Origin of the sequence: Myxococcus faecalis, assembly GCF_050039385.1 — a bacterium.
Lineage (GTDB): Bacteria > Myxococcota > Myxococcia > Myxococcales > Myxococcaceae > Myxococcus > Myxococcus fulvus.
On the sequence record NZ_CP144336.1, the window covers coordinates 6922225 to 7036763 of the forward strand.

Annotated in this window: 95 protein-coding genes (2 of these 95 only partly in view); 29 read left to right on the forward strand and 66 right to left on the reverse strand. The window is 69.5% G+C overall.

Annotated elements, in window-relative coordinates; all coding sequences use genetic code 11:
* On the forward strand, positions 1-8622 hold the 3' portion of the coding sequence (locus VZQ01_RS27780) for an RHS repeat-associated core domain-containing protein (RefSeq protein ID WP_426745156.1). The gene continues 435 nt to the left of window position 1, outside the view; only the last 8622 of its 9057 coding nucleotides appear in the window; the start codon falls outside the window, past its left edge; it ends in the stop codon at positions 8620-8622.
* 2 nt (positions 8623-8624) lie between these two features.
* Positions 8625-9152: a hypothetical protein gene (locus VZQ01_RS27785; RefSeq protein WP_408889296.1), complete on the forward strand. Its 528-nt coding sequence runs from the start codon at positions 8625-8627 to the stop codon at positions 9150-9152.
* Between the two features lie 163 nt (positions 9153-9315).
* On the opposite strand, the gene VZQ01_RS27790 is transcribed toward VZQ01_RS27785, so the two are convergent.
* From VZQ01_RS27790 to VZQ01_RS27825, 8 genes are all read right to left on the reverse strand, one after another.
* Positions 9316-11985, reverse strand: coding sequence for a heavy metal translocating P-type ATPase (locus VZQ01_RS27790; RefSeq protein ID WP_426745157.1), 2670 nt, complete (start codon positions 11983-11985; stop codon positions 9316-9318).
* 393 nt (positions 11986-12378) lie between these two features.
* Positions 12379-13350, reverse strand: coding sequence for a vWA domain-containing protein (locus VZQ01_RS27795; protein ID WP_408889298.1), 972 nt, complete (start codon positions 13348-13350; stop codon positions 12379-12381).
* On the reverse strand, positions 13350-14282 hold the full coding sequence (locus tag VZQ01_RS27800; RefSeq protein WP_248546844.1) for a vWA domain-containing protein: 933 nt from the start codon (positions 14280-14282) through the stop codon (positions 13350-13352). Before VZQ01_RS27800 ends, VZQ01_RS27795 begins: the two co-directional genes overlap by 1 nt.
* Before the next feature lie 71 nt (positions 14283-14353).
* The gene (locus VZQ01_RS27805) at positions 14354-15655 is read right to left on the reverse strand and encodes a hypothetical protein (protein WP_426745158.1); all 1302 of its coding nucleotides are present in this window, start codon (positions 15653-15655) and stop codon (positions 14354-14356) included.
* A gap of 52 nt (positions 15656-15707) precedes the next feature.
* The gene (locus VZQ01_RS27810; protein ID WP_141328066.1) at positions 15708-16175 is read right to left on the reverse strand and encodes a nucleoside deaminase; all 468 of its coding nucleotides are present in this window, start codon (positions 16173-16175) and stop codon (positions 15708-15710) included.
* A 145-nt stretch (positions 16176-16320) separates the two neighbouring features.
* Positions 16321-17142 (reverse strand): hypothetical protein, encoded by an 822-nt coding sequence (locus tag VZQ01_RS27815; RefSeq protein ID WP_267699615.1) that lies wholly within the window; start codon positions 17140-17142, stop codon positions 16321-16323.
* Between the two features lie 15 nt (positions 17143-17157).
* Positions 17158-17979: a hypothetical protein gene (locus VZQ01_RS27820; RefSeq protein WP_223748333.1), complete on the reverse strand. Its 822-nt coding sequence runs from the start codon at positions 17977-17979 to the stop codon at positions 17158-17160.
* A 40-nt stretch (positions 17980-18019) separates the two neighbouring features.
* Complete coding sequence (locus VZQ01_RS27825) at positions 18020-20140, reverse strand: serine/threonine-protein kinase (RefSeq protein WP_426745159.1); 2121 nt, start codon at positions 20138-20140, stop codon at positions 18020-18022.
* Positions 20141-20303: 163 nt separating this feature from the next.
* On the opposite strand from VZQ01_RS27825, the gene VZQ01_RS27830 reads away from it, so the two are divergent.
* Together VZQ01_RS27830 and VZQ01_RS27835 are read left to right on the forward strand one after the other, a co-directional pair.
* Positions 20304-20978, forward strand: coding sequence for a GNAT family N-acetyltransferase (locus tag VZQ01_RS27830; protein ID WP_426745160.1), 675 nt, complete (start codon positions 20304-20306; stop codon positions 20976-20978).
* A 116-nt stretch (positions 20979-21094) separates the two neighbouring features.
* Complete coding sequence (locus VZQ01_RS27835; protein WP_408889301.1) at positions 21095-22516, forward strand: hypothetical protein; 1422 nt, start codon at positions 21095-21097, stop codon at positions 22514-22516.
* Between the two features lie 13 nt (positions 22517-22529).
* Here VZQ01_RS27835 and VZQ01_RS27840 read toward each other — a convergent pair whose 3' ends face one another.
* The 4 genes from VZQ01_RS27840 to VZQ01_RS27855 all read right to left on the reverse strand — a co-directional run bounded on the left by VZQ01_RS27840 (position 22530) and on the right by VZQ01_RS27855 (position 28334).
* Positions 22530-25070, reverse strand: a complete 2541-nt coding sequence (locus tag VZQ01_RS27840; RefSeq protein ID WP_426745161.1) for a hypothetical protein — start codon at positions 25068-25070, stop codon at positions 22530-22532.
* 223 nt (positions 25071-25293) lie between these two features.
* Positions 25294-26688 (reverse strand): ammonium transporter, encoded by a 1395-nt coding sequence (locus tag VZQ01_RS27845; RefSeq protein WP_267699619.1) that lies wholly within the window; start codon positions 26686-26688, stop codon positions 25294-25296.
* A 149-nt stretch (positions 26689-26837) separates the two neighbouring features.
* Positions 26838-27122 carry a hypothetical protein gene (locus VZQ01_RS27850; RefSeq protein WP_248546171.1) on the reverse strand — a complete coding sequence of 95 codons (285 nt, stop codon included), beginning with the start codon at positions 27120-27122 and terminating at the stop codon, positions 26838-26840.
* 156 nt (positions 27123-27278) lie between these two features.
* Positions 27279-28334 carry a GIY-YIG nuclease family protein gene (locus VZQ01_RS27855; protein WP_223748340.1) on the reverse strand — a complete coding sequence of 352 codons (1056 nt, stop codon included), beginning with the start codon at positions 28332-28334 and terminating at the stop codon, positions 27279-27281.
* Between the two features lie 314 nt (positions 28335-28648).
* On the opposite strand from VZQ01_RS27855, the gene VZQ01_RS27860 reads away from it, so the two are divergent.
* The 3 genes from VZQ01_RS27860 to VZQ01_RS27870 are packed head-to-tail and all read left to right on the forward strand — an operon-like array spanning position 28649 to position 33552.
* Positions 28649-29758: an efflux RND transporter periplasmic adaptor subunit gene (locus VZQ01_RS27860; protein ID WP_426745162.1), complete on the forward strand. Its 1110-nt coding sequence runs from the start codon at positions 28649-28651 to the stop codon at positions 29756-29758.
* Positions 29755-32865 (forward strand): efflux RND transporter permease subunit, encoded by a 3111-nt coding sequence (locus VZQ01_RS27865; protein ID WP_426745163.1) that lies wholly within the window; start codon positions 29755-29757, stop codon positions 32863-32865. The genes VZQ01_RS27860 and VZQ01_RS27865 overlap by 4 nt, the downstream gene beginning before the upstream one ends.
* 18 nt (positions 32866-32883) lie before the next feature.
* Positions 32884-33552, forward strand: coding sequence for a TetR/AcrR family transcriptional regulator (locus VZQ01_RS27870; protein ID WP_426745164.1), 669 nt, complete (start codon positions 32884-32886; stop codon positions 33550-33552).
* Here VZQ01_RS27870 and VZQ01_RS27875 read toward each other — a convergent pair.
* Complete coding sequence (locus tag VZQ01_RS27875; RefSeq protein ID WP_046715961.1) at positions 33536-33895, reverse strand: VOC family protein; 360 nt, start codon at positions 33893-33895, stop codon at positions 33536-33538. The two genes, VZQ01_RS27870 and VZQ01_RS27875, sit on opposite strands and share 17 nt — an antisense overlap.
* On the reverse strand, positions 33892-34500 hold the full coding sequence (gstA, locus tag VZQ01_RS27880; protein WP_223748344.1) for a glutathione transferase GstA: 609 nt from the start codon (positions 34498-34500) through the stop codon (positions 33892-33894). The genes VZQ01_RS27875 and gstA overlap by 4 nt, the downstream gene beginning before the upstream one ends.
* A gap of 276 nt (positions 34501-34776) precedes the next feature.
* On the opposite strand from gstA, the gene VZQ01_RS27885 reads away from it, so the two are divergent.
* The 3 genes from VZQ01_RS27885 (at position 34777) to VZQ01_RS27895 (ending at position 37502) form a co-directional block, all read left to right on the forward strand.
* Complete coding sequence (locus VZQ01_RS27885; protein WP_408889307.1) at positions 34777-35652, forward strand: hypothetical protein; 876 nt, start codon at positions 34777-34779, stop codon at positions 35650-35652.
* Positions 35653-35796: 144 nt separating this feature from the next.
* On the forward strand, positions 35797-36633 hold the full coding sequence (locus VZQ01_RS27890) for a TIGR02452 family protein (protein ID WP_426745165.1): 837 nt from the start codon (positions 35797-35799) through the stop codon (positions 36631-36633).
* A gap of 122 nt (positions 36634-36755) precedes the next feature.
* A complete protein-coding gene (locus tag VZQ01_RS27895) occupies positions 36756-37502 on the forward strand; it encodes a hypothetical protein (RefSeq protein ID WP_426745166.1) in 747 nt (248 codons plus the stop codon).
* Here the strand turns inward: VZQ01_RS27895 and VZQ01_RS27900 are convergent.
* On the reverse strand, positions 37493-37861 hold the full coding sequence (locus tag VZQ01_RS27900; protein ID WP_223748348.1) for a hypothetical protein: 369 nt from the start codon (positions 37859-37861) through the stop codon (positions 37493-37495). The two genes, VZQ01_RS27895 and VZQ01_RS27900, sit on opposite strands and share 10 nt — an antisense overlap.
* Positions 37862-38267: 406 nt before the next feature.
* On the opposite strand from VZQ01_RS27900, the gene VZQ01_RS27905 reads away from it, so the two are divergent.
* A complete protein-coding gene (locus VZQ01_RS27905; protein ID WP_426745167.1) occupies positions 38268-41012 on the forward strand; it encodes a winged helix-turn-helix domain-containing protein in 2745 nt (914 codons plus the stop codon).
* On the opposite strand, the gene VZQ01_RS27910 is transcribed toward VZQ01_RS27905, so the two are convergent.
* Positions 41009-42652, reverse strand: coding sequence for a sensor histidine kinase (locus VZQ01_RS27910; RefSeq protein ID WP_370640362.1), 1644 nt, complete (start codon positions 42650-42652; stop codon positions 41009-41011). The genes VZQ01_RS27905 and VZQ01_RS27910 overlap by 4 nt on opposite strands.
* A gap of 62 nt (positions 42653-42714) precedes the next feature.
* A complete protein-coding gene (locus VZQ01_RS27915; RefSeq protein ID WP_426745168.1) occupies positions 42715-43923 on the reverse strand; it encodes a hypothetical protein in 1209 nt (402 codons plus the stop codon).
* A gap of 371 nt (positions 43924-44294) precedes the next feature.
* On the opposite strand from VZQ01_RS27915, the gene VZQ01_RS27920 reads away from it, so the two are divergent.
* A complete protein-coding gene (locus tag VZQ01_RS27920; RefSeq protein ID WP_426745169.1) occupies positions 44295-45620 on the forward strand; it encodes an IS701 family transposase in 1326 nt (441 codons plus the stop codon).
* 43 nt (positions 45621-45663) lie between these two features.
* On the opposite strand, the gene VZQ01_RS27925 is transcribed toward VZQ01_RS27920, so the two are convergent.
* The 5 genes from VZQ01_RS27925 to VZQ01_RS27945 form a co-directional block, all read right to left on the reverse strand.
* Positions 45664-46242, reverse strand: a complete 579-nt coding sequence (locus VZQ01_RS27925; RefSeq protein WP_426745170.1) for a YqgE/AlgH family protein — start codon at positions 46240-46242, stop codon at positions 45664-45666.
* 52 nt (positions 46243-46294) lie between these two features.
* On the reverse strand, positions 46295-46699 hold the full coding sequence (locus VZQ01_RS27930; protein WP_426745171.1) for a hypothetical protein: 405 nt from the start codon (positions 46697-46699) through the stop codon (positions 46295-46297).
* 233 nt (positions 46700-46932) lie between these two features.
* On the reverse strand, positions 46933-47517 hold the full coding sequence (locus VZQ01_RS27935) for a nucleotidyltransferase family protein (protein ID WP_426745172.1): 585 nt from the start codon (positions 47515-47517) through the stop codon (positions 46933-46935).
* A 627-nt stretch (positions 47518-48144) separates the two neighbouring features.
* Entirely contained in the window at positions 48145-49257 is a 1113-nt protein-coding gene (locus tag VZQ01_RS27940) for an XdhC family protein (RefSeq protein WP_426745173.1), read from the reverse strand.
* Positions 49258-49290: 33 nt separating this feature from the next.
* The gene (locus VZQ01_RS27945; protein WP_426745174.1) at positions 49291-50670 is read right to left on the reverse strand and encodes a hypothetical protein; all 1380 of its coding nucleotides are present in this window, start codon (positions 50668-50670) and stop codon (positions 49291-49293) included.
* Between the two features lie 171 nt (positions 50671-50841).
* On the opposite strand from VZQ01_RS27945, the gene VZQ01_RS27950 reads away from it, so the two are divergent.
* Positions 50842-51246 carry a hypothetical protein gene (locus VZQ01_RS27950; RefSeq protein WP_223748357.1) on the forward strand — a complete coding sequence of 135 codons (405 nt, stop codon included), beginning with the start codon at positions 50842-50844 and terminating at the stop codon, positions 51244-51246.
* Positions 51247-51252: 6 nt separating this feature from the next.
* Here the strand turns inward: VZQ01_RS27950 and VZQ01_RS27955 are convergent, their stop codons facing one another.
* The 4 genes from VZQ01_RS27955 to VZQ01_RS27970 all read right to left on the reverse strand — a co-directional run bounded on the left by VZQ01_RS27955 (position 51253) and on the right by VZQ01_RS27970 (position 54505).
* On the reverse strand, positions 51253-52434 hold the full coding sequence (locus VZQ01_RS27955; RefSeq protein ID WP_267699635.1) for a DNA glycosylase AlkZ-like family protein: 1182 nt from the start codon (positions 52432-52434) through the stop codon (positions 51253-51255).
* A 48-nt stretch (positions 52435-52482) separates the two neighbouring features.
* Positions 52483-53046: a hypothetical protein gene (locus tag VZQ01_RS27960; RefSeq protein WP_426745175.1), complete on the reverse strand. Its 564-nt coding sequence runs from the start codon at positions 53044-53046 to the stop codon at positions 52483-52485.
* A 72-nt stretch (positions 53047-53118) separates the two neighbouring features.
* Positions 53119-53403, reverse strand: a complete 285-nt coding sequence (locus tag VZQ01_RS27965; protein WP_426745176.1) for a hypothetical protein — start codon at positions 53401-53403, stop codon at positions 53119-53121.
* A 124-nt stretch (positions 53404-53527) separates the two neighbouring features.
* The gene (locus tag VZQ01_RS27970) at positions 53528-54505 is read right to left on the reverse strand and encodes an NADPH:quinone oxidoreductase family protein (protein WP_223748361.1); all 978 of its coding nucleotides are present in this window, start codon (positions 54503-54505) and stop codon (positions 53528-53530) included.
* A 557-nt stretch (positions 54506-55062) separates the two neighbouring features.
* On the opposite strand from VZQ01_RS27970, the gene VZQ01_RS27975 reads away from it, so the two are divergent.
* Positions 55063-57285: a M4 family metallopeptidase gene (locus VZQ01_RS27975; protein ID WP_223748362.1), complete on the forward strand. Its 2223-nt coding sequence runs from the start codon at positions 55063-55065 to the stop codon at positions 57283-57285.
* A 108-nt stretch (positions 57286-57393) separates the two neighbouring features.
* On the opposite strand, the gene VZQ01_RS27980 is transcribed toward VZQ01_RS27975, so the two are convergent.
* Both VZQ01_RS27980 and VZQ01_RS27985 read right to left on the reverse strand, forming a co-directional pair.
* Positions 57394-58227, reverse strand: a complete 834-nt coding sequence (locus VZQ01_RS27980; protein WP_223781590.1) for a metallophosphoesterase family protein — start codon at positions 58225-58227, stop codon at positions 57394-57396.
* 49 nt (positions 58228-58276) lie between these two features.
* Positions 58277-58654, reverse strand: coding sequence for a response regulator (locus tag VZQ01_RS27985; protein WP_426745177.1), 378 nt, complete (start codon positions 58652-58654; stop codon positions 58277-58279).
* Positions 58655-58778: 124 nt separating this feature from the next.
* On the opposite strand from VZQ01_RS27985, the gene VZQ01_RS27990 reads away from it, so the two are divergent.
* Positions 58779-59147 carry a helix-turn-helix transcriptional regulator gene (locus VZQ01_RS27990; protein ID WP_046715939.1) on the forward strand — a complete coding sequence of 123 codons (369 nt, stop codon included), beginning with the start codon at positions 58779-58781 and terminating at the stop codon, positions 59145-59147.
* A 17-nt stretch (positions 59148-59164) separates the two neighbouring features.
* Here the strand turns inward: VZQ01_RS27990 and VZQ01_RS27995 are convergent, their stop codons facing one another.
* Both VZQ01_RS27995 and VZQ01_RS28000 read right to left on the reverse strand, forming a co-directional pair.
* Entirely contained in the window at positions 59165-60382 is a 1218-nt protein-coding gene (locus VZQ01_RS27995; protein ID WP_426745178.1) for a DUF790 family protein, read from the reverse strand.
* 470 nt (positions 60383-60852) lie between these two features.
* Positions 60853-62232 carry a DEAD/DEAH box helicase gene (locus tag VZQ01_RS28000; RefSeq protein WP_426745179.1) on the reverse strand — a complete coding sequence of 460 codons (1380 nt, stop codon included), beginning with the start codon at positions 62230-62232 and terminating at the stop codon, positions 60853-60855.
* 126 nt (positions 62233-62358) lie between these two features.
* Here VZQ01_RS28000 and VZQ01_RS28005 point away from each other — a divergent pair, with 126 nt between their 5' ends.
* Together VZQ01_RS28005 and VZQ01_RS28010 are read left to right on the forward strand one after the other, a co-directional pair.
* Positions 62359-62808, forward strand: a complete 450-nt coding sequence (locus tag VZQ01_RS28005; protein ID WP_141325312.1) for a DMT family transporter — start codon at positions 62359-62361, stop codon at positions 62806-62808.
* A gap of 12 nt (positions 62809-62820) precedes the next feature.
* Positions 62821-63234 carry a response regulator gene (locus VZQ01_RS28010; RefSeq protein ID WP_046715934.1) on the forward strand — a complete coding sequence of 138 codons (414 nt, stop codon included), beginning with the start codon at positions 62821-62823 and terminating at the stop codon, positions 63232-63234.
* A gap of 7 nt (positions 63235-63241) precedes the next feature.
* Here VZQ01_RS28010 and VZQ01_RS28015 read toward each other — a convergent pair whose 3' ends face one another.
* Positions 63242-63853 (reverse strand): outer membrane beta-barrel protein, encoded by a 612-nt coding sequence (locus VZQ01_RS28015; protein WP_223781594.1) that lies wholly within the window; start codon positions 63851-63853, stop codon positions 63242-63244.
* Positions 63850-65001 (reverse strand): hypothetical protein, encoded by a 1152-nt coding sequence (locus VZQ01_RS28020; protein ID WP_426745180.1) that lies wholly within the window; start codon positions 64999-65001, stop codon positions 63850-63852. Before VZQ01_RS28020 ends, VZQ01_RS28015 begins: the two co-directional genes overlap by 4 nt.
* Positions 65002-65604: 603 nt before the next feature.
* Between VZQ01_RS28020 and VZQ01_RS28025 the strand changes: the two genes are divergently transcribed.
* A complete protein-coding gene (locus tag VZQ01_RS28025) occupies positions 65605-66219 on the forward strand; it encodes a hypothetical protein (protein WP_223748369.1) in 615 nt (204 codons plus the stop codon).
* On the opposite strand, the gene VZQ01_RS28030 is transcribed toward VZQ01_RS28025, so the two are convergent.
* The 5 genes from VZQ01_RS28030 to VZQ01_RS28050 form a co-directional block, all read right to left on the reverse strand.
* Positions 66216-67184 carry a hydrolase gene (locus tag VZQ01_RS28030; protein WP_426745181.1) on the reverse strand — a complete coding sequence of 323 codons (969 nt, stop codon included), beginning with the start codon at positions 67182-67184 and terminating at the stop codon, positions 66216-66218. The two genes, VZQ01_RS28025 and VZQ01_RS28030, sit on opposite strands and share 4 nt — an antisense overlap.
* Positions 67185-67228: 44 nt before the next feature.
* Positions 67229-67573, reverse strand: coding sequence for a YkgJ family cysteine cluster protein (locus VZQ01_RS28035; protein ID WP_223748371.1), 345 nt, complete (start codon positions 67571-67573; stop codon positions 67229-67231).
* Between the two features lie 21 nt (positions 67574-67594).
* On the reverse strand, positions 67595-68734 hold the full coding sequence (locus tag VZQ01_RS28040) for a hypothetical protein (RefSeq protein ID WP_426745182.1): 1140 nt from the start codon (positions 68732-68734) through the stop codon (positions 67595-67597).
* Between the two features lie 22 nt (positions 68735-68756).
* Positions 68757-69713, reverse strand: a complete 957-nt coding sequence (locus VZQ01_RS28045; protein WP_223748373.1) for a GNAT family N-acetyltransferase — start codon at positions 69711-69713, stop codon at positions 68757-68759.
* Between the two features lie 69 nt (positions 69714-69782).
* Entirely contained in the window at positions 69783-70448 is a 666-nt protein-coding gene (locus tag VZQ01_RS28050; protein ID WP_248546146.1) for a hypothetical protein, read from the reverse strand.
* 181 nt (positions 70449-70629) lie between these two features.
* On the opposite strand from VZQ01_RS28050, the gene VZQ01_RS28055 reads away from it, so the two are divergent.
* The gene (locus VZQ01_RS28055) at positions 70630-71622 is read left to right on the forward strand and encodes a DUF481 domain-containing protein (RefSeq protein ID WP_426745183.1); all 993 of its coding nucleotides are present in this window, start codon (positions 70630-70632) and stop codon (positions 71620-71622) included.
* A gap of 85 nt (positions 71623-71707) precedes the next feature.
* Here VZQ01_RS28055 and VZQ01_RS28060 read toward each other — a convergent pair whose 3' ends face one another.
* The 17 genes from VZQ01_RS28060 to VZQ01_RS28140 form a co-directional block, all read right to left on the reverse strand.
* Positions 71708-72157 carry a cytochrome C oxidase subunit IV family protein gene (locus tag VZQ01_RS28060; protein ID WP_141332233.1) on the reverse strand — a complete coding sequence of 150 codons (450 nt, stop codon included), beginning with the start codon at positions 72155-72157 and terminating at the stop codon, positions 71708-71710.
* A gap of 13 nt (positions 72158-72170) precedes the next feature.
* Entirely contained in the window at positions 72171-72836 is a 666-nt protein-coding gene (locus VZQ01_RS28065) for a cytochrome c oxidase subunit 3 family protein (RefSeq protein ID WP_141332232.1), read from the reverse strand.
* Positions 72826-74493 (reverse strand): cytochrome c oxidase subunit I, encoded by a 1668-nt coding sequence (gene ctaD / locus VZQ01_RS28070; protein ID WP_046715924.1) that lies wholly within the window; start codon positions 74491-74493, stop codon positions 72826-72828. The genes VZQ01_RS28065 and ctaD overlap by 11 nt, the downstream gene beginning before the upstream one ends.
* The gene (coxB, locus tag VZQ01_RS28075) at positions 74477-75523 is read right to left on the reverse strand and encodes a cytochrome c oxidase subunit II (RefSeq protein WP_223748377.1); all 1047 of its coding nucleotides are present in this window, start codon (positions 75521-75523) and stop codon (positions 74477-74479) included. The genes ctaD and coxB overlap by 17 nt, the downstream gene beginning before the upstream one ends.
* Positions 75520-76401: an SCO family protein gene (locus VZQ01_RS28080; RefSeq protein ID WP_141332230.1), complete on the reverse strand. Its 882-nt coding sequence runs from the start codon at positions 76399-76401 to the stop codon at positions 75520-75522. The genes coxB and VZQ01_RS28080 overlap by 4 nt, the downstream gene beginning before the upstream one ends.
* 35 nt (positions 76402-76436) lie before the next feature.
* Positions 76437-76898, reverse strand: coding sequence for a hypothetical protein (locus VZQ01_RS28085; RefSeq protein WP_074951071.1), 462 nt, complete (start codon positions 76896-76898; stop codon positions 76437-76439).
* Positions 76895-78133: a hypothetical protein gene (locus VZQ01_RS28090; RefSeq protein ID WP_141329441.1), complete on the reverse strand. Its 1239-nt coding sequence runs from the start codon at positions 78131-78133 to the stop codon at positions 76895-76897. Before VZQ01_RS28090 ends, VZQ01_RS28085 begins: the two co-directional genes overlap by 4 nt.
* Complete coding sequence (locus tag VZQ01_RS28095; protein WP_141329439.1) at positions 78130-78723, reverse strand: c-type cytochrome; 594 nt, start codon at positions 78721-78723, stop codon at positions 78130-78132. Before VZQ01_RS28095 ends, VZQ01_RS28090 begins: the two co-directional genes overlap by 4 nt.
* Positions 78720-79265, reverse strand: coding sequence for a DUF3341 domain-containing protein (locus tag VZQ01_RS28100; protein WP_141329437.1), 546 nt, complete (start codon positions 79263-79265; stop codon positions 78720-78722). The genes VZQ01_RS28095 and VZQ01_RS28100 overlap by 4 nt, the downstream gene beginning before the upstream one ends.
* A gap of 4 nt (positions 79266-79269) precedes the next feature.
* Positions 79270-80673 carry an NrfD/PsrC family molybdoenzyme membrane anchor subunit gene (gene nrfD / locus VZQ01_RS28105; RefSeq protein WP_223748381.1) on the reverse strand — a complete coding sequence of 468 codons (1404 nt, stop codon included), beginning with the start codon at positions 80671-80673 and terminating at the stop codon, positions 79270-79272.
* A gap of 3 nt (positions 80674-80676) precedes the next feature.
* On the reverse strand, positions 80677-83832 hold the full coding sequence (locus tag VZQ01_RS28110; RefSeq protein ID WP_426748996.1) for a TAT-variant-translocated molybdopterin oxidoreductase: 3156 nt from the start codon (positions 83830-83832) through the stop codon (positions 80677-80679).
* Entirely contained in the window at positions 83829-84491 is a 663-nt protein-coding gene (locus VZQ01_RS28115) for a cytochrome c3 family protein (protein ID WP_141329433.1), read from the reverse strand. The genes VZQ01_RS28110 and VZQ01_RS28115 overlap by 4 nt, the downstream gene beginning before the upstream one ends.
* Positions 84492-84950: 459 nt before the next feature.
* Positions 84951-85328 carry an HNH endonuclease gene (locus VZQ01_RS28120; protein ID WP_141329431.1) on the reverse strand — a complete coding sequence of 126 codons (378 nt, stop codon included), beginning with the start codon at positions 85326-85328 and terminating at the stop codon, positions 84951-84953.
* Position 85329: 1 nt separating this feature from the next.
* Positions 85330-85983, reverse strand: a complete 654-nt coding sequence (gene pdeM, locus VZQ01_RS28125; RefSeq protein ID WP_426745184.1) for a ligase-associated DNA damage response endonuclease PdeM — start codon at positions 85981-85983, stop codon at positions 85330-85332.
* The gene (locus tag VZQ01_RS28130) at positions 85953-88376 is read right to left on the reverse strand and encodes a ligase-associated DNA damage response DEXH box helicase (RefSeq protein WP_426745185.1); all 2424 of its coding nucleotides are present in this window, start codon (positions 88374-88376) and stop codon (positions 85953-85955) included. Before VZQ01_RS28130 ends, pdeM begins: the two co-directional genes overlap by 31 nt.
* Before the next feature lie 130 nt (positions 88377-88506).
* Entirely contained in the window at positions 88507-90102 is a 1596-nt protein-coding gene (locus tag VZQ01_RS28135; RefSeq protein ID WP_426745186.1) for an ATP-dependent DNA ligase, read from the reverse strand.
* 3 nt (positions 90103-90105) lie between these two features.
* Positions 90106-91170, reverse strand: a complete 1065-nt coding sequence (locus VZQ01_RS28140; RefSeq protein ID WP_426745187.1) for a ligase-associated DNA damage response exonuclease — start codon at positions 91168-91170, stop codon at positions 90106-90108.
* A 260-nt stretch (positions 91171-91430) separates the two neighbouring features.
* On the opposite strand from VZQ01_RS28140, the gene VZQ01_RS28145 reads away from it, so the two are divergent.
* The 3 genes from VZQ01_RS28145 (at position 91431) to VZQ01_RS28155 (ending at position 94117) form a co-directional block, all read left to right on the forward strand.
* Positions 91431-92924: an anthranilate synthase component I family protein gene (locus VZQ01_RS28145; protein ID WP_426748997.1), complete on the forward strand. Its 1494-nt coding sequence runs from the start codon at positions 91431-91433 to the stop codon at positions 92922-92924.
* Positions 92921-93484 carry an anthranilate synthase component II gene (locus VZQ01_RS28150; protein WP_426745188.1) on the forward strand — a complete coding sequence of 188 codons (564 nt, stop codon included), beginning with the start codon at positions 92921-92923 and terminating at the stop codon, positions 93482-93484. The genes VZQ01_RS28145 and VZQ01_RS28150 overlap by 4 nt, the downstream gene beginning before the upstream one ends.
* A gap of 159 nt (positions 93485-93643) precedes the next feature.
* Complete coding sequence (locus VZQ01_RS28155; RefSeq protein ID WP_426745189.1) at positions 93644-94117, forward strand: hypothetical protein; 474 nt, start codon at positions 93644-93646, stop codon at positions 94115-94117.
* 3 nt (positions 94118-94120) lie between these two features.
* Here VZQ01_RS28155 and VZQ01_RS28160 read toward each other — a convergent pair whose 3' ends face one another.
* Positions 94121-94720 (reverse strand): histidine phosphatase family protein, encoded by a 600-nt coding sequence (locus VZQ01_RS28160; protein WP_426745190.1) that lies wholly within the window; start codon positions 94718-94720, stop codon positions 94121-94123.
* Between the two features lie 84 nt (positions 94721-94804).
* On the opposite strand from VZQ01_RS28160, the gene VZQ01_RS28165 reads away from it, so the two are divergent.
* Positions 94805-95218 (forward strand): hypothetical protein, encoded by a 414-nt coding sequence (locus VZQ01_RS28165; protein ID WP_426745191.1) that lies wholly within the window; start codon positions 94805-94807, stop codon positions 95216-95218.
* 27 nt (positions 95219-95245) lie between these two features.
* Positions 95246-97642, forward strand: coding sequence for a YfhO family protein (locus tag VZQ01_RS28170; RefSeq protein WP_426745192.1), 2397 nt, complete (start codon positions 95246-95248; stop codon positions 97640-97642).
* A 51-nt stretch (positions 97643-97693) separates the two neighbouring features.
* On the opposite strand, the gene trpA is transcribed toward VZQ01_RS28170, so the two are convergent.
* From trpA to aroF, 6 genes are read right to left on the reverse strand one after another with little or no spacing between them, the layout of a single operon-like run.
* The gene (gene trpA / locus VZQ01_RS28175; RefSeq protein ID WP_426745193.1) at positions 97694-98485 is read right to left on the reverse strand and encodes a tryptophan synthase subunit alpha; all 792 of its coding nucleotides are present in this window, start codon (positions 98483-98485) and stop codon (positions 97694-97696) included.
* Positions 98482-99687 carry a tryptophan synthase subunit beta gene (gene trpB, locus VZQ01_RS28180; protein WP_141333160.1) on the reverse strand — a complete coding sequence of 402 codons (1206 nt, stop codon included), beginning with the start codon at positions 99685-99687 and terminating at the stop codon, positions 98482-98484. The genes trpA and trpB overlap by 4 nt, the downstream gene beginning before the upstream one ends.
* Before the next feature lie 5 nt (positions 99688-99692).
* The gene (locus VZQ01_RS28185; protein WP_426745194.1) at positions 99693-100331 is read right to left on the reverse strand and encodes a phosphoribosylanthranilate isomerase; all 639 of its coding nucleotides are present in this window, start codon (positions 100329-100331) and stop codon (positions 99693-99695) included.
* Entirely contained in the window at positions 100328-101086 is a 759-nt protein-coding gene (locus VZQ01_RS28190; protein ID WP_223748394.1) for an indole-3-glycerol phosphate synthase TrpC, read from the reverse strand. The genes VZQ01_RS28185 and VZQ01_RS28190 overlap by 4 nt, the downstream gene beginning before the upstream one ends.
* Before the next feature lie 59 nt (positions 101087-101145).
* Positions 101146-102162 carry an anthranilate phosphoribosyltransferase gene (trpD, locus tag VZQ01_RS28195; RefSeq protein WP_426745195.1) on the reverse strand — a complete coding sequence of 339 codons (1017 nt, stop codon included), beginning with the start codon at positions 102160-102162 and terminating at the stop codon, positions 101146-101148.
* A 6-nt stretch (positions 102163-102168) separates the two neighbouring features.
* Positions 102169-103194 (reverse strand): 3-deoxy-7-phosphoheptulonate synthase, encoded by a 1026-nt coding sequence (aroF, locus tag VZQ01_RS28200; RefSeq protein ID WP_046715901.1) that lies wholly within the window; start codon positions 103192-103194, stop codon positions 102169-102171.
* Between the two features lie 174 nt (positions 103195-103368).
* On the opposite strand from aroF, the gene VZQ01_RS28205 reads away from it, so the two are divergent.
* Positions 103369-104634: an NAD(P)/FAD-dependent oxidoreductase gene (locus VZQ01_RS28205; protein WP_370641866.1), complete on the forward strand. Its 1266-nt coding sequence runs from the start codon at positions 103369-103371 to the stop codon at positions 104632-104634.
* 185 nt (positions 104635-104819) lie between these two features.
* Here the strand turns inward: VZQ01_RS28205 and VZQ01_RS28210 are convergent, their stop codons facing one another.
* The 3 genes from VZQ01_RS28210 to VZQ01_RS28220 form a co-directional block, all read right to left on the reverse strand.
* Positions 104820-105755: a hypothetical protein gene (locus VZQ01_RS28210; RefSeq protein ID WP_223748395.1), complete on the reverse strand. Its 936-nt coding sequence runs from the start codon at positions 105753-105755 to the stop codon at positions 104820-104822.
* Between the two features lie 146 nt (positions 105756-105901).
* Positions 105902-107869, reverse strand: coding sequence for a molecular chaperone HtpG (gene htpG / locus VZQ01_RS28215; RefSeq protein ID WP_426745196.1), 1968 nt, complete (start codon positions 107867-107869; stop codon positions 105902-105904).
* A gap of 149 nt (positions 107870-108018) precedes the next feature.
* The gene (locus VZQ01_RS28220) at positions 108019-108819 is read right to left on the reverse strand and encodes a carbohydrate-binding protein (protein ID WP_223781614.1); all 801 of its coding nucleotides are present in this window, start codon (positions 108817-108819) and stop codon (positions 108019-108021) included.
* Between the two features lie 178 nt (positions 108820-108997).
* On the opposite strand from VZQ01_RS28220, the gene VZQ01_RS28225 reads away from it, so the two are divergent.
* The 4 genes from VZQ01_RS28225 to msrQ all read left to right on the forward strand — a co-directional run bounded on the left by VZQ01_RS28225 (position 108998) and on the right by msrQ (position 113205).
* On the forward strand, positions 108998-110722 hold the full coding sequence (locus VZQ01_RS28225) for a DUF8614 domain-containing protein (RefSeq protein ID WP_426745197.1): 1725 nt from the start codon (positions 108998-109000) through the stop codon (positions 110720-110722).
* A 79-nt stretch (positions 110723-110801) separates the two neighbouring features.
* Positions 110802-111578: a fatty acid desaturase gene (locus VZQ01_RS28230; RefSeq protein WP_426745198.1), complete on the forward strand. Its 777-nt coding sequence runs from the start codon at positions 110802-110804 to the stop codon at positions 111576-111578.
* 6 nt (positions 111579-111584) lie between these two features.
* Positions 111585-112574 (forward strand): protein-methionine-sulfoxide reductase catalytic subunit MsrP, encoded by a 990-nt coding sequence (gene msrP / locus VZQ01_RS28235; RefSeq protein WP_223748400.1) that lies wholly within the window; start codon positions 111585-111587, stop codon positions 112572-112574.
* Positions 112575-112578: 4 nt separating this feature from the next.
* Complete coding sequence (msrQ, locus tag VZQ01_RS28240; RefSeq protein ID WP_426745199.1) at positions 112579-113205, forward strand: protein-methionine-sulfoxide reductase heme-binding subunit MsrQ; 627 nt, start codon at positions 112579-112581, stop codon at positions 113203-113205.
* 414 nt (positions 113206-113619) lie between these two features.
* Here the strand turns inward: msrQ and VZQ01_RS28245 are convergent, their stop codons facing one another.
* Positions 113620-114102 carry a response regulator gene (locus VZQ01_RS28245; protein ID WP_046715893.1) on the reverse strand — a complete coding sequence of 161 codons (483 nt, stop codon included), beginning with the start codon at positions 114100-114102 and terminating at the stop codon, positions 113620-113622.
* Between the two features lie 142 nt (positions 114103-114244).
* Positions 114245-114539 carry the end of a hypothetical protein gene (locus VZQ01_RS28250; protein ID WP_223748402.1) on the reverse strand. It continues 959 nt past the right edge of the window, so only the last 295 of its 1254 coding nucleotides appear in the window; its start codon lies off the right edge, out of view; it ends in the stop codon at positions 114245-114247.

A 114539-nucleotide genomic window follows, 5' to 3' on the forward strand; every position in this document is an offset into this window, starting at 1 on the left:
GCCACGCAACTCACGGTCCTCACCGATGAGAACGGCCTGGCATCGGTCCGGGTCCTCCCGGATACGAACATCGCCCGGTACCACATTCGTCGACAGGGTACGCCCCACATGCAGCGGCTTGGGTACACCCTGGTGACGGCGGAGACCACGAACGGCACCGAGACCTTCGCTCTGTCAACCCCCTTCGGTCATGTCGGTCGGCCCGACGTTCCGGCGGTCATCGATCGCCTGGCGAACCTCAATGACCTGCATGAAACCGCGATTCAGCTTTGGACGCCGCTCTTCGCGCGCATCCTCGATCGCTACGGAAATCCCTGCACGAATCAGAAGGTGTCCTGGACCCAATCGATGACGACGGGGCGCTTCTTCCGGTTTCAGGGGGTGATGAGCCCCCAGGTGCTGGATCCCACCAGCCCGCTGCAGCTCATGGCGATGGATGACTGGGCAGACATCGATGGTTTGGCGGGGCCCGGCTACATCCCAGGGCCCACCCGGGGGATCTACTACGTCACCGCGGCCGTGGGCACCCTCAGCAAGACCATCTCGATCAACGTCAATAGCACTGCGACGTATACATACCGGGTCACGAGCAACCACCACTTCAACGGAGCCTACGAAACGACTTCTCCTCTGAAGATGGTCAGCCAGATCCTGCGGAGGCCCTTGAATACTCCTGACTGGGTCCCTGTGACCGGCAATGAGCCCGACCTGCTCGGTGTCATGGTTCGCATCCAGACCTTGGACGAACTGGGCAGTGTCCAGGTGGCATCGGTTGACGTGCCGCCCAGTCAGGTCGGTTCGGATCCATTGGATGACGACAAGACGGTGGTCTTTCGTCAGCGCTACCTGCTGCCTGAGGGTTGGCAGCGGGTCATCTCGTATGGGTTCGTCTACGAGCGTCGTGCCAACAATCAGGTTGAGCAGGTGTGCTGCAACCGTCCGCTCTATGGCGTCAACTCGTCCACGACTCCCTCGCTCGCATCGCGTCGCGTCCTTCCTGGCGGCCAGATTGTTCCGACGGGGGGACTGTCGCTGACCTCGGACTCGGGTTTGGGGGCGTTGGTAGTGAATCGCACCTCCGACCGAGTCTATGTCCGAGTTTCGGTGCAGCCTCATGCTGCTGGAGACGCTGTGTTGGCTGTCGGGAGTTATGAGCGAGATGCCGACAACGACATCGTGCTGCCCGAGGCGAGCAATTTTCAGTTCATTCTTCCAATCTTGACCGGAACTCAAGGTGGACGGGTTCGCTTCGAGGTCTTCGCGAAGGACTACGTCGGAGCTCAACCCGTGAAGGTTCTGCAGTCCAGCGAGGAGGTCGAAGTCCATCGGCCCGACTCCGACCTCATTGTCGCGGGCCTTCCGCTGGCGGCGAAATGGATGTTGCCCGCCTGGGATTTCGTCTCGGCCCAGAAGCCCGCGCCGGGTCAGCCTCCCGATGAGGATGCACAGTCCCCCATGGCCTTCCCCGCGAAACTGGGGGTGAAGGTCTACATCGATGGGCGCCTCGTGGTTTCTCGGATGGGGACGGAACTGGCCTCGGCGAGGGTGCGCACGAATTTCTCGGGCATCACCGAGGTGATTCCCCTGAGCGGTTCTGTGACCCAGGGGCTCGATGGCTTCGCATGGGTGGATGTGCCTCCGGGCTCGGTGGGGACCGAGGACGTGGACGTCACACTGGCTCCGGAGAATCCGAATCAGGAGCCCCTCCACAAAGCCGTGCCGCTGACGACGCTCGTGGGGAGCATGGGCAAGCTTCCCGTCTCCCATACCTTCGTCAAGGGCGTCAGTGTCGTGGATGGGCATCTGGTGCGACAGGCAACGGATGTCGAGTCCCCAAGCCGAGGTGTCGGGCTGGCGTGGACGCGAACGTACTCCTCGGGTGTGGCCGAGGAGGGGCTGCTGGGGCCGGGCTGGTCTCACGGCTACGAGGGCGCCGTGCTGCCCGTGGGGGGCGGATTCCGCTACGTGGTCGTGGGAGGTGAAGGCAGCGGTCAAACGTTCAACTGCACGGGGGAGGGCGTGGGGTGTGTGCCCCAGCGCGGCTTCCACGGAACCTTGCGTGTCGAGGGGATGGGGGCTGGTCGCGAGTTCATCTTCCGCTCGAAGACGGGCGTGGAGTATCGGCATGGCTACTTCGACACCTCGGTGTTCCCGGCCAGGTACCGGCTGACGTCCATCGTCGCTCCGACGGGACACAAGGTCTCGTTGCGCTACGGCGATGCTTCCGTGGACAGGGCGCTGACTCGCATCTACGACGAGTCGAGTGGCCGCTTGCTCCAGTTGAGCCATCAGCGGCAGTCGGGCCGCATTCAGCTCCATCGCGTGCAGTTGCATCACGCGACCAGCGTGGACGCCACGGCGCTGACCTCATTGAATGTCTGTGTCCAGTACAAATACGACGACCAGCAGCGGCTGACTGAGGTGGCGCGCTACGACGAGGGCTGTGGGGCTTTCTCGCCGGCCAGGGTGGAGTCATATGCCTACGAGACCGGCGTTTCCGAGGTGGGGCGGACGCGGATGTCTCAATACACGGGGCCGGATGGTCAGGTGGTTCGCTACACCTACCATGATGCCAGCGCCCCGATGGCGGGTGAGAGCGACTACCTGTTCCTGACGAACAAGGACACGCGGGTGAGGGCCGTGCAGGAGACGCTCTCAACGCAGCCGCCGCAGGAGGCCACGACCCTGTTCACGTACAGCATCGCGCCCGAGTCGCGAACCGTGCTGGGGCAGTCGCTCACCACCTTCGCCACCGAGGTGAAGGGGCCTCGACCGGAGGTGCCCGCGACGCGATATCGGATGATTGCCACGGGTGGTGTCGCGGAGCTGGAGCGGCCGCTGTCCGACGGCGTGGTGGCAACGACGGCTTCGCTGTGGGACCGCCAGCATCGGACGCGAGAAGTGGAGCAAGACGCTCGGGGGCGGGTGACGCGCTTTGCCTATGACGAGAAGGGCAACCTGATTGCCCGTCGTATCGAGGGGAGCGCTCTCGCGTCTTCTGCCGGTGTGGCGGCCACGGCGGGCGTGAAGGATGCCCAGGGGCAGGTGGTCTCCGAAGTGGTGGAGAAGTGGGGCTATGACGCGAGCTTCAATGTGCTCGTCTGTCATGTGGATCCAGAGGGGTATGCGACGGTGTCTCGCGTCGACTCCACAGGGGATGCACCCGAGGACCTCCTGCCGTTCGGCACGGGGCGAATCCTGGAGACGCGTCGCTATGTGAATCGGGTTTCGCGTCAGGTCCTGTCCTCCGTAGGGACGTGTGCGGACGCGGTGTCCTCGCTGTCGGAGTCTCCTCAGGATGTGGTGTTGCGGTGGAGGTATTGCGGTGTCGAGAACGCGTCGTGTCCGACACGCGCGCTCACGGGTGACTGGGTCGAATCGGTTGGCGCGGATGGACACGTGGAGCGCGCAACCGCCTACGACGTCTATGGGCAGGTGCAGTCGAAGACGCTCCAGGTGAATGGCGCCTCCACGGTGTCGGTGGACTATTCGCACGACGCCCGGGGTCGCTTGCTGGCGGAGTGGGACGGACTGGGGCGCCATCGGACCCAGGAATGGGATGGGCTTGACCGCGTGGTGCGGGAGGAGCAGCTCAACACCCAGGGACCGGGGACGGTTCGCGCGATGTCGTTCACTCCGGGGGGCGTGCTCTGGCGGGAGGAGATTGGAGAAGACTTTGTCCGGACGCACGATCTGGATGCGGCAAGTCGACGGGTGGTCACGCGGGAGTCCGGTGGTGGGCTGACGGCTCCACTGGAGACCTGGTTCGCCTACGACGAGGCGGGAAATCGCACGTCGGTGACGGACAGACGAGGTGTCCAGACGTCCACGGAGTACGACTTCGCTGACCGTCCGGTGAGGGTCAGGGTGTCGGTCGAGGATGAGCCTCGATTTCTCGCCAATCGAGGGAGTGCCGACGAGGTGGGGCGTACGCGGACGGTGGCTCGGTTCGCTTACGACGCCGTGGGCAACAAGGTGTGGGAGTCGGACCTGTCTGGCCATGACCGGACGTACCTGCTGGATTCGCTCTATCGCGTCATCGAGGAGAAAACGCCCGTGGTACCCGGGGCGACGGAGTCATCGGCCGCGGGGAGATACACGTTGGCGTCCGCGTATGACCTCAAGGGCCAGCGGGTTCGTCAAGTGGACGGAAACGGGCAGGCGAGTACGGTCGAATACGACCTGTTGGGGCGTGCCACGGTCCTGACGGATGCGGCCGGGCGCGTGGAGCGCCGGCGCCATGACGGGCGGGGCAATGTGACGGAGGTGCGGTGGGAGGCCGGTGGCGTCCAGCACCGCATGCGAAGCGCGGCGTATGATGGTCTGGGCCGCGTGCTCTCGACGGTGGAGACGGTGGCGAAGGAGTCGGGCCAGCACGTCTACACGACCCAGACGGTCCACGACGACGGCGCGCATGTCGAGTGGACGCGCAATGCTCGAGGCTTCCTGCAGGCCAGGTACTTCGATGGATTGGGCCGAGTCATCCAGGCGGTGGAGGACGCGAGCGGCGGTCCGTTGTCGCGCCAGCCTGACGTGACTGGGATTGGGCCCGCACTCAATCTGACGAGCACGGTGGAGTACGACTCCTACGGGCGCGTGGCGGCGCAGGTCGACGCGCTCGGGCGCCGTACAGAGACGGTTCATGATGCCCTGGGGCGTCGGACGATGGTGCTTCGCCCGATGGATGTGTCGGAGTCCCAGACCTTCGACGGCGAAGGAAACGTCATTGGCTCGTCGGACCCGCGCGGTCTGGAGCGGCGCTTCAACTTTGATGCTCTGGGACGTGTGCGGACCGAGGAGATCAAGGAGAAGTTCTCCAAACAGAGCATTTGGCTCACTTGGAGTCAGCGGGCCTACCAGGATGTCCCAGGGCTCGACGGTCTTGTCCAAGAGGAGGTGTTGGATGCGCGGAACAATCTGACCGTGCTTCACCGGGATGGACTCAAGCGAGAGGTTCGCCGAATCGACGCGGGAGGGTACGCCTGGGAGACGCGCTTCGACGCGCTCTACAAGCGACAGGAGAAGGACGCGAAGGGGCAGGTGACGCGGTTCTCGTACGATGCTGTGGGGCGATTGGTGAGCCAAACCGATCACGAGTCCGTCGGACAGTCTGCGGCCTACAGCCAGTCCTGGAGCTACAGCGACGCGGAGCGCAAGCAGACGTATGTGAATCGTCGGAACGTGCCCACGGTGAGTCATTCCGATGGCCTTGGTCGCAAGGTTCGCGTGGTCCGAGGGCAAGGGGACGCGGTTGCCGAGGAGTCCTGGAACTATGACGCGGGGAGCAATGTCGTGCGCTCCGTGGATGCGAACGGATACGCGACGGAGCGCCTCCATGACGGCGCGGGGCGTGTGCTCGCTGAGACGACAGGCGCGGGGACTGCGGATTCGGCGACGTCGACATTCCAGTATGACGCTGCTGGGCAGTTGATTGAGAAGAAGGGACCCCGTGTGACCGGGTTCTCCTTCGATATGCGTTACTCCTACGACGACCTGGGTCGTCGGGTTCGTGAGGAGAATGCGCTCAACGAAGTCACCGTCCGCACTTTTGACGAAATGGGCAACCTGCAATGTGAGGTGAAGCCTAATGCTCAGCCCACGCTGCCTCATGGTGGCGCAGCAGGCATGAATGCTCGCTTTCTCACCTATGAGGTGTGCCACTCGAACACGCCTTTTGCCAGTTTCGCGAACGACGAGTTTGGCAAGAGGCTGTCCGTTTTTGACGAGAACGCGCTTGTTCACATTTTCATGTATGACCCCGCGCGAAATCTCATAGCGAAGCAAGATGCCAACGGGCAGCTCACGACCTACGAGTATGACGCACGGAATCTCCGTACGGCGGAGCATCAGCATCTCGACCTACACAGGCCGATCACGGGTGGGCGCCAGAATGTCATTCCTCTGTTCGAGGCCGGAGCTGCTCCCTTCAGCAATGTGGGTACCCTCACCTGGCGGTACACGTACGATGCGAACGGGAATCTGGCGTCAACGGTTGACCCAAAAGGGCAGCGGACAGTCTACACGCATGGGTTGCTGAATCGGCTGACAGAAAAGGCCTACTCGCAGCATACGTTGCCTCGAGAACTGCCCTCGTTGGAGGCCGAGAGCTTCCTGTACGACGGCGAAGGCAATACGACGCAGGTGAATCAGCTCAAGAAGACCTCGAATGGCGACGTCAGTGAAGTGACGACGTTTACGTTCGATGCGCTCGACCGGGTCAAGACACGACTGCGCCAGTTCGACGGGAAGCAGATTGCGTATGAGTACGACGCCATGGGGCACCGCACACGTGTGGTGGACCCGGATGGAGTCGCGACGGTGTACGGGTATGACGCGCTGGGGCGGTTGAAGAGCGCGGGGCTTCCTTCGAGCGGAGGTGTGTACTACTACTACTGGCCCGACTCACTGTTGAAGAGGACTGAGTGGTCCAGTGGTGTGACAGAGCACCGCTGCTATGACGTGGCTGGGCGTCTCACCCAGATGTCGGTGGTGCGTGGCTTTGGTAGCGGGAACTGCTCGTCGGGAACGATCAGTCACTATGCGTATACGTATGACGCGAATGGGAATCGCCTTACACAGGCCGAGTCGCGCCAGTCGCTTCAAACGAACACGAGCGGCCCTGTCGAAGTGACGTCATATGGCTATGACGTCTTGAACCGCCTCACGGGGATTGCAGGGCCGGACGGGAAGACCACGCTCTATCAGTTGGATTTCGTGGGAAACCGCACGGGCGAGCGCGAGGCTCCGACGTCAGCAGTGGCGAGCCTCGGACTTGGGCCCGAGGCATTCGAGTCGGTGCCGGAATCGGCGCTGACTCGGGATGTAGCCACAACGTTCAATCGGGTCGACTGGCCACGCTGGTCCGTGGACTTGAAGAACTCCGCGCTGGATGTCCTGCACGAGTACGACTTGGCGGGCAACCTGGCGAAAATGACAACGCGTCCCGCTGAGGGGCAGATTCCGGACAATGAGCGCACCTTCGCGTGGGACGTCCGGAACACGTTGACGGCGGTGTTCGACAACGGGGTGGAACTCGGGCGATACGACTACGACACGGACCTTCAGCGCATCCGGCGGAAGACGCCCTCCGAGAACGTCGCATATGTCCTGGATGATGGATTCGTGTTGCAGGAGGTGGATGGAAGCCAGAGTCCGTGGGCGCCACAGCGCCGTTATCACTATGCAAAGGGACCGCTGGCGGTCAAAGACAGTGATGCTCCGAATGGGATTCCGACTTTCTTGCTCTCAGATGTGTTGGGTAGTGTGACAGACGGTGTCTCTGCCAGGACGGGTGGCTTTGTTACTGCGGTCCGTCAGTATGACGCATGGGGAAATTACCGAGGAGGATCGACGCCCACGGCGAGTGAGTTCAAACTGGGCTTCACGGGACATCAGTACGACGTGGAAACAGGGCTTACCTATGCTCGGGCCCGGTACTACAACGGCAAGGTGGGGCGGTTCATTAGTCGAGATGCTTTTGCAGGAAGCGTCAATGATGCGCCGAGCCTGCACCGCTACTCCTATGGTTATTCGAATCCGTTGATGTTCACAGATCCGACAGGGCATTGCGTGAACTTCTTTGCCAAGGAGGTTGTGTCGTTGAACAACTGCCTTGAGTCAGGAGAAGTGCTTGCGGGGTATGGTGCTGGTGTTGCGAAGGTGGTGGGGGGGATTGGGCTCCTTACCTATAATGCCACTGGTGCTCTTCTCTATGCGGCAACGGGTGGGCAACAGTATCAGGAACAGTCAAGTGCGTTTGGTGCTGGCGCCGAGAAGTTACTGCATTCCGTGGCGAGCCCGAGCAATTTCCTCCAGAGTAGTTGGGAGGGGCTCACTGGTGGCTTGGCACATATGGCTAGCAGGATGGAGAGTGGCGAACTCTACGGCGCAGGAGAGGGACTGGGAGACTTTACTGCGCAGGTTGCATTGCTGCACGCTACTGCTCAAGGTGCGTCAAGCGGTATCTCGATGCTCCCTTCAACTGCTGCTGCAGGGGTTTCGCTTGGGTTTAGCCGCTCACAAGTGGCAGTTGTTGGGCGACCCATTGCTACTATGCATGGGGTGGCCGTACTTTCGGCCGCCGCAGGTGCGGGCCCAGAGAGAGGGGAGCGTGAAGCCGCCGTTACGGAGGTGGGGACCAGCCCAGGCTCAAGGGTGGCTCAGCCTCAGAATTCTGGAGTTGAAAGTGTTGCTCGGCAAGTCGAAACGAGCAAGCCACCTAAAGGAACTTTTCAGGGCGACAAGTGGCGGCATGAGAGATATTTGAAGGAGGGTGGAACTCTATCGTATGGTGAGTGGTTTGCCCGCAGCCGAGGCGGACGGGGTGGTGGGGCAGGTCATAAGGAGATTCAAGATAGACTGACTACTCAAGGCGGACTGAAGCGCGAAGTGAGGTTTGGAGACCGGTTTGCAGATGCGGCTGGACCTGGTGAGATTCATCAGATTGGCGGAATGAATAAGCGGGGAGATCCAATTTTCAGGGAAAGAAAGGCTATTAGTGATATTGTGAACTCAAATGAGTACCGTGGCGAGACTATCTATTTTTGGGATAAGGCAAGTCCTGGTGCTCCTCCGGTTGCAAATCCGCATCTGAAGGCGAACTGGGGAGATGTAGGGGACTAGTGATGGGAATTCAGTTTGAATTCGTACTGGATGAGCATGATGAGGCTCGTTTGTGTGCGTTCATGAAGGAGCGCTGGGATGCGCTGTGCACAGGTCGGTTTGTCGAAAGCGCTGCGTTGAATGCAGTGTCTATTGGGGAGTGTGCAGATGTAGAGCAAATTGTGTTTCCGCGTGAACTGCTGGGGTTGGTTGGCTCAAGGGTGGTTCCTCTGGCAGCTCGGCAAGGGAAATTTCATGTTTCTCCGAAAGGTGGAGCGTGTCTCGAGTGGACACGCTCCACAAAAGAGGAGAGCGGGATCATTCCTGGACGGTTCTATTTGGATACGCAGTCTGAAGGCGGGGACTTGAAGACTCTGCGAACGATGATGCGAGGGATTAAGGAATTCGTGAAAAAAGGGAGTCCACTGGTGGGGGGAGGGAGACACTCGGTGTTTGTTGGGGAGAGTTTGGCAGCGCGAGTGCGGAGTGGCGAGGCTCAGGTTGTCTACCCGAATGGCTCTTTGATTCCATTGGAGATGGCGAAGAAGTAGAAGTTGAGAGGCGCACTCGTGGAGGCGTGGCGAGAATGTGGGTCCTGGCGGTAGATTGAGTGATGATAGCTTTCTGTCGCCGGGGTATCTCCTGTTGCATGGGTGTGGATGAGATTGTGAGTGGTTGGTGCTTGTGAGGCTCTTTTTGTTGTGTTGTTTGCCCTTAATGAGGCGTTGGTCTGATTCCCATCGATGGCAGGGGCGTGGAGCCTAGGACCTTGGGGCGAACGGCGAGCAGCCTGAGGCCGTTCGCCACGACGAGCAGGGTGCTGCCTTCGTGCAGCACCACCGCGGAGCTGATGCTCGTCAGTCCGAAGATGGAGGCGACGATGAGCACCGCGCTGATGCCCAAGGAGATGACCAGGTTCTGCTTCATCACCGAGGTCGCCTGACGGGCGAGGCTCAGCGCGAAGGGCAGGCGGGACAGGTCGTCGCTCATCAGCACCACGTCCGCTGTCTCCAGCGCCGCGTCCGAGCCCGCTCCTCCCATCGCCACGCCCACCGATGCCGCTGCCAGCGCGGGCGCATCGTTGACACCGTCGCCCACCATCGCCACGGAGCCCGTGCGCCCCATTTCACGGACCGCTGTCACCTTGTCTGCCGGCATCAGCGGCGCCCGCGCCTCGTCGAGCCCCACTTGCTCCGCGATGGACTTCGCCACCCTCGCGTTGTCTCCCGACAGCATCACCGTGCGACTGATGCCCTGCTGCTTGAGCGTGGAGATGACGTACCGTGCTCCGGCTCGCACCGTATCCGCCACTCCGAGCACGCCGAGGTATCGGCTTGCCCTGCGCACCACCATCGTCGTCTGGCCTGCCTCCTCCAGTCGGTCCACCCATGTCTGGATTTCGGCCGGTACGGCATCTCCTGCGAACAGCGCGAGGCTGCCCACGTCCACCCAGTCCGTGCCAATCTTCGCTCGCAAGCCCTTGCCGTGAATGGCCTCCATGTCACCGCCGGCCGGTGGCTTGATGTTTCGTGAAGCCGCCGCTTCCACCACGGCGTGCGCCAGGGGATGTGCGGAGAGGGCTTCCACCGCTGCCGCCGTGCCGAGCAGCTCTTCCTCCGTCACTCCGGCCACGGGCGCCGTGCTCAGCAGCTTCGGCTTGCCCATTGTCAGCGTGCCCGTCTTGTCGAAGGCAATGGCGTTCACCTTGCCGAGCAGCTCCAGGTAGATGCCTCCCTTGATGAGCACACCGCCTCGCGCCGCGGCCGCCACCGCGGACAGCACCGCCGATGGGGTCGAGATGGCCAATGCACACGGCGATGCGGCGACCAGCAGGGACACCGCGCGGAGGATGGCTTCCTTCAGCGGTGTGCCCAGCACCACCAGCACCACCGGGAACACCACCGCGCCAATCATCACCAGCGGCGCGACGGTGCGCTCCAGTCGCTGCGCGAAGCGCTGATTCGGCCCCTTCTGCGCCTCGGCCTCCGCTACCATGTCCACCACTCGCGCGAGCACGGACTCCGACGACAGCCGGGTGACCTCCACCTCCAGCAAGGCCTCGCAGTTCACCGTGCCCGAGAACACCTCGTCCCCTGGCACCTTGGCGACCGGCATCGACTCGCCCGTGATGGCGGCCTGCTCCAGTGAGCTCTTGCCCTCCAGAATGATGCCGTCCAGTGGCACCCGGTCTCCCGGGCGCACCACGACGCGATCTCCTCGCTGCACCTGCGCCACGGGAACTTCGACCAACTCCGAGCCTCGGCGCACTCGCGCCACTTCGGGCCGCAGGGCCCCGAGTGACTCGATGGAGCGTCGCGCCCGGTCCATCGCCCTGTGCTCCAGTGCGTGGCCCGCGCTGAAGAGGAAGAGCAGGAATGCTCCCTCGAACCAGGAGCCCAGCACCGCCGCGCCCAGCGCCGCCACCACCATCATCGTCTCGATGTCGATGCGCAGCTGGAGCAGCGACTTCACCGAGCCCCGGATGGCGAAGAACCCGCCACTCAGGATGGACAGTGCCCACAGCGCTGTCGGCACCATCTCGGGCACGGGGGCGAATCGCCCGAGCAGCCAGCCCGCGACCAGCAGCACTCCCGAGGCCACCACCAGCGGCATCTCCAGGAGTGGCGCGAGGCCACCTCCGTGCGCGTGGTGTGAGCACGCGTGCCCGTGGCTCGGGACCTCCAGCGTGTAGCCCAACGACTTCGCGCGGGACTCGAGGTCCTTCAGCGAGACCTCTTCACTGTCGTACTCGACGACGAGCCGCTCGCTTGCGTATGCCACGTTCGCGGACAGCACACCCTTCACCTTGGTGAGGCCGTGCTCGATGGCCGTGGCCGAGTCCGCCGAGCTCATCCCTCGCACGAACCAGGTGTGGTCCTTGTAGCGCTTCGCCACCTGCGCGCTCGTGCGCTGTGCCGTCGCGAGCAGCGCCGTCGAGTTCACCAGCTTCGGGTTGTAGTGGAGGCAGACCTCCGCGTAGCCCTGGTCGCGGCGGATGTGCACGTCGATGACGCCGTGATGGGCCTCCAGCGCCTCCTCCAACTTCTGGAAGCGACCGTGGTCGTTCGTCTCGCCCGGCAGCGCTCCCTCCAGGTCGAGCTGGAGCGCGACGCCACCACCCTCCGCCGCGCGATAGCCCGGAGGGCGGATCTTCTTCGGCTTCGGGTGGTGGTGATGATGATGTCCGTCACCGTGGTCGTGGCCGCACGCGGCTCCGTCCGCGTGTGCGTGGCTGTCGCCATGCGCGTGGCTGCCTCCTCCGTGAGCGTGGTTGTGGTCGCAGGCGGGGCCATGCTGATGCTTGTCCCCGTGAGAGTGCGCAGGACCGTCGATGTGTCGGCTGCCTGCCCCATGCTGGTGGCCGTGGTCATGCGTACACCCCATGCCATGTCCGTCTCGCGCATGGCCATGGTCATGCGTGCCACCGGAACCAGGTTCATGGATCGGGGCGTGCGCACTCTCGTGCGGGTGTCCTTCTTGTGCATGGTCATGGTCATGCGTGCACCCCGGGCCGTGTTCATGGGCGGGCGCATGGTCGTGCGCACACCCAGGCCCATGGACGTGCTTCCCCGGGTCCTTCGTCCCCACGAGCTTCAGTGACTTGAACACGGGCTTCGCGGCGGGTTTGCCCACCGCGAGGGACGGTGCGTCGCCATGTCCGGCGTCGTGCTTGCAGCCCGGACCGTGGACGTGCTCGCGTGGCTCACCGCTCTTCTTCTGCTCGGACATGGCGTGTTCTTCCTGAACCGTGAATCCTGAAACCTGAAGCTCGAAACCCTAGTGACGATGACCACCGTGCTTGCGCCGGGGAGCCGGCTCGGGCGCTCGCACCGGCTCGGGCGCCTCCTCCTCGTGGTGCTCCTCGTCCCCGTGCTCCTCCGGAATCGGCTGTGTGAAGCGCTGCCCCGCGACCTCCAGGGTGAACGCCTTGCACTCCGCCGGCACCTCGAACTCGAGCACCGCCGGCAGCCGTCCCTCGTACGACTTCAGCGTGCGGCCCTGCTCGTCGTACACCGTGCCGCCCGCGGCCACCGTCATCGTCTCGTCCACCAGCACCGCCACCAGCTCCGCCATCTCTTCCATGCGGTCCGCGATGCGGTGACACCACAGATGGCCCACGCCCGGGTACGTCTCGTGGGAGATCTCCTCCATCTGCTCCTCGTCCACCTGGTCGCCCACGCCCACGAAGACGAAGCTCATCCTCGGCAGGCGACCCGCGGCAATCTCCTTCGCCACCTGCGTCGCATACGCCCGCACGTCATCCCCATCCGAGAGCTGCGAGTCCGTGATGATGACCGCCAGCCCCCGCCGCGCCCCCTTCGCCACCTGCTGCTTCATGTGCGCCACGAAGTCGCGCAACACCGGCAGCATCACCGTCGCCTTGCCGTAGGCGCGCGGCCCCGGGAAGCGGAAGTCCTTCGCCTGCACCGCCGACAACAGCCCCACCTCCTCCAACTGGCTGCCGTCCCCCGTGGCCCAGTACGCCACGCGCACCTGCCCGTCCCGGTCCTTGCTCGCCAGGTACTCCAGCATCCACCGCATCTGCGGCTCGACCAGGTTCTTCACCGGCGCCAGCTTCGCCAGCACACCCCGAGGACCGTACTCGTCCTCCATGCTGGCCGAGCCATCCATGTAGAGGGCGACATCCAGCCCCTCCACCGTCGGGTCATGCAGCAGCGTGGCCACCACCTTGTTCCCCATCCGATGCACGTCCGAGAACGGACGCACCACCACCTCGTGCCCGGCCATCAGTGGTGGTCCTCGTCCTCGTGGTGGTCCTCGTCCGGCAACGGCTGCGTGAAGCGCTGGCCATTCACCTCCAGCGTGAAGCTCTCCGCGCCCTCCGGCACGTCGAACTCCAGCACCGCCGGCAGCCGGCCCTCGTACGTCTTCAGCACCCGGCCCTGGTCGTCGTACACCGTGCCGCCCGCGGCCACCGTCATGTTCTCGTCCACCAGCACCGCGACCAGCTCGGCGACCTGGCCAATCTCCTCGGCGATGCGGTGGCACCACAGGTGCCCCACGCCCGGGTACTCCAGATGGGCAATCCGCTCGAGCTGCTCCTCGTCCACGCCGTCCCCCACGCCCACCAGCACGAAGTTCATCCGGGGCAGCCGCCCCGCGACGATGTCCTTCGCCACCTGCGCGGAGAAGCGCTCCACCTCCTCCGCGTCATGCAGCTTGCCGTCCGTGACGATGACCGCGCAGCCGCGCCGCGCCCCGTGCTTCACCTGCTCCTTGAGGTAGCGCACGTAGTCCTTCAGCGCCGGCGTCATGAAGGTGTGCCCGCCGGGCTTCTTCGCGCCCGGGAACCGGTACTGCTGGACGTCCACGCCCTTGAGCTCGCCCACCACCTCCACGTCCTTGCCCGACGCGCCCGCCGCCCAGTAGGCGACGCGCAAGAGGCCGTTGCGGTCCTTGGTGGCCAGGTACTCCAGCATCCACTGGACCTGCGGCTCCACCTGGTTGGCCGGGTCCTTCAGCGGCGCGCCTCGCAGCCACTCCAGGAAGGAGCGCTTGGGGCGCTCGTACTTGTACTCCTCCTCCATGCTGCCGGACGCGTCCATGTAGATGGCGACGTCCAGACCCTCCACCGTCGGGTCATGCAGCAACACCGCGCGGACCTTCCCCTCCTCGACGTGGAGATCCGAAAACGGCTCGACTGGCTTCTCGTGACCCATCGTTCCCCCTGCTGGATGCGCCGAACGCTATCACCTTCCAACGGGCCGGAAGGTCCAGCGCAAGCGGGGGCTCAGTCCTCGAAGTCGGTCATCCAGTCGGGCTTCTTCGCCGTCGCGGAGGGCTCGCCCGGCTCACGCAAACCTTGCGCGGCGGACGGCGCCGAAGCAGTTCCGAAGTCCTCCATCCAGGCAGGCGTCCCAGCCCGCGCGGGCGGCGGCGCCACGGGCCGAGTCCTCGTCAGCCGAGGCTTCGCCGCCTGGGGCTTCTGCGCGGCATGCGCGGACAGGAAGTCCCGCATCCACTCATCCGGGCGCGCGGGCGGCGACGGAGCCCGAGGGGGCAGGGGACGTGCGGGCACCGGAGCCACCGGCACCGGCGCGGAGACCGGGGGCAGCCGGTCCCCCGCGCCGACCTGTGAGCGCAGCACTCGCTCCGTCTTCGTGGGCCAGCCGGGAAGCACCGCCAGCGCCTGGCTCGCCAGCTCCAGGAACTCGGGCGCGCCCGCCTCGGGAGGAATCCGCACCTTCTCCGCGCGCAGCCACTCGGCCATGCGCGTGAGCACTCCCGGGTGCTGATGGCGCAGCACCGCCACGTCGCCCTTCACCTCGTAGCCGCGCAGCTCCAGCTCCGCGACGGCCATGGCCCGACTCGGCACCGGCAGCTCCAGCTTCGCCAGCGCCGCGGGCCCTCCGTTCGCCTCCGCGTCCTCCTTCAGCTGCGTGAGCACGTCATGGAGGATGCGCGCCACCATCGGCCCGTTGGAGGCGTTGCCTACCTGCAGCTCCGGCGGCACCACGGGCCACGCGAGCACCGCCCCGCCTCCCTCCTCGAGTTCCTCCGCTCGGTCCCCCGGCAACAGCGCGTGATAGCCACGCGGCGCGGCGGGCCCCTCCGGCGTCTGCGCGTACTCGAAGGCATACGGCGCCTGCCGAGTCAGCCCCGCGAGCACATCCCCGCGCGTCACGGTGAGCTGCCCAGGCACGCGCTTGGGGGACGTGTTCGGCCAGGGACCGGACAGGTGCCCGTACAGGTACACCGGGTCGTTGAAGCCCTCCGCGTCGGCGGGGTGCTCGACCAGCTCCACCTCGAAGAAGTACACCGTCGCCGCCGCGATGCTGTGGGGCGTGCGGCCAGTGGCGACCTCATGGTGCGCGAGCTGCGCGAGCGCCGAGGCGGGCAGCCGGCTCCGCTCGCTCGCGGGGATGAAGTGCACCGCCCCCAACGCATCGAGCCCGACGACCCACTCCGACCGCGCCATGTGGTGGAAGTCGAGTAGGAACGTATCCACCACGTGGACCACCGAGGCCGCGTCCGACAGGACGGGCACCGGCGGCGTGGTGGCATGGGGAACGAAGTAGCGGGGCAGTATCACGAGGGTGGCGTGAGGCTCGCGCAAACCCCACGAGCCACGCAAGCGCCCCGGCTCAGCGCCAGAAGGCCGTGTGCACGTCGCGAGCCTCCTGCAGGGGGATGGGACCCTCCACCTGCGTGGGGCTGCTGCCGCGCTCGAACACCTCGCGGCACGACATGGCCAGCCCTCCCCGGGCCGTGCCCACCAGCTGCGCGAACTCCGCCGAGGACAGCGAGAACACCACCCGCCGCACGCCGCCCCAGAAGATGGCGCCCGCGCACATCGCGCATGGCTCCGTGCTCGCGTACATCGTGCAGCCCGCGAGCACCTCCGGCGTGAAGCGCTTCGTCGCGTCCCGCATCAGGTTCGACTCCGCGTGCCCCGTGCAGTCGCGCTGCGTCACCACGGTGTTCTCACCCTCGAGCAGCACCTGGCCCTGGGCATCCACCAGCACCGCTCCGAACGGCTGGTCACCCCGGCTGCTCGCGCGACGCGCGGCCTCGATGGACTGCTGAAGGAATCGAATCTCATCCGGACGCATGGGCGGCCTCCTGTTCGGGGCCGGCAACCTAACGACGCGTCACGTGGGGCGCCACGGTTCCTCGGGGATGGCGGGATGTCCGCCGCTCGACCCGGGGTGCTGCCGGGGCCTGGGCTCCGAACGAGTCCAGGCCCCGAAGGCACGACTACTGGTCGTCGCAGGGCGTGCCCAGGCGGATGCCCTCGTACACACCCAGGTCGTTGTAGATGAGCGGCAGGTTCTCCTCGACGGGCACCTGGCGCAGCTCCAGCGACTTCTTCTTGTTCTCGATCCACACCGAGCTCTTCGCCTTGTCCAACACCAGGCGGAGGTCGCCCTTCTTGGTGGAGAAGATCTCGCCCTCGGAGTCGGCGATGACGTTGGTCATCTTCTGCGACTTCAGGCCGCCGCGAGGACCGATGAAGACGCGGTAGTTCTTCTGCTCCGGCGTCTTGATGCCCTTGTCGACGAAGTAGTAGTTGCCCTTGGTGTCGCGCAGGAGCGCGTACGGGGCGAACTCCTGCGGGTTGGGGGCGTAGCTGGCCTTGCGCAGGATGTCCGCGCCCTGGGCCGTCTCCACCACGGTGAGCGGGATGTTCTTCTCACCACACCGCATGGTGCACTTCTTCTCCTTGCGGTCGAACTCCACCTCCGACACCACGCGCCAGTCCTGGCCGCGGAAGTTCGGGTTGGCGGACTTGTTGAAGAAGCGCGGGTCCACGAAGCTGGTGCCGGAGGTCCAGGGCATGGACGGGACCTGCACGAACTGCTTGCCGTCGCCGTAGAAGAGCTGGTCTCCGCCGCGCTCCTCCTCGGGGGTGACGACGACGTAGTGGCCCTTGCCGTCGGTGCAGACGGCGGTGGACTCCATGACCATCTTCTGGCCCAGGTTCTCCTCCTTGCCCCAGGGGGGCTGGATGCTCTCGGAGGCCAGGGACGCGCTACAGGCGAAGGACACCGCCACGGCGGCGATACGCTGGAAGTTCATCTCAAATCTCATGGACTAAAGGTTCGTCTTGAAGAACTTCGTGGCGAATTCCTGCTGATTCGACGCGTCGCGGGAGGTGGTCCAGATGAGCTTGTCGCCCTCCACCTTCGGCTCCAGGGCATCGCCGAAGCGGCAGCTGACCTGCTTGAGCTTCTCCTTGACGGTCTGCTTCGCGACGTTGGAGACGGTGCACAGCTGCTTGAGCGACGCGAGCGGCGCCTCACAGTAGCTGCTGATGCTCAGCTCCTTGAGCTGCTCGTCGTTGATGGACGTCCAGTCGATGGCGGCGGAGAGCGACGTGCCGCACGCGGTGTTCGCGTCCTGCACGTGGGTGACGTAGTCCTTCTCCTGCTTGGCGATCTCCCCCTTGCGGTCGAACGCCATCAGCTTCGCGACGGTGCCGTCCTTCTTCTGCTTCTGGTGCAGGTCATAGACGTCCTCGGCGTCGAGCGCCTTGCTGCGCTTCTCGTCGAAGGTGACGCGAATCTCCTTGGAGCGGCCCGGGACGTAGAGCTCGTACTTGGAGTTGCGCATGTACAGCACCGTGTAGCCACGGCCGCGCCACTGGGTCTTGTAGCTGTGCTGCTCGCTGCTCATGGAGCTGCTGTCGTTCAGCTCGAACGGCAGCACCTTGCCGTCAATCTCGGAGCCGGTGCCCTGCACGCGCAGCAGGTACTTCTTGTTCGAGCGCGGGGCGAGGGGAACGACGGCGACCTCCTCGCCCTCGGGGCCGACGAACACCTTGCCGGCCTCCACGGGGGACGCCGCGAGGCTGGCGGTGGACCCCAGCACGAGCGTGGTGACGAATACCGCGACCAGGTTTCTCAAGAAATTCACCTCGGGAATCAAGGGGCCGTCTCCTGGACGGCGCCGTGTGTCAGAGCTCGATGTCGTGCTGCTTGCAGAACTTCCGGACCCGGGCCTGCTCCGCCCGGGAGACCTTCGGCCACTGGGCCTTGGCGTTGCTGAGGTCTCCCTGACGGCAGAAGGCCCGGGTGAGCAGCGAGTAGGACGCCAGTGGGATGACCTTGGGTTCCCGCCGCTGGCTGCTCCGAGCCAGACGGATGGCCTCCGCGGTGTCTCCCCCGTTTAAAGCACGCTCCGCGTCCGCCAAAAGCTGCCGCAGCTCGTCCGACAGCTTTTCGGGAGTCTCGGGTCGGGTGGAAGGACGTGTGGAGGGGGGCGGGTTCTTCGTCGCCACCCCCGTGGGGTCGTCCGGAGGCGGGTCCACCGGCGTCGGGGTGGTGCCCGTCGGAACGGGAGTCGTCCCGGTGGGCGTGTCGGTGCCCTGGGCTAGCGTGCCGGTGTTGGGCGGAGGTGTCGGGGTGGTGCCCTGCGTGCCCGTGTTCGGGGACGTCGGGGTGGGGCCCTGCGCGCCGGTGTTCGCCGTCGGCGTGACGGCCTGCGTGCCCGTGGCGACGGGCGGCGTGGGCTGAGGGCCGTCCTTGGGGCGGGTCACCCACCAGCCGCCCGCGATGACGACCACGAGCGCCGCCACGGCGATGGCGGCCAGGGGCGCGCGACTCTTCGCGGGCTGGCTCGCAGTGCTCGGGGCCACGGCGGAGGGCACCGGCGCGGGGGCGACCAGGCTCTGACCCGCGACGGGAGGAGGGAGCGACGGCGCCTGCTGGGAGATGAGCGTGGGGTCCAGGCCCGGCGGGTCCATCAGCGGGACCTTGGGCGTGGCGGCCTGCGCCTGGGCGACGCCCATCTGTCCGGTGCCACCCGCCGCGAAGCCTCCAGCGGGAGCCTGCGCCTGGGCGACGCCCATCTGTCCGGTGCCACTCGCCGCGAAGCCTCCAGCGGGAGCCTGCGCCTGGGCGACGCCCATCTGCCCGGTGCCGCCGCTGGCGAAGCCGGCCTGCGCCTGGGCGACGCCCATCTGCCCGGTGCCGCCGGACGCGAAGCCGCGCACGGGCTGCACCACGCCCTGGTTGCCCGAGGAGCCCGGGGCCAGGGTGTCGTCGAAGGCGAGGCGGCCCGTATCGGGGCCCTTCTGGAGGCTTCCCGGCGGCAGGGTGTTGGACAGCGACGGCGGCCCCTCCGAGGGCAGCGCGACGCCGGAGGGTGTGCCCGAGGGACGCGGCAGCGCGGCATGGGAGCCGGTGGAGGAGGAGAGCGTGTGCAGCGGGCTGCCGGTGAGCGCCTCCACGAAGGACGCGACGTCCTGGAAGCGGTCCTGGGCGCGCTTGGCCAGGGCCTTGTCCACCGCGGCGATGGCGTGGGGCGGGGCCTCCGGACACAGCGGGGCGAGCGGCGGGGGCGGCTCGTAGACGACGCGGAAGATCATCTGCGCGATGCCACCCGCGCCGAACGCAGGCGTGCCCGTCATCATCTCGTAGACGATGGCGCCCAGCGCGAAGATGTCCGTGCGTGCGTCGATCTCACTGTTGCGGCCCTGGGCCTGCTCCGGCGACATGTACTGCGGGGTGCCGATGAGCATCGCCTCCTGCGTCTGCACCGTGCCGGAGTCGAGGACCTTGGAGATGCCGAAGTCGAGTAGCTTGAGCCGCTCGCCCACCACACCGCCCGAGTCGGTGGGGACCAGGAAGACGTTGGCGGGCTTCAGGTCGCGGTGGACGATGCCCGCGCCGTGCGCGGCCTGGAGCGCCGAGCCCATCTGCCGCGTGAACGAGTAGACGTCCGACAACGGCAGCCGCCCCCGCTCCAGTCGGGCCTGGAGGCTCTCGCCGCGCAGGAACTCCAGCACCAGGAACGGGGTGTCGTCCTCCAGCGTGTCGTAGTCGAGCACCTCGACGATGTTGGGGTGGCCCAGCCGGGAGGCGATTTCGGCCTCGCGGCGGAAGCGCGCGAAGATCTCCGGGGTCAGGTGGTCTCCGCCGCGCAGCACCTTCACCGCGACCTGCTTGCCGGGCAGTCGCAGGTGTTGGGCCAGGTACACCGAGCCCATTCCGCCGCGTCCGAGGATGGAGACGACCTTGTAGGTGTTGCGCAGGACCGTATCGATGGACAGGTCACCGTCGGACGGTCGGTTCATGGGGTTGTGGCTCGCACGGGATTCAATGGGGAGTTTCCGCCCCATTCCATCCTCCCACCCCACCGCGAGGCAACCCTCCCGAGGCGTGATTCCGGACGGAGGGCCTCTCGGCCCATGAGAAGCACTGGTGGCTTTCCGCCAGCCTGCTAAGGAAGCAGCCTGTATGACGAAAGTCGCGCCCCAGCAGTCGCTCGAGGTCCGGGTCCGCCGCATCCACCGCCGTGACCTCAACCGGACCTGGGAGTTCCTCAAGCTCGTCTTCCGCGACGTCAATCGCGAGACGGTCGAATACCAGCGTCCCCGCTCCAAGCGCCGCTTCATGGAGGTCTACACCTCCGAGTGGATCGAACAGCTCCTCTACGAAGTGGACGGGGAGATTGTCGGCTACTCCGAGTGCGCCTTCGAGGCCACCGGCGACGACAACTGGGTGAACCCGCGCTGGTTCGAGAAGCGCGGCATGCGGCCGCTCTTCGTGGAGGAGCTCGCGGTGCACCCGGACTACCAGGGCCGCGGCGTGGGCAGCTTCATGTTGGATCAACTCCAGCACCTGGCGCGCACGCGGGGCTGCACGCACCTGGTGTTGGAGGTGGCGGAGAACAACGAGTCCGCGCTGGCGTGGTACCGGGCGAGGACGTTCTACAAGCTGGATGCCGCCATCTTCCTCGCGCAGAAGGTGCCGGGAGAGCCGGACCTCTTGCCTCCTCGCCGACTCAAGCGCCGCGTGAAGGCGGCGGAGGGCGAGGATCCGACCTCTCCCACGACCGGCCCCGCGCCCGCGGCCACGTCGGCGCGTGGGGGCGGTGCGCGCAAGGGCCGCGCCGCCGCGAAGAAGGGCTGAGCCCCGCTGGATGACAGGTGCGTGGGACCCGGGGGCCATGGGCCCGGGCCCACGTGGACCGCATGCTCGCGGGCCGTGTCTCCCCTTCGCGGGAGCGGACCTCGGGGCTTGCTCGGATGAAGACGCGATGGCGTGGGGGATGGCTGCTCATCGCCTTCCTCCTCGCGAGCCCTGTGTGGGCGCAGGACGCGCACTACTGGACGCGGCAGTTCGGCAACCGCGCGTGGCTGCTCGGCGGCGCGCTGCTGGGTGACCCCGCGGACATCAGCGCCGTCTATTACAACCCCGGCGCGCTGGTGCTCGTCAGCAACCTGGAGCTGGAGCTGACGGGGAACGTCTTCGAGTACTCGCGCCTGGCACTGGTCAACGGCCTGGGGCCCGGCCGTGATTTGACGACGTCGCGCTTCGACGCGCTGCCCGCCTTCATCGCGGGCCCCCTGCGCTTCAAGTGGCTGGGCCGCGCGCGCATGGGCTACGCGCTGCTGACGCGCCAGGGCTTCGAGACGCTGCTCACGCGTCGTGACGACTTCTCCGGGAGCAACCTGCTGGGCGTCCAGGGGCTGGAGCAGCTGTCCTCCGACGTGCGGCTGGAGCACGGCGTGAAGGAGCTGTGGGCCGGCGTGAGCTGGGCCTATCCGTTGAGCAAGACGCTGGGCGTGGGAATCACCCCGTTCCTCGCCGGGCGTCAGCAGCATGGGGACTTCCTGGCCATCTCCCAGGGCAGCGGCGCGGACGGCGGCTCCGTGCTCGCCGCGGTGAACCGTGACTATCGCGTCCAGCACCTGCGCCTGCTCGCCAAGGTGGGCGTGTGCTACCAGCGTGAGCGCTGGGCCCTGGGCCTGACGGTGACGACGCCAGGGCTGGGCCTGTTGGGCAAGGGCGAGGTGGGGCTGGAGCGCGCGCTGAGCCAGCAGGGGCTCCCCATCCAGGGACCCGCGCGCATCTCCGACTTCCAGTCGAGCGTCCGCGCGCGCTTCCAGAGCCCGCTGTCGGTGGGGCTGGGCGGCAACGTCCTGCTCGGCGGCACCACGCTGCACGCGGCGGTGGAGGTGTTCGCGCGCGTGCCGGTGTTCCGTTTGCTCGACAGCGACCCCATCCCCGTGGAGGGCCCGGAGCGTGTGCTCGACAGCGACATCTTCTACGGCTCGGAGCCGGTGGTGAACACGGCGCTGGGCGTCGAGCACCGCGTGGGAGACCGGCTGCGCATCTTCCTGAGCGTCCACACCGACTTCAGCGCCGCCATCAAGCTGCCCAACACCAGCACGCTGCTTGCGACCAGTGACCTGTACCACGTGGCCACCGGCCTGCATTTCCCCGTGCGCACCACGCGCGTCACCGTGGGCACCGACCTGGGGTGGGGCCGTCAGTCCACGCAGCGCTTCTCGGAGCTGCTGGCGCTGACGGGGCTGCCCCCTCCGAGCGAGACGCAGCGACTGCACGTCTTCCACGCCACCCTCATCGTCGGAATCACGCTGGGCCTCGGGCGGAACATCGAGGACACCTCGGCGCGCTCCGATTCGGAGGCCGAGCTTCCCTAGTCGCGCGCGGCGCTCAGAAGCTCAGCGTGCCGAGCAGCTCGAAGGTGTTGCGCAGCACGTGCACGGGCTCGTTCAGGGGGCCTGCGAGCGCGACGGGGGGCGCGAGGTCCCGGATGCCCAGCTCGTGGCGCGACAGCACGTAGCCCGCGCGGATGCCACCGTCCAGGCCTCGCAGCCCGGGGAAGAAGCCTCGCACCAGGATGATGTCCAGGCCCGCGCCCAGGTGGAACGTGTTGGGCCACAGGTTGCGGAAGAAGCCGGGCAGGCGGACCCAATAGGAGTTGGGGTTGGCCATCCGCTCGCCGTTGATGGCGCCGTCCTCGAGCCGGTACCACGTCAACCCGTAGCCCAGCTTGACGTACGGCTGGAAGCCGCCGGGCAGGATGTTGTAGCGGATGCTGCCCGCGTACTCCCACATGTTCAGCTTGGAGCGCAGCTGGAAGAGGGTCTGCCGGTCCGCCAGCGGGACGTCGAGTCCCACCGTGCTGCGCGAGTGCAGCAGCGTGTTCTCCGACGTGAAGCGGTCGCCCAGATAGAAGCTCACCTTCAGCGTGGCGGACACGGCCGTGTCCACCACCGGCTGGATGAAGTCGGACGAGGCGTTCTCGATGCTCGGGTCCAGGGCGAGCAGCTGCGGGGCCCACTCGGCGAGCTGGCGGTCATTGAGGAGCAGGCCCGCGAAGTCCTTGTCGAGCAGGCCCACGCTGACGCCGGCCTCCACGCTCGCGCGCCGCCGGGGCAGCTTCGCCTGGGGCGTGTAGACGGGCTCGTGCTTCTCCACCACCGCGCGCACGGGCAACCCCAGCACGCGGTAGACGAAGTCGAACGGCGGCAGGCTGATGAGCACGGCCACCGGCCCGTTGAGGAAGCCCAGGTTGTTGGAGAAGTTGTCCTGCACGTCGAGCGGGAAGAACCAGGGCAGCTCTCCGGGCGCGTAGCCGATGAAGCCCGCGTTGGGCGCGGGCCGGTTCCAGCCCTCGCTGAAGGCCGGGCCGGTGATGGACAGGTTGCCCATGTCCGAGTGCGAGATGATTCCCGCCAGCGGCGACTTCGCGGACGGGTAGCCCCAGCGCAGCGGGAGGATGAGCCAGGACCACTCGCGGCGCACGGACGGGTCCTCGATGGCCAGGTCGTAGACGCGCTCCCAGTCGGGCACCAGGTCGATGCGCTCGGCCATGTCGTAGCGCACCACGCCCTCGGGGAGCGGCCGCTTCGGGTCGCCGAGGTACTCCTGGTGGTCGAAGCGCTTGGGCACCGCCTCCGTGGAGCCCGCGGGCCCCACGCCCTTGAACACGCCGGGCAAGGGATAGGTGGCGTGAGACTCGCGCGCATGCGGGCCGGGCGAGGCGAGCAGCTGCTCCAGGCCCTTCGAGTCCGCGCCGATGTAGCCGATGGGGTGCGTGTTGATGCGCGTCTCCGCCTCGTCCGCCCAGACGTAGCTGCGCACCCGCGCCAGCAGCTTCTTCTCGCCGGGCCGGTCCTCGCCGCGCAGCTCCATCAGCTCCTCCCAGCGCTTGCGGGGCAGGTACGCGTTGGGCCGGGCGAAGTCGAAGACCATCGCGTTGTGGTGGAAGAAGTACTCGGTGCGCTTGAGCACCAGCGGGTCCGCGCCGTCGGCCGGCCAGCCTCCCGAGAGGATGCGTCGCAGCTCCTCCGCGGTGAGCACGCGCTCCACGGCGGACAGCGGCGTGATGACGGCGCTCACGTGCTCCCAGTCGCCCTCGTGGTTGTTGCCGCCCGCGTTGAACGGGTAGAAGAACCAGTACTGGATGAACAGCTCGTAGCCGAGCAGGCCGCGCTCCGCGTCGCGGACCTCCGCGAGGAACGGGTGGGCGTAGACCTTCTCCGTGCCCAGGTAGCGCCGCGCAATCTGCCCGGGCTGCGGGCTCGCGTAGGCCTCGTGCCACGTGTCCGGGTCATACCCGGGGAAGTCCAGGTACATGACGGTGAAGGGCGCCTGCTCGGCGGCCACCGCGTCCTGGCGCAGGCGGGGGATGGTGGGGTGGTCCGGGTGGAACTCCTTCAGGAGCGCGATGAGGCGGCAGTCGTCGCGCGCGTCGCGGCCGGACGACTCGGTCCTCAACAGGCTCTCCGGCGCGCCGTCCTCGGGACACGGGTGGCCGAGCGTGGAGAAGTTGATGGAGTCGCTGCGCATCAGCACCGAGCCGGGCTTGGCGAGGTCCCACGTGTCCAGGCTCAGCAGGAGGCCCCCCGGCAGGTCCCGGAACACCTTGTGGTCCATGGGGAAGGTGTACGTGTTCTTCACCAGGATGGGCGCGAAGCGCACCGCCAGCGCTTGCAGCACCCGGAAGCGCTCGTCGTCGATGCCGTCGCGCGGCGCCTCGTCGCGGTAGCCCGGGTCCGCCGGGTCGCCGTAGAGCGCGAGCGCCTGGCTCGCGCTCGTCTGGCGGACGATGCGCGGGTAGGAGAGCGGGACGAAGCGGAAGTACTCCTCGCGCGTCGGCGGGCCGGAGGCGCTCGCGCCCGAGGGACCCGTGACGAGTCCCACGAGCAGTAGCACTCGAGCGGCGTGGACCGCGATACCTCGGCGCATGGTGTCTCCCCGGGACTGGCGCGGCTCCCGACTCACGAAGGGCGCGCGCGAACGGCGGGGAGACTAGGAGCCGCGCTCGGGCCCCATCGCGAGGCGGGCGAGGGGAGCGTCGGACAGCGTACGGATGCGTGGTCGGCGGTGGACACCCGCGCGTTGGCGCAGCCGGTGGTCAACAGTCCCGTCGGGCACCGGGCGCGAGGGCCCGGTCCCCGGTGGGAGCCCGTCAGGCGGGCAGCGGCTGTGTCGAGTCCGGGGTCGTCGGCGCGGGCTCCACGACGGCCGGCGTGCTCGGGGGGGCGGCGTGCGGCGCGGCGAAGCCGGTGGACTCGCCCATCGTCTCGCCGTGCTGGCTCAGGTCCAGGCCCAGCTCCTCGTGCTCACGGGGGACTCGCAGCGGGACGATGCGGTCCACCAGCTTGTAGAGCACGTACGAGCCGACGAAGGAGAAGACGGACACCAGCACCAGCGCGGCCAGGTGCTTGAGGAACGTCGTCGTCTCGCCGTGCACCAGGCCCACGTCCTTGGCCAGCACGCCCGTGAGCACCATGCCCACCACGCCGCCCAGCCCGTGGCAGGGGAAGACGTCCAGCGTGTCATCGAGCGAGGTGCGGTTCTTGAAGTGCACCGCCCAGTTGCTCACGAAACTGGAGACCAGGCCCACCATGATGCTCTGGCCCACGGTGATGAAGCCCGCCGCGGGCGTCACCGCCACCAGGCCCACCACCGCGCCCACGCACGCGCCCAGGGCGCTGGGCTTCCGGCCGCGCAGCCAGTCGAACGCAATCCACCCAAGCATCGCCGCCGCGGACGCCGTGTTGGTGGTGGCGAAGGCCAGCGTGGCGAGCGACGAGGCCGACAGCGCCGAGCCCGCGTTGAAGCCGAACCAGCCGAACCACAGCATGCCCGTGCCCAGCATCACGAAGGGCAGGTTGGCCGGCGTGTGCGCGGCGTTCTCCAGGTGCGTGTGCCGGCGGCCCAGCACCAGCGCGCCCGCCAGCGCCGCGAAGCCCGCGGACATGTGCACCACCGTGCCGCCCGCGAAGTCCAGCACGCCCCACGTGCGCAGGAAGCCCTCCGGGTGCCACGTCCAGTGCGCCAGCGGCGCGTAGATGAAGAGCGTGAAGAGCACCATGAAGAGCACGTACGCCTTGAAGCGCACCCGCTCCGCGAAGGCGCCCGTGATGAGCGCCGGGGTGATGATGGCGAACTTGAGCTGGAACAGCGCGAACAGCAGCAGGGGGATGGTGGGCGCCAGGTCCGGATGCGTCTCGCCCCCCACGCCGCTGAACATGAAGAAGGTGCGCGGGTCGCCGATGAGGCCGTGGAAGCTGTCACCGAAGCAGAGGCTGAAGCCCACCACCACCCAGAGCAGGCTGATGACCGCCATCGCGATGTAGCTCTGCAGGAGCGTGGACACGACGTTCTTCAGCCGCACCATGCCGCCGTAGAAGAACGACAACCCCGGCGTCATCAGCAGCACCAGCGCCGTGGCGGTGAGGATCCACGCCGTGTCCGCCGGGTTGATGGGCCCCCCTTGCCGGGTCTGCGCCGCCGGCGTCACCAGCATGCCCGCCACGCCCACACCCACCAGCAGGGCCACTGCCAACCACTTCTTCATCGCGCCTCCCCAGCAAGGACTGACGCGATGCAGTATGGGTAGGGTGGCCGCTGATTTCAATTCCCCAGAGATTAATTGTGGGTCCTTGGGGATAAATATGCGGACATTTGAGCTAAAACTTCGAGTTTTAGCCTTCGAGGCAAGCCTGGCTACTTCACGACGATGCCGCCGTCCTTGATGTCCAGGTCCTCGCCGCCCTTGAGGACGACCTTGCCCTTGTCCGTCTGGACGGTGCAGGGGCCGGAGCCCGGGATGGTGAGGGAGGCCGTCTGGTTCTTGCCGAAGGACACGTGGGTCTTCACGCCGCTGCACACCGCGCTCCACGTGTAGTCGCGCGAGTCGCGGTTGGAGTAGCGCACGGTGATGGCCGCCGAGGCGGTGGACGACACCAGCAAGCCGGCCACGAGGGTGGCAATCGAGAGTCGGGCCTTCATGAGTCCCCCAAGGGGTGTGGAGTGGCGCAGTCATAGCCGCTGGGACTGACGCGCGCTCGTGACGTGTGAACGCCACACCCGGGATGGCGGTGCTCACCCTCCCGCGGGTGGATTCCTACGGGGACATACGAACCGACGTGGCGCGATGGGCGGTGCTCAGGCCCCAGGCGCGGCGCCGTGCTCCAGCTCCTCGGGGTGCAGGTGGAACCAGCGCGCGATGAGCATCACCTCCTGCGCCTCGTGGGCCTTGAGGCCGAGCGTCTCGGGCTCGGGGCGCTCGAAGACCTCCCGCGCTCGCGCGGCGAGCGCTTCGTGTTCCTGGGGTGTGCGGGGCGCGGGGCGCTCATCGCGCACGCTGCCTCGTCGCAGGATGTAGACGCGGTCCTCTCCGGCGTAGCCGGGCACGGTGTACACGAAGGACAGGCGCTTCATCGTCCGTCCCAGGGAGACCATCCACCCGCGCAGCGCCTCGAGCCGCTCCGCGCGGTCCCTCAGCTCCGCGGCGTACTCGAACTGGAGGCGGCGCGCGGCCAGCGCCATGCGCTCGCGCAGGAGCACGAGCGGCGCGTCGGACGTCCCCTCCAGGAAGGCCCGGGCCTGGGTGACGCGCGCGTGGTACTCCGCATGCGTGCAGCCCGCGGCGCAGGGAGACAGGCACCGCGAGAGCTGACCGCGCATGCACAAGGGCTCCAGCTTCACCGGGAAGAGCTGCCCCTGGTCCGCCAGCCGCATCGGCGTGTCCGCCGCGCAGTCGCGCAGCTCGAGCAGGTCGTTCACCGCGCGGACCACCTCGGACACCGCGCCTGGCCCGTGGAAGGGGCCGTAGTAGTCGCCGCTGGCGCCGTTGACGCGCCCCACCACGTGCAGGCGCGGGACGGCCTCCTTCGTGAGGTGCAGGAAGCAGTGTCCCCGGTCCCGCTTGTGCTCCACGTTGTAGAGGGGGCGGTGCTGCTTGATGAGGCGCAGCTCGCGCAAGAGCGCGGCGAACTCGCTGGGCGTGTGCTCCCACTCGACGTGGTGAGCGTGGCCGATGATGTCCGCGGCCTTCTCGCCCGGCTCCGCGCGGAAGTAGGAGAGCAGCCGCGAGCGCACGCGCACCGACTTGCCCACGTACAGCACCTCGCTCGACGGGCCCAGCATCCGGTAGACGCCGGGCCGGTTCTCGGCGTGCGCGCGGACGTGGTCGAGGAGCGTGGCGATGCGGGAAGACATGGTGCGGAGGCGCACGGCGCCACGGGCGCCGGACGGGACACCGTACACCTCGCTGGAGGCGGTGGGGGAATGGCCGCGCCGGCCGCGTCATGCCTGGGTGTGGGGCGAGCCGCCCGGCACCACCCTGGCGAGTGGGCGAGCGGCGCCGTGCAACCAGGCTCCGTGTCGGAACGTGTATCCCTGGGTTTGTGAAGTTTTGTCAGGTGATTTGTCTCTATGAGTTAACGTCGTTAAGTGGATGGCCGATGTAAACCCGCGCCCACGAGAGGGCCGGGCCTTGGCCCGCCCGAGCCGGTGCGGGCGGGAGTCGCGTCATGATGCGTGCCCCGTCGTTGAGCCTGTGCGCCGCGTGGGTGAGCGGTTTCGCCGTCCTCCTGTTGGGTCTGCAGTCGGTGGCGGGGTGCTCTCCTCCCGCCACCGCGGCGTCGGAGCGCGCCTCCCGTGAAGAGGCTCCGGTGCGGGTCCGCTCGGCGGTGGTGATGGAGGAGGAGGTCGCCCAGCCCGTGCGGGCCAGCGGCGCGCTGGCCGCGAAGCAGGAGTCGCGGCTGTCCTTCAAGCTGGGCGGCATCGTCCGGCAGGTCTCCGTCGAGGAGGGCCGCGCGGTGACGCGCGGGCAGGTGCTGGCGGCGCTGGACCCCTCGGAGGTGGGCCCGCAGGTGGCGCAGGCGCGCGAGGCTCGGGACAAGGCCGCGCGGGACTTGGAGCGGGCCCGGAGTCTGTTCGAGGCCCAGGTCGCCACCCGCGTGCAGCTCCAGGACGCCGCCACCGCGTTCGAGGTCGCGGAGGCGGGCCTGAAGGTCGCCACCTTCCAGCAGCGTCAGACGAGCCTCGTCGCGCCCGCCGCCGGCCGCATCCTCCGGCGGATGGTGGAGCCCGGCGAGGTGGTGGCGCCCGGACAGGCGCTCTTCCTGTTCGCCAGCGAGGAGGACGGCTGGGTCGTCCGCGTGGAGCTCGCGGACCGTGACGTGGTGCGCGTGAGGGAAGGGGACTCCGCGGAGGTGTTCCTGGATGCCTATCCGGGGCGGACCTTCCAGGCGCGGGTGCGGGAGATCGCCAGCGCCGCCACGCAGGGGCTCGGCACGGCCGAGGTGGAGCTGGAGCTGCTCATGTCCCCGTCGGACGCCGCGCCGAGGTTGTTGTCCGGGCTCTCCGCCAAGGCGCGCGTCTTCCCCTCGGAGCGGCGGGCGCTGCGCTTCGTCCCCGTGGAGGCGCTGCTGGAGGGGGACGGCGACACGGCCAGCGTCTTCGTCCTGGCCCAGGACGGCCAGCGCGCGACGCGGCGGCGGGTGCGCGTGGCGTTCCTCTCCTCCGAAACCGGCCGCGCGGCGTTGTCCGAGGGCGTCGAGGCGGGCGCCCAGGTCGTCACCGATGGAGTGTCCTTCCTGCGCGAGGGCCAGCCGGTGGCGGTGGTGGAGGCGCGATGAGGCTGTCCACGGCGGCGGTGAAGAATCCCCAGCTCACCCTGGTGGTGTTCGCCATGTTGGTGGCGCTGGGCGTCTCCAGCGCGCTCTCCATTCCTCGCGCGGAAGACCCCGTCTTCCCGATGGCGAGCTTCACGGTCGTCGCCGTCTACCCCGGCGCGAGCCCCTCGGACCTCGAGCAGCTGGTGGTGGACCCGCTGGAGGACGCGTTCGAGGAGCTCGACGACGTGAAGGAGGTGTCCAGCCAGATGGAGGACGGGCTGGCGCAGGTGGAGATTGAATTCGAGTCGTCCTCCGACGTGGACGACAAGCACGCGGAGGTGCTGCGGCAGGTCACCGCCACCCGGCCCAGGCTCCCGTCGGGGCTGGTGCGCCTGGAGGTCATCCGCCACAGCGCGTCGAACGTGAGCGTTGTGCAGCTGGCGTTGGTGGGGCCGCACGTCCCGGCGCGCGAGCTGGAGCGGCGCGCGGATGACCTCTCGGACCGGCTGGGGCGCGTGGCGGGCGTGAAGAAGGCGGAGGTCTTCGCGGCGGCGAAGCAGGAGGTGCGCGTGTCCCTGGACCCCGAGCGCCTGGCGCGCGTGGGCGTGTCCCTGGACCAGGTGCTCCAGGCGCTCACGGGCGCCAACCTCAACATCCCCGCGGGCAGCGTGGACGTGGGCACGCGCCGCTTCAACGTGAAGACAGGCAGCGAGTTCACCTCGCTCGAGCAGGTGCGCGCCACGGTGGTGGCCGGCGGCGCGTCCGGCGTGGTCCGGGTGTCGGACGTGGCCGAGGTGTCCTTCCGCGACCAGGACGCCGTGCACCTGGGCCGCTACAACGGGGAGCGCGCGGCCTTCGTGGGCGTCACGCAGAAGGACGGCGGCAACGTCTTCGTGGTGCGCGACGCGGTGCTGGAGGTGGCCCGGGCGTGGGCCCAGGAGCTGCCGTCGGGGATGCGCCTGGAGACGGGCTTCGACCAGTCGCTCCAGGTGAAGAGGCGGCTGGGCGGCTTCGCGGTGGACTTCGCGCTGGCGCTGGCGCTGGTGCTGGTGACGCTCCTGCCGCTGGGCTTCCGGGCGAGCCTCGTCGTGATGGTCTCGATTCCATTGTCCCTGGCCCTGGGGCTGGCCGCGCTGCACCACGCGGGCTTCACGCTCAACCAGCTCTCCATCGTCGGCTTCGTCATCGCGCTGGGGCTGCTGGTGGATGACAGCATCGTGGTGGTGGAGAACATCGCGCGCTTCCTGCGCATGGGGCGCACCCGGGTCCAGGCCGCCATCGAGGGGACGTCCCAGATTGGCCTGGCCGTGCTCGGCTGCACCGCCACGCTGGTGCTGGCCTTCGTGCCGCTGGTGTTCCTGCCCGGCACCTCCGGCCAGTTCATCCGGGGCCTGCCCATGGCGGTGGTGTTCACCATCCTCGCGTCGCTGCTGGTGTCGCTCACCGTGATTCCGCTGCTGTCGAGCCTGGTCCTCTCGAAGGACGAGCACCCGGAGGGCAACCGGGTGCTGCGCTGGCTCCACCACGGCATCGAGCGGGTGTACCGGCCCGTGCTGCACCGCGCGCTGGCGCGTCCCGTGCTGACGCTGGGGGTGGCGGCGGGGCTCTTCGCGGGCAGCCTCGCGCTGGTGCCTGTGGTGGGCTTCAGCCTCTTCCCCAAGGCCGGCGCGCCCATGTTCTACGTCCAGGTGGAGACGCCCGAGGGCACCAGCCTCACGGAGACCGACCGCGCGGTGCGCTTCGTGGAGGATGTGCTGCGCCGCCGTCCGGAGGTCCGCTCGGTGTCCGCCAACGCGGGCCGGGGGCAGCCCTCCGTCTACTACAACGTGCAGCCCAGCCCCGAGCGCCCCAACGTGGGCGAGGTCTTCGCGCAGCTGGAGTCGTATGACGCGCGCCAGACGCCCGCGCTGCTCGACCTGCTGCGCGCGGAGCTGTCCACGTACCCGGGCGCGCGCATCGAGGTGCGCGAGTTCGAGCAGGGGCCGCCCATCGAGGCGCCGGTGGCGGTGCGGCTGGTGGGGCCGGAGCTGGAGCCGCTGCGCGAGCTGGCGGACCGGACGCAGCGCGTATTGGAGAACACCCCGGGCACCCTCTACGTGAAGAACCCGGTGCAGACGCGCCGCACGGACCTGCAGGTGGAGGTGGACCGGGAGAAGGCGGGCCGGCTGGGCGTGCCCGCGGCGGAGGTGGCGCGCGCGGTGCGCTTCGGGCTCGCGGGGCTGCCCGCGGGCTCCTTCCGGGACGAGGAGGGCGACGACCACCCCATCCTGGTGCGGCTGCCCCTGGAGTCGGGCGCGTGGCCCGCGCTCGGCGCGCTGGAGCGGCTGCACGTGGCGAGCGTCACCGGCGCCCAGGTGCCGCTCGGACAGGTGACGCGGGTGCGACTGGAGGCGGGCCCCAATCGCATCACCCATCACGAGGGCGAGCGCTCCGTCACCGTCTCCGCGAGCGTGGCCACCGGCTTCATCAACGACAACGTCATCCAGGAGGCGATGCGCCGGTTGGACGCGGAGGTGAAGCCGCCCGCGGGCTATCGCCTGGAGATGGCGGGAGAGCTGAAGAGTCGTCAGGAGAGCTTCGACGGCGTGTCCGCCGCCGGCATCATCGCGGCGTTCGGCGTGCTGGCGGTGCTGGTGCTGGAGTTCCGCACGTTCCGGGGCGCGCTCATCGTGGCGTCGGTGATTCCGCTGGGCCTGGTGGGCGGCATCGCCGCGCTGTGGCTCACCGGCAACACGCTGTCCTTCACCGCGTCCATCGGCTTCATCGCGCTGGTGGGCATCGAGGTGAAGAACAGCATCCTGCTGGTGGACTTCACGAACCAGCTGAGGGCCCGGGGCCTGTCGGTGGACGCGGCCATCGAGCAGGCGGGCGAGACGCGCTTCTTGCCCATCCTGCTCACCACCCTCACGGCGCTCGGCGGCCTGTTGCCCCTGGCGCTGGAGAACAGCAGCCTCTACTCACCCCTGGCGTGGGTCATCATCGGCGGGTTGATTTCCTCCACCGTGCTCACCCGCGTGGTGACGCCCGTGGTGTACAAGCTGCTGGCCCCGGAGGTGGAGCCCGAAGCCGAGGCTCGCGAGCCGGCCGTGTCCGGCGGTAGCGTCCTGTCCCCCGGAGGCGCGGTGTAGCGGCACGAGCGAGGCATCATGGGCATCAAGGAGCGGCGAGAGCGGGAGAAGCAGGCGACGCGGCAGCGCATCCTGGACGCGGCGCGCGAGCTCTATGGCCAGGAGGGCTACGAGGCGATGACCATGCGCCGGGTCGCCGAGCGCATCGAGTACAGCCCCACCGCCATCTACGTCCACTTCAAGGACAAGGCCGCGCTCGTGCGGGAGCTGTGCACGCACGACTTCCTGCGCTTCGCGGAAGTGCTCAACAAGGTCGCCCGGGTGAAGGACCCGCTGGAGCGGCTCAGGAAGATGGGGCGCGCGTACGTCGACTTCGCCCGCGAGCACCCCACCACCTACCGGCTGCTCTTCATGGACCGCCTCCCCGCAGAGGTGGGGTCCAAGTCCGAGGAGTCCCTCGAGCAGGACAACCCGGAGCAGGACGCCTATGCCTTCCTGCGCAAGACGGTGCAGGAGGCGAAGGACGCGGGCTGCTTCAAGCCCGAGCACCAGGACGTGGAGCTGGTGAGCCAGGTGGTGTGGGGCGGGGTGCATGGGCTGGTGGCCCTGCACCTGGTGAAGACCCAGGACGACCCGTGGGTGGACCTGCGCCCGCTGCCGCGCGCGGCGGAGCTGATGGTGGAGCTGCTGCTGGAGGGCCTCGCGAAGAAGCCCTCCAGCCCGGCGGGGCTCAAGCGGGCTCGATGAAGTTGAGCCGGTAGCCATCCGGGTCGGTGACGACGACCTCCCGGGTGTGCCAGGGCTGCACGGCGGGACCTTCCACCGGGGCCCCCTGGGCCTGGGCGCGCAGGAGCAGCTCGTCCAGTCCGCTGGGGCCCTCGACACGGATGCCCACGAGCACGCCCAGCCCCCGCCGTCCTTCCAGCTGGAGCTGCGCCGGAGGGGCGACGAGGTAGACGTCCACCGCGCCCGCCCACTGGAGGCGGACGAAGGGCGGCTCGGACTGGGTGCGCTCGAAGCCGAGCGCCTCGTAGAACGCGAGCGAGCGCGGCAGGTCCGTGACGAGCAGCTTGACGAACGCCGTGCTCACTTCTTGAGGCCTTCGGCCACCAGGGCCGCCTGCACATGGGGACGCTCGGCGACGCGGGCCTGGAAGGCGCGCACGGCCGGGAACGGCTCCAGGTCCACCTTCATGGGCGCCGCCCAGTTCAGCACGGTGAACAGGTACGCATCCGCGACGGTGAACTGCTCACCCATCAGGAACGGCTGCTTCGCCAGCACGCCGTCCAGCGTCTTCAGGCGCTGCGCGATGCGCTCCTTGTAGATGGCCTTGCCGTCCTCGGGGAACGCCGGGTTGAACAGGGGGCTGAAGGCCTTGTGCAGCTCGGTGGAGATGAAGTTGAGCGTCTCCTGGAGCTGGTAGCGCGGCAGCGTGCCGTTGGCCGGGGCCAGCTTGGACTGGGGCGCCTGGTCCGCGATGTACTGGACGATGGCGGGGCCCTCGGTCAGCACGTTGCCGTCGTCGAGCACGAGCGCGGGGACATAGCCCTTGGGGTTGACCGCGAGGAAGTCCGCGCCCGTCTCCGTCTTCTTGGAGCGCAGGTCGACCTTCTCGACGTCGAACTTCAGGCCCGCCTCACGCAGGACGATGTGCGGGGACAGGGAACAGGCGCCATTCGTGTAGTAGAGCTTCATGGTGCAAGACCTCGCGTGTGGGATTCGCGGCGCGCAGTTGTGCACCTTCCCGAGGTGGGATGCCACCGTTTCCGTGGTGCTCCCACGGCCTGCCTCGTCGGTCGGACGGGTGTCGCTCGGGTGACGACGTGGGCTCCTGGGTCCACCGGGCCCCGCTGCCCGGGGGGCGCGCGCGGTGGTAGTTCTCTGCCTCCCTGACCCCCGAGCAAGCCGCGGCCTCGCGTGCGCTCCATCAGGCAGACATGGCCGGCGTCCACCCCGGCCTGGAAGGACCCTATGCGCTTCAAAGCCACTCTGTTGCTGCCCCTCGCCCTCCTGGCGTTGGGCGCGATGCCGGCGTGCTCCGGCGACTCCGACGACCCGAAGCCCGATGCCGGTGATTCGCCGGACTCCGGCACTCCCGACTCCGGCACCCCGGACTCCGGTACGCCCGACTCCGGCACGCCGGGTGGCGGTGATGGCGGTACGGGCACCGCGTCGTGTCCGTCCCATGCGCTGTTCTGCGAGACGTTCGAGAGCGGCCAGGGCAGCTGGGATGAGCAGAAGACGCACGCCACCATCACCGCGGATGGCACGAAGCCACACACCGGCTCGCGCTCGCTGCACGTGGTGACGGAGGACGGCATCGACGAGAAGCAGGGCGAGGGAGAGGCCATCGCCCGGTGGATCCGCTCGTTGAGCCCCACGTTCAGCACGCAGTTGTTCGTGCGCGCGCACGTGTTCATGACCTCGCTGCCGGGAGACTTCGGGCAGATGGGGACCTTCTTCGTCCTCTTCTCGGACGCGGGCAATGACTTCGGCGGCTTCGAGCTGCAGGTCATCCAGGACACGGGCTTCGCGCTGGATGACTGGTCCGCGCGCAACGGCCAGGGCTGGAACCGCCAGGGGCCGCCGGTCAACCTGGGCATGTCCACCGGCCGCTGGGTGTGTCTGGAGTGGGAGGTCCGTCGCCCCACCGCGTCCAGCACGCACGGCACCACCACGGTGTACGTGGATGGCGCGAAGGCGCACGAGTTCACCGAGATTGGCATGCGCTCGTTCAACACCTTCATGGTGGGCTACGGCTTCGTCCATCCGCAGGGGCCGTCCGCCTCCGAGACGTGGATCGACAACGTCGCGGTGAGCAGCACCCAGCGCATCGGCTGCGAGTAGCGCCCCCGCGCCTCCGGGCCCCCTCCCGCTCCGGGGCCCGGGGCCTTCGCGCGTCGCCTTGTCAGGTTGAAGGATGAAGCTTCGTGTTTGCGTGACACGAAGCTTCGTGCTCACCACGGGGCTGGCATCGAAAGGCAGCGGGTCATGTCGTTGAAGGAGCTTGCGCGCCAGACGGTGCGCATCACGGAGCAAGGACAGTACGTGGCGCCCTCGGGCCGGGTGGTCCAGGTGGGCGACCTGGTGGAGCGAGCGGTGCGGGGGACGGTGCTCTACCGCCCCGAGGACTTCTCGGGACTGACGCCTCGGGGGCTGGCGGCCGGCACGGCGCCGCGCATCGAGGTGACGGGCGAGAAGACGGGGCAGGCGGCGCGCAGGCTGGTGGAGGAGGAGGGGCTGACGCGTGTCGCGGCGCTCAACTTCGCCTCCGCGAGGAACCCGGGCGGCGGCTTCCTGGGCGGCGCCAAGGCGCAGGAGGAGGACCTGGCGCGCTGCTCGGCGCTCTATCCCTGCCTGCTCACGCAGCGCGAGTACTACGACGCCAACCGCGAGGAGCGCTCGGCGCTCTACACGGACCACCTCATCTATTCGCCGGACGTGCCGTTCTTCCGCGACGACTCGCTGGAGCTGTTGGAGCGGCCCTTCCTCCTCTCGATGCTCACCGCGCCCGGGCCCAACGCGGGGGTGGTGCTGCGAGAGGACCCGCGTCAGCGACGTCAGCTCCACGCGGTGCTGCGGGCGCGCGCCTTGAAGGTGCTCCAGGTCGCTGCGCATCAGGGGCATGAGGTCCTGGTGCTGGGGGCGTGGGGCTGCGGCGTCTTCCGCAACGAGCCGGCGGAGGTGGCCCAGGCCTTCTCGAGCGCGCTGACGCAGCTGTACGGCGCCTTCTCGCGCGTGGTCTTCGCCGTGTACGAGCGGGGCGGGGACGGGCCGAACCTGCGCGCCTTCCAGGAGCACTTCGACGGCGGAGGGGCGCGGATTTAACTCCGTTTAATCCCACGCCCGTCCCGATTTGGACGACAACTCCCTGGAGCAGCCGCTCGAGGGGGAAGCCGATGCATGGGGACTGGCGCAGTGTTGGGGACTCGCGGGAAGAGACGTCACTCGTGTTCCGGCGGCTGGATGCTCGCACCGTTCGCGTCCTCGGCGGCCCCCGGGAGATGTTGACGGTGCTGGAGGACTTCGCGCGCGGCGAGGGGGGCGCCGCGGCGGAGGTGCTCGAGCCCGGCGTCTGCGCGAGCTGGCGAGGCTGGCGGCTGGATGTCGACGCCACCGAGGTCCTGGGGCGCGCGTCGTATGCGCAGCTCCTGGGCCGGGGCGGCCTCCAGCCCATGCGCGTGGCCACGGGCCTGGCGGGGCGGGGCCGGGAGCTGAGCGTCTTCACCCAGGATGCTCGCACGGGCCGGGAGGACTTCCGCTACACGCTGCTGCTCGGCGACGTCGTGCTGGGCATCCGGGGCGAGGTGGACGCGCCCGAGCGCCACGTCTACGACGTCACGCTCCGGGGCGTGGCTCAGCTGCTCGTGCGTGCGCTGCGGCGGGTGCATGCGCGGTGCGCGGCGCACGGCGACACGGCGGTGCTCGTCTTCACGGAGGAGGAGGCGGAGCAGCTTCGCCAGGGCGCGCGGGACTGGTGCGCGGCCACCGGGGACGAGGGGTGCCCGGAGTGGGTGTCTCACGTGGCCGACGCTGAGTCCGCGGAGGAGGCCCTCCGGGGGCTCGTCACCTCCACCGACGACGCGGCCCGCATCGCCGAGCATCTCTTGGAGCTGGGGGCCTTTCTGCTGGAGTCCGAGGCGGCGAATGCCCGGGACGGGGCCGGGGTGGAATTGCCCGCGTGGCGTCAGGAGTAGCGCGCGAAGGCGGACGCGGCCATGGGCACCGGCTCCGAGGAGAGCTCCGGCTCCGTAGAGGTCAGCGGCGGGTAGGCATCCACCGGTGACGCGCGTCCCACGACGAACTCCGCGGCGCTTCGCAGCTTCTCCAGCGCGCGCTCCGTGCAGTGCAGGGTGATGAGCGGCAGGAAGCCCGGCTCGCTCATCCACTTCACCGCGCCCAGCAGGTGGTTCGCGCTCAGGAACCGCATCACGTCATCCCGCAAGGCACGGCTCTCCTCGCCTGCTGCGACGAGGGCGGCGCGCCTGTCTCGGGGAGGCGGAGCCGGACGTGGCTCGCGCTCCTCCCGGGGCATGATGATGGTCTCGATCCACATCGGAGCGCCCTCCGGACGTAAGACCTGGGGGCTCGCTGACCGGGTACGGCTGCTTGCTCCCTGGCCCTCAGGTAACCGGGGAATGATGCGCGATTTCACTTCCGGTTGTTTTCGTCCGGGCGCCAATTCCTTCTCGACGGGCGACAAAATGTGAAAAATCGGAGTGATATTGGAACCCACGATGTCGGGTGGGGACTCACCGGGTAGGTGCGGCTCGCGTGGGGCGCACACCCCAGGTGTCCAAGGGGGGACATACGAATGGGACAGGAGGGTGTGTCAGGCTGGGGCACATGAGACCTGGCCGCGCGCTGGAGTTCGAGACGTTGTTCCCGCCGTCCCTCACACAGGGTGAGGGGAGGCGAGCGTCCCGGGCCGGTGACTCGCGTCAGGTCGTGACGAGGTGAGCATGCGCGCCGGCACGACGCCTCCTCCCCGTGGTCGTCGACGTGCCCAGGGCACGGCCCCGCGTGGCAAGCGGGAGCCGGTGGCGCGGACATCCACGCCGCGAGGGTTGGGGCCGCCCGCCGTCTTCGTCGGACGCAAGCAGGAGCTCCAGCGGCTGAGCGGCCTGCTGCGCCGCGTGCGCACCGGCGTGGTGTACGGCCTGCCCGGGGTGGGCAAGTCCGCGCTGGTGGCCGCGGTGGCGGCGCGCCATCGGGGGCCGGTGGTCCACCGGCGCATCGCTCCGGGGGACGCGCTGGACTCGGTGGTGGACGACGCGCGCCGGCTCTTGCGCGAGGCGCCCGTGGCGCAGGCGTTGTCGGACGACGCGCGCCTGGAGGACCTGGCCCGGGAACTGGATGCTCGCGGGGCGCTGTTCGTGGTGGATGACCTGCACGTGCTCGCGCGCGAGGAGCGCGTGGCGTTGGTGGAGGGGCTCGGCGGGCGGCTGCGAAAGGGCGCGCTCCTGGCCACCTCGCGCGAGGAGCTCCCGCGCCTGGCGACGAGCCCGGACCGCATCGAGCTGCGACTGGATGGGCTGCCGGAGTCCGCCGCGAAGCTGCTGTGGCGTCAGCTGGACACGCTGTATGGCGCGCGCGAGGGCTTCGCCGCGGCCTGGGCCCGCTCCCGGGGTGTGCCGTTCCTCCTTCGCCGCGCGCACGCGAACGACGCGGACGTGGAGGAGCCGGTGCGCGCGGCGCTCTCGTCGCTGCCGCCGGATGAGCGGCGCGTGGCCGCGGTGCTCGCGCTGTCGGAGCTGCCGCTGCCCGCCTCCGCGCTCGCCGACGTGCTGCCGGACGGTGGCGCCGGCGAGGCGCTGCGAAGGCTGTCGGCCCGGCTCCTCGTGGAGACGGACGCGCGCGGCCGCCATGGCGTGCACGACCTGGTGCGCGAGGCGTTCCAGTCGCTGCTCGGCGCCGAGGAGTCGCGGGCCGCACACGAGGCGCTGCTCGCGCTGCTGTCACGCGAGCCGCTGCCGGAGGTGGTGCGGGTGCGTGCGATGTCCCGACACCTGCAGGCCCTGGGGCGGCACGAGGAGCGTCGGGCCTTCATCGTCGGGGAGGCGGAGGCGCTCGTGCGCCAGGGCGCGGCCGGGGAGCTGCTCACGCTCCTGGGCTCGCTGCCGCCCGCGCTGTGCACGCCCGACGTGGGGCTGGCGCGGGCCCGTGCCCAGGTGCGCCTGTTGGACCTGCGCCGTGCCTACGAGGAGCTCTCGGCGCTGCGCGCGTCGCTCGGTGAGGACGGGGACGCGGACCTGCGCGAGCAGGTGGGCACGGTGCTGGTGCGCGTGGCGCTCTTCTCGCTGCAACTGGACGCGTGTGAGCGGACGCTGCAGTCGATGCCCATGCCGCGCGACGCGGAGGTGTTCCTCCAGCAGCTCCTGGCGTGGGCCGCGCTGCGCTTCTTCCAGGGGCGACTGGATGAGTCCCTGGAGATGCTGGACGCGGCGTGCTCCGCGTCCGAGGACCGGCGCGTGCTCGGCTGGGGGGCCTATGCCCGCGCGCTGATGTGTTGGATTGAAGGCCGGGACGACGGGCTGGAGGAGCCGCTCAACCAGTGTCTGTCCTTGCTGGAGGACGCGCCGCTCAACTCGCGCGGGCCGCTGGTGGCCGCCATGTCCGCGGGCATCCTCAGCAGGCTCGGCCGCTTCGCTCAAGCAGAGGCCGCGCTCGCGGGCGCGCGGGAGAAGCTGGGCCAGCTGGGCGCGCCCAGGCTGGCGCTGGAGCTCGACTGCATCGCCGCCCTCGTCCGGGGCGAGCGCGGAGAGCGCGGGGCCTCACTCGCGGGCCTGCGGGAGACGTCGGCCCGCGCGCAGCAGGGCGGCTATCTCTTCATCCACCACCTCTCGCGCGTCAGCGCCGGGCGCATGCTGCTGGAGCTGGGGCGGCGGGCGGAGGGGCTCGCGCTGCTCGACGAGGCCGCGGCGGACGCGAGGGCCCGAGGCGCCGAGGGACTGGCCCGCGCCGCCGAGTCCGCCCGTTCCGCCGACGTGCTGAGACAGGTGGAGCGCCCGTCGGTGGTGGAGCCTCGCGAGGTGCGTCCGGGCATGGCGGCGCGGCAGCGGGCGCTGGCGGCGCTGGCCTCGGCGACGGCGGGGGACAGCGTGCGCGCCGAGGGACTCCTGGCCTCGCTGGAGCCGCTGGCGCGCGGCGAGGACTTCGCCCTGGAGCGCGCGCTGGCGCACCTGGCGCGGGCGCTGCTGCACCGGCTGGCCGAGCGCGCGGCGGAGTCGCGTGCCTCGCTGGAGGCCGCGGCGCGCTCCGCGGCGGAGGGCGAGGCGGACCCGGAGCTGATTCCCGAGCTGGCGCGCACGCTCGCCTCGCTGCGGGTGGTGACCTCCACCGGCGCGCGCCTGGCCGTCGAGGCGCCCGTCGCCGCGTCGGACGCGGTGGTGCTCGACGCGCGCCACCACGAGCTGCGCGCGGGGGCTCGCTCCGTCTCACTCGCCAAACGCGTGCTCCCGCGAAGGCTGCTCTACGCGCTGGCCCGACGTCCGGGCCGCACGCTGCCGAAGGAGGACTGTGTGCGGGCCATGTGGGAGGCGGCCTATGACCCGAGGCTGCACGACAACGCGCTGCGCGTGCACGTGCGTCACCTGCGGGAGATGCTGGAGGGCACCGGCGCGCGGCTGGTGTTCGAGGACCCGGGCTATCGCCTCGACGTGCCACCGGGCTTCGCCTTCGTCCGCGATGAGCCCGGCGCGTCCTAGAGCGGCAGCTCCACCGCGAAGGTGGCGCCGCCGCCGGGCGTGTCCTCCACGTGGATGTGGCCGCCGTGCGCCTCGACAATCTGCCGGACGATGTAGAGGCCCAGGCCCATCCCGCCCTGTCGCCGCGCGTTGTCGCCCTGGGTGAAGCGCTCGAAGATGCGCTCGCGGTCCTTCACGGGCACGCCCGGGCCGCTGTCGCACACCGTCAGCTTCGCCTTGTCGCCGTGCCGCGTGAGCGACAGTGACACGGGGTTGCCCGCGCCGTAGCGCAGGGCATTGGACAAGAGGTTGCTCACCACCTGCTCCAGGCGCAGCCGGTCGAAGCGGCCTTCCATCGGCCCGTCCACCTTCGCGCTCAGCGGCACGCCGGTGTGCCGGGCCTCGTCGCCGAAGCGCGCCACCAGGTCCGCCACGACGGCGGCCAGGTCTCCATCGGCGAAGTGGAAGTCCAGCTTGCCCGTGCGGATGCGGCTGACGTCGAGCAGGTTGTCCACGAGCGCGCCCAGCCTGCGCAGCTGGCGCTCGGTGGTGTCCAGCTTCCCCTGGACCTTGGGCGAGCCGAGCGTCTCCTGCGGTTGGCCCTCGGCGAGCCTCCGCAGCAGCTGGGCCTGCAGGCGCAGGGACGTCAGCGGCGTGCGCAGCTCGTGGCTCGCCAGCGAGAGGAAGTCGTCGCGCGTGCGCACCGCCTCCTGCAGCGCGAACTCCGTCTCCTTCAGCGCGGTGATGTCCAGCAGCGCGCCTCGTACCACCATCACCTTGCCCGTCGCATCGCGCAGCACCCGCGCGCGGCTGGTGAGCCAGTGCCAGGAGCCATCCGGCCAATGGGTCCTGAAGGTGGAGACGTATGAGTCCGTCTTGCCCGCGGCGATGTCATTCAGCTGCGTCTGCACGGCCGGGCGGTCGTCGGGGTGGAGCGACTCGATGAACCGCTCGTGCGTCCACTCCGCCAGCGGATGGGGATAGCCGTAGAGGCGGTCATGTCCCTCCGAGCGGAACACCTGACCGGTGGCGACGTTGGTCTCCCAGACGGCCATCTGCGCGGAGTCCAGCGCCACCTGGAAGCGCTCGCCGAGCTGACGGAAGCGCTCCTCGGTCCTGGCCACCTCGCTCTCCGCGCGCTGCCTCCGGGTGATGTCTGCGGCGAGCACCCACGTCTCCTCGCCCACCACGCGGACATTGACGTCCAGCCAGACACGCGAGGGCAGCTCCGCCAGGAAGCGTCCGCCCTCGCGAGTGGAGAGCGCGGCCATCAAGCGCTCGTGCAGTACGGTGCCCGCGAGCGCGGGCTCGGCTGTCCAGGGCTCCTGCCCCTGCAGCTCCTGGGCGGGCACGCCGAGCAGCGCGGCGGCGCGGCCATTCACCTCGCGGATGCGCCCCTGGGCGTCCAGGCAGAGGAACGCCTCGCTCATCATCTCCCGCAACACACACAGGCGGGCCTCGGCGGAGAGCGCAGCTTCGTCGGCGGGCGCGGCGGGCATGGCTCCCGTGGGGATGACAGGGGTGTCCGTGGGAGGGAAGGACACGGTGGACGGCGAGGGGCTCATGTAGACCTGAACCGTCCCCTGGCCCTCCAAATGCGTCAAGTCATCCGCTCCGCCTGGGGAATCACGCTGCGGCGCGGCGTCCGCACGACGGGACATCCACCAGCCCCGACCTCGGCCCCTCCACAGGCCGGCCCCGCGCCGAGGGCGGGACATGCGACTCAGGACCCGCCCGTCGGCGCGGTCGGGTCCACGATGGGTTCCGGCATGACCCACGTCCCGGTGGGGTCCAGGTACGCCTGGTCGAAGGCGTAGAGGATGCCGTTCCAGCGGTCCCAGAAGTCGGCCCAATTGTACTCGGTGGGCGGCGACGTCAACGGGTTGCCGTCGCGGTCCGGCTGGCTGTTCGCATAGTCGGCGTAGTTCCAGATGACCGTGCCGAACTCGGTGCGCAGCAGCGGGGTGAGGGCCCGCAGCAGCGCGACGCGGGACACCTCGTCCGAGCGGGGTGAGGCGGGCGAGAAGACGGGCTGCGCCATGTCGTGCTGCTCGCGCCAGGCGATGTAGTTGTTGGCCACGGCGATGAGCGCGTCGCGGGTGGCGGGGCTCGTGGACAGGCGGGCCTGCTCGTAGAGCGCGAAGGCCGCGACCAGCAGGCTCTTGTAGTGCATGCCCGGGAAGAGCTGGTCGAGCTGATAGGGGCGCGGCGTGTCGAACGCATGCGCCAGCGCGTAGTCGTAGGCCTGCACGGCCTGGGCGGGCACTGCGTCCACCAGCGTGAACTCCGTGAGCACGCGCTCGGGCGTCACCGCGCCGACGGCGCTCCGGCGCCACGCCAGGTAGAGCTGCCCCGAGCCGCCGATGTCCGAGAAGATGGCGAGGTTGCCCTCGTGCAGGGTGCGCTCCAGCGTCAGCACCAGGTTCTCGACCTTGTCGAGCGGCCAGAAGCCCGGCGAGGACTGGTAGAGCGCGGCGAAGCGCGCGGCGGTGATGCTCAGCGTGCGCGCGTCCAGGAGCGCCGCGGTGTTGAGCGAGGTGATGAGCGCGCCGAGCGAGGCCGCCGCGTCCGTGGGCACTCCGCGCAGCACCAGCTCCAGGCCCAGCTTCTCCGGCGTGGCGAGCAGCTGGAGGTCGAGCCCCACGCGCTGGAGCGCCTGGAGCACCGACAGCGAGGGCTGTCCCCGCGCGGCGGCGATGATGCGCCTGGCGATGGCGGTGCCGAGCATGCCCTCGCCACCGGTGCGCGAGGCATTGGGCGCGAAGGTGAACCAGGTGGGGCGCACGGCGCTGACGCCACCGGGCTGCAGGGCCGGGTCCAGCACCGCGCCCAGCTCGTAGGCGATGGCGATGTAGCCCTCGGTGATGCGCTGGTTGTCCTCCAGCGGAGTCGCCGTGGGCTGGGCGCTCGCGGAGGCGCCAAGGAAGGCCACGGCGAGCGCGAGCCCTCGAAGGGCGTGAGAGGAACGGAGTGCAGGGAGTCGTCGCATGGGGAGTCCGCCGGGAAGACGTGGGGTCCTGGGGAGGTAGTCACTGCCCAGGCTCTTCCAAAGGCGTGGCGGCCCCGCGCTATTGCGGCGCTGTCGGGTATCCGACGGATGGAGGGGCTTGGGAGCCCATGTGCTCCATGAGGCGTGCTGCTGGCGCGGCGCGCTCAGACTCGACTTTCGCCCTTTTGGGGTGGGATGCCCAAGCAGGGGGCCGAGAGGAGAGAGGGCTGAGGGTAGGTAAAGAGCGGCCATCGAGACCAGCTGAGAGAGGTGTCCGGCAAGACACGCCTCTTCCAGCACCTTCGAGGTCTGCGATGGCCGCTTCCCATTTGTATGCACTGCTTCGAGTCCTGCAGCTGGTTCGGCCGGCGTTCACCGAGCCCTCGTTCCTCCGCTTCCTGGTGCTGTTCGCCGGCTGGGTGTGCAGTGGAGGCACGCACGCCGTTACCGAGGCGCTGGTGGCAGCGGGAGTGTCGGGCGTGCAGCACCATGCGGCCTTCCATCGCTTCTTCTCCCGGACGCGGTGGAGTGCGGACGAGGTAGGCCGACTGCTCCTGTTGAAGCTGGCGGCATTGGGACCCGTGCGGTTGGTACTCGATGACACCCTTTGCAGTCACAAGGGGCCGAAGGTTTTCGGCCTGGGCAGTCACCTGGATGCGGTTCGCTCCACCCGGGCCATGCGCGTCTTCTGCTTCGGCCACGTCTGGGTGACGCTCGCGGTGCTGGTGCACGTGCCCTTTGCTGCGCGCCCCTGGGCACTGCCCGTTCTCTTCCGGCTCTACCGCACCCAAGCCGAGTGCCAGAGGAGGGACATCCGGCACCGGAAGAAAACGCAGTTGGGCCGAGAGTTGGTTGAGCGTGTCCTCAGCTGGCTGCCAACGGGCCCTTTGGAACTGGCCGCGGACGAAGCGTACTCATGCAGCACCCTGCTCAAGGGGTTGCCGCAGCGGCTCGTCTTCGTCGGAGCCATGCGTCCAGATGCAGTGCTGACGCGCCCGCGCGTGCACCGCTGCCGCTCGCGGAAAACGGGGCGCTGGCTGACGCGTGACGTGCCGGTGCCCAAGCCCGAGGCCCTTGCCAGAGATTCAGCACTCCCTTGGATGCGGCTGACAGCCCAGCTCTACGGCCGCTCGCAGCAGGTGGACTACAAGGAGGTGGTGGCCCGGTGGAGGAGTGCTGCCGGCGAGCGGATGCTCAAGGTGGTCGTCGTGCGGATGACAAGTGGAAGCCGCCCCCTGCGAGTCTTCTTCTGCACCGCCCCCTCCCTGTCTGCCCTCGAAGTGGTGGAACGGTATGCCTTCAGGTGGAGCATCGAAGTGCTCTTCCGGGACTTGAAGCAACTGCTTGGCTTCGCCGACTCGCGGGCCCGCCGTCGCCTGGCCGTGCTTCGCACCGCTCCCTTCGCTGGCTTGAGCTACACCCTTCTCGTCCTCTGGTACCTGGAGCTGACCGCCAACTGGCAACAGCTGAGGGTGCCTCTGCGCCCCTGGTACACCACCAAGACCTCGGTCAGCTTCGCGGATGTCCTCCGCCTGGCTCAATCCTCCCTGGCCCGGGCCCGCTGGCATTCGCCGCGTCGACTTCGCGCCAACTTACGTGCTGCCTCTCGCGCCCCGCCATCTCAGGAGAGCGCGGAGTAGACCGCCGCGCTCTCTCCCTCGCTCTAAAATGGCGAAAGTCGAGTCAGAGGTGGCGGACGGCGTGCTCCTCCCACAGCGAGCCCGGCGCGGTGAACACGTCGGCGGGCTGGCCTTCGAGGACCCACCAGGCGCCTCGGGCCACCTCCTCCTCGAGCTGTCCGGGGGACCATGCGGAGATGCCCTCGAAGGTGAGGGATTCACCGACGGGCAGGTGCGCCTCGCGGCGTCCTTCGTACCAGGCGATGCCCTCGAGGAGGGGCTGTGCTCCCTCGGGGGCCGGGCGGCGCAGCGTGAGGGTGATGTGGAGCGCGGGGTTCACCGGCCCGCCCCAGCGGTCCACGCCCTCGGGGAGGCGCTCGCCCTGACGGGTGCGCATGCGATTGAGCACCACGCCCCACGTCCTGCGCTGGGCGCCCGCGTCGAGGAGCAGCACCACGGTCTCGTCGAAGTTCTCGGAGACGCGGCCGGGGCGCGCGACGAGCAGCGAGCCCGCACGGAGCGGCGCCGCGGGCAGTTGCTCCAGGGACTTGAGCGCGTCGATGGCGCGCGGGAAGAGCACGAGCAGCGCGGCCGCGACGAGCAGCAGCACCCAGCCGAGGTGCCAGCGCGAACGGCGCATCATGAAGCGGGGACCGGATGTGGGCGGGCTCCGGCCGGGTGGAGGAGGGGCGCGCTCACGGCTTGCGGTGGGGCCGCGGGGGAGGCGGGGCCTCCGACATGTGTTCGGCCTTGAAGCGGGCCAGGGCCTGCGCGGGGTCGATCTCCTGGAGCTGCTTGGCCTGGGTCTTCTGGGGCGAAGTGTACGGCGTGAGCTCCGAGGGGGCCTGCTGCTTCGAGCCGCGCAGCCAGCGCCGTGTCAGCGAGAAGAGGACGTAGATGCCGAGCGCCAGCAAGCTGTACTTGAGCAGCCACTTCGCCACGCCGATGAAGAGGCCGACCACGGCGATGGCGACGAGCAGGCCGAGGCCGCCGATGACGAGGACCTCGCCGGCGCTCCACGAGGACTCGCGCTCGTCCGAGCCTGTCGTGTCAGGGGACGCCTGCTCCTTCTGGATGAGGGTGGGCTGCTGAGACTCCATGAGAATCTCCCGACCTGAGCCTGACTGACGCGACCGCGTGTGACTCAGCATAGGAGGGATGCCGTTCGACGGACAGTACGGACAAGCGCGAGCGGCGGTGTCCCGGGCTCATACCGGTTACAGGCGTCGCCAGGGATTCATACCGGTTACAGGGCCTGGGCGGGTCCATCCCGGTGATGCGGGCAATCCGGTGCTCTGTCCACTCATGGGACGAACATCGAGACGCAATGGGGTTACACGGGCCGCCGAGGGTCGAGCCGGTCCAGGTCCGCGGGTGTGTCCACGTCCTCGCCGCCTCCGGGGAGCGGCACGATGGCGACGCGGGTCGGCTCGCGGGCAATCACCCCACGTGCGCCCTGGGCGGGAGACAGGGCCTCCAGCTCCGGGAACACGGCGCGGGAGAACAGCGCGGGGACGCCGTGCGTGCCGTCGTATCCGGAGGCCACGATGGGCGCACCGGTGGTCCGCCAGGTGTCCACGAGGGCTCGGAGATGTGATGCCGTGACGCGGACCTGGTCACAGAGCATGAAGAGCACCGCGTCCACGTCGGGGGTATCCGAGGACATCGCCGAGAGCCCCATCGTCAGGGAGCCGCCGGGACCGCGCGCCCAGTCGGGATGCTCGATGACTCGCAGGGGGAGGTCGACGAACTCGGGGGCGATGATGTCCCGATGGGCACCGAGGACCACGAGCACGGGACCTTCGCCGAGGGACAGGGCCGCTTCGGCGGCGCGTCGGATGAGCGTCTTCCCCTCGTGGACGACGAGCTGCTTGGGATGTCCGAGCCGAGACGAGCCTCCCGCCGCGAGCAACACCACGCCTGCCCGCGTTTCAGCTCCAGGCTTGCTTCCGAGGGAGCGCGGCTCGTTCACAGCCGCCCCCGCTCACGCGAAGGCCGTGGGTGGGCTTCCGCGAGAGGACTCGGCGACAGCGCGGTGCTCGTGATGCGCACTCGCCCCAGGTCGCGCTTGGTCCTCTTGCGTGCTTTCGCGACAGAACTCGACGACGGTGTGTCGCTCGCCACTCGCGCTCGTCCCAGGTCGCGCTCGAACCTCACGCGGGAGGACTCGACGATGGCGTGGCGTTCGCCACTCGCGCTCGTCTCAGGTCGCGCTCGGTCCTCACCCGGGAGGACTCGACGATGGCGTGGCGTTCGCCACTTGCGCTCGGTCCTCACGAGGGAGGACTCGACGATGGCGTGTCGCTCGCCACTCGCGCTCGTCCCAGGTCGCGCTCGAACCTCACGCGAGTCTCCGCGGGAGAATTCGACGACGGCGTGTCGCTCGCCACTCGCGCTCGTCCCAGGTCGCGCTTGGTCCTCACGCGGGAGAACTCGACGACGGCGTGGCGTTCGCCACTCGCGCTCGTCCCAGGTCGCGCGCGGTCCTCACGCGAGCTTCCGTGGAAGCCGCCGTGCTTTCCCGGACCCAGGTCTCGCTCGGTCCTCACGCGAGCTTCCGTACGGGGGGCGGCGCCACCGTGTGGATGGGCGCGCGGCGCTCGCGCAGCTTGCCTCCCTCCCGCTCCGACACCACGGCCTGCAGCTCGGCGACGATGGACAGGGCAATCTCCTCCGCGCCCTCCGCGCCGAGGTCCAGCCCCACCGGGGCATGCAGCTTCTCCAGCATCGTCGCGCTCGGCGCGGTGGCGAGCCCCGCGAGCAGCCGCTCCGTGCGGGAGCGCGGACCCAACACGCCCAGATACCGCAGCGGACGCGGGAGCAATCCCGCGAGCAGCTCCTGGTCCTGCGGCAGGCTGTGCGTCATCAACACCACCAGCGCGCGAGGTGACACCGGCACCGACGTCGCCGCCTCACCCGCCTTCGCCGAGACCACCGCGTGCGCGAGGGGGAACCTCCGTCGCAGCGTCTGCGCGGGGCGGTCCGCGACCACCGTGACACGCCAGCCCAGGCTCGCGGCCTGCGTCACCACGGGCGCGACGTCGAAGCCGCTGCCGAACAACACCAACTCATGGGGCGGCTCCACCACCTCCACCAGCACGTCCGCGCCGCCACACGGTCCGCTCCACGTGCGGCCCTGCTCCATCGCCTCGCGGGCCGCGACGCGGACGGCATCACCCAGTGCGCCCGCGATGTGTCCCGCCTCCACGCCATCGTCACGCACCATCCACCGCGTCCCCACGGCCTGCGCGGGCCCCTGGTACACGGTGGCGATGACGGCGCGACGTCCCAGGTTCCGGGTCTCGTCCGCGAAGACCAGGGCATCGGCCGGGCCGGGCTCGCAGCGCTCCAGCAGCACGTCCACGACACCATTGCAGCCGAGCGCGAAGGACAGGCTCCCCTCGTCCTCGATGCCCTCTCCCGTGGAGTCGTAGCGGAGCACGCGAGGCCCGGTGCTCGTCCAGAAGAACGCTTTGCGGACGATGTCGGCCTCCAGGCACCCGCCGCTCACGCCTCCGGCGAGCCAGCCGTCCTCGCCCATCAACATCCGGGCACCCGGCTTGCGGTACGACGAACCCGACACGGCGACCACCGTGGCCAGTACCCAAGGCCCACGGGAGCGCGCGCGAGCGCGGAGGATGGCGTCCAGGTCCTTCATGTTGGCCCCGAGCCTAGCAGACGGCCGCTGACGTCACCGCGCCACCGAGCCGTCACCCGGCCCGGGGGAGACCGCGTGTGTTGGAGACCGGGCAGGGGCTCGCGCGGCGAGTCGCGCGGCCTGGGCGCAGAGGAACACGAGCAACACCGGCTCGATGAAGTACTTGAACCGCATGTTCTCGCCCTTCTCGAAGAGCACGCTCACCGAGACGACGAACATCACCGGCAACACCAGCCCGACCACCTGGAGCCAGTCCACACGACGCTTCAGCTCCCGCGCGGCCCGCGCTCCCGCGAGGAGCACCAGCACCCAGAGCACGGGCGACGAGAAGACGAAGTCGAGCGGCGCTCGCCACGGCAGCCGGTCCACCAGGACGTTGGGCTGGTAGCGGCTGGACGGCACGCCATACATCACCGCGTTCTCCGCGAACGAAGCGAGCGTCGCGGAGAGGGGCCGCTCGAAGAGGGCCCGACGGCACACGTACTTCAGACCCACCGAGTACCGCAGGGCATCCAGGTGGTTGTAGTTGTAGTAGCCCCCGAGCTTCTCGTCCGTGCGCAGCACCGCGGCGCTGGACGGTGGCGGCAGGGACCTGGGCAGCACGTTGTCGGGCAGCCGCACCGCGCCGAGGTCCGGCTCGCCCAGGCCGATGGCCCGACAGAAGTTGAGCCCGTCGAAGCTGGACGTCATGGACGTGTTGAACAGGGCGAGCTGCTTGGCGACGTAGGGGCCCGCGAAGAGCGCGACGACGACGAGATAGCGACCCACGCTCCGGGCCGAGGCCCCCCGGAGCGCGAGACACAGGGCCACCAGTGGGAAGAACGGCCACTGGAAGATGGAGCGCAGGAAGAAGAGGACGAGCGACGCGGCGGCGAGCCGGGCGATGGAGCCGTCCTCACGTGGGAGGCGCCACAGCTCGAAGCAGAACCACAGGAAGGCGAGGGCGCTGGCGGCGGTGCTGTCCAGGAGGGTCGCGAAGGCGAGGGTCCCCGGATGCAGCGCCATCAGCACCGCGGCGACGCGGGCGAAACGCCGCCCCGCCACCTGGAAGACCCAGGCATGCACGAGCGTCACCGTGCCAGCGAACACGAGCGCCCAGACGACATAGGTCCAGCGGTCCACGGCGTCGACCAGGGCCAGGTCCTCGAGCGGGCCCTGGAACAAGGCCAGCGCGGCGCGGAGCACGTCCAGCAGGGGCGGCTGGATGTGCAGATACCAGAGGGAGCGCAGCGGCTCGTCGCGCAGCTCGCGCAGCGACAGCGTCTGCATCATCCGCTCGGAGCTCCACGCCTGGAAGCGCAGCCCGTCTTGGGTGAAGCGGCGCAGCCCCGCCTCCAGCACGAGCAGGAACAGGAAGGACGCGGCGAAGACGACACCCCGCTCGCGTCGGCTCGCGACACGGGCGTCGGGCATCGCGGGCGCGTCCGAGGCGAGGGGAGGGGATTCGGCCACCAGGGGCGAGTCTCGCAGCCTCCCGGGGTCCTCGTACAGTTCACGGAGTGTGACCCGGTCCTCCGGGCGGGCGCGGGGAATCACCCGGGGGACTGGATGATTCCCCTGTCTCAGGCTGTACTTGGCTTTCGCATGCCCATCCTGCGTCAGGCCCACGCGCTCCAAGCCCTCCGCGAGCTCGGTCGACTGGCTCCAGACCTCGCCCGCGTCCGCGCCAACCGCTCGTTGGAGGACAGCCTGCGCAGCCTGAGCGAGGCCTGTCAGACGACGCTCGGCATGGAGCTGGAGACGCTCATCCTGTTCGACGCGCGCTCCGTCGTGCGGTTGTTCGGGCACGCCGAGCAGGCGCGCATCCTCGCCCACCTGATGGACGAGCGGGCACGCACGCTCGCCGAGCACGGCGACTTCGTGGGCGCCCTCTCGGACACCGTCTACGCGGGGCAGTTGCTCATGTGCTCGCGCCAGCGCTTCGGTGTCCACAAGGACGCTGGCGCCGCCGACGCGCTGGAGCGCGAGCTGCCCAAGCCCGCGCCCTGATTCGACTCAGGAGGCGCGACCCGTGACGCGCGCCCGGGGCCTGCGCACCCTCTCGGCGCCGCACGCGGCCGCATGACGCGCGAGCGCCTCGTCGAGCGCGGCGTCGTCCAGCTTCACGCCCTTCTGCCGCCACAGGTTGTCCACCTGGAGCACGCCCTCGCGCACGCGCGCCTCCAGCCGTCCCACCAGCTTCCCTCGATGGAGCAGCGGACAGACGTACCACCCCCACTCACGCTGCGCGGCGGGCTTGTAGACCTCCCACGTGTAGTCGAAGCCGAACGCCACGCGCACCAGCTCCCGGTCCCACAGCACCGGGTCCAGGGGCCCGAGGATGCGCATCCTCGCGTCGGGCTCCGGCTGCTCCCGCTCCCGGAAGCCCACGGGCGCCAGGTAGCGCCGGGGCGAGCCGGGAATGCTGACCGCCTCCAGCACGCCCTCGTCGACCAGCGTGTCGGGGAGCGAGGAGGTGCGCACCTCGGTCAGCGTGGACCAGTGGGGACCGCTCGCGCGGCTGAGCAGGCCCGCGGCCTCCACACGCTCGGTCAGCCCCCAGCGCTCGAACGTCTGCGTCACCCGCGCCTCGGCCATCCGGGGCAGGGCGCGATGCGGGACGTCGTACAGCTTGCCGCCCGGGCCTCGGCCACACACCACCACCTGACAGCGCGTCCACAGGATTTCCAGCGCCATCGCCGTGGCGCGGGCCGTGCCCTTCCAACCACTCCAGTCGATGGGCACCACCGCGCCATGGTCCTTCAGCTCGCGCGACGAGGAGCGACCGCGCGCCGTCACCTCCTCGAGCACCGCGTGCAGCACCGCCTCCGGCACCCGCTTGAGTCGCTCCTCCAGTCGCCACCAGGGCGCCTGGGCCGCGCGCTCGCGGTAGTAGGGGAACGCGCTGGCGGGCAGCAGGCAGCGCTCCTTGGCGAAGTGCTCGAAGGCGTGCCCCGGCAGCAGGTGTCGGTACACGTCGCCGCGCGCCAGCCCGTCCACGCGCGCGAGCGCCACCAGGTCCGCGTTGGTGCCGATGACATCCAGCGGGTCCAACTGGATGCAGCGCAGGCGCTTCAGGAGCGCGCGCGCACCCCGGGCCCCCTGCAGCGGGAAGGGGCGCGCGAGCCCGAGGTGCGCGACGAGGAAGCGTCGGGCCTCGTCCGGCGGAAGCACGGTGGCGGGAGGATGCGAGGGCACGGTGTGGACTCTAACGTCGCCACGGCCGCTTGCCGGAGCCATGTGGGCTCAGGGGCCGGATTTCTCGGCGACGCGCTCCACGATGTCCCTGGGCAGCCGGAGGGCCCGCTCGAACTCCAGGCGCACCGGAGCAGGCACGGGAGGCGAGCGCGCGTCGAGCTGCGCGAGCAGCCGCTCCCCCAGCGCGAGGAACTCGAGCCCCTGTCGCGCGAGGCTCCGGGAGAACGGGCGGAGCTCCACCTCGACGCGTGGGGTGATGGGCGTGCCGCTCGCGCTCCGGTCCTCCAGGACCAGCGTGTCCCCGTGGCGCCAGAGCTTCATGGCGGACTCCTCCCAAGGGGCGGTCCGTGCCTCGTCGGCACCGTCGAGGAGCTTGTCCAACGCGAAGAACCAGCTCCACGTCATCCAGAGCTCGTCGACCGAGTCCTCGTCGCTGAAGGCCACGCCGCCCACGTCGATGAAGAAGCCTCCGACGAAGCTGCAGCAGCTCACGCGGGGACGACGGAGCACATCGTCGAGGTACTCCCGCTCCAGGCCCTGGAGGTCCGCGAGCCCCACCCACCGCTGCTTGACGAACACCCGGAGGTCGGCACGGAAGGACGGAGCGGACATGGCCCCGACTGTACCGTGCAACCTCCTTGCTCGTGTAACCCCATGGCTCGGACGTGGGCCACGGGGACCTCGTCAGTCGCGCTCGTGCGCGTCGGGGTCCTCGGGCTCCGGCTCCAGGCGCGCCTGCCGCTGGCTGGCCTCCCACGACTCCTCCGCGTCGTTCACATGGACGATGGCGGCCTCCGCGTCATCCTGGGCGCTGGCCCAGGTGGTGTGCCCGCCGGCGTAACCCTCCAGGGGCCGCGGCCCGCGATGGGCCTCCACCTCCAGGTCCCGCTGCTCCTGCTCGCGGAGCCGTTGTCGCTCCTGCTCCCGCTCCCGTTGATGCTGTCGCTCGAGGATGGAGTCATCCGCCATGGCGCCGTCACCTCCTGGCTCCAAACCTGCGGACGAGGGATGAGCGCCGCAGCGAAGCGGCGCCAGGGCCCGGTGGGCCGCATGCTCGGAGGGCGGCCGGAGTGCACCGTCACCCTCCGAGACGTCAGCCTTCGCGCACGCGCAGGACGACCTTGCCGGTCGCGCGCCGGGCGTCCAGCTCGCGCAGCGCCTGCGCGCCCTGCTCCAGGGGGAAGACGGGCCCGACGACGGGCTCGAGCACCCCCTGGTCCGCCATCGCCTCCAGGTCCTTGGCGATGGTGGGCGTCAGCGACGGCTCGTGGATGAGGAAGCCGCCCCACGCCACGCCCACGACGTCGATGTTGCGCAGCAGCAGCTTGTTCACCGCCACCTCGGGGATGCGGCCTCCGGCGAAGCCCACCACCAGCAGCCGTCCCTCCGGCGCCAGCGCCTTGAGGCTCTTGTCGAAGATGTCCCCACCCACCGGGTCCAACACCACGTTGGCGCCCAGGCCGTCCGTCAGTTCCTTGAGCTGCGTGAGCCAGGGGCCCGAGGACAGCAGCACCTCGTGCGCACCCGCCTTGCGGGCCACCTCCGCCTTGCGCTCGTCGCTCACCACCGCCACCACGCGCGCGCCCGCGCCTCGCGCCACCTGGATGGACGCCGTGCCCACGCCGCCCGCGGCGCCGTGCACCACCACCGTCTCTCCCGCCTTCAGCCGGCCCCGGCGGTGCAGGGCGAAGTGCGCCGTGTGGTAGTTCATCACCACGCCCGCGGCGGCCTCGAAGCTCCAGCGCCGGGGGATGCGGAACACCATCTCCGCGGGAATCGCCGCCACCTCCGCGAAGCCTCCCAGCCCGAAGCTGAAGGCCATCACCCGGTCTCCCGCCTTCACCGACGCGCCCTCGGGCGCCGAGCGCACCACGCCCGCCACCTCCACGCCCGGCACGAAGGGCAAGGGCGGCTTCAACTGGTACTGCCCCTTCGTCAGCAGCAAGTCGGGGAAGCTCACCCCCGCCGCCACCACGTCGATGAGCACCGCGTCCTGCGCCTCGGGCTCGGCAAGCTCCACCAACGCCAGCCCGTCGGGTCCGTCCAGTCGCTGCAGCTGAAGTGCGCGCATGTGCCTTCCTCCCGGGACGCAAGCCTCGCGCACCCGTCCGCTTCCGCAAAGCAACTCCACGCGCGCGCCGCTGTCAGCTTCGCCCTGAAGGGCGCGTCCGCCGTGAGGATTTCCGGCGTCCGTCCGGTGTGGCCCGACACGCACTTGGGTGCTTGGGGGCGCTGGTTCGACTCCAGCTCTCCCGACTTCAATCGGGAGATAGCTCAGCGGTAGAGCACGAGCCTGAAACCATGGCCGCGCCACTCGGACGCCGGATTTCCTTCCTCCCAAAATTCCCCGGAAATGCCGCGAGAAATGCGGTCCGCGCGCGGACCCCGTGAAGGCCCTTTCGGCCACGCATTTTCGCGAAATTCTGTTCACACCAGGGTTACCCACTACGTCGGGCGGCTCGGCGGAAGCGGCGGGTAGGGCTCCGATAAGTTGCTGAAATAGTTGGGGCTTCTGGCTGAAACTCGCAATGTGAGAATAAGCTACTTAGTAAAATTATCGCGCAACCTTGAAATACACAACCATCCTGTGACACTGTGCTTTCTAATCTTTCCGTTTAGGAGGATTACATGGTGAATCAGCGAGTACGCGGTGTTCTTGGTGTAGCGGCGCTGTCCTTCCTCGTTGGTTGCAACGAGTCCACCCCTGCTCCCGAGGCCAAGCCCCAGGACACCGCGACGAAGAGCGCGGCGGCCCTGCAGCTGACCGGGAAGAAGGTTGTTGCTACGGATTCCTCCGGTGTCGCCAAGTTCATCACCGGCGACCTCGGCCCCGCACCGCAGGCGGCCGCGGGCTTCTCGGCCCTGGGCCAGGCGGACCTGGCTCCGGTGGCGGCGCTCATCGCGCCCCAGCTGAACCTGAACCCGGCGGACCTGGTCCTGAAGAAGACGTTCACGGACCGCCAGGGCGACGGCCACGTCGTCTACGGCGTGAAGGTCAACAACATCCCCGTGCTGTACGGCCAGCTGCGTCTGACGACCCGCGGTGGCAAGGTCATCGCGGCGTCCACCAACACCCGCAGCGACCTGAAGGCCACGGCCAAGGCGAGCGTGGACGTGTCGGTGGCGAAGGACGCCCTGCAGGCGGACCGCTCCACGTTCGACGGCCTGAAGATCGAGGACGGCCACGAGCTGGTCTATTTCCGTGACGGCGACGAGCTGGTGCTCGTCTACAAGCTCATCCAGTCGGGTGAGCGCCGCGACGGGACGCCCGTGCGCGATGTCGTCCTGGTCAACGCGACCAACGGCGACGTGATTGCCCGCCACCCGCAGATCAAGGAGGGCCTGGCCCGCCGGATGCACAACGGCAACAACACCACGACGCTCCCTGGCGCGGTGGTTCGCACCGAGGGGCAGCCCGAGGTCGCCGACCCGGTCGTCAACACGAACTACGACCACCTGGGCACGGTGTACGACTGCTACAGCGAGCTGTTCGGTCGTGACTCGTACGACAACGCCGGCGCCACGCTGGTCAGCACGGTCCACCACCGCGTTGCGTACGTGAACGCCTTCTGGAACGGCACCCAGATGGTGTACGGCGATGGCGACGGCGTGAACGCCAGCAACCTGGCCAACTCCCTGGACGTGACGGCGCACGAGCTGACGCACGCCGTGACGGAGTTCTCCTCCGACCTCATCTACGACAACCAGTCGGGTGGTCTGAACGAGTCCTTCTCCGACATCTTCGGCGCGGTGTGCGAGTGGTACGGCGACGGCAACGTCGTCAGCGCGCGCACGTGGCTGGTCGGCGACGACGTGTGGACGCCGAACATCCCGAACGACGCCCTGCGCTACATGGCGAACCCCACGCAGGACGGGGACTCGCTCGACTACTTCCACGACTACGACGACAGCGTGGACGTGCACTACAGCTCGGGTATCTCCAACCTGGCGTTCTACCTGCTGTCGCAGGGCGGCACGCACCCGACGGGCAAGACCACCATCTCGGTCACCGGCATCGGCATCGAGAAGGCCGCGCAGATCTTCTACCGCGCGAACAACACCATCCTCGAGTCGGACGCCACGTTCGAGGACGCGAAGGTCGCCACCGAGCAGGCCGCCGCGCTGCTGGGCTACACCGCGGATGAGATTGCCTCGGTGACCAACGCCTGGAAGGCCGTGGGCGTGGGCGTGCCCATCATCGTGGACACGACCCCCATCCAGAAGGACGTGCCCATCACCGGCATCGGCTCCACCAGCGGCCAGAAGAAGTACTACGAGTTCAACCTGCCCGAGGGCGCGTACGACCTGAACGTCTCCATCGCCGGCGGCACGGGCGACGCGGACCTGTACGTTCGCTACAACAACGTCCCCACCACCAGCCTGTACGACTGCCGTCCGTACCGCGCGGGCAACGCCGAGTCCTGCGCGTTCGCGACGCCGAGCCAGGGCCGCTGGGTCGTCATGCTCAACGCCTACAGCACCTTCTCCGGCGTGACGCTGACGGTGACCTGGAAGGGTGGCTACATCCCCGTGCAGTCCGGCATCGCGCTGAAGAACCTCTCCGGCGCGGCGGGCTCCTCGAACGTGTACACCATCGAGGTTCCGGAGCGTAAGCCCGGCACCGGCATCAACAGCCTGTACATCCAGACGGGCGAGGGTGAGGGCAACCCGGACATCTACGTGAAGCGCGGCTCGGCGCCGACGAAGTTCGACTACGACTGCCGCAGCGTGAAGGAGCACCAGTCCGAGGTGTGCAACCTCATCAACGTGCCGGCCGGCAAGTACTACATCGAGATCTACGGCGCGAAGGGTGGCTACGAGGGCATCGCGTTCATCGCGTCGCACAAGTAATCACCTGATGTAGACGGCGCGGCCCCGAGGCCGCGCCGCTCCAAGGCCCCGGTCGTCCGTTTCCTCACGGACGTCCGGGGCCGATTCATTTCCAGCGGCGCGAAGCCCTCAGAGCGGGCGGGTGGCGGGGCCGGGGAGGATTTCGCGCAGGCACCGCTCGATGCCGCCCCGGTGCTTCCACTGCATGGGGTAGCCCAGCGACACCTCCTCGAAGCGCACCCCGTCGCGCCACTGCGTGAGCGGGATGTGCAGGTGGCCCGTCACCACGACCTCGGCGCGGTAGCGCGTGTGCCAGTCCTCGGTGCGCCTGGTGCCGCACCAGATGGAGAAGCGGGGGATGCGCGGCAGCCGCACGTGCTCGTGCCGGAGCGGGTAGTGGTTGACGAGGATGGTGCTGCAGCCCGGTGGCAGGGCGTCCAGCCGGGCCCGGGTGGACTCCACGCGCGCGGCGCACCACGCGGAGCGGCTGGGGTACGGGTCCGGATGCAGGAGCACCTCGTCGGTGCACAAGAGGTCGTCCTCGAACGCCCACTCCAGCGCCTTGTCCTCCGGCACGTGGTCCGGGCGGAACGAGTAGTCGTAGCCCAGGAACATGGGGACGATGACGCGGTGGGGGCCCTCGCCGGGCCAGCGCGGGTAGGGGTCCTCCGGCGTGAGCGCGCCGTGGCCGCGGCACAGCGCCACCAGTCGCTGGTAGCGCGCGTCGCCGCGCAGGGAGGGTTGCTCGGAGGGCATGGTCCACAGCTCGTGGTTGCCCGGCACCCAGATGACCTGGCGGAAGCGCGCCGTCAGCGTGCGCAGCATGAAGTCCATCTCGGACAGCGTCTCGCCCACGTCGCCGGCGACGATGAGCCAGTCGTCCGGGAAGGCGGGCAGGGTCTGCAGGGCCTGCTTGTTGTCGGCGTGGCGCAGGTGCAAGTCGCTGATGGCGTAGAGCTTCATGGGGGCGTGCGTCACCTTAACGTGCCCGGGGGGCATGCGCCGCCACGGCTCAGGCCCAGGGGTGGGTGGTGGCCTGTCCCAGGGCACGGAGCCGCGAGTGGAGCTCCCGGGGATGCGCGGCGCGGTCCACCCAGGTGATTTCGCGCGGACACGACCTGGGAGGTGGGCGCACCGCGTGGAGCGCGCAGGCGGTGTGCGGGTGACGCGCGCGCACCGCCTGGAGCAGGTGCAGCCCGTCTCCATCCGGCAGCAGGTCTCCGCAGACGACTACGCGCGGCGGCTGCTCGTGCACGAGCGCGAGGGCCTCCGCCATGTCGCGCGCGAAGCGCTTGGCGCCGGGGAGGTCCCGGACGAGCCGACGCCACGCCGACAGCGCGAGGGGGTCTTCATCCACGAACAGGAAGGTGACGAAGGGCTGCGTGCTCATGGCTTCGACGTGGCGCGGGTGAGGTGACGCATCAGGTCTGCTTCCCATAAGACTACCTGGGAAGTTCTTGGATGCCAACCTCTCAAGTCATATCGACATGGACGAACCCGTTAGGTTAACGAACATGGAAAAGACCCTCGCATCCCGCCTCGGAGGAGCTGCGCGCCTGGCCCGCACCCGGCTGAACCTGACGCAGGCCGACGTCGCGGAGCGCATCGGTATCGCGAGCGAAGTCTACGGGCGGCTGGAGCGCGGCCACATGTTGCCGAGCATCCAGACCTTCCGGCGGCTGTGCGTGGTGCTCTCCATCTCCGCGGACGAGGCGCTGGGGCTCAAGCCCTCGCAGGAGGTGAAGTGGGCCGCGGAGCCTCCCAGCGAGTATGGCGAGTCGGGTGAGCTGCGCCGGCTGTTGCGCCGGGCCAAGCAGCTGGACCGCAGCGCCATCCGGCTGTTGAGCGTGCTGGCCGCGCAGTTCAAGCCCAAGGGCACCTGAGCCGCGGCTTGTCCCCGTTACTTCCGGGGGCTCGTCGTGGAGAGCTTCGACAGCCGGTCCTTGAGCTTCTTCGCGGAGGGGAAGCCGTGGAAGAGCACGACCTGGGGATGGGCCTCCAGCGTCGCTCGCTCGGCGGGTTCCTTCGTCAGCAGGGCGCGGTCGACGCCCAGGAGCAGCCCCGCGTCGGGTCGGGTGCGCAGCTCCGCGAGGCGGCGGGTGAGGGCGCTCGCGTGCCAGGCGTGGAACAGCTCCAGGGCGACCTCCTGACGCGAGCCGCGGTGGCGGAAGGTGAGGTCCGGCACGCAGAGGCTGGCGGCGCCCACGTGGCGGGGCAGCGGCGTCAGGTCCAGCTCCCACGCGTCATCCTCGAAGCTGGAGGACAGGGAGGCGACCTCCTCGGGGACGTGACCCAACGCGGCGGGTAGGGGAGAGACGAGCGGGTCCTTGTCGCTCAACATCAGCGTGGCCTGGCGGCGCGAGGGCTCCACCGTGGCCTTGAGCTCCCAGCGCTCCAGCACCGGCACCACGGACAGGAACGAGGCGAGCTGCAGGCCGTACTTCTTCTGCAGGGCGAGCATGGCGCCGGGGCCTTCGACCTCCAGCTCCCAGTCCGGGCCATCGCGTCGGACCTCGGCGACGAGCCGGCAGAACTTCAGCCAGCGCAGCACCTTGCGCACGCGCAAGAGCTCCGGTGCGCGAGCCCGCAGCGTCAGCCGCCGCGCGGACAGCAGCGGCCCCTGGGCGAGGGCGAGGTTGTAGCGGTCCACCAGCGCCTGCGCCGTGGGTGCCTCGCCGTCCCAGCCGAGCAGCTTCCGGTTTCCGGGCAGGTCCGCGTAGAGCGCCGCGCGCGCATCCTGGAGCGGTGTGGAGAGGGCCTGCTCGAGGCGGGCCTCGTAGGCTTCCACCGTGGTGTCGGGCGTGAGGGCGCGGAGCACCTGGGCGGCGGTCTTCAGCCGGGCCCAGCGGGTCTCGGAGACATCGGGCGCGGGCTCCTCGAACGTGAGCCGGTCCACGAGCAGCTTCACGAGACCGCGCGCGATCTTCGGACGCGACCAGGCGCCCGCGAGCAGGCCGAGGCCTTCCTCCACATCGTCACAGATGGCGCCTCGCGAGGCCTCGACGGAGGCGAGCAGCTCGGCCGCGAGTGCGAGGAGCGCCGGGTCATCGCGCTTCACGAAGGCGGGACGGAGGATGCCCTTCTGCGTGCGGTACGCGAGCAGCTCCCGCGTCAGCATGGCGCGCCTCCCGGGGAGAGCGCGGGGGCGTCACGCTTCACGAACGCGAGACGGAGGATGCGCTTCTGAGCGTGGTGCGCGAGCCGGGGCGTCATGGCGCACTTCCCGTGGAGGGCGCGGGGGGCGTCATGCCTCACGAAGGCCAGACGGCGGATGCCCTCCTGCGTGCGGCATGCGAGCCAGGTCTGCACGGCGCGCCTCCCCTGGAGCGCGCGAGGGACGCGGGGACGTCGCGCTTCACGAACGCAGGACGGAGGATGCGCTTCTGCGCGCGGTATGCGAGCAACTCCCGGGGCGGCACGGCGCGCCCTGCGAAGAGCGCCTGGGGAAATGGAGGCCCATCGACGAACGGGACGGCGGTGGCTCGCATGTCGCTGGACTCCACAGGTGAAGGCCCAGGGACGCGCGTCACCACCCGGGAGTCCGGGCATGGTGGCTGGGTGCATGCTGCCGGAGCGCTGACGTCGCATCTAGCCCTCCTCCAGGTAGGCGTCGTGCTGCCTGCGCCGCTCGCTGATGCCGCTCTCCGCCGTCTGCGCGGAGCAGACCTCGTACAACATCGCTCTCTTCCCGGGGCGCTTGCGCAGGATGCGCCCCAGCCGCTGCACATGCTCGCGCACGCTCCCGCTGCCACTGAGCACCACGCCCACACGCGCCTCCGGGACGTCGACGCCCTCGTTCAACACGCGCGAGGTGAGCAGCACCGGCAGCTCCCCCGAGGCGAACGCCGCGAGCAGCGCCTTTCTCTCCGGTATCGGCGTGTGGTGCGTGAGCGCGGGCAGCAGCAGCCGTCGCGCCAGCGTGTACACCGTCTCGTTGTCGTCCGTGAAGACGAGCACCCGGTCCTCGCGGTGCTCCAGCAGGATTCGCCACAGCACCTCCTGCTTGCCGCTGGAGGTGAGCGCGATGCGGCGCTGCTCGCGATACGCCCGGTACGCCGCGCGTCCCTCGTCGCTGCGCTGACTCTGCGCCAGGAAGCGCGCCCAGCCCTCGGGCGCCGACAGCCGCACGCCCAGCTTCCGCACGAAGCCCAGGTACAACGCCCGGGCCTCGTCGTAGCGCGCCTTCTCCTCCGCCGTTAGCGGCACCTCCACGCGCTTCACTTCGTAGGGCGCCAGGTACTCCCCCTGGAGCTCGCGGATGTCGGTGCGGTGCACCAGCGGCCCCAGCAGTTCCTCGACCACCCGCTCTCCGCCGTCCGTGCGCTCCAGCGTCGCGGTGAGCCCCAGCCGGTACGGCGCCAGCGAGCCCTCCGCGATGAACCGATAGCTGGGCGCCGGCAGATGGTGACACTCGTCACACACGAGCAGCCCGAAGCGGTTGCCGTGGAACTCCGTCTGCATCGCCGCCGAGTCGTATGTCGTCACCGTCAACGCCTGCCGGTCGTTCACCCCGCCCCCCAGCATCCCCACCGGGAGCGAGAAGTGGCGCGCCAGCACTCCCTGCCACTGCGTCATCAGGTCCAGCGTGGGCACCACCACCAACGTGGGCCGCCTCACGTGCGCGATGGCCAGCACCGCGAGCAGCGTCTTGCCCGCGCCTGTCGGCAGCTCCACCAGCCCCTTGCCCCCCGCGCGCGTCCAGGCATCGAGCGCCGCGCGCTGGTGGGGGAACGGCTGGATGGGCACCGTCAGCTCCGCCTCGAGCGGTTCGAAGCGCTTCGCGCGGTCCTCGTACGCCACCCCCAGCTCGCGCAACCGCAGCACCACCTCGCGGTAGTGCCGGGCGGCGGCGCGGTACACCCCCGTGCGCCCGTCCTTCTGGAAGAGGGCGCCCAGTCGCGCGTCGTCCGGCAGCGTGGGTGCCACCAGCGTGCCGCAGTCGAAGTGGAGCTCGAGGGGGGCGTCCATGGGGCGAGCGTTGGACGTAGCCGGTCGATTCCCCTTTCGCCAGCCTCTTGAGACGTCGAGAGCCCCCGCGAGTCCGAGCGTGCCACCTTGCGGCCGGCCCGGCGTTCGGGGTACCCACCCGCGCCCATGCGTTTTGTCTCGCTCGTTCCCCTGCTGTGTGGGCTGGCGGTCGTCGCCCAAGGTGGTCTCAACAAGCGCTTCGCCGGCCAGTGGGGCCTGCTGAGCGCGGTCCTCATGAACATGGTGGTGGCGACGGTGGCCACCTTCGCCGTGTACGCGGTGGCGCGCACCGTGCCCGGGCTCTGGCCCGAGGCCGCCGCCGCCGAGGGGCGCTTCTCCGGCTTCACCCCCTGGCACCTGCTGCCCGGCTTGTGCGGCGTGGTCATCGTCGTGGGCATGCCGTGGGCCATCGGCCGGCTGGGCGCGGTGCAGTCCGTGCTGCTGCTCATGGCCGCCCAGCTCGTCACCAGCCTCATCTGGGATGCGATGGTGGAAGGGCGCCCGGCGACGGCCGCCCGGGTGTTGGGCTCGGCGGTCGCCTTCGCGGGTGCGGCCATCGCGGTCTGGAAGGGTTAGCTTCCCAGGCAGATGCGTCGCGTCCTCATCGCCAGTCCCCATGCCGCGTCGCGGGAGCTGCTCCGCCGCGTGCTCGCCGTCGGCGACGAGAGCCTGTCCATCTCCGCCACCGGCGACACGGACGACGCGCTCGCCGCCATCGCGTCCTCGCCGCCCGCGCTCGTGGTGGTGGACCTGCGCCGGCAGGACGAGGACCACCCGCTCTTCCTGGGGCTGTTGCGCAAGCGCTACCCCACGCTGCCAGTCATCGCCCTGGTGCCCGGACGGATGCGCATCCTCGATGGCGTCCGCGAGCGCGTCGTGGACGCGCCCGGTGAGTCCGCCGAGTCCCTCCACCAGCTCCTGGAGTCGCTGCGCACGGCGGTGCGCGAGCTGGTCGCGCAGGATTTGCTGCGCGTCCTGCGCACGCCGGTGGGGCGGGCCTGAGCGCCCGTCACAGGCGCAGCCGGTAGCCCAGTCCGCCCGCGAGGACGCCGCCGACATTCACGTCGCCCGTGGTGACGAAGTCGAGCGGCGCCAGGTGGTAGTGCGCCTCCAGGAAGAGGCCCCCTGGACCCAGCGGCAGCTCCACGCCGAGCAGGGCCTGGAGCCCCAGTCCGCCGCCGCTCTCCGACGCCGTGGCGCCGAACAGGTCCGACGTGGCGCGGTGCAGGTACAGCCCGGGGCCTCCGCCCACGTACGGCGTCAGCGAGCCGAAGGCCCGCTCGAAGCGATAGACGGCCGACAGCAGGAAGGCCACCTCGCGCACCGCGAGCGTGTAGCGGCCATCCGGCGGCGGCGCGCCGAAGCCTCCGAGCTGCGGGTCCGTGAGGACGCCGGACGTCTGCGGGCGGTGGTAGCCCACCTCCAGCGTCACGGCCAACCGTCGCTCGAGCCAGGGCGTGACGTAGCCCAGCTCCAGCCCCAGGTAGAGGTCTCCGCCCAGCGACGTGGTGGACTTGAAGAAGCCCACCTTGGGCGCGAGCAGCACGTTGCCTCCCTCCGTGGGGGCGGGCTTCGCGCCGGAGGTGAGCGCCGCGAGCGCGACGAGCACGAGGGCATTCATGGCTGAACGGCTCCAGGGACGTCGAGGGGCGCGGCCTGCTCCGAGGTGAAGCCAGGTCCGCCCACCACCGTGAAGCCCTCCGTCGCGGGCACCTCGCCCAGCGCGCCCGCGGGGTCCAGGACCTCCAGCGCATAGGGGCCGCCCACGACGATGCCGCCAGGGCAGGTGGGGTCACCTCCGGGCTCGTCGAACCCCGAGCACGTGGGCACCACCGCGCGCAGCTCCTGCGGCGACACCAGCTCCACCGAGCGCAGGGGGATTCGCTGCGTCTGGGACGGCGCCGACTTCACCGGGGCCACGATGTAGACCTCGGGCACGGCGCTGAACGCGCGCTGGGCGCCGGTGGGTGTGTTGCGGATGAGGACGGTGGTGTCGCCACGCTCCGCGCCGGAGCGCGGTGACACGGTGAGGGTGCCCAGGCGCGGGTAGCGCACGTCGAGGGCGCCCGTCGCCACGGCCTCACACCCGTCTCCATGCGCGACCACCAGGCTGTAGACACCCTCGGGCGTGCCCGGCGGCAGCTCGGACTCCACGCGCGTGGGCGAGACGACGGTGACGAAGAAGAGCGGTTGATCCTCCACGCCCTCGCGGCGCAGGGAGAGCAGCGGGCTGGTGCCCGGCTGGAAGCCCTGGCCCTCGATGACGATGGGGTTGGAGTCCGCGGCCGAGTAGCCATCCGCGGGCGGCATCACCCGCGCCACCGAGGGCGGCTCCACCACCAGCAGCGCGTCCGGCAGCCGGCCCGTGCCGCCCAGGGGATTGGCCACCTCCACCGCGTAGCTGCCCGGGGAGAGCTCCACCGGCGGCGAGCTGTCGCGCGTGGGCACGTCGAGCAGCAGCAGCTCCGGCCGCACATAGAAGACCTGCTCGCGCGTCAGCGTGTACGTGGACGGGCCGCGCAGGGTGACCTCCGGCAGCTCCACCGTGGGCGCGTCGGTGAGCACCTCGCCCGGCACGGGGGAGAAGCGCCGGCCCTGGAGCTCCAGCCTCCAGCCCGTGGCCCCTCCCTGGGCGTTGCAGAGTCGGGTGAGCTCGCCCACGCGGGCTCGCGGATTGACCACCCGCTCCACGGCGGGCGTGGGTCCCTCCGTCGTTCGCGAGCACCCACCGAGCACGAGCACGACGGTGGCGATGGCTGTCAGGCGCAAGGCGCTCCCTCCCCTTCGGCTGCGAAGTCGCGCACGTTAGGACGCCCTCCCCGGAGGTCCGGAGATTTTTCCGGTTTCGGTCCCCCAGGCCATCCCGCGGGACGGGGGCTCCTTCGCAACCCCTCGAAGTCATTGGTTTCGAGCGGCGTCCGAGGGACGGCACGGCGGATGCTATGGCCACGCGCCGCGGGGGACGACGCGGGTCGGTGGGGGGCGATGGGGGCGGGTCGGTGGGGGGCGCTGGGGGGGACGCGAGCGCGTCGTCGCGAGGGGAAGGGCGGGGACGAGTCGGTGCCTGGAGTGGGGAGGCAGGGCTTGTCGGTGGGACGAGGGATGGGGGCCGGTCGGGGGGAGCAGGACGTCAAGCGCGGCGGAGCTTCGGGCGACGCGAGCGGCGTGGCGGGTGGAGGGGGAAGGGCGGGGGGCGAGGAGGCGGGCTCCGGTGGAACGAAGCAGGCATCCGCCGGAGCCTGGTCCACCTCGTTGAAGGGTGGCGAGGCCATGCGCACCGTTGGTCGGCGGGGGTGGGTTGCCCCGATGACGACGGTTGGCAAGGTCAGGGGCCGCGGAGCGTCGCGGCGGCTTGGGGTGGGGATTCGACGCATGGGGACGCGGTCCACGCTGCTCGCGTTGGTGGTGCTGCTCGTGGCACCGATGGCGAGCGCATTCGAGGCAGGGGATATTCGCCGTCGGGCGACACAGGACCCCGAGCGGGTCGCGCCCTTCGGGTTGATGCTGGACGCGGGGGTGACGGAAGGCGCGGGGTTGTCCATCTCGTTCCGTCCCGCGCGGGTGGTGCGGCTGCATCTGGGCGCCACGCACAACGGCGTGCGCGCCGGCGCGAGGGCGGGGCTCACGCTGTTGCCGCTGCGAAGCCGGGTGTCGCCCGCCTTCAGCGTGGAGATTGGCCACGCGCAGCCCGCGGACGTGCGCGCCCTGGAGCGCAGGCTGGCGGACCTGTCACTGCCGCCGCTGCCGTCGCTCGAGCGCGTGGGCTACACGTACGCGAGCGGACTGGTGGGCTTCGAGGTCAGCATGCCCCGGAGCATCACCTTCTTCGTGCGCGGCGGGGTGAGCTTCATGGAGCTGTATGGCCCCAGCTTGAAGGACCTGGACGAGCCGCTCCGGGGCACCGTCGGGCCCGCGGAGGACCGGTCGTGGATGCTGCGCACCGTGCGCCCCACGGCGAAGCTCGGCTTCATCCTGAACTTCGGCTAGCGGAAGGTGTCGAAGAAGGCCAGCGCCTGGTCTTCCGCCCAGAAGCGGGGACGGTGCAGCTTGCCGGCGACGAAGCCCACGTGTCCGCCGTGCGGGGTCAACACCACGCTCAGGTGCGGGTTGTCCTTCGCGTCCGGCGGGATGACGGGCGCCTGCAGCATCGGGTCATCCTCGGCGCTGATGAGCAGCGTGGGCTTGCGGATGGCGTGCAGCCTGGGGCCCGACGAGGACTCGGCGTAGTAATGCTCCGCGCTGTTGAAGCCGTGCAGGGGCGCGGTGACGGCGTGGTCGAACTGGCGCACCGTGCGCGCCGCCTCCATGGCCCGGCCGTCGAAGGCGTTGGGGAAGCGCTTGAGCTTCGCTCGCGCCTTGCTCTTGAGCGTGCGCAGGAAGCGCTCGCGGTAGATGCGGTGGAACGGGCCGGGACCATCCAGCTTGGCGCAGCACGCGTCCAGGTCGTACGGCGCGCTGATGGACGCGGCGGCGCGGACGGGGGCCTCCTCGCCCTGGTCCTCGAGCAGTCGGCAGAGCACGTTGGCGCCCAGGGAGAAGCCCACGGCGAAGAGTGGCCCGGTGACGCGGGCGCGCAAGTCCCGGAGCAGCCCGAGCGCGTCGTCGATGTGGCCCGAGTGGTACGTGCGCGCCAGCCGGTTGGGCTCGCCGCTGCAGGAGCGGAAGTTGAGCGCGGTGGCGCCCCAGCCGCGCTGGGCCGCGCCCCGGAGGATGGCGGTGATGTAGCCCGCCTGGGAGGAGCTCTCCAGCCCATGCAGGGCCACCACGTGCGGCGCGCCGCTGGGGCCGTCGAAGGTGTCCAGATCGACGAAGTCGCCGTCGGGCAGCTCGCGCCGCTGGCGCTTCAGCGGAGGGGCGTGACGGGGACGCACGAAGTTCGCGTAGATGGTCTGCGCGTGTTCGTTCGTCAGGCCCGGCGCGGCGACGAATGGCTCGGTCGGCTGGAAGCTCACGGCCGGGGGATAGCGCCCCGGCTCGCGGGGGACAAGGGGCCGTGTCAGGCCGGCTCGTCCGGGCGTTCTCCACCGGGCGCTCCGGCCTGAAGCCTGGCGGCGGCCTGCCGGGCGCGCTTCATGGAGGGGCAGCCCTGCTCCTTCACGGCGCGGGCCTCCTCCGTCAAATCGAAGAGGGCCAGGTACTTGTGCACGCGCTCGTCCAGGGTGGGCGCCTCGATGAGGCGGCACACCTCGTCGGCCTGGTAGTCGCGGCAGATGTTCGGCCGCTGCTCGTAGATGGCGCAGAGGTTGTCGGGCAGCAGGTGCGGGCACCTGAGCCCGAGCGGCTTGTCGAGCGCCGCGATGTCCGGCGCCACGCAGCAGGCGCCACAGAGGGTGCATTCCATGGGGGCCTCAGCCTCGTGGGCTCAACGTGGGACGGCCTTCTTCACTTCCCCGCCGTTCGTCACCGTGAGGACCACGCCCTGGCCCTTCTTCCACGACAGGAACTCGGCCTCCGTCTTCGGCTCCAGCACCTGCTCCTTCACCCCGTCGTCCTCGTAGCGCACGTTCACCACGTACGCCTCCTCGCGCCGCTGACGGTCCTGCGGTCCCACCTGGAGCGTGGGCCAGCGCGGGGCGCCGTCCTGGCCGGAGGCCTCGCGCCGGTCCACCTTGCGCCACTCGTGCGTGTCATAGGTGCACCGCCGCGCGTAGACGGGCTCGTTGCGGTAGCGCGTCTGGTCCTGACAGTCCTCGTAGGACTCGTTGCAGTACTTCGTCACGTCCTCGCAGACCTCCTCCGCGAAGCCGTTGCCCTTGTCGCGTCGGCGGCACTTCTCCTCGGTGCCACACGCCACCTTGCGCGTCTTGGAGCGGCACACGCGCTCGGTGCCGTCCGCCACCTTGCGCGTGCCGCGCTGGCGCTCCACGCAGCCGCGCACGTTCTCCACGCCGGCGATTTCTCCCGCGCCGTTGACGGGCATGCGCGCGCTCGCCTGGCGCAGCTCGTCCGCCCAGCCCTCCTTCTCCACGCGGGTGAAGCGCTCCTGCACCACCGCCACCTTCCACGACGTGCCCGTCACTTCACCCGGGTAGTCGTGCGTCTGGTTCGACCATCCCGAGTACACACAGGTCCCGAAGCAGCACGACAGCAGCGCGCCCAGCAACAGCCACAACCCCAGCCGGGGCTTCTTCTTCGGGGGAGGGGCGGGAGCGGGCGGATGTCCCGACAAATCCTTCCGGGGCCCCACCTTCGAGTCCGACTCGCGCTCGGCGTTGCAGTGCTTGCAGCGGGGATGGTCACCCCGGTTGGCGGCGCCGCAGAAGGCGCAGAACCAGTCCTCGCCCGCGTTCGCCAGCTCCACCGCCTTCTCGTCCGTCACGCCCTCGCGCAGGGACCTGCCGCTCGCCGCGTCCACGTCGCCGAAGTCGAAGTCCGACTCGTCGCCCGACAGCTCCCGCGGGTTGTTGCAGGTGGGGCAGCGCTTGTGCCGCGCGAGGATGTCCTTGGCGTCGCACGAGGTGCAGTTCCAGGTGCCTTCGATGATGCGCGTGCGCTTGGCCATGTCGGGACATCCTAGCCGCGCGTCACACCCAGAGGGCGCGCGAGAAGGTCACCCGCTCGGCGGGCGGCAGCCCGTCCCTCAGCGGACGCAGCATGGGCAGCGAGCCCTCCCGGGCCACGCGCGTGGCGCCCGGAATCCGCGCCAGCCAGGGCAGGGTGCCCGGCTCCTCCCAGACGACCACGCGGGACAGGCCCGCCCGGTGCGCCACGCCCCGCGCGGCCTCCATCAGGGCCATGGAGTCCTCGAGCGACTCCGCGTCGAACAGCAGCACCACCAGCTCGCCGTAGCGGGCCATCATCGCCCACAGCGCGAACGAGCGGCCCACCACCGCGCCGCAGGCCTCCGGCCGGGGGCGACGCAAGAGCTCCGCGTAGACCCGCTCCCGCTCCAGGTGCCAGTCCACCTGCGCCGGGCTCGGCCACAGCAGGAAGGGCACGTCCGGACGCTGCAGGCGCCCCATCACCTCCGGCACGTCCCCGTCGCACAGGAGCGCGTCCACCGCGTGCGTGGACAGTCCACCCATGGCGGGCAGGTTCCAGTCCCACGCGGGCGCCTCGCGATAGCCCGAGCGCCGGTAGAGCGGCGCGCCCACGTCCGAGAAGAGCAGGGCCGCGTGCCGGTCCTGGCCCTCCTGGGCGACGTGCTCGGCGACCTGGTCCATCAGCCGCGTGGCGTGTCCGTGGCCGCGCAGCTCGGGCACCGTGAAGACGCTGGCGATGGCCTCGCTGACGCCGGGCGTGGCCACGCCGTCCGGGCCGCGCAGGTGGCTGTCGGTGCGGAACGTCTCGCACGAGGCCAGCACCTGTCCGCCGTCGTCGACGAGCAGCCAGGTGCGCATGCCCTCGCGGCACCAGGGATGCGCGCGCAGCCGCACCTCGCGCTGGTGGAACTGCTCCACGGTGAGGGGCGAGCCCCAGGCGGCATGGGTGACGCGGTCGCGCTCGGCTTTCTGGGCGTCGGTGGCGAGGACCAAGGGCATGTCACGCCAGGGTATCGCCACCCGGCCATCCCGTGCATCACCCGGTTCCCGCGAAGCCGTCCGTCCGCCTCACAGGCGTGTGCTGTACGGGAAGCGCACGTGGAACTGGAGGTAGGCCTGGCCCACGTGGAAGATGCCGTCGCGCACCCGGTCCGGCAGCCCCAGCCCGCCCAGCTCCTGCGGCACGTAGAGCGCGGACTCCCAGCCCAGGCTGATGAGGAAGCTCTTGGAGAGCTGCAGCTCCAGGTCCACGCCCAGCTCCGCGCCCGGCCTCACGAAGTGCGTGTCCGCCAGCGTGTCCGAGTGCAGGTACGCATACGTCAAGAGCACCCCGCCACCCACCGCCAGCCGCACCGGGCCGGACGTCAACGGCAGCCCCAGCCCCAGGGGCTTCCAGGTGACGCCATACATGCCGGTGTCGCGCACCTTGGGGGAGATGATGAGCGAGTCGGGGATGAAGATGGACGGGGAGATGCGCACCTCGTCCACGCTCTTGGCGTACTTGCGGTAGCGGGACGGGATGGCGCGCTGGTTCTTCTTCAGCCAGTCCTTGTCCAGCACCGCCTCGACGGAGAGCTTCAGCCCGGTGTGGATGGGCTGGTCGTCGAAGACGGGCCCGAAGAACAGGAACGCGGCGGGCCCCACGCCCACGTCCACGGGCACCGTGACGTTCCGCGCGGCGGCCACCACGGGGGACAAGAGCAGGCACAGCGACGCGATGCGGGCGAGGTGCATGGTGGGAGTCCTCCTGGGTGAAGCCAGCCCCGCCCCGGAATTAAGCACAACCCGCGAATCAACCATTGCCGCACCGAGCGTGTTTGGAGCAGGAAGGAGGCGCGCCGGCCCGGGGGGAGCCGAGGACGTCTCGCGTCGCCCCGAATCCAGGTCCGGCGGCACCGAGACGACTGGAGAACCGATGCTTTCCGCCGCCCTTCTGATTGCCACCTCCCTGCAGGCCCAGACGCCTGCGCCCACGCCCTCCGCGCAGGAGCCCGCCGCCCCCGTCGCGGCCGCGCAGGCCACCACGCCCGAGGAGCGCGCCGCCGTCGCCGCCGAGCGCGCCGCCGCCGCCGCCGAGCGCGCCGCGGAGGCCAGCGTCCGCGCCGCCGAGGCCGCCGAGCGCGCCGCGGGGGTCATCGCCGGCACCCCGGCCGCCCCGGGCGCCGCCGCCCCCGCGGACGACAAGAAGAAGAAGGAGGAGTGGGACATCACCCTGGGCCTGGGCCTCATCTCGCTGACGGGCAACGCCTCCACGCTCACCTTCAGCGGCCTGGCCAGCGCGCAGCGCACGACGGAGCACTGGATTGTCGGCATCCGGGGCTACGGCAACTACGGCCGCAGCCGCCCGCCCGAGGTGGCCGGGGAGGAGCAGGAGTCGCAGCTCGTCGCCCTCAACGCGGGCCTGGAGCTGCGCGGAGACCGCCGCTTCACGCAGATGCTCAGCGGCTACCTGCTGACGGGCGCCGAGACGGACCACGTCAAGAGCGTGGAGTCGCGGACCATCGGCGAAGGCGGTCTGGGCGTGCTGTGGTGGGACGAGAAGAAGAAGGACGAGCGCGAGTCCTACCTGCGCACGGACCTGGCCTTCCGCTATGCGCGCGAGACGCGCTTCCAGTACTACCCCTCGCGCCTGGACCTGCCGGACGTGGACATCGGCGGCCCCCGCTTCGGTGTCGCCTTCCGCTACGGCATCACCAAGGACGTGCTCTTCAAGGAGGACGCCGAGGTGCTCCTGAGCGTCATCGGCGACTCGCGCGTGCTGGTGAACAGCCAGACGCAGCTGGCGGTGAACCTGACGGAGGCGCTCTCCCTGGGCGTCAGCTTCCTGGTGAAGCACGACAGCAAGCCGCCCGAGGGCAAGGTGCCCACGGACACCGCGCTGGCCTTCAACTTCCAGGTCGCGCTCTAGCCCGCAAAAGCAACGCGGCGCCGAAGGAAGGTCCTCGGCGCCGCGGCTTGATTCGAAGGGGCGGGTGAGTGCCCCTCGAGGGACGTCAGTGGCTCGGCGCGGGAGGCGTGTCCTTGAGCTCCGGGGGCTGCACGCCGCCGCCGAAGCGGCCGCGCTGCGCACCCGTGCCGATGTCCGGCGGCTGCAGGTCGCTGTACTGCGAGCCCGGCGGGTTGGCGCCGCGGAAGCGCGTGCCCAGGTCCGCCATGGGGATGACGAGCGCGAGAATCACGAAGACGATGGACACGGCGAAGATGAGCCGGTTGACGCCCTGGTGCTCCGCGAGGTGCATGAAGTACAGCGTCACCAGCGTGCCCTTCACCGTCGCGATGACGATGGCGAGCAGCAGGCCGAACGACGGCAGGTGCATCCGGCCGGTGACGACGGTGACGACCGTCAGCACCAGGAGGACACCCCAGATGAGCCAGTAGCGGCCCGCTCCGTGGTGCTCCGTCATGTTCTTCTCTTCCTGATGGGATTCGTTGGCGATGGCCATGGTGGTGTCGCCCTCAGACCAGGTACAGCATGGGGAACAGGAAGATCCACACCAGGTCGACGAGGTGCCAGTACATGCTGCCCAGCTCGACCATCGTGTAGTTCTTCGGACCGAAGTCGCCCTTCTTGAAGGCGCGAATCATCGCCACCGTCAGCACGCCCATCCCGATGAGGACGTGCAGGCCGTGCAGCGCCGTCGAGCAGAAGTAGACCGTGAAGTACAGCGAGATGCCCGGCAGCTGGATGTCCGGGTAGCTGTAGTAGCGGCCCGGCAGCGTCCCGACGTGGAACTTGTGGCTGTACTCGAAGTACTTGATGACGAGGAAGGCGACGGCCATCAGGAGGGTGAGCGCCAGCATCACGCCCACCTTCTTGTTCTCGCCGTGCTTCGCGTGGTGCACCGCGAGCGCCGCCGTCAGCGAGGACGTGATGAGGACCACGGTGTTCACCGTGCCCATCGTCAGGTCCAGGCTGCGGCTGCCCGCCGCCCACGCCTCCGGGAAGAGGAAGCGGTAGCAGCCGTAGCAGACGAAGAGGCCGGCGAAGAGCAGGATTTCCGTCGCCAGGAACAGCCACATCCCCAGACGGGCGGCGTGGTTCTGCACCTCGAGCGACGCGAAGTGCATCGCCAGGCGCGGCGTGTTGGCCGCGCCGTCGGCGGTGTGAGCGCTAGACTGCATCGGGAACCTCGGCCTTCTTCGGGTCGACGTAGAAGTGGGGCTCCTCGGGGAACGTCGGCTGAGGCCCCACGAAGTTGTGCGTCGGCGGAGGCGACTCGCTCAGCCACTCGTAGCCCTTGCTGCGCCACGGGTTCTTGCCAGCGGCCTTGCCGTAGACCAGCGCGTACGCCAGGTACATGGCGATGATGATGAACCCGAAGGCCAAGAGCGTCGCGCCCGCGGTGGAGGCGACGTTCAGCGCCTGGAAGCGCTCCGGGTAGTCATAGTACCGGCGCGGCATGCCGTTGTTGCCCAAGAGGAACTGGGGGATGAACGTGGCGTTGAACCCCAGGATGATGAGCGCCGCGGACACCAGGCCCCATCCCTCGTGGTACGTGCGCCCGAACATCTTCGGGAACCAGTAGTGCAGGGCGGCCAGGAAGGCCATGATGGTCGCGCCCACCATGATGAAGTGGAAGTGCGCCACGACGAAGTACGTGTCGTGCCACGCCACGTCCAGCGACACCGTGCCCAGCGCGATGCCCGTCATGCCACCGAACACGGTGAAGAACAGGAAGCCGCAGAAGTAGGCGAAGGGCGTCTTGAAGTCGACCGCGCCCTTGTAGACGGTGCCCACCCAGTTGAAGACCTTGATGGCGGTGAACACACCCACCAGCATGGTCAGCACGCCGAACACGCCGGCGTCGAAGGTGGACTGGCCGGACACGAACATGTGGTGGCCCCAGGCGAAGAAGCCCACGAAGGCGATGCCCAGGGACGAGTACGCCACCGCGCGGTAGCCGAAGATGTTCTTGCGGCTGTACGTGCTGACGATCTCGCTCATCACGCCGAAGGCCGGCAGCACCATGATGTACACGGCCGGGTGGCTGTAGAACCAGAACAGGTGCTGGAAGAGCACCGGGTCGCCGCCGCGCGCCGGGTCGAACATGCCGAAGCTGAACAGGTTCTCCACCGTCACCAGGACCAGCAACAGGCCGATGACCGGCGTCGCGAGCACCTGGATGCAGCTCGTCGCGTAGATGGCCCACACGAACAGCGGCATCTTGAACCAGGTGATGCCCGGCGCCCGCATGGTGTGGCAGGTGACGATGAAGTTGATGCCCGTGGCGATGGAGCTGAAGCCGATGATGAACGCGCCGAACAGCACGGGCGCCACCGTCGTCGTCGTGTGCGTGCTGTACGGCGTGTAGAACGTCCAGCCCGTGTCCAGGCCGCCGTTGAGCATGCCCCACAGCGCCAGCACCGCGCCCGCCAGGTAGATGTAGAGCGAGGCCAGGTTCAGTCGCGGGAAGGCCACGTCCTTGGCGCCCAGCATCAGCGGCAGCATGAAGTTGCCGAAGACGGCCGGAATCGCCGGAATCATGAACAGGAAGATCATGACCAGGCCGTGGAGCGTGAACGTACGGTTGTACGTCATCGCGTCCATGATGGTCGGGCCCGGGGTGAGCAGCTCCACCCGGATGAGCAGCGCGAAGATGCCGCCCACGAGGAAGAAGAGCAGGACCCAGAACAGGAACATCAGGCCGATGCGCTTGTGGTCCACCGTCAGGAGCCAGCTCTTGATGGTGGTGCCGTCCACCAGATAGCTCGGGTGGTGGTCGTGGTGCTCGTCGTGCGGGGCGGCCCCCGCCGTGTCGATGCTACTGGATGGGGTCATAGGCGGGTCCCTCGGAGGCGCCCTCGCGGACGTTCGGAGTGCGAAGCGACTTGATGTATTCGACGATGGCGGCCGTCTCGGGGCCCTGCAGCTTGCCCTGGTACGTCGGCATCACGTTCTGGTAGCCCGCCACCAGGTGGGCTCCCGGGTCCATCATCGACTGGGTGATGTAGGCCTCGTCCACCCGGATGTCCTGACCGTCGTCGAGCTTCTCCACGCGGTCATACATGCCGAGGAAGGTGGGGCCGATGTGCGCCGAGCCGTCCACCGAGTGGCACTTGAGGCAGCCCTGCGTACCGGCCAGGATCTGCCCCTGCTCGACCATCCGGGCGACCGGCGGCACCAGCGAGGTGTCCGCGAGCGCGTCCTGACGGTCCTGCAGCCGGCCGCGGCGCTGCTCCTTGATCCAATCCTCGTACTCCTCCTCGGGGAGCACGACGACCTCGGCCAGCATCTTCGAGTGCGACAGGCCGCAGTACTCGGTGCAGAGCACCTGGTACGTGCCGGGCTTGGTCGCCTCGAACCAGATCTGCGTGTAGCGACCCGGCAGCGCGTCCATCTTGATGCGGAACGCCGGCACGTAGAACGAGTGCAGCACGTCACGGGACGTGATGAGCAGGCGCACGGGACGGTTGGCGGGGACGTGCATCACGTTCACGCCGTTGGGGCCCTCCGGGTAGGAGAACTTCCACATCCACTGCTTGCCCATGACGTAGACGTCCATCGCGTCCTTGGGCGGGGTGGTGACCCAGGTGAAGTCCCGGAAGCCGATACCGAACCAGGCCAGGAAGAACACCAGCGGCACGGAGACGAAGAGGAACTCCGTCTTCAGCGTGGGGACGACGTACTCCGTCGCCTGGGCGGGGAGCCGCCGGCGGTACCGGAAGAACATGAACAGCGCCGCGAGGCCGACACCCGTGGACATCACCATCGTCGTTCCCACGACGAAGTGGTGCAGCAGGTCGACCCGTTCCGCGAACGTGGACGCGCTCTCCGGGAGGAACAGAAGGTTGTTGAGAAGCTCGCTCATGCCGCCGCGCCTTTCTTCAGCTCGCGCCTCCAGAAATAGATCAGCATCGTCGCCAGGGCGAAGAAGACGGCCAGTGCGCCCAGGCGGATGAACCCGAAGATGTAGAAGCCATACCGCCGGGTGGCGGTGTCATACTTGAAGCAGGACATCACCACGCGGTCGAAGCTGGTACCCACGCGGCCGCCGGCCGCCTCCAGCAACGCCAGCTTCATGTCCTTGGGAGGGAAGTCCGTCCCGTACAGGTACCGCGACAGCGTCCCTTCCGGCGTGAGCACCATCACCACCGCGGGGTGGGCGTACTGCCTGGTGCTCTCGTCGTACGTGTACTTGAAGCCCACCGCGTCCGCGAGGCGGCGGATCTCCGCGTCCGTCCCGGTGAGGAAGTGCCAGGGCGCGCTCTCGGGCTTGCCCATGGACTGAAGGTGCTTGCGCCGGCGCTCGCTGCTCATCGCCGGGGTGTCCTCGGGGTCCACGCTGATGGTGACCGCCTCGTAGTCGCGGCCCAGCTCCAGACCCAGCTCCCGCATCGTCTTCACCTGGGCGTTGAGCACCAGGTTACAGAGCATGGGGCAGTTGTAATAGACGAGCGTCAGCAGCGTGGGCAGCGTCTTGGGCAGCACCGTCCCCAGCGTCACCTCCTGGCCGTTGGAGTCCAGGAAGCGGGTGAGGGGAGGAACCGGGTCACCCAGGTGCTCCTCCACGTCCACGCCCTTGAGCTGGGGCGGGGCGTCCTGCTGGGCCTCGACGATGGAGCGGGGCGTCTTGCCACCGCCCGGCATCGCCGGGGCCGGGGTCGCCGTGCCCAGCACCAGGGCCACCGCGACGAGCATCCCCAGGCGGGGGGCGCACTGGGGGATGTGGGAGAAGAGGGACATCATCGCGAGCGGCTCTTACGTGATGCTGGCGGCGGAAGCTACTGCCGAGGAGCCGGGGTCGGCTCCTGGGGCTGCTCGGGGGCCGGCGCCGGGGCGGGCGGAGGCGGGGCGTTCTGCTTCGTGATGACCGTCTTCATGGCCTCGTCCAGGGACGGATGGGCCTTGACACCCGGCTGGTCACCCCAGCCGGCCTTGAGCGCCTGCTGCTGGCCGCCGATCTTCTCCTCGGCGTGCCAGTCCTGCTCGAACAGGCGCTGGTTGACGATGCCCACCTCGTACTGCCCCATGGCCGCGGGAATCGGAGGAGGACCGTCCGGCTGGGCCTCCTTCATCGTGCGCACCTGGATGGCGTAGGCCCAGACGATGCCCACCGCGAAGATGACGAGCGAGCCGACACCGATGCCCACCACCTTGCTCATGACGATGTGGTCTTCCTCGGCGGCCACACCGTGGGCGCCGACGATGACACGCGACTCGAGCTCAACCTGGGTCTTCTTCATGGCTGCACGTACCTCAGGGACTCCGCGATGTAGGGGTCCTTCACCGGCATCGTGTAGTTATTGCTCGCGTTCTTCAGCGCGAAGCCCACCGCGATGCCGCCCACGCCCACGAACGAGGTGACGAGCGTGATGATGGTGAACGCGTCCACGTTGGGCCCCTTGTCACCCGTCAGCGCCGGCCAGATGAGCCAGTACAGGTCGAACGCGTGGACCGCCAGCAGGTAGAAGGCCACCAGCGACAGCTTGCGGGGCTGCAGCTTCAGATTTCGCGACAGCAGCGTGAAGAACGGCAGCACGAAGTGCAGGAAGAACAGGGCGATGGACGCCGGCTTCCAGGCGCCGAAGATGCGCACACCGTACCAGGGCGCCTCTTCCGGGATGTTCGCGACCCAGACCAGCAGGAACTGGGAGAAGGCGATGTAGGCCCAGAACGCCGTGAAGGCCAGCATCAGCTTGCCCAGGTTGTGGAAGTGGGCCGTCGTCACCAGGTTGCCGAACAGGCCCTGGCCCCGGGCGTACGTCGCCGCGATGGTCAGGATGCAGAAGGCCGACAGGAAGCTGCCCGCGAAGTAGTAGACCCCGAAGATGGTCGACTGCCACAGCGGCGTCAGGCTCATCAGCCAGTCGAAGGAGGCGAAGGTGATGGTCAGCGCCAGCAGGGGCAGCATGCCCGGGGAGAAGCGGCGCAGCCGCCGGGTGAAGTCCAGGCCCCCCTCGGTGTCCTGCTGCACGCTCAGCTTGCGCAGCTTCCACGCGGCGAAGATCCACACCGCGAAGTAGATGACGTGGCGGAAGGCCGTGAAGGCCGGGTTCAGGTAGAAGTGGACCTTGTGGCTCAGGTGCTCCGACTCCAGCCCCGTGATGTTGGCGCGCAGCGGGGAGCTGTCCAGCCAGGGGTAGAGGTAGTTCGCCATGAAGGCGAGCGGGAGGATGAGCACCACGAAGATGGGGATGGTGGACGCGCCAGTCTCCATGGCGCGGCGCAGCAGGATGAGCCACTTGGCCTTGGCCGTGTGGAAGATGGCGATCATGATGATGAACGCCACGCTGATGCCCACCCAGTAGGTGAAGGCGAGCAGGTAGCTGTGGGCGGCGATGCCCTTCGCGTCGGTGGCCAGGTACACGGCCAGGGTGGCCAGGATGCCCAGGACACCCACGCCGAACGCCGGCACCATCAGCTTCGGCGTGCCGGTGTAGCGCTCGAGGGGAACGGAGGCTTCGGCTGCGGGGCTCATCGGTTCTCCTGCGGGACGGGCTGCTGACCGGCCGTCCGGATGTTGCGGGCTTCCTGAAGCGCTCGCACGTAGGCGACCACGGCCCAGCGCTCGCGCACGTCGAGCTCGCCGGAGAAGGACGGCATCACGCCGTAGCCCTCGTTGATGGCCGTGTAGAAGTGGCCTGCGGGCTTGGTCTCCAGCTCCAGCAGCGACGGAGGCAGGCGCAGGGCCATGTTCTCCGCCACCACGCTGTTGCCGTCGCCGAGCACGCCGTGGCACTGCGAGCAGACGATGTTGTACTTGCGCTGGCCCAGCGTCAGCAGCGCCTGGTCCACCGTCACGGGGATGGTGGCCGTGGGCTGCCCGTTGGCGCGGCCGGTGACGGCCGTCTGGCGGGCGACGGGGTCCTTGATTTCGGACACGCTCGCGAAGCGCTCACGCGGGATGGTGTGCGCCGGGGGCTGGCGCATGGCGCGGCCATCCGCCCAGAAGTCCGAGGCCTCGTAGTACTCGTACTTGGCCTGGTGCTCCATGCGCTGCAGGAACTCCGAGGGGACGTCGCAGCCCGACAGCGCGACGAGTCCGGCGGCGGGGATGAGCCACCTCATTCCTTCTCTCCCGTGACGACGGTCACCTGGGTGGCGCCCAGGGCCTTGAGCTGGTCGATGACGGCCGTGGAGTCCTGGCCCGTCGCGTGCGGCACGCTCAGCCAGTAGCCGTGCGTGGACGCCGAGCGGAACTCCTCGGACTCGAAGACGGGGTGGTACGGCTGCGGCAGCCGGCTCAACCCCAACAGACCGAAGAAGATGCCGAACGCGGCGAACAGCACCGTCAGCTCGAACGTGATGGGCACCCACGCCGGCAGCGACAGCAGCGGGCGACCGCCGATGTTCAGCTTGTAGTCGACGGTGTTCATCCACGTCTGCATGGAGAGCGCCGTCACCATGCCGGTGAGGCCGCCGCACAGGGCGATGAAGGGCACGCGGGACGGCGGGAGGCCCAGGGCCTCCGAGCCGCCGTGCAACGGATAGGGGGAGTACGTATCCATCCCCTGGAAGCCCTTCTCCCGCATCTGGCGGGTGGCATCCACGAGGATGTCTGGCGTCGCGAACTCGGCCAGCACCCAGGAATCGAGGACCTTGGCTTCCATGACTCTAGTGCGCTCCGTGGCTGTTGTGGTGGGCGGCGTGCTTGAGCTCGAGCTGGAGCTCCTTCACCTCGCTGATGGCCACCGCGGGCACGAACTTCAGGAACAGCAGGAACAGGGTGCCGAACAGGCCCAGCGTTCCCACGTAGATGCTCCAGTCCACCCACGTCGGCGAGTAGATGCCCCAGGACGACGGCAGGAAGTCCTGGCTCAGCGACGTGACGATGATGATGAAGCGCTCGCACCACATGCCGATGTTCACGGCGATGGAGGCGACCCACATGATGGGGATGCTGGTCCGGCACTTCTTGAACCAGAAGATGTTCGGCGTGATGACGTTGCAGGCGATCATCAGCCAGTACACGCCGGCGTAGGGGCCCGTCGCGCGGTTCACGTAGAACGTCCAGAACTCGTACTGGTTCTGCGAGTACCACGCGATGAAGTGCTCCATCAGGTACCCGTAGGAGACGAGCAGGCCCGTCGCCAGGATGACCTTGTTCATGTTCTCCAGGTGCCGGTCCGTGATCACGTCCCTGAGGCCCAGGTACTTGCGCGCCGGGACGATGAGCGTGATGACCATCGCGAAGCCGCTGAACACGGCGCCGGCCACGAAGTAGGGCGGGAAGATGGTCGCGTGCCAGCCGGGCAGCAGGGAGACGGCGAAGTCGAACGAAACGATGGTGTGCACCGACACGACCAGCGGCGTGGAGAGGCCGGCCAAGAGCAGGTACGCAATCTTGTAGTTGTGCCAGTGACGACCGGAGCCGCGCCAGCCGAGCGCGAACAGGCCGTAGATGGTCCGCTGCAGCTTCGTCTTGGACGAGTCACGCAGCGCGGCCAGGTCCGGGATGAGGCCCACGAACCAGAACAGCGCGGACACCGTGAGGTACGTGGAGATGGCGAACACGTCCCACACCAGCGGCGAGCGGAACTGCGGCCACGCGCCCAGGGTGCTGGGGTAGGGGAACAGCCAGAAGGCGAACCAGGGACGGCCCGTGTGGAGCAGCGGGAACAGACCCGCGCACATGACGGCGAACAGCGTCATGGCCTCCGCGAAGCGGTTGATGCTCGTGCGCCACTTCTGCTGGAAGAGCAGGAGGATGGCGGAGATGAGCGTACCGGCGTGGCCGATACCGACCCACCAGACGAAGTTGATGATGTCGAAGGCCCAGCCGACCGGCTGGTTGTTGCCCCACACGCCGATACCGCGGGCGAGCGTGTAGGTGACACCGATGACGAGCAGGCCCAGCGCGCTGAGCGACAGGCCGAAGAGCATGAACCAGCCCTTGCCCGGCTTGCGCCAGACATGGTCCAGCAGCGTCTCGTTGAGTGACTTGTCGTCGTGGTGCGGCGCGACGAGGTCCCGTGGCTCGAGCGGGTCGAGCGGGTGGTGGGCAGCGGTCTCGGCCATGGCTTAGTGGCTCCCTTCCTGCGGCGCGGCCTTGGCCGGCTCGAGGGCGGTATTCGGGTTGCGCACGCGGATGAGGTGCGCGGTGCGCGGACGGGTGCCCAGCTCGTGGAGGAGCTTGTAGGCGCGCACGTCCTCATGGAGCTGCGAGACGAGCTGCTTCTCGTCGTGGAGGGAGCCGAAGACGATGGCCTGGGCGGCGCACGTCTGCTGGCAGGCCGTCTTGAGGTCGGCCTCCTTGATGAGCTCCTTCTTGACGCGCGCGTCGATGCGAACGCGCTCGATGCGCTGGACGCAGTACGTGCACTTCTCCATGACGCCGCGGTTGCGCACCGTGACGTCCGGGTTCATCAGCATCTTCTCGGTGGCCGTCTTGTCCGCGGTGTAGTGCAGGTAGTTGAAGCGGCGGACCTTGTAGGGGCAGTTGTTGGAGCAGTACCGCGTGCCGACGCAGCGGTTGTACACCATGTCGTTCAGGCCCTCGTCCGAGTGCACGGTGGCGTTCACCGGGCACACGTACTCGCAAGGCGCCTTCTCGCAGTGCACGCACGCGACGGGCTGCATGACCATCTTCGGGTCGTTCTCCGGACCCTCGAAGTACCGGTCGATGCGCAGCCAGTTCATCTCGCGGCTGACGGCCACCTGGGCCTTGCCCACCACGGGGATGTTGTTCTCGGCCTGGCAGGCGATGACACAGGCGCTGCAGCCCGTGCAGCGCGACAGGTCGATGGCCATCGCCCACTTGTAGCCGTTGTACTCGAAGGGCTCGAGGTTGTCCTGGATGCCCAGCTTCAGCTCACCCTTCACGCGGTGCAGGGTGTGCTGGGTGGCGACCGAGGGGTTCTCCAGCTCGGACAGCGGCATGTCCAGCGCGATGGGGCGGTTCTCCATGCGCCAGTGCGTCTGGGTCAGGCTGAACTTGTGGGTGCCGCGCACCTTGGTGAGCGTGGCGCCGCCGTCGAACCAGGGGTTCTTGCTGGTGCGAATCAGGTTGGCGTTGAAGCCCACGCCCTTGGCGACCTGCTCGTGCAGGCCGTCGCGGCCGTAGCCCAGCGCCACCGTGACGGTGTCGTCCTCGTGACCGGGGACCACCCACACCGGGACCGTCAGCTTCTGGCCGGCGTAGGACAGCTCCGCCAGGTCGCCAGGGGACAGGCTCAGCTTCTTGGCCGTGTCGGGGCCGACGAGCGCGGCGTTGTCCCAGGTCATCTTGGTGATGGGCTCGGGCAGCTCCTGCAGCCAGGAGTTGTTGCCGAAGCGGCCATCGTAGACCTTGTAGTCCGTGATGAAGTTCAGCTCGAGGTCACCGGTGGCCGGGGGCGTGTAGCCCGCGACCAGCGAGGCCGCGGCGCCGAAGTCCGGGGCGGTGGCCACGGCGGCGGACGCGGTGTTCTCGATGAAGCCCTGGGACACCCACGTCTCCCAGCGCGCCTCGAAGTCCGCCGCGTTGGCGGACTGGCCGCGCCAGTAGTCGCGCAGGAGCTGGTAGGCGGGGCGGAAGGGCTCGTCCAGGAACATGGCGAGCAGCTCCGCCTCCGGCACGCCCGCGAAGAGCGGCTGGATGAGCGGCTGCGCGATGGCGACGGTGCCGTCCACCGAGCGGCCGTCGCTCCACGTCTCCAGCGGGTGCGCCGCGGGGATGAACCAGTCGGCGTGCGCGCTGGTCTCGTCCTCGTAGAGGCCCGTGTAGATGACGTTCAGCTTGGCGCGGTTCGGGTGGTCCTTGCTGAGCACCTTGGCCAGGCCCACGTCCGCGGGGAGCGTGTAGACGGGGTTGTAGGCGGTGATGACCAGCGTGTCGACGCGGCCCGCCTCGATGTCCTCGACCAGGGCGCGCGCCTGCGACAGGCCGGTGGCCTCCGCGATGGACGCCTGGACGTAGCGGACGGTCTTGTTGGCGTTGCCGAGCGCGTCGTTGATGGCGTGGGCCAGCGCGTGCACGGCGGCCGGCTGACGCTCACCCGCGATGACGAGCGAGCGGCCCGGACCGGCGGCGCGCAGGTCGGCGGCGACCGCCTGCACCCAGTTGCCCATGTCACCGCGCAGCTCCGACTTGGCGGCGGCGGGACCGGCGAGCGACGCGGCGCTGCCACCCACGGCCTGGGCCACGGCGGCGGCCAGCCCCAGGATTTCGCGGGACTTCAGGCGCTTGCGGTGGTCGGCCATGCCGCCGGTGATGGAGAAGCGGGCCTCCGCCATGTAGAGGCGGTTGAGCTTGCCCTTGCGCGGGTCGCGGCGGTCGGCGAACTCGCGGATGTGGCGCAGGTTGCCCGGGCAGCTCTCCAGGAAGTCCGCGTCCAGCGACAGCACGACGTCCGCGTTGGCGAAGTCGTACAGCGCGGTGACGTGCTGGCCGCCGAACAGCGTGCGCAGGGCGTCCGCGCTGTTGTCCTGGTGGGAGGACGCGCTGAAGAAGCGCGCGTTGGGCAGCTTCTTCAGGATGCGGTTGCGCAGGTCACCCGTCAGCGGGGAGCCCACGGCCTCCGTGAGGAAGCGCACGCGCGAGCCGCCGTTGGCCGCCTTGGTCGAGAGCCCGGCCAGGGTCTCGTTGAGCACGCGCAGGGCGCGGGGGCTCTTGCCCTGGCGCAGCACGCGGGCGCGGCTGGGGTCGTACAGGGACAACAGCCACGCCTGCTCGAAGGTGCAGGCGGCGCCCTGGTTGATGGGGTGGTCCGGGTTGCCCTCGATCTTCACGGGGCGACCCTCGCGGGCGGTGATGAGCAGGCCGGAGGTGTGGCCCGACAGCGTCATCGCGGACGCGTAGTGCAGCGGGTTGCCGGGGGTGACCTCCGGCGGCGTCTTCGTGTACGGCAGCAGCTTCTCGTCCTGGGGACGGGTGCTGCAGGCCGTGGCGCCGGCCAGCGCGAGCGACGCGCCGAGCAGCTGCATGAACTCGCGGCGGACGAAGCCGGAGGGGGGCAGGTCCGCGCCCGCGGGGAACTCGGGGCGGGTCTCCTCCATGTACTCGGAGGTGCCCAGCTTCTCCTCGAGGCTGCGCCAGTACGTCTGGCCGTAGCCGTGCTCGGAGGAGTTCGCGTGCCGGGCGGCGTGGTCCAGCGCCTCACCCACGGCGTCGGGCGCCGGGGCAGGCCGGTCCGAGACGACCGGGAGCGCGAAGGAAGAGGACTCCTGCGACGGGGCGCCGTCGCGCTTCGTGTTCATCGGTGGCATGTGGAGCAGCTCTCGCGCGAGTGGACGTCGTACTCTTCCTTCAGCTTCTTGCCGAGCGCGGCGGCCTCGGCCTTGTCCTTGGGCGGAGTCCACGTCATCGACGTGATGAACTCCGCGGGCCGCAGGTTCGGCTCGGGGTTGCGGTGACACTCGAGGCACCAGGCCATGGTCAGCGGCGCGGCCTGCTCGATGGCGCCCATCTGGTCCACGCGGCCGTGGCACGTGGCGCAACCGACGCCCTTGTTCACGTGGATGGCGTGGTTGAAGTAGACGAAGTCGGGCAGGTTGTGGACGCGCACCCACTGGATGGGCATGTCCGCGAAGAAGGCCTTGCGCACCTCGGTCAGGTACGGGCTCTTGTTCCAGACCTGTGCGTGGCAGGACATGCACACGGTGGTGGACGGGATGCCCGCGGAGGGCGCCTTGTCCACGGACCAGTGGCAGTACTGACAGTCGATCTTCTCGTCACCCGCGTGGTGGCGGTGGTCGAATTCGATCGGCTGTTCGACGGGCATCTGCTGGTTCGTGACGTACGGAGACCGTACGTACGCCATGAGGCCGCCGATGCCGATGGCGGGCACGGCAAGAAGCGCCGCGGCGGAGAGCCGAGACACCGTGTTCGTCCAGCGTGGAAACAGAGGGCCGCTCATACCAGGACCATGGGCAAGGGGGCTTCAACGACTACGGTGAACGAGGAGGAGGAAGAGGCCAACGCGTGACTCGACGCGAACAGCGGCGGAACGATCCCGGCCCCGTGGGGGCGGGGGGGCGGCTCCTGGCGCGCGGAAGACGAAGCAGTCACGTCCAACGAAACCTCTATGGATGTTGCCGCGGGCGGGTCCCTCCTCCTGTCCAACCCAGCGCGGCGCGGGACCATTGACCATCGACACCGCAGTGTCAACCATTCTGATGTTGTGGCCGTGGGATACCATTTCCTCGCGCGGAGGCGGGAAATCGCGGTCCGGAAGCGATGAATCTCTCTTCTGGCGGGCGGAAGCGACGTTGAGTCGTTTCCGTCTGAGACGGATCAACAGCCCTGTTTCAGCCGCCCCCGGATGCGCGTGTCGGCCCTCACAGACAGGTCGCGCGGCGCGGGTGCGTGAGGTGGCTCACTCCGGGTCGGAGTCCTCGTCGCCCCCATCCGGTGCGCGCCAGCGCTCGCGGCGGCGGGCGAGCAGCTTCTCGACCAGCTCCCGGGCGCGGGCATCGCGGTGGTAGTGGGGGTCGTGGCGGGTGCCCTTTCCCTGGTTGCAGCGGGCACACGCCAGCGCCAGGTTCTCCAGGCCGTCGGTGCCGCCGGCGGTCCGCGGGACGATGTGCTCGATGGTGGCCCGGCTGATGGGCTCCCCATCCAGGCCCACCAACAGGTGGGCGTTGCAGTGCAGGCACTTGCCCAGCCAGGCCTCGCGTCCCCGGTGTTCGGTGCGCTCGAAGGTGAGGTCCGTGGCGATGATGCCCAGGATCCTGCGGCGCTTGGCGGTGCTCATCCTACACCTCGACCACGGAAGGGCCGGCGAGGGCGAAGACGCGCTCGCCGGGGCGGCGGGTCATGTCGAAGCCGCCGGTGAAGGCGCTGAAGGCCGGGAGGACTCCTACATCCCGGCCCAGGTGGAAGCATGGGAGTCGCAGCCTGTCCCCGCCAGCCGCCAGCCGCACCGTGGGGTGCAAATGCCCCGCCCACACGTAGCGACCTGTCTCGGGGGTGGGGTGGTGGGCGAAGCGGAAGGGCCCCTCATCCAGGTGGGACTCGTGGACGTCCAGGCGCCACGCGTCCGGCGGCGGGCCGGCCCTGAGGTCATGGTTGCCCCGGATGAGGACCATCGTCACGTCGGCGTGGGACTCACGCCAGGCGGCGAGTCTTTGGACGAGGGCGGGGGTGAGGCCCTCGCGGGCGTGGACCAGGTCGCCCAGGACGAGCAGCCGGCGCGCTTCGGTGGAGCTGAGCGCGGAGGACAGCCGGGCCAGGTCCTCGTCGAGCACGCCCAGGGGGAGGGGGATGCCGTGGCGCTGGAAGCTCTCCGTCTTGCCCCAGTGGAGGTCGGCCACGGCGAGCGTGCGGGCTTCGGGCCAGAAGAGGGCCCGCTCCGGGAGGAGCTCCAGCGGGGTGCCGCCTACGCGGACCTGGCATCGTCGCGGGTCCATCGCTCCTTCATTCGCTCCACGCGCTCCAGGAGGGACTCGTTGGAGACGCTGGCGCTGATGCGCTCGACGACCAGGGGGAAGGCCAGGGGTGTGGGCCTGCGGACATGGACCTGCTCCACGGGGCCCGCCTCCAGTCGCTCCAGGGCGTGCTCCAGGCGGCCCTGTTCGAACTGCTGTTCGAGCACCTCGCGTCGGGCCTGGAGCAGCAGCAGGTGTCCGGGGTCATGGCGGGCGAAGACGTCGTGGAGGAGGGCGGCGCTCGTCTGGACCTGGCGCGTAGACTTGCGGGCTCCGGGGAGGCCCGGGAGCACCAACCCGGCGACGCGGGCGATGTCGCGGAACTGGCGCTTCGTCAGCTCACCCACGTTGACGCTCTCCAGCACGTCCTCCTCCAGATGCTCGCGCGTGAAGAGCGCGGGGCGCAGCGCCTCCTCGAAGGGGAAGGGCGCGGGGGTGACCAACTCCAGGCCGTAGTCGTTCACCGACACGCTGAAGGTGGCCTTCTGCAGCCGCGTCAGTCTCAGGGCGAGCAGGGCGGCCAGGCCCTCGTGCACCCGGCGGCCCTCGAAGGGATAGAGGAAGAGGTGGTGGCCGTTGCGCGTGTGGCACAGCTCCGCGAGCACCGCGTTCGCCGCGGGGATGCGGGACAGCTTCTCCTGGGTCTCCAGCACGGGCCACGCGGCGGCCAGCTCATCGGAGGTGACGTCACCGTGGCGCGCGGCATCGAGCGTGCGTCGCACCGCGGCGGCCAGGGAGGTGGACAGCGGCAGCCTGCTTCCGCCCCAGCGCGGGGTTCGCGTCTCCTTCGTCTTCGCGGGGCGCACGTACGCGGTGAGCCCCTGGAGTCGGTTGAACTCGAGCTTCTTGCCGCCGAACTGGAAGGTGTCTCCGGGGCGCAGGCGGCTGACATAGGACTCCTCCACGCTGCCCAGGCGGCCCCCGGTCCAGTAGCGCAGCTCCACCATCGCGTCCGAGGTGATGGTGCCGATGTTGAGCCGGTGCAGCCGCGCGACGCGTGGGTCCTTCACGACGAAGCGGCCGTCGTGCTCCTCCACGCGGCGGAACTCGGGGTAGGCGCTCAGCGTGGGGCCGCCCTCGCGCACCAGCGTAAGCGTCCAGTCGAACTCCTCGTCGGCGAGGCTCGCGTAGGCGGAGGCGCTCCGGACTTCCTCTCGCAGCGCCTCGCGGGTGAATCCGCCGCCGAGCGCGCAGGTGACGAGGTGTTGCGCGAGTACATCCAAAGGCTTGCTGGGTGGAAGGCGTGGCTCCACCTCCTTGCGCGCGAGGGCGTCCCTGGCTGCGGCCATCTCCACCAGCTCCAGCGCGTGCGTGGGCACGAAGAGGATGTTGCAGGTGGCGCCAGGACGATGGGCTCCGCGCCCCGCGCGCTGGAGCGTCCGGCCGATGCCCTTGGGACTGCCCACCTGGACCACGCGCTCCACGGGGCCGAAGTCCACGCCGAGGTCCAATGACGAGGTGCACACCACGAAGCGCAGCATGCCGTCCTTGAGGCCGCGCTCCACGCGCTCGCGCTCCTCCTTGTCGATGGAGCCGTGGTGCAGGGCGAGCAGGTGTTCCCAATCGGGGCGCGCGAAACGGAGACCTTCGTACCAGCGCTCCGCCTGTGAGCGCGTGTTGGTGAAGATGAGCGTGGACTGCTTCGGGTCCAGCCTCACCGCCACGCCGGCCAGCATGGTGAAGCCCAGGTGGCCCGCCCAGGGGAAGCTGTCGACCGCCTCCGGCAGCAGCGTCTCCACTTCGACGGGACGCTCCATGTTCGCGCTGATGAGCGTGGGTGTGTTCCCGGTGCCGACGACATGGCGCGCGGCCTCGTCCAGGTTGGCCAGCGTCGCGGACAGGGCCCAGGTGCGAAGTCTCGGCGCGAAGTGCCGAAGCCGCGCCAGGGCAAGCTCTGTCTGTGTTCCCCGCTTGGAGCCGAGCAGCTCGTGCCACTCGTCGACGATGACGGCGCGCAGGCAGGAGAACAGCTCCGGTGCCCGCTCGTTCGACAGCATCACGGAGAGGGACTCCGGGGTGGTGATGAGCACCTCGGGGAGCCGCTCGCGCTGACGCTGACGCACGGATGACGAGGTGTCCCCGGTACGGCTCTCCACGTCCAGGTCCGTGTCCAGCACGCTCAAGGGTTCGAGGAGCGCCCGCTCCACGTCTCGCGACACCGCGCGCAGCGGCGTCACGTAGAGAATCTGGAGCCCCGTCTCGCCATGCTCCACCACGTCCGCGAGCGGGCCGAGATACGCGGCATAGGTCTTCCCCGCGCCGGTGGGGACGTGGATGAGCCCGCTGTCGCCTCTGCCGTACGCGGCCCAGGACTCCTCCTGGAACGCATGGGGCGTCCAGCCCTTCGACGAGAACCAGGCGCGCAGCCGCTCCATCGGCGGCGGGCCTCCGGTGACTCGCTCACGTGGGGTCGTCCGCTTGCGGCGCTTGGGAGGGGAGGGTGTCTGGGTTTCGCCTCGGAGCGCCTTGCGTCGGGCCTGGAGCTGCGCCTTCAGCGAAGGCGACCTACGCGCCGGCATGGAGCAGCTCCTTGAGCGAGTCCAGTGAGTCGGCGTCCTGGGGCTTCTTGTCCGTGCGCCACCGGGCGATGCGTGGGAAGCGCAGCGCGACGCCGGACTTGTGACGCGGTGAAGACTGGATGCCCTCGAAGTGCAGCTCGAAGACCTGCTCGGGCTCCACCGAGCGCACCGGTCCGAACTTCTCCCGCGTGTGCGAGCGAATCCACCGGTCCAGCTTGCCAATCTCCTCGTCCGTCAGCCCCGAGTACGCCTTCGTCACCGGCAGCAGGTCCGTCCCGTTCCACACCGCGAAGGTGTAGTCCGTGTACAGCGACGAGCGTCGCCCGTGTCCCGGATGCGCGTAGAGCAGCACCGCGTCCACGGTGAACGGGTCGATCTTCCACTTCCACCAGTCGCCCCGCTTGCGGCCCGTGAGGTATGCGGAGCTCTTGCGCTTGAGCATGAAGCCCTCGACGTTGCGCTCGCGGGCCTCGCTTCGCGTGTGCGCCAGCGCCTCCCATGACTCCGCCTCGACCGCGGGCGAGATGGGGAAGCGGGGATGCGCCTTCAGCACGGTCTCGAGGCGTGCGCGTCGCTCGTTCAGCGGCAGCGAGCGGATGTCCTGTCCTTCGTGCTCCAGCAGGTCGTAGACGATGAAGGCCGCGGGGGCCTCCGCGAGCACCTTGGCCGTCAGCTTCTGTCTGCCGATGCGACGCTGGAGCCGCGCGAAGGGCAGGGGCTTGCCGTCCTCGTACGCGAGCACCTCGCCGTCCAGCACCGTGCCTTCCGGCAGGGCCTTCGCGGCCTCGGTGATTTCGGGGAAGCGCTCGGTGAGCAGCTCCTCGCCCCGGCTCCACAGGTACACGTCTCCGTGGCGGTGGATGAGCTGGCCTCGGATGCCGTCCCACTTCCATTCGACCAGCCAATCCGACAGCTCGCCCAACGCCTCGGGGGGCTGCTCCAGGGGCGAGGCCAGATAGAACGGATACGGCCTGGAGCTCTCTGCGTCCGAGACATCCGGCGAGATGAGCTGCTGGAAGAACTCGCGCGACGGCGTCCAGGTGCCCATCAGTCGATGCGCGACATCTGGCGCGGGCAGCCCCGCGACCTTCGCCACCGCGCGCACCACCAACGTGGAGGACACGCCCACGCGCAGCTCGCCCGTGAGCATCTTGTTCAAGAGGAACACCTCGCGCCGGGGCATCGAGCGCCACCAGGACACGACCTGTTCGCGCTGCTCGGCCACGTCCAACTCGCGCAAGGGCAACAGTCGCTGGGTGAGCCACACCGAGAGCGGCAGCTCCTCCGGCTCGGCGGGCCGCTCCAGGTTGTCCAGCAACAGCGCGATGACCTCGGCCAGATCTCCGACGGACGCGTACACCTCCGCGAAGAGCCAGTCGGGGATGCCCGTCAGCTCCTGCGTCCATCCGACGAGCAGCTTCGTGGTGAGCAGCCGCTTCAGCTTCTGTCCCGTGAGGAAGTACAGCGCCCACGCGGCGTCCTCGGGCGGCGCCTCCGTGAAGTAGCGCGTGAGCGCGTCCACCTTCGCGTTGGTGGACATGGTCTGGTCCAGCCGCTCGTACAGGTCCGCGAGTCGTCGCACGCGTCAGTCCTCCGCCTCGCCCTCGAAGGGCGTGGCCAGCGGGGAGGCATCCACACCCTTCTCGCGGAGGTAGCGCGCCAGGGGCTCCGCGGAGCCGTGCGTGGTCAGCACCCGCTGCGCTCCGGTGTCCTCCACCGTGCGCAGCAGGTCCGGCCAGTCCGCGTGGTCCGACAACACGAAGCCCCGGTCGAAGCCGCGCCTGCGCCGGTTGCCGCGCACCCGCATCCACCCCGAGGCGAAGCCTGTCTCCATCTCCCCGAACCGGCGCATCCACGTGGAGCCGCCCGCGCTCGGCGGCGCGAGCACCAGCGCCCCCGCGAAGGACGTGCCCTTCTCCACCTCCGACACGAGCTGCGTGGGAATCATCTTCACCCCCGCCTCCCGGTACGCATCCACCAGGCCGTGCATCGCCCCGTGGATGAAGGCGGGCCGGCCCGTCAGCCGCGCCAGCTCCGCGAGGATTCGCTGCGCCTTGCCCAGCGCGTAGCAGAACAACACCACCGAGCGCCCCACCGCGCGGTTGGCGTCCCACCACCGCAGGATGTCCTCCGCCACCCGCCGCGCGTCGTCCCAGCGGAAGATGGGCAGGCCGAACGTCGCCTCGGTGATGAACGTGTGGCAGCGCACCACCTCGAACGGCGCGCACGTCGGGTCCGCCGCGCGCTTGTAGTCGCCCGAGACGACCCACACCTCGCCCCGGTGCTCCAGGCGGAGCTGCGCGCTGCCCAGCACGTGCCCCGCGGGATGGAAGCTGACGGTGACGTCGCCAAGCTTCAGCGGCTCGCCATAGTCCAAGGTGTCGATGGCGGAAGTGGCCCCCACGCGACGCCGCAGCAGGGACTCGCCTGCTCGGGCGCCCAGGTAGCGCTGATGGCCCGAGCGCGCGTGGTCGCCATGGGCATGGGTGATGAGGGCCCGCTCCACCGGCTGCCAGGGGTCGATGTGGAAGCCCCCGGGCTCACATAAGAGGCCCTGGGGCGTCACCGTGACGAGCGGCCTTCGAGGGTTGAAGGAGACGGAGGCGTCCACAGTCCTTCTGAAATAACGAGGGCTTCCAGAGGTGACCACCCAGGGTGCGCGTGCCTCTCACCTCCGCCGCTTGCTGGCATGCTCGCCAGGCACCCATCGCCCGCGCCTGCCCGCCGCGCGTGGAAACCTCCCGTCATCGTGAACGGGTGCGATGTCCCTCGCCCGGGGCAGGGGCTCCGCGCTACACCGGAGAGGCCGTCGCGAACCGTGGTTTCTGCTCGCGTGGAGTGAGGCGCGGGCGCGGCTCCCCGTCGCTGTCCGGGACGGGCGATACTGGTCGCGGGGGAAAGGTCATGACGATGGATGCACAGGAGCGGAAGGCGGCGTATCGCCAACGCGCGGAGCAGGGCGAGTCGGTGCCGGTGTCGGTGGAGTTGCCGGCGGACCTCGACACGCCGCTGTCGGCGTATCTGAAGCTGGGCGGAGGCTCGCGCGGCTTCATCCTCGAGTCGTGCTACGGCGGCGAGCGCTTCGGGCGCTACAGCCACGTGGGCACCCACGCCGCGGGGCGTGTGCGGCTGGACGCGCAGGGGGCCACGTTGTGGCGTGGCTCGCGCGAGGAGCGACGCGAGGGCAAGCCGCTGGACGTCCTGCGCACGTTGTGGCGCGAGCTCGCGGTGGCGCGACTGCCGGGCGAGGCCCCGTTCCTGGGCGGCCTCGTGGGGTACATGGGCTACAACTGCATCTCGTGGATGGAGCCCACCGTCCCGGACCGGCACCCGCGCGACACCTCGTTCCCGGACTCCGAGTGGCTCATCTGCGAGGACTTCGTCACCCACGACTCGCGCACCGGGACGCTCAAGGTCACCGCGATTGCCCGGCCGTCGCTCCATGGCAGCGTGGCCCACGCGCTGAAGGACGCGGAGGAGCGCGCGCAGGCCATGGCGCAGAAGCTGCTCAAGCCGCTGCCTCCCGAGGCCTACGTGCCGTCGCCTCGCATGAAGGGGGACTCGGCGCCCGTCGCCTGTTGGGACCGCGCCGGCTACGAGGCCGCGGTGGAGCGCTCCAAGGAGTACATCCGCGCGGGTGACATCTTCCAGGTGGTGCTCGCCCGGCGCTTCGAGTCTCGCGGTGCGCCTCCGCCGCTGTCGCTCTACCGCGCGCTGCGACGCGTGAATCCGTCTCCGTACCTGTTCCTCGTCGAGATGGGCGAGGCCCGCGCGCTGGTGGGCGCCTCGCCGGAGCTGCTCGTGCAGGTGCGCGATGGGGACGTGGTGGTGCGGCCCATCGCGGGCACGCGTCGCCGCGGGGCCTCCGAGGCGGAGGACCTGGCGCTGGAGAAGGAGCTGCTCGCGGACGAGAAGGAGCGCGCCGAGCACATCATGCTGGTGGACCTGGGCCGCAACGATGTCGGCCGTGTGGCGGCGCCCGGCTCGGTGCGCGTCGAGGACCTGATGGTCATCGAGCGCTACAGCCACGTGATGCACATCGTCTCGCAGGTGCGCGGGAAGCTGGACTCGAAGTTCGACGCGCTCGACGCGCTGGCCAGCACGTTCCCCGCGGGCACCGTGTCCGGGGCTCCGAAGATTCGCGCGATGCAGATCATCGACGAGCTGGAGGTGCAGCGACGCGGGCCGTACTCGGGCGCGGTGGGCTACCTGTCCTTCTGCGGCACGCTGGACGTGGCCATCGCGCTGCGCACCTTCTTCGTCGACGGGGACAAGACGTTCTGGACCGCGGGCGCGGGGCTGGTCGCGGACTCGGTGCCGTCGAAGGAAGCGGACGAGACGGAGGCCAAGGCCGGCGCCATGGCCGCCGCGCTCCGGCTGGCCCGCGAGGGAGGTGGGCGATGATCCTCGTCATCGACAACTACGACTCGTTCACCTTCAACCTCGTCCAGCTCCTCTACACGCTGGGCGCCGAGGTGAAGGTGGTGCGCAACGACGCGCTCACGGTGGAGGCCATCGCCGCCGAGGGCGCGTCGCACCTGGTGATTTCGCCGGGGCCCTGCACGCCGCACGAGGCTGGGGTCAGCGTGGCCGCCATCGCGCAAGCGAAGGTGCCGGTGCTCGGCGTGTGTCTGGGGCACCAGTCCATCGGCGCGGCCTTCGGCGGCAACGTCATCCGCGCGCCCGAGCCGGTGCATGGCAAGTCCGCGCGCATCCGGCACGAGGGCTCGGGCGTGTTCACCGGCGCGAGCCAGGGCTTCCAGGCCGCGCGCTACCACTCGCTGGTGGTGGAGGCGTCCTCGCTGCCCTCGTCGCTGGAGGCCATCGCGTGGAGTCAGGACGGGCTCATCATGGCGCTGCGCCACCGCGAGCGGCCCGTCGTGGGCTTCCAGTTCCACCCCGAGAGCGTGCTCACCCCCGAGGGGCCCACCCTGGTCCGCAACTTCCTGGAGGGGCGTCTCTGAGAGGGGGCATCACCCTGGAGTACGAGGGGATTGTCGGTCCCGTGACACTGTCTGGCGCCCGACAATTCCGACGTTCTTGACGGAAAAACCGCACGCATAGTGTGCGCCCTTCCGGCGACCGAGGCTCCATCCAGGAGTCGGCGCCGGGAGGAGCCCACGATGAACGTGCGAAGTGCGGTGTCTCGCGGTCTGGTCGCGATGTTCGGCGCGCTGGTGCTGGGCGCGTGTGGTGGGGAGCCGTCCGCCGAGGCTGGCGCGGGCGTCCCGATGGACGAGGCGGAGCTGACCACGGTGGACTCGTCGCTGGGCCAGTGCCCGGGTTACGACTCCTGTGCGAACTGGTCCCCCTGGTACGCGGTGGGGGGCAGCTACTGCGGCGCCAGCTCCACGTGCGGCACGCGCTGGGTCTGCGAGGAGGATCCCTGGGGCTGTCCGAACGGCGTGGCTCCCGAGCCGACGGTGTCCAAGGATGGCCAGGAGCTGCTGCCCCCGTGTTGCGGCATCCTGTACCGCGAGCCGCTCCCCGCGCTCTACGGTACGCAGGAGCGCTACCGCGTGTGCTTCAACCCTGCCGGTGCGTCGTGCACCGACTACGAGCAGACCAGCGGCGGGGTGTTGAGCTGCGGCTGCTGAGCTTCACGGCTTGAGATGGGTGGTGTCGTTCCAGCCGGCGAGCGCCGGCTGGGCGGCATCCGGCCCGTCCGCGCCGAGCACGCTGATGGAGCCGGTGCTCAAGAGGAACAGGCGCCCGTCGGAGGGCGCGAGCCCCAGCCACCGCGCTCCGAGCACTCGCAGGAAGTGGCCGTGGGAGAAGATGAGGATGTCGCCCGTCTGCTGACGCAGGTCCGCGATGACGCGGTCCGCGCGAGCGCCCACCTGCTCCGCCGTCTCCCCGTTGGGGACGCCGTCCTTCCACACGGTCCAGCCGGGATGCTCCACGCGAATCTCCGCGCCGGTGCGGCCCTCGTGGTCGCCGTAGTCCCACTCCATCAGGTCGTCGCGGCGCACGGCCCCTTCACCGTAGCCCGCGAGCGCGCAGGTCTCGAACGCGCGGCTCAGGGGGCTGGTCCACACCTGGGCGAAGTCCCATGCGCGCAGGGGCTCACCGAGCTTTTCCGCCATCTTCCGCCCGGCCTCGAGCAGCGGGACATCCGTGCGCCCCGTGTGCTGACCACCCCGGCTCCATGCCGTCTCTCCGTGACGAACGAGCACCACCTGGGGACCGCGCGTTTTCATAGGGGGCGGATTGTGCCACCCGGCGAGGGCTCGGCGCGCGTTTCATGAAACACGCGGTGGCGATCGGACAGTAGCCTCGTGTCCATGCACTCCCTTCGTTCGATTCCCCCTGTGTCGTTCGTCCTGGCGTCGTTCCTGGCGCTGACGCTGGCCCTGCCCGGACATGCGCAGTCCGCCGCGGCGAAGGGCGGCACGGACGGCACGATGTTGCTGACCATCTTCATGAAGCACGACCAGGGCAAGACGCTGGAGGAGATCAACGCGCACCTGGACCGCACGGGCTTCCGCAAGAGCTTCCCGCCTCCGGGCGTGGAGGTGGTGTCCTGGTACGTGATGATGGGCGTGGGGCAGGTCGTCACGGTGCGCCTGCCTCCCGAGAAGCTGCGCGAGGTGAACCTCGCGTTCGAGAAGGGCGCGTGGGGCGCGTTCCGCACGGAGTTCTACCCGACGTACGATTACCGGCCCATCTGGGAGAAGACGCGCTCCGCCACGCCGTGAGCGGGGTTGGGTATGCTCGGGGCTCGCGTGTCTTCTCCTGAGCCTCCCGCCCCCTCCCTGCCTCCGAGTGTTCCGCCGCGTGACGCGCGGGTGTCCCAGTACGTGTTGCTGGTGGCGTGCGCGTCGGCGCTGACGGCGCTCTACTTCTCCCGGGTGTTCGCCACCGGCGAGATGTTCAGCGCGCGCGACTCGCTGTACGTCTACCTGCCGGCGTTCCATTACTGGCGCGAGGCGGTGCTGGGCGGGCGGATTCCGGAGTGGCTGACGCTGGATGGCTTCGGTCAGCCCTTCGCCGGCACGCTGGTGGTCGCGCCGTTCCATCCGAGCAAGCTGCTGTACCTGCTGTTCTCCCTGCACCACGCCTTCAACGCGAACATCCTGCTGTGCTTTCCGGTCGCGCTGCTGGGGGTGTATGCGTTGACGCGACTGTGGGAGGTGCCTCGCGCGGGGGCGTTCCTCGCGGGGATGGCGTATGCCTTCAGCGGCTACCTGGTCTGCATCACGAACAACCTCTGCTACCTGATGGCCGCGGCCACGGTGCCGTGGGCGCTGTGGGCCACGGAGCGTCAGCTCCGCGCGCCAGGGGCGGGGAGGTTGCTGGCCGCGGGGTTGTTGCTGGCGTTGGTGCTGCTCGCGGGGGACGTGCAGGCGTTCAGCGTGACGTATGGGTTGGTGGTGCTGCTGGCGGTCTCGTCGCCCGTGGACTCGCGGCGGGCTCGGCTCGGGTCCGTGTTGGCGGTGCTGGGCGTGGGGACGCTGCTGGCCTCGCCGCAGTTGTTCTCGTCCGTGGCGTTGATGAAGACGGCGCAGGCGGGAGGCAGGACGCTCGACATCGCGCAGGAGTACGCGGTGCATCCGCTGCGACTGCTCGAGCCGTTGCTGGGGGCGTATCTGGAGATTCCGGACGAGCGGCCGGACGTGACGCTGGCCATCGTCACGAAGCTGGCGCCCTCGGGATTCGCGAGCTTCTGGGTGGGGTCGCTGTATCTGGGTGTGCCCGTGCTGTTGCTCGCGGCGGTGGCGGCGTGGGTGAACCGCCGCTCCCGGAGGTTGTGGCTCTGGGGCGGTGTGTGGCTGTTCGTCGTGGGGCTCTCGTTGGGGCCCGCGCTGCCGCTCTACGAGGCGATGTACACGTGGGTGCCTCCGTGGCGCGTGTTCCGCTATCCGTCGAAGCTCGTTCCGTTCCTGGGGCTGGGGGTCTGTTTCCTGGCGGCCCTGGGGTGGAAGCACGTGTTCGAGGGGGAGGGCCGGCGGGTGTTCCTCCGGCTCGCGGCGGTGGTGGGCGTGGGGTGTCTGGTGCTCATCGTGGGCGAGTCCCTGGGGCGGGGGTTCACCGCGTTGCTGCTGGTGCCTCGCTGGCCGGAGATGCCCGGCGAGCTGCGCGAGCTGTTGTCACAGCAGTTCGTGCTCGTCAGTGGGGTGGCGCTGGTGAGCGCGGTGCTCTGTGGGGGCGGGGTGTTGTGGACGCGTGGGCGCGCCGGGGTGTTGCTGGTGACGCAGTTCGTGTCGGGCTTCGTGGTGGGGTTCGGGAGCTACGAGCTGCTCACGCCGGAGGTGCTGTCCACGCCGCCTCCGTTCGCGGAGCACATCCTCGCGCAGCCTCGTGAGGATTCGCGGGTGCCCATCCGGGTGGCCTCGCACTACGACGTCGCTGGCGTGACGTCGCTCATCCCGGGGATGGATGCGCGGCAGTGGCGCTCGCTCGTCGCGGCGCAGACGCTCATGCCGGACACGCCGGGGCTGTGGGGCATGGAGAGCGCGGATGGGACCCTGCCCGCCACGAGTCGACGGGTGCGTGCGGTCGTCTGGGAGGTGACGCCGTGGTTCCTGGAGCGCGCGCCGCTGTTCTCCGTCGCGTACACGGTGCATCCGCTCGTGGAGTGGCAGGCGCTGGAGGCGGCTGGGAAGAAGAACGCGGTCACGGACCGGTCCATCAAGGCGGTGTTGGTGGAGCACCCGGAGGTGCTGCCTCGGGCGTTCCTGGCGAATGCGCGCTGTGTTGAGTCGTACGAGGCGGCGATGCCGGGACTGGCGGACCCGCTCGTGCGTGCCGGACAGGTGGCGCTGGTCGAGTGTGGTGAGGCGGGGATTGTGTCCGGGGAGGTGGCCGCCGTAGGTGGGAAGGTGACGGTGGAACGCTACGAGGCAGAGCGTCTGGAGTTTGACGTGGAGAGTCCTCGCGACTCGGTGCTCATCGTGAATGACGCGTGGTTCCCGGGGTGGACGGCGACGGTGGATGGCGTGGAGACGCCGATTCTTCCAGCCAACGTCGCGGTGCGCGCCGTGCCCGTGAAGGAGGGGCGACACCAGGTGACGTTGACCTATCGGGATGCTGCTGCCCGGTGGGGACTGGGCGTCTCCGCGATGACGTTCCTGGGACTGCTCGGGTTCGCGGTGGCGCGTCGGCCGCGTGGAGCTTCGTGAGAGGGGCCACGGAGCACGGAGTGGTGCTTCCGTGCCCATGTGCCTTTGACCTCAGCGCTTCAGGCCGCGCTTGATGTCCGCGCACAGCGCCTTGACGGCCTGCGGACCATCCGAGTGCGCGGCGCGGACGAGCGCGCTGCCCACCACCACGCCATCCGCGTGCGCCGACAGCGTCCTTGCCTGCTCCGCGCTGGAGATGCCGAAGCCCGCCACCACGGGCACCGGCGACGCCTTGCGCACCAGGTCCAATCGCTGTGACAGGTCCGGCGGAAGCTCCGCGCGCATGCCCGTCACGCCCGCCACCGACACGCAGTACACGAAGCCGCGCCCATCCTTCGCGATGGCCTCGGCTCGCGCACGTGGGGTCGTCGGCGCGCACAGCGGAATCAGGTCCACGCCCGCCGCGTCGAACGTGGCGCGCAAGGCCTCGCTCTCCTCGGGCGGCAGGTCCGGCAGGATGGCTCCCGACACGCCGCGCTCACGCGCCAGCTTCGCGAACCGCTCCTCGCCCATCGCCATGATGACATTCACATACGTCATGATGACCAGCGGCGTCTCTGGAGCGCGCCGATGAACCTCCGGCACCACCTCGTCGAGCACCCGCTTGAGCGTGGAGCCCGCCTTCAACGCGCGCTCCGATGCACCCTGGATGACCGGCCCGTCCGCGATGGGGTCGCTGAACGCCACGCCCACCTCGAGGATGTCCGCGCCTCCCTCCACCATCGCAGTGAAGACCTCCACCGAGCGCGCCAGGTCCGGGTCTCCCGCCATCCCGTACGCCACCAGCGCGCCCTCGCCCCGAGCCTTCGCCCGCGCGAACGCCTTCGCGATTTCGCCGCTCACGCCTTCACCCCCACCGCCGGCGGAACCCCGCGCGCCGAAATCGTCGCGACGTCCTTGTCCCCTCGACCCGAGCAGTTGATGACCAGGTACTTGCCCGCCCCCAGCTCCCGCGCCAGCTCCCGGCCTCGCGCGAACGCATGCGACGTCTCCAGCGCCGGGAGGATGCCCTCCATGCGCGCCACCTCGTAGAACGACGCCAACGCCTCGTCGTCCGTCGCCGTGCGCACCTCCATCCGCCCAATCTTCGCCAGGTGCGCCAGCTCCGGCCCCACGCCCGGATAGTCCAGACCCGCGCTGATGCTGTGCGCCTCCTGAATCTGTCCGTCCGCGTCCTGGAGCACCAGCGAGCGCGAGCCGTGCAACACGCCCTCCGTCCCCAGCGTCAACGACGCCCCGTGCTGGCCCGAGTCCAGCCCGTGCCCACCCGCCTCCACGCCGATGAGCCGCACGCTCGCATCGCCGATGAACGGATGCAGCACGCCAATCGCATTCGAGCCGCCCCCCACGCACGCGACAATCGCATCCGGCAGCTGCCCGAACGCCGCCATCGCCTGCGTGCGCAGCTCCTTCCCGATGATGGACTGGAAGTCGCGCACCACCGACGGATACGGGTGCGGCCCCGCCGCGCTGCCGATGACGTAGTGCGTGTCCGAGACCTGCGACACCCACGTGCGCATCGCCTCGTTCATCGCGTCCTTCAGCGTCCGCGAGCCCGACTCCACCGGCCGCACCACCGCGCCGAGCGCCCGCATCCGGAAGACGTTGAGCGCCTGCCGCTCCACGTCCAGCGCGCCCATGTACACCTCGCACGGCAGCCCGAAGAGCGCACACGCGGTGGCCGTCGCGACGCCGTGCTGGCCCGCGCCCGTCTCCGCGATGATGCGCTTCTTGCCCATCCGCTTCGCGAGCAGCACCTGACCCACGGTGTTGTTGATTTTGTGCGCGCCCGTGTGCGCCAGGTCCTCGCGCTTGAGCCACACGTTCGCGCCGCCCCACGCCTCGGTGAGCCTGCGCGCCGGCGTCAGCGTCGTGGGCCGACCCACGAACTCACGCAGCACCCGCGCCACCTCGGCGTCGAACGTCGGGTCCGCCCTGGCGGCCGTATACGCCTCTTCCAACTCCATCAGCGCCGGGACGAGCGTCTCCGGCACGTAGCGCCCACCGAAGCGGCCGAAGCGGCCGGTGGAAGTCTCCGTGTTCATCCCTGTCACTCCCAGAGGTTGATGGACTTCGCGGACCGCACGAAGGCGCGCACCGCGTCCATGTCCTTGATGCCCGGGGCCGACTCCACCCCACTGGCCACGTCCACTCCGTAAGGCCGCGTCGCGCGCACCGCCTCCGCCACGTTGGAGGGCTTCAGCCCTCCCGCCACCAACACCGGCACGCCGCTGCCCGCCACTCCCGCCACCAGCGACCAGTCGAACCCCACGCCCCCACCGCCGTACCCCGGCGCCGCCCCGTCCAGCAGCAGCCCCGTCACGTCGCCCACCCCCACGTACGCCCGCGCCCGCGCCACGTCATCCGCGCCGCGCACCCGCAGCGCCTTGATGACCGGCACCCCGAACCCCGAGCAGGCCTCCGGTGGCTCGTCCCCATGGAGCTGCACGGCCGTGAGGCCACACTCCGTCACCGCCCGCCGGATGTCCTCCGCCGCCGCGTTGACGAACACGCCAATCAGCGCCCCCAGGGGCGGCCGCGTGCGCCCGAGCTTCGCCGCCGTGGCCAGGTCCAGATACCGGGGGGAGGGCGGATAGAAGTTGAGCCCCAGCGCGTCCACACCCGCGTCCCACGCGGCCCGAGCATCCTCGAGCCGCGTCACCCCACACACCTTCACCCGGACACTCACGGCGGCGTGCCTTCCTGTCCGAGCAGCCGCGTGAGCGCCCGTCCAGGCTCCGCGTCGCGCAGGAGCGACTCGCCCACCAGCACCGCGTCGGCGCCGGCCTCTCGCGCGGCGACCAGCTCCGTCACCGACTTGAGCCCGCTCTCCGCCACGAGCACGCGGGCCCGCGAGCGCAGCCTGGGCATCACCCGCAGCGCCGTGCCCACGTCCGTCTTCAACGTGGCCAGGTCCCGGTTGTTGATGCCCACCAGCTCCGCGCCCGCCGCCAGCGCCCGCTCGGCGTGCGCCTCCGTGTGCGCCTCCACCAGCGCGGCGACGTTCACCGCGCGCGCCGTGGCCAGCATCTCGCGCAGCTCACCGTCCTCCAGCGCGTCCGCGATGAGCAGCACCGCGTCCGCGCCCCACAGCGCGCTCTCCTCCACCTCGCGCGCCGCGACGAGGAAGTCCTTGCGCAGCACCGGCACCGACACCGCGGCTCGCACCGCGACGAGGTCCTCCAGCGCGCCTCCGAAGTCCGGCCCATCCGTCAGCACGCTGATGGCGCTGGCGCCCGCGGCCTCGTAGGCCCTCGCCACCGCCACCACATCCGCGTGCGGAAACGCCCCGCCAGACGGACTCTTGCGCTTCACCTCCGCGATGACGCTCACGGGACGCCCGGCTGCTCGTCGCAGCAGGCCGCCCGCGAAGTCACGCGGCTCGGGACGGGGGCGCGGCGACAGGGGCGGCCGCTCCGCCAGCTCCCGTCGCTTGCGCGCCATGATGAGGTCCAGCGTCCCCGGCGCGACCGGAGACGACGTGCTACCGCGCTGGTCCCCGCTCACGACACGGCCCCATGGATGAGCGAGGCGAGCTTGCGCGACGCCGCGCCCGAGTCGATGGCGTGCTCCGCCTTCTTCACGCCCTCGCGCAAGTCGTTCGCTTGCCCGACCACGACGAGCGACGCCGCCGCGTTGAGCAGCACCGCCGTGCGCAGCCCGGAGCGCTCACCGTCCAGCAATGCGCGCAGCCGCTTCGCGTTCTCGTCCGCGTCACCGCCAGCGATGGCCTCGCGCGGCACCACTTCGAGCCCCGCGTCCTCGGGCCTCACCGTGAAGCAGCGCACGGTGCCGTCCTCGCGCAGCTCCGCCACCTCGGTGGGCGCGCAGGGCGAGATTTCATCCAGCCCGTCGTGGCCGTGCACCACCCACGCGCGCCGGCTGCCCAATCGCCCCAGCACTCGCGCCGTCTGCTCCACGCGCTTGCCGTCGAAGGTGCCCAGCAGCTGATAGCGCGCGCCGGCCGGGTTGGTCAGCGGCCCCAGCAGGTTGAACATGCTGTGGAAGCCCATGTCCCGCCGGGCCTGCGCCACGTGCTTGAGCGCGCTGTGATGCGAGGGCGCGAAGAGGAACCCCACGCCGTATTCGTCGATGTCGAGCGCGACGCGCTCATGCGGCCGCTCCATGGACACACCCAGCGCGGCGAGCACGTCCGCGCTGCCGCACCGACTGGAGACCGCGCGGTTGCCATGCTTGGCCACCGTCACCCCCGCCCCGGCGGCCACGAAGGCCACCGCGGTGGAGATGTTGAAGGTGTGCGCGCCGTCCCCGCCCGTGCCGCAGGTGTCGAGCACCACCTGCGCGCGCGGAGACAGCTTCGCCGCGCAGGCCCGCATGGCCTCCGCGGCGCCGAGGATCTCGTCCTCGGTCTCACCCTTCATCTTGAGCGCCGTCGCCAGCGCCCCCACTTGAGCAGGCGAAGCCTCGCCCGCGAGCATCAGGCCCATGACCCGGGCCATCTCCTCGCGGGTGAGGTCGCGCCGGCCCACCACCTTGCCCAGCGCTTCCTTGAGGGTCATCGCGCGCTATCCCAACCGCACGACTTCACGGCCCATGGCCTGTGCAATCGCCCGCACTTCGTTCATGGACTTGTCGAACTCGGAGAAGTCCAACGACTGGGCGCCGTCCGACTTCGCGCGCGGCGGGTCGGGGTGCACTTCCACGATGATGCCGTCGGCGCCCACCGCCACCGCCGCCCGCATCATCGCCGGCACCGCCTTGCGCACGCCGATGCCGTGCGAGGGGTCCACGAAGACAGGCAGGTGCGACAGCTGCTTGAGCATGGGCACGGCGTTCAGGTCCAACGTGTTGCGCGTCATCGTCTCGAACGTGCGGATGCCGCGCTCGCAGAGGATGACCTGGGTGTTGCCGCGCGCGACGATGTACTCGGCCGCCATCAACAGCTCCTTGATGGTCGCGCTCATGCCGCGCTTGAGCAGCACGGGCTTGCGCCGCTCGCCCACCGCCTCCAGCAGGCTGAAGTTCTGCATGTTGCGCGCGCCAATCTGGAGGATGTCCGTGGCGTCCGCCACCGCGTCCAGCGTCGCGGTGTCCTTCACCTCGGTGGTGACGAGTAGGCCCGTCTCCTGGCGCGCCTCGGCCAAGAGCGCGAGGCCGTCACCCTTGAGGCCCTGGAACTCGTAGGGGCTGGTGCGCGGCTTGAACGCGCCGCCGCGCAGCATGGTGGCGCCCGACTTCTTCACCGCGTGCGCGGTCGACAGAATCTGCTCGCGCGACTCCACCGAGCACGGCCCGGCGATGACGTGGAAGGACGCGCCGCCGATGGTGAGGTTGCCCACGCGCAGCTGCGTGTCGTCCGGCTTCACCTCACGGCTGACGAGCTTGAACGGCTGGGAGATGGAGACCGCGTCCGCGACTCCGGGCAGCACTCGGAAGGGTTCGGGCTCCACCGCGCCGGGGTTGCCGGTGATGCCGATGGCCGTGCGAGTGCCCCCTGGAATCGCGTGCGGTTGCCAGCCACGGCGGCGGATCTCGTCGTTCACACGCTCGATGTCCTGGGCCGTCGCGTCTGGTCGCATCACGATCAACATGGGGTAACCCGCCTTCTCTCCACTCAGGTGACGCCGGGAAGCCCGGCGTTTCGAGGCTCTTGCATGTGGCGCCTCGCCTCCCAGTTCTGCACAAGTGTTCGCTCCCGAGCAACCCGGACGACGGTACGGGTTGCGGCCCGCGCGCTCGCCGCACCAGCATGGAGGGGAGCCAGCGTGGATGTGGGAGAGCGCGTGTCGAACCCGGACGTCATCGTCGTGGGCGCGGGTCTCGCGGGGCTGGCGTGCGCGCGAGCGCTCGTCCAATCCCGCTTGAAAGTGGTGGTCCTGGAAGCCGGGGATGCTCCCGGTGGCCGCGTCCGCACGGATGCTCATGAGGGCTTCCTGCTGGACCGTGGGTTCCAGGTGTACCTGACGGCCTACCCGGAGGGGCGGAAGCTGCTCGACCTGGAGGCGCTGAGGCTGCGGCGCTTCATGCCGGGCGCGAAGGTGTGGCGACAGGGGAGGCTGTGCACGGTGGCGGACCCGCTGCGTCAGCCGGTGACGGCGCTCTCGCACCTGCTCGACGTGCCCGGGACGTTCGGCGACAAGCTGCGTGTGCTGGAGCTGCGGCAGCTGTCGCGCTCGGGCGAGGACGAGGACGTGTGGCTGCGTCCCCAGCGCACCTCGCGGCGCTACCTGGAGGAGCTGGGCTTCACGGAGGAGATGGTGGAGGGCTTCCTGCGGCCCTTCCTCGCGGGCGTCTTCCTGGACCGCTCGCTGAACACGTCCAGTCGCTTCCTCGAGTTCGTCTTCCGGATGTTCGCCTCGGGCGAGGCCGGGGTGCCGGAGCAGGGGATGGGGGTGATTGCGGAGCAGCTCGCCGCGAAGCTGCCTCCTGTCGCGCTGCGCAGGCATGCACCCGTGGCCGATGTGTGGGGCCACCGGGTGCGACTGGAGGACGGGGAGATGCTGGGCGCGAAGGCGGTGGTGGTGGCCACGGACCCGCTGGCCGCGGCGCGGCTGCTCCCCGGGATGCCGGTGCCGATGATGAACGCGGTGACGTGTCTGTACTTCGCCGCGCCGGAGCCGCCGGTGGAGGGGCCGTGGCTGCTGCTCAATGGTGACGGGAAGGGCGTGGTGAACAACGTCGCGGTGATGAGCGAGGTGTCGCCCGCGTATGCGCCCCCGGGACAGGCGCTCGTGTCCGTGTCGGTGCTGGGCGTGCACTCGGATGAGGCCGCGTTGCGCGAGCAGGTGTGCGTGGAGCTGGCGGAGTGGTTCGGCGCCGCGGTGGCGGACTGGCGGCACCTGCGCACGTACTCGCTGCCGTTCGCGCTGCCGGCGCAGACGATGGCCGCGCTGGAGCCGCCGCATCGGCCGGTGCGACTGTCACCGGGGCTCTACGTGTGTGGTGACCACCGGGACAGCGCGTCCATCCATGGCGCGCTCGGCTCGGGGCGGCGCGCGGCGGAGGCGGTGCTGCTCGACATGGGGTTGTGATGGGGTGGGCTCGCGCGGCGAAGCATCCCTGCGCGATGCGCCGCGAATGGTGCGAGTGAACGCGAAGGTGCCGCGCGGAGAGCACACCATGGAGGCGCGCCCGGCTCTCCAGCGCATGAAGCCACCGTCGGTTGTGAAGCAAGCCGCCGCGCACGTCAGCCGCGCGCGGCGTCACGGACCTCGCTTCAGCGAGCGCCCTTCTTGCCCTTGCGCTTCGTCGCCGCGCGAGCGGTCTTGGTCTTCGCCTTGGCCGCCTTGGGCTTGCCGGACGTGGAGCGCTTCGCGCTGACCGCGGTGCCCCGGCGCTTGCCACCGGTCCGCTTGCTCGTCGCGGTGGGACGCCGACGCTTCGCGGCCTCCTCCGTGCGCTCCGTCCGGGCCACCTTGGCGGCCTGCTTCCCGCGCGCCTTGCCGCCCGCGGCCTTCTTCGCCCGCGCCGTACCAGCCTTGCGCGCGCCCTTGCGACGCGCACCCTTGCGTCCGCCGCTCGTGGCCTCGGTGGCCTCCGTCGCGGGGGCCTCGCTCACCACGGGCGCGGGCGCCACCTCGACCGCGCTCACCACCACCTCGGCCTGCACGGGCGCCGCGCTGATGACGGGCGCTGCCGCGCGGGCCCTCCGAGTCACGCTCCGACGAGGACCGGGAGTCGCCACGCGCCGGGCCCGCGCCGACGCGCCCAGGAGGCTCTGCGCCTCACCGGCCTCGTCCGCCCACTGCAGCGGGAAGTCGTCCGCGGTGAGCGGGCCCGAGGCGAGCAGCAGCGGCGCCGCCAGCTCGTCCGCGCCCGAGGCCACGGCGGCCATCGCGGTGACCAGGCTCAGCGTCGTGGGCGTCGCCCCACCCAACGGATAGAGCGCCACCGAGCCCATGTCGTTCCAGCCGACGACCAGGTAGCGGAAGGACTCCGGGTAGCGCGCGCGCAGCGTGCTCAGCACCAGCACGAAGGCATTGAAGCCACCGTCGTCGAAGCGCACCAGCCACTGGTTGCCGAGCGGCTGACGCACGCGACGGTGGGGCTTGCTGAGCTCCGCGCGGACCACTCCCTGGATGGCGGAGCGGACAGAGGCGTCCGCCGTCGGGAGGATGTCGCAAGTGAAGACGGCGAAGGAGGTCTGGGACATCCAGCCATCATTCCCTATCGCTCACAAGGCTGTCTAATTGTGCGCCGGCGAATCGCGCGAAAGGCGGCGAAAGGCCCCTCCCGCGCCCGGTGCACGAGGACCTCCACCCCTCGCGAGTGGAGGCCCTTTCACCCCAGTACCGTGCCCTAGCTCGCTGCCTGCGCCGGGGCCTCCGCCTTCGGCGCGTCGGGCACCGGCGCCTTCACCGCCTGCCCCGCCACCTGCGTGAGCAGCGTCGTCAGCCGGCGCGCGAAGCGGTTCGGGTCGGAGATGGTGCTGCCCTCGGTGAGCAGCGCCTGGTCATGCAAGAGCTCGATCCACTCGGCCACCTGCGCCTGGGCCGGGTCCTGGGCGTGGAGCGTCTTCAGGTGCTCGATGACCGGATGCTTGGGATTGACCTCGAGGATGCGCTTCACCCTCGGCATTCCCTTACCCCGCTGCTGCAGCAGCCGCTCCAGGTACGCGGGCGAGCCGCCCTCGGGGACGACCAGGCACACCGGCGAGTCCGTGAGCCGGTCCGACACGCGCACCTCGCGCACCGAGTCCTGCAGCACGTCCTTCATCCGCGACGTGAGCCCCTTGAGCCCCTCGCTCTTCTCCTCGTGCTCCTTTTTCTGCTCGTCCGTGGACTGCAGCTTCAGGTCCGCCTGGAGCGCGGACACCAGCGGCTTGCCCTGGAACTCGCGCAGGCCCTGCGCCGCCCACTCGTCCACCGGGTCCGTCATGAAGAGGACCTCGTAGCCGCGCTGCTTGAGCGCCTCCAGGTGCGGGCTGTCCTCCACCGCCTTCCGGGACTCGCCGTAGATGTAATAGAGCGCCTCCTGGCCCTCCTTCATCCGCGACACGTAGTCCGCCAGGGACGTGAGCCCCTCGTCGCGCGAGCTCTCGTAGCGCAAGAGGCCGCCCACCTTGTCCTTGTGCTCGGCCTCGGTGGCCAGCGCCTCCTTGAGCACCGTGCCGAAGGCCTTCCAGAACGTCGTGTAGTCCTCGGGCTTGTCCTTGGCGAGCTTCTCGAGCAGGTCCAGCGACTTCTTCACCACGTGCTTGCGGATGGCGCGCACCACCTGCGAGTCCTGCAGCAGCTCGCGCGACACGTTGAGCGGCAGGTCATCCGAGTCGATGACGCCGCGCACGAAGCGCAGCCACTGCGGCACCAGCTCCTCGCAGCGGTCCATGATGAACACGCGCTTGACGAACAGCCGCACCCCGCGCTGCTGCTGCGCGTTCAGGTCGAACGGCGGGTTCTTCGGCAGGAAGAGCAGCCCGGTGAACTGCTGGTTGCCGTCCGCCTTGAAGTGCGTCCACGCGAGCGGCTTCTCCCAGTCGTGCGTCAGGTGCTTGTAGAACTCCTGGTACTGCTCGTCGGTGATGTCCGACCTGGCGCGCTGCCACAGGGCGCTCGCCTTGTTCACCACCTCCAGCGAACTCTCCGTCTTCGCGTCGTCCCCCGTGCCCGTCGTCTTGGTCACCTGGAGCTTGATGGGGTGGCCGACGTAGTCGGAGTACTGCGTAATCAGCGAGCGCACGCGCCACTCGTCCAGGAACTCCTTCTGGTCCTCCTTGAGGTGGAGGATGACGGAGGTGCCCCGGGCCGCGCGCTCGGCGGGCTCCACGGTGAAGGTGCCGTGCGCCTCGGACGTCCACTTCCACGCCTGGCTGTCCTTGCCGGCGGCGCGGCTGACGACCTCCACGCGGTCGGCGACGAGGTACGCGCTGTAGAAGCCCACGCCGAACTGGCCGATGAGCTGCATGTCCTTCTGGCCGCGCTGGGTCATCGCCTGGATGAACTCGCGCGAACCGGAGTGGGCGATGGTGCCCAGGTTCTTCACCAGCTCGTCGTGCGACATGCCGACGCCGGTGTCCTCGATGGTGAGGGTGTTCTTCTGGGCGTCAGGGATGATGCGCAGCTCCAGCTCCGGCGCGTCCGCGAGCAGCTCCGGCTCCGTAATCGCGCGGAAGCGCAGCCTGTCGAGCGCGTCCGAGGCGTTGGAGACCAGCTCCCGGAGGAAGATCTCCTTGTGGCTGTAGAGCGAGTTGATGACCAGGCTGAGGAGCTGGTTGATCTCCGCCTGGAAGGCGTGGGTTTCCCGCTGGGGGGAAGCGTCGACGGTCATGGGTTCAAGGCCTCCGGGGCGCCCCGTGTGGGCGCGAAGCGTCGTCTCCCCATAACCATGCAAACCGGCCTGTCGAGGGCCGTCGCCCGAATGCCCCCCGGCGGGCCCGGCGCTGGACGGCCAGGCCCCCGGGTCGGCCCTCGGGAGGGCTAGAGGGGAGGGTAGATGGGCGGGTAGTTGTAGCCGAAGTTGTTGTCCCAGTACGTCTGCCCGTTCACCTCGTACCGGATGTAGTACAGCGGCGTGCCGGACACGGCCGGGATGCGCGCCTGCCAGCGCTCCACGCCGTACGCGTTGGGGCTGGAGATGTACGCGTAGCCCACCGAGTAGCCGGGGACGAAGGACGCGGCGACCTCGTGGGACGTGGCCCAGTTGTCCGTCGTGTACACCACCGTGACGCTCTTGGTGTAGGCGAGGTTCTTCACGTCGATGCCGATGTCCACCTCACCCGTGGGCTGCCAGTAGCTGCTGCCCACCAGCACGTTGGCTCGCGGGAGCAGCGGCCCGTTGGTGCGCACCAACTGGTAGTTGGCCCCGCCGTTGTTGTCCCAGTACGTCTGGCCATTCACCGTGTACTTCGCCACGAACTCCAGATCGCGCGTGGGCTGCGGGGACGTGCCCCAGCTCTGGTACTGCCGCGTCACCTTCCACAGCTCGTGGCCCGCGCCCGCGTCGCCCGCGTAGCTGGCCTCCAAATCGAGCCACGTCCCGTCCGGCTGCTTGTCATGGATGGCGACCTGCTTCTCGTAGGCCAGGTTCTTCACCACCAGGAGGTAGGTGACGTCCTGCCACGTCTGCCCATAGCGGCTGCTCACGGTGCTCACCGCCTTGAGCAGGCGCACCTCGTCCGCCGCCAGCGCGGAGGAGGAGAACAGCCCCACGCACAGGGCCACCAGCAGCCCCGGCAGCGCGCCCCGGCGGGCCAAGGGGTCGGTTCGAGTCGTCGTCATGAGAAGTCCTCGCGTGCCCGGGTTGAAGGGCACCTGGGTTGCCCGGGAAATCCAGGCTTGCGCATGTTGTCAGCCGGCTCCGACGCGCGCCGCCAAACCGTCCTGGCTGGAATGTTCCGATGCGTACAGGAGCACGGGAGCGCTGGGAGGGGGCGCGACGTTGGGGTAGGGAAGGGCCATGAACCGAACCCTCCTGTCCGTGCTCGGTGCGGCGATGCTGTCCGGCTCCGCCCTCGCCGCCGAGCACGCCGCCGCCCCCGTCGCCCTGCCCGACGCCGCCGAATTGCAGCGCCTCACCGCGCGCTTCGCTCCGGTGGAGCTGAAGGTGGACTTGAAGGCGCTGCCCGCCAACGAGCGGCAGGCGCTCGCGCGCATCGTCCAGGCCTCGCAGTTGATGGACGCGCTCTTCCTGCGCCAGCGCTGGGCGGGCAGCGAGACGGTGCTGCTGGGGCTCACGCGGGACGACTCGCCGCTGGGCCGCGCGCGTCTGCACGCGTTCGTGTTGGACAAGGGCCCGTGGAACAGCCTGGACGAGGGGCGGCCGTTCCTGCCGGGTGTGCCCGCGAAGCCGGAGGCCGGCAACTTCTATCCGGCTGGCGCCACCAAGGAGCAGGTGGAGGCGTGGGTGAAGTCGCTGCCGGAGGCCCAGCAGAAGGAGGCCACGGGCTTCTACACCACCATCCGCCGGGGCACCGACGGCAAGTTCGTCTCCGTGCCGTACAGCATCGAGTACCAGGGTGAGCTGGCCGAGGCCGCGCGCCTGTTCCGCGAGGCCGCGCAGCTGACCAAGCAGCCCACGCTCAAGGCGTTCCTGGAGTCGCGCGCGGACGCGTTCGGCTCGAACGACTACTACGCGAGCGAAGTCGCGTGGATGAAGCTGGACGCGAGCATCGAGCCCACCGTGGGGCCCTACGAGGTCTACGAGGACGGCTGGTTCAACTACAAGGCCGCGTTCGAGGCCTTCGTCGGCCTGCGCGACGACGCGGAGACGCAGAAGCTCGCGAAGTTCGGCGACCACCTGCAGGACCTGGAGAACCACCTGCCCATCGACGCGAAGCTGCGCAACCCGAAGCTGGGCGCGCTGGCCCCCATCCGCGTCGTCAACAGCCTGTTCTCCGCCGGTGACGCCAACCGGGGCGTGCAGACGGCCGCGTACAACCTGCCCAACGACGAGCGCGTCACGGAGGCCATGGGCTCCAAGCGCGTGATGCTCAAGAACGTTCAGGAGGCCAAGTTCCAGCGCGTGCTGGTGCCCATCGCCAAGGTGGCGCTGTCCGCCAAGGACCAGCAGGACGTGGCCTTCGACGCCTTCTTCACGCACATCCTGATGCACGAGCTGATGCACGGGCTGGGGCCGCACAACATCACCGTGGGCGGCAAGGCGACGACGGTGCGCCAGGCGCTCCAGGTGTCCTCCAGCGCGCTCGAGGAGGCCAAGGCGGACATCTCCGGCCTGTGGGCGCTGCAGCGGCTGATGGACACGGGGGTCATCGACAAGGCGATGGGCCGCACCATGTACACGACGTTCCTGGCCTCCGCGTTCCGCTCCATCCGCTTCGGCATCGACGAGGCGCACGGCAAGGGCGTGGCGCTGCAGCTCAACTACTTCCTGGACTCCGGCGCCGTGAAGGTCGCCGCCGACGGCACCTTCTCCGTCGTGCCGGAGACGATGAAGAAGTCCGTCACCGCGCTGACGAAGCAGCTGATGGAGATTCAAGCCAGGGGTGACCGCAAGGCGGCCGAGGCGCTCCTGGCGAAGATGGGCGTGATTCGTCCGCCCGTGCGCAAGGTGCTCGAGCGGCTCAAGGACGTGCCGGTGGACATCGAGCCGCGCTACGTCACCGCGGAGGAGCTGGTGCGCGAGGCCACCGCCCCCGCGGCCGACGCCGGCGTGCGGAAGTAGCCACGGCCGACGGCCCGCTCGCCGCGCCGGGGTGCTTTCCCGTGCGCGGCGGCGCCGTCATCCCCATGAGTCAGGTGAGATGGAGACCTCGGCCCGTCATCGCGCACCGCCGCTCGGCCCCTGGGGCGTCGTCATCGCGCTCGTCATCATCGGCGCGTGGGGCGCGCACCTGACGTGGATGCTGATGTCCCCGGGGTGGCTGCCCCTGGACTCGCCCCTCACGTGGATGCACGTCGCCTTCCAGGCGTGGCTGTGCACGGGGCTGTTCATCACCGGCCATGACGCCATGCACGGCACGGTGGCCCGCCAGGGCTGGGTGAACGAGGCGGTGGGGACGCTCGCCTGCTTCCTGTTCGCGGGGCTGTCCTACCGGCGACTGGTGCTCAACCACCATGCGCACCACCAGCACCCCACGGGCGACGACGACCCGGACTTCTCCACCCGCACCCAGTCCTTCTGGCCGTGGCTGGGGACGTTCATGGTTCGTTACACCACGCTGCCGCAGCTGGGGGTGATGGCGGCCAAGTTCAACGTCCTCGTCTTCCTGGGCGTGTCCCAGCCGCGCGTGCTGGTGTTCTGGGTGGTGCCGGCCGTGCTGGGGACGTTGCAGCTCTTCTACTTCGGCACCTACCTGCCTCACCGGCGCCCGGACACGCCGGACATGGCGCCGCACCACGCGCGCACGCTGCCGCGCAACCACGCGTTGGCCATGCTGTCCTGCTACTTCTTCGGCTACCACTGGGAGCACCACCAGTCCCCCGGCACGCCCTGGTGGCGACTGTGGCGCGTCAAGGATGCTCGCGCCGTGCCGCAGCGGGCGGGCGATGTAACGGCCGGGGACGCTGGGCCGTTATAAAGGGTCATGAGCGACAAGCCGCCCGTGGAGCCGCCCGGCTCCGAAATCACCTCCGAACGGCTCTACCTGCGCCGCCGGGACTTCCTGCGCAACGCGGGCCTGTTCACGGGCACGGCCGCCGCCGTGGCGGGGGGCCTGTACCTGCTCACCCGCAAGCAGCGCCGCTTCATGGACGCGTATGTCCCGGACGCGGGCGCCGTCACCGGGCCCGTGGTGAAGGCGAAGGGCGCGTTCGACACGGACGAGCCGCGCACCCCGTACGAGGACGTCACCACGTACAACAACTTCTACGAGCTGGGCCTGGACAAGAACGACCCGGCCCGGCTCGCGCACTCCTTGAAGCCCCGGCCGTGGACCGTCACCGTGGACGGGGAGGTGCACGAGCCGAAGACGGTGGACATCGACCAGCTGTTGTCCTGGTTCACCATGGAGGAGCGCGTCTACCGGATGCGCTGCGTGGAGGCCTGGTCCATGGTGATTCCGTGGCTGGGCTTTCCGCTGGCCGCGCTGCTCTCCCGGGTGAAGCCCACCAGCCACGCGCGCTACGTGACGTTCACCACGCTGATGGACCCGGAGCAGCTGCCCGGACAGAAGCGGCCGGTGCTGGACTGGCCCTACCTGGAGGGGCTGCGGCTGGACGAGGCGATGCATCCGCTGACGTTCATGGCCATGGGGTTGTACGGCAAGCAGCTGCCGGCGCAGAACGGCGCGCCGCTGCGGCTGGTGGTGCCGTGGAAGTATGGGTTCAAGGGGGGCAAGTCCATCGTGCGCATCTCGCTCACGCGCACCATGCCGATGACCACCTGGAACATGGCGGCGCCGCACGAGTATGGCTTCTACGCCAACGTGAACCCCGCGGTGTCCCATCCGCGCTGGAGCCAGGCCTCCGAGCGGCGCATCGGCGACTTCGAGCGCCGGCCCACGCTGCCCTTCAACGGCTACGGCGAGCAGGTGGCGCACCTCTACGCGGGCATGGACCTGCGCGAGAACTTCTGACGCCATGGCCTCGTCTCCCCATCCGTGGCTGAACCCCGCGCTCACCGTGGGCGGGCTGCTGCCCCTGGCGCTCCTGGCCGTGCAGGGGCCGCTGGGACAACTGGGCCCCAACGCCATCGAGGCGGCGCTCAACCAGACGGGGCTGCTCGCGCTGGTGATGTTGCTGGCGTCGCTGGCGTGTACGCCCGTGCGGCTGCTCACGCGGTGGACGTGGCCCGCGCGCGTGCGCCGCACGCTGGGGCTTTTGGCCTTCACGTACGCGTGCGCGCACCTGCTCACCTACGCGGTGCTGGACCAGGGGCTGGCGTGGCGGGCGCTGGGGGAGGACGTGGTGAAGCGGCCCTTCATCACCGTGGGCTTCACCGCGTGGGTGCTGCTGGTGCCGCTGGCCGTCACGTCCACGAACCGCTGGGTGAGGAGGCTCGGCTTCCCGCGCTGGCAGCGCTTGCACCGGCTGGCCTACGTGGCCGCGGTGCTGGGCGTGGTGCACTTCGTGTGGCGGGTGAAGCAGGACGTCACCGAGCCGCTCATCTACGGCGCGGTGCTCGCGCTGCTCTTCGCGGTGCGCGTGGGTGAGGCGATGCGAAAACGCCGGGCCCGCGCCGCTGCGGCGGCCCGTACCCCGGCGTGAGGTGAGGGCGGCTCGCCCGTCGTGCTGCTCGCGAGGTCTCGGGAGGAAGGCCTCCACCCGCTGAAGGGTTCGCGCTGCTTCAGTGGCGCGGAGCCTGACGCAAGGGCGGCTCGCCCGTCGTGCTGCTCGCGAGGCCTCGCGAGGAAGGCCTCCACCCGCTGAAGGGTTCGCGCTGCATCAGTGGCTCGGAGCCTGACGCAAGGGCGGCTCGCCCGTCGTGCTGCTCGCGAGGTCTCGGGAGGAAGGCATCCACCCGCTGAAGGATTCGCGCTGCTTCCGTGGCTCGGAGCCTGACGCAAGGTCGGCTCGCCCGGTGTGCTGCTCGCGAGGTCTCGGGAGGAAGGCGCCCACCCGCCGAGGAGCTCGCGCTGCTTCTGCGGCTCGGGCTCCGTCGTGAGGACGGGGCCCCAGGTGCTACTTGCGCGGCAGCGGGAGGATGGTGTCCACCAGCGTCATGAGCTGTGCGCAGCTCACCGGCTTGCGGACGAAGGCGCTGATGCCGGCCTTCTGACCCAGCGCGCGCACCTCGGCGACGTTCGGGTCACCCGTCATCATCAGGATGGGGACCTTGGCCAGCCGGGGGTTGGCGTTGGCGCGAATCTGCGCCGCGAAGTCGGCGCCGTTCATCCCGTCCATGTGGAAGTCGGTGAGGATGAGGTCGATGCCCTCCGCCTCGGCGACCTTCAGTCCCTCTTCGGCGGACTCCGCCTCCAGGAACTCGAAGTTGCGCGCCATGAGGTAGATCTTCAGCAGCGTCCGGATGGAGCGGCTGTCGTCCACCAGCAGCACGCGCTGCGGCGCGCCGCCCGTCGCGGTCCGGCTTCCACCAGGGCGCGCCGGGTCCGTCGTGGTGCGGTTGGGAACGGGCTCTGGGGAGGGAAGGGTACCGGCCTTCATCGGATCACGACCTCAGGTGGGGCTGTCCCCCTGCAGACCCAAGCATGTTGACGGAAGGACATGGCGAAGTCAAAGCACCGTCCTTCCTCTCTTTTTTCCCGATGTGGGGCGCCGCACACCCTTACGCGCCACGAGGTGGGGCTCAGGGGACCTCAAGCACGAAGGCCTGACTTTCGACGCCCGGAATCCCGATGCTCGCCGCCAGCGGCGGGGCGAGCTCGTTGGGGACCCGCCACGTCTGCCCCGTGGATTGGATCAGCACCACGGAGTAGCGACCCTTCGGCAGCCCGTCCAGACGGGCCGGGGCGGCCGCGTCGCTGGCATCCAGGGCGATGGGCTGCACGGCCACCTGGAGCTCCGCCAGGGGGACGGGCGTCATCCGGGGCTGACCGTTCTCATCCGTCAGCGCCGCGATGATGGGGTCCATCACCAGCCCC

Excerpts from the sequence above, each read along its gene's own strand:
- VZQ01_RS28100 (WP_141329437.1), bottom strand. The coding sequence starts at position 79,265 with ATGGAAGCCAAGGTCCTCGATTCCTGGGTGCTGGCCGAGTTCGCGACG.
- VZQ01_RS27985 (WP_426745177.1), bottom strand. The coding sequence starts at position 58,654 with ATGAGCACGCAGCCCTTCGTCACCTTCCTGTTCGTGGATGAAGACCCC.
- VZQ01_RS28220 (WP_223781614.1), bottom strand. The coding sequence starts at position 108,819 with ATGACGACGACTCGAACCGACCCCTTGGCCCGCCGGGGCGCGCTGCCG.
- VZQ01_RS27945 (WP_426745174.1), bottom strand. The coding sequence starts at position 50,670 with ATGCCCGACGCCCGTGTCGCGAGCCGACGCGAGCGGGGTGTCGTCTTC.
- VZQ01_RS27905 (WP_426745167.1), top strand. The coding sequence starts at position 38,268 with ATGCGCGCCGGCACGACGCCTCCTCCCCGTGGTCGTCGACGTGCCCAG.
- VZQ01_RS28210 (WP_223748395.1), bottom strand. The coding sequence starts at position 105,755 with ATGTCCCAGACCTCCTTCGCCGTCTTCACTTGCGACATCCTCCCGACG.
- VZQ01_RS27885 (WP_408889307.1), top strand. The coding sequence starts at position 34,777 with ATGCGCTTCAAAGCCACTCTGTTGCTGCCCCTCGCCCTCCTGGCGTTG.
- VZQ01_RS27810 (WP_141328066.1), bottom strand. The coding sequence starts at position 16,175 with ATGCGTCCGGATGAGATTCGATTCCTTCAGCAGTCCATCGAGGCCGCG.
- VZQ01_RS27930 (WP_426745171.1), bottom strand. The coding sequence starts at position 46,699 with ATGGAGTCTCAGCAGCCCACCCTCATCCAGAAGGAGCAGGCGTCCCCT.
- VZQ01_RS27850 (WP_248546171.1), bottom strand. The coding sequence starts at position 27,122 with ATGAAGGCCCGACTCTCGATTGCCACCCTCGTGGCCGGCTTGCTGGTG.
- VZQ01_RS28245 (WP_046715893.1), bottom strand. The coding sequence starts at position 114,102 with ATGAAGGCCGGTACCCTTCCCTCCCCAGAGCCCGTTCCCAACCGCACC.
- VZQ01_RS28010 (WP_046715934.1), top strand. The coding sequence starts at position 62,821 with ATGCGTCGCGTCCTCATCGCCAGTCCCCATGCCGCGTCGCGGGAGCTG.
- VZQ01_RS28050 (WP_248546146.1), bottom strand. The coding sequence starts at position 70,448 with ATGCACCTCGCCCGCATCGCGTCGCTGTGCCTGCTCTTGTCCCCCGTG.
- msrQ (WP_426745199.1), top strand. The coding sequence starts at position 112,579 with ATGGCCTCGTCTCCCCATCCGTGGCTGAACCCCGCGCTCACCGTGGGC.
- VZQ01_RS27790 (WP_426745157.1), bottom strand. The coding sequence starts at position 11,985 with ATGGGGTGTACGCATGACCACGGCCACCAGCATGGGGCAGGCAGCCGA.
- VZQ01_RS28110 (WP_426748996.1), bottom strand. The coding sequence starts at position 83,832 with ATGAACACGAAGCGCGACGGCGCCCCGTCGCAGGAGTCCTCTTCCTTC.
- msrP (WP_223748400.1), top strand. The coding sequence starts at position 111,585 with ATGAGCGACAAGCCGCCCGTGGAGCCGCCCGGCTCCGAAATCACCTCC.
- VZQ01_RS28035 (WP_223748371.1), bottom strand. The coding sequence starts at position 67,573 with ATGGAATGCACCCTCTGTGGCGCCTGCTGCGTGGCGCCGGACATCGCG.
- VZQ01_RS28040 (WP_426745182.1), bottom strand. The coding sequence starts at position 68,734 with ATGGCCAAGCGCACGCGCATCATCGAAGGCACCTGGAACTGCACCTCG.
- VZQ01_RS28045 (WP_223748373.1), bottom strand. The coding sequence starts at position 69,713 with ATGCCCTTGGTCCTCGCCACCGACGCCCAGAAAGCCGAGCGCGACCGC.
- VZQ01_RS28190 (WP_223748394.1), bottom strand. The coding sequence starts at position 101,086 with ATGGCGCGCAAGCGACGGGAGCTGGCGGAGCGGCCGCCCCTGTCGCCG.
- VZQ01_RS28085 (WP_074951071.1), bottom strand. The coding sequence starts at position 76,898 with ATGAAGAAGACCCAGGTTGAGCTCGAGTCGCGTGTCATCGTCGGCGCC.
- VZQ01_RS27865 (WP_426745163.1), top strand. The coding sequence starts at position 29,755 with ATGAGGCTGTCCACGGCGGCGGTGAAGAATCCCCAGCTCACCCTGGTG.
- VZQ01_RS27970 (WP_223748361.1), bottom strand. The coding sequence starts at position 54,505 with ATGCGCGCACTTCAGCTGCAGCGACTGGACGGACCCGACGGGCTGGCG.
- VZQ01_RS27855 (WP_223748340.1), bottom strand. The coding sequence starts at position 28,334 with ATGTCTTCCCGCATCGCCACGCTCCTCGACCACGTCCGCGCGCACGCC.
- VZQ01_RS28160 (WP_426745190.1), bottom strand. The coding sequence starts at position 94,720 with ATGAAAACGCGCGGTCCCCAGGTGGTGCTCGTTCGTCACGGAGAGACG.
- VZQ01_RS28025 (WP_223748369.1), top strand. The coding sequence starts at position 65,605 with ATGGGGACGCGGTCCACGCTGCTCGCGTTGGTGGTGCTGCTCGTGGCA.
- VZQ01_RS27890 (WP_426745165.1), top strand. The coding sequence starts at position 35,797 with ATGTCGTTGAAGGAGCTTGCGCGCCAGACGGTGCGCATCACGGAGCAA.
- VZQ01_RS27860 (WP_426745162.1), top strand. The coding sequence starts at position 28,649 with ATGATGCGTGCCCCGTCGTTGAGCCTGTGCGCCGCGTGGGTGAGCGGT.
- VZQ01_RS27785 (WP_408889296.1), top strand. The coding sequence starts at position 8,625 with ATGGGAATTCAGTTTGAATTCGTACTGGATGAGCATGATGAGGCTCGT.
- VZQ01_RS27900 (WP_223748348.1), bottom strand. The coding sequence starts at position 37,861 with ATGTGGATCGAGACCATCATCATGCCCCGGGAGGAGCGCGAGCCACGT.
- VZQ01_RS27975 (WP_223748362.1), top strand. The coding sequence starts at position 55,063 with ATGGTGAATCAGCGAGTACGCGGTGTTCTTGGTGTAGCGGCGCTGTCC.
- VZQ01_RS28145 (WP_426748997.1), top strand. The coding sequence starts at position 91,431 with ATGGATGCACAGGAGCGGAAGGCGGCGTATCGCCAACGCGCGGAGCAG.
- VZQ01_RS28055 (WP_426745183.1), top strand. The coding sequence starts at position 70,630 with ATGCTTTCCGCCGCCCTTCTGATTGCCACCTCCCTGCAGGCCCAGACG.
- VZQ01_RS28130 (WP_426745185.1), bottom strand. The coding sequence starts at position 88,376 with ATGGAGCGGCTGCGCGCCTGGTTCTCGTCGAAGGGCTGGACGCCCCAT.
- VZQ01_RS27795 (WP_408889298.1), bottom strand. The coding sequence starts at position 13,350 with ATGGCCGGGCACGAGGTGGTGGTGCGTCCGTTCTCGGACGTGCATCGG.
- VZQ01_RS28080 (WP_141332230.1), bottom strand. The coding sequence starts at position 76,401 with ATGATGTCCCTCTTCTCCCACATCCCCCAGTGCGCCCCCCGCCTGGGG.
- nrfD (WP_223748381.1), bottom strand. The coding sequence starts at position 80,673 with ATGGCCGAGACCGCTGCCCACCACCCGCTCGACCCGCTCGAGCCACGG.
- VZQ01_RS27950 (WP_223748357.1), top strand. The coding sequence starts at position 50,842 with ATGCCCATCCTGCGTCAGGCCCACGCGCTCCAAGCCCTCCGCGAGCTC.
- VZQ01_RS27800 (WP_248546844.1), bottom strand. The coding sequence starts at position 14,282 with ATGGGTCACGAGAAGCCAGTCGAGCCGTTTTCGGATCTCCACGTCGAG.
- VZQ01_RS28155 (WP_426745189.1), top strand. The coding sequence starts at position 93,644 with ATGAACGTGCGAAGTGCGGTGTCTCGCGGTCTGGTCGCGATGTTCGGC.
- VZQ01_RS27870 (WP_426745164.1), top strand. The coding sequence starts at position 32,884 with ATGGGCATCAAGGAGCGGCGAGAGCGGGAGAAGCAGGCGACGCGGCAG.
- VZQ01_RS27925 (WP_426745170.1), bottom strand. The coding sequence starts at position 46,242 with ATGATGCGCCGTTCGCGCTGGCACCTCGGCTGGGTGCTGCTGCTCGTC.
- VZQ01_RS28005 (WP_141325312.1), top strand. The coding sequence starts at position 62,359 with ATGCGTTTTGTCTCGCTCGTTCCCCTGCTGTGTGGGCTGGCGGTCGTC.
- VZQ01_RS27825 (WP_426745159.1), bottom strand. The coding sequence starts at position 20,140 with ATGAACCGACCGTCCGACGGTGACCTGTCCATCGATACGGTCCTGCGC.
- VZQ01_RS28225 (WP_426745197.1), top strand. The coding sequence starts at position 108,998 with ATGAACCGAACCCTCCTGTCCGTGCTCGGTGCGGCGATGCTGTCCGGC.
- coxB (WP_223748377.1), bottom strand. The coding sequence starts at position 75,523 with ATGAGCGAGCTTCTCAACAACCTTCTGTTCCTCCCGGAGAGCGCGTCC.
- VZQ01_RS27910 (WP_370640362.1), bottom strand. The coding sequence starts at position 42,652 with ATGTCCCGTCGTGCGGACGCCGCGCCGCAGCGTGATTCCCCAGGCGGA.
- VZQ01_RS27840 (WP_426745161.1), bottom strand. The coding sequence starts at position 25,070 with ATGCGCCGAGGTATCGCGGTCCACGCCGCTCGAGTGCTACTGCTCGTG.
- VZQ01_RS27835 (WP_408889301.1), top strand. The coding sequence starts at position 21,095 with ATGAAGACGCGATGGCGTGGGGGATGGCTGCTCATCGCCTTCCTCCTC.
- VZQ01_RS28015 (WP_223781594.1), bottom strand. The coding sequence starts at position 63,853 with ATGAATGCCCTCGTGCTCGTCGCGCTCGCGGCGCTCACCTCCGGCGCG.
- VZQ01_RS27845 (WP_267699619.1), bottom strand. The coding sequence starts at position 26,688 with ATGAAGAAGTGGTTGGCAGTGGCCCTGCTGGTGGGTGTGGGCGTGGCG.
- VZQ01_RS27965 (WP_426745176.1), bottom strand. The coding sequence starts at position 53,403 with ATGGCGGATGACTCCATCCTCGAGCGACAGCATCAACGGGAGCGGGAG.
- VZQ01_RS27990 (WP_046715939.1), top strand. The coding sequence starts at position 58,779 with ATGGAAAAGACCCTCGCATCCCGCCTCGGAGGAGCTGCGCGCCTGGCC.
- VZQ01_RS28230 (WP_426745198.1), top strand. The coding sequence starts at position 110,802 with ATGGAGACCTCGGCCCGTCATCGCGCACCGCCGCTCGGCCCCTGGGGC.
- VZQ01_RS28150 (WP_426745188.1), top strand. The coding sequence starts at position 92,921 with ATGATCCTCGTCATCGACAACTACGACTCGTTCACCTTCAACCTCGTC.
- VZQ01_RS27815 (WP_267699615.1), bottom strand. The coding sequence starts at position 17,142 with ATGAACTTCCAGCGTATCGCCGCCGTGGCGGTGTCCTTCGCCTGTAGC.
- VZQ01_RS27995 (WP_426745178.1), bottom strand. The coding sequence starts at position 60,382 with ATGCTGACGCGGGAGCTGCTCGCGTACCGCACGCAGAAGGGCATCCTC.
- trpD (WP_426745195.1), bottom strand. The coding sequence starts at position 102,162 with ATGACCCTCAAGGAAGCGCTGGGCAAGGTGGTGGGCCGGCGCGACCTC.
- pdeM (WP_426745184.1), bottom strand. The coding sequence starts at position 85,983 with ATGGACCCGCGACGATGCCAGGTCCGCGTAGGCGGCACCCCGCTGGAG.
- VZQ01_RS27940 (WP_426745173.1), bottom strand. The coding sequence starts at position 49,257 with ATGAAGGACCTGGACGCCATCCTCCGCGCTCGCGCGCGCTCCCGTGGG.
- VZQ01_RS28090 (WP_141329441.1), bottom strand. The coding sequence starts at position 78,133 with ATGAGCCCCGCAGCCGAAGCCTCCGTTCCCCTCGAGCGCTACACCGGC.
- VZQ01_RS28000 (WP_426745179.1), bottom strand. The coding sequence starts at position 62,232 with ATGGACGCCCCCCTCGAGCTCCACTTCGACTGCGGCACGCTGGTGGCA.
- VZQ01_RS27960 (WP_426745175.1), bottom strand. The coding sequence starts at position 53,046 with ATGTCCGCTCCGTCCTTCCGTGCCGACCTCCGGGTGTTCGTCAAGCAG.
- VZQ01_RS27920 (WP_426745169.1), top strand. The coding sequence starts at position 44,295 with ATGGCCGCTTCCCATTTGTATGCACTGCTTCGAGTCCTGCAGCTGGTT.
- VZQ01_RS27830 (WP_426745160.1), top strand. The coding sequence starts at position 20,304 with ATGACGAAAGTCGCGCCCCAGCAGTCGCTCGAGGTCCGGGTCCGCCGC.
- VZQ01_RS28095 (WP_141329439.1), bottom strand. The coding sequence starts at position 78,723 with ATGAGGTGGCTCATCCCCGCCGCCGGACTCGTCGCGCTGTCGGGCTGC.
- VZQ01_RS28165 (WP_426745191.1), top strand. The coding sequence starts at position 94,805 with ATGCACTCCCTTCGTTCGATTCCCCCTGTGTCGTTCGTCCTGGCGTCG.
- VZQ01_RS28060 (WP_141332233.1), bottom strand. The coding sequence starts at position 72,157 with ATGGCCATCGCCAACGAATCCCATCAGGAAGAGAAGAACATGACGGAG.
- VZQ01_RS28115 (WP_141329433.1), bottom strand. The coding sequence starts at position 84,491 with ATGAGCGGCCCTCTGTTTCCACGCTGGACGAACACGGTGTCTCGGCTC.
- ctaD (WP_046715924.1), bottom strand. The coding sequence starts at position 74,493 with ATGACCCCATCCAGTAGCATCGACACGGCGGGGGCCGCCCCGCACGAC.
- VZQ01_RS28065 (WP_141332232.1), bottom strand. The coding sequence starts at position 72,836 with ATGCAGTCTAGCGCTCACACCGCCGACGGCGCGGCCAACACGCCGCGC.
- gstA (WP_223748344.1), bottom strand. The coding sequence starts at position 34,500 with ATGAAGCTCTACTACACGAATGGCGCCTGTTCCCTGTCCCCGCACATC.
- VZQ01_RS27980 (WP_223781590.1), bottom strand. The coding sequence starts at position 58,227 with ATGAAGCTCTACGCCATCAGCGACTTGCACCTGCGCCACGCCGACAAC.
- htpG (WP_426745196.1), bottom strand. The coding sequence starts at position 107,869 with ATGACCGTCGACGCTTCCCCCCAGCGGGAAACCCACGCCTTCCAGGCG.
- trpB (WP_141333160.1), bottom strand. The coding sequence starts at position 99,687 with ATGAACACGGAGACTTCCACCGGCCGCTTCGGCCGCTTCGGTGGGCGC.
- aroF (WP_046715901.1), bottom strand. The coding sequence starts at position 103,194 with ATGTTGATCGTGATGCGACCAGACGCGACGGCCCAGGACATCGAGCGT.
- VZQ01_RS28120 (WP_141329431.1), bottom strand. The coding sequence starts at position 85,328 with ATGAGCACCGCCAAGCGCCGCAGGATCCTGGGCATCATCGCCACGGAC.